The organism is Rugamonas violacea (genome assembly GCF_016461825.1).
Classification (GTDB): Bacteria; Pseudomonadota; Gammaproteobacteria; order Burkholderiales; family Burkholderiaceae_D; genus Rugamonas.
The window spans coordinates 1-92361 of sequence record NZ_JAEMNU010000071.1 but is presented as its reverse complement, the minus strand read 5'-3'; the positions used below and the strand labels follow the sequence as shown (position 1 = coordinate 92361).

At 66.7% G+C, this 92361-nt stretch carries 75 protein-coding genes, 2 tRNA genes and 3 pseudogenes; 49 read left to right on the top strand and 31 right to left on the bottom strand.

The features are described from left to right. Positions 1 to 32: 32 nt before the first annotated feature. A complete protein-coding gene (locus H7U20_RS13595) occupies positions 33 to 1943 on the bottom strand; it encodes a GGDEF domain-containing protein (RefSeq protein ID WP_199759680.1) in 1911 nt (636 codons plus the stop codon). A gap of 178 nt (positions 1944 to 2121) precedes the next feature. Between H7U20_RS13595 and H7U20_RS13590 the strand changes: the two genes are divergently transcribed. The 10 genes from H7U20_RS13590 to H7U20_RS13545 all read left to right on the top strand — a co-directional run bounded on the left by H7U20_RS13590 (position 2122) and on the right by H7U20_RS13545 (position 17474). Next, positions 2122 to 2769: a methylamine utilization protein gene (locus H7U20_RS13590; RefSeq protein WP_199759679.1), complete on the top strand. Its 648-nt coding sequence runs from the start codon at positions 2122 to 2124 to the stop codon at positions 2767 to 2769. Between the two features lie 21 nt (positions 2770 to 2790). Further along, positions 2791 to 5196, top strand: a complete 2406-nt coding sequence (locus H7U20_RS13585) for a putative bifunctional diguanylate cyclase/phosphodiesterase (RefSeq protein WP_199759678.1) — start codon at positions 2791 to 2793, stop codon at positions 5194 to 5196. Positions 5197 to 5371: 175 nt separating this feature from the next. Next, entirely contained in the window at positions 5372 to 7540 is a 2169-nt protein-coding gene (locus H7U20_RS13580; protein ID WP_199759677.1) for a prolyl oligopeptidase family serine peptidase, read from the top strand. Between the two features lie 180 nt (positions 7541 to 7720). Further along, positions 7721 to 10234: a zinc-dependent metalloprotease gene (locus tag H7U20_RS13575; RefSeq protein ID WP_233410742.1), complete on the top strand. Its 2514-nt coding sequence runs from the start codon at positions 7721 to 7723 to the stop codon at positions 10232 to 10234. A gap of 486 nt (positions 10235 to 10720) precedes the next feature. Then, a complete protein-coding gene (locus H7U20_RS13570) occupies positions 10721 to 11725 on the top strand; it encodes a PseG/SpsG family protein (RefSeq protein ID WP_199759676.1) in 1005 nt (334 codons plus the stop codon). Beyond that, a complete protein-coding gene (locus tag H7U20_RS13565; RefSeq protein ID WP_199759675.1) occupies positions 11722 to 12594 on the top strand; it encodes a phytanoyl-CoA dioxygenase family protein in 873 nt (290 codons plus the stop codon). The genes H7U20_RS13570 and H7U20_RS13565 overlap by 4 nt, the downstream gene beginning before the upstream one ends. 36 nt (positions 12595 to 12630) lie before the next feature. Beyond that, complete coding sequence (locus H7U20_RS13560; protein ID WP_199759674.1) at positions 12631 to 13893, top strand: DegT/DnrJ/EryC1/StrS family aminotransferase; 1263 nt, start codon at positions 12631 to 12633, stop codon at positions 13891 to 13893. A gap of 34 nt (positions 13894 to 13927) precedes the next feature. Next, positions 13928 to 15472, top strand: a complete 1545-nt coding sequence (gene nagZ / locus H7U20_RS13555; protein ID WP_199759673.1) for a beta-N-acetylhexosaminidase — start codon at positions 13928 to 13930, stop codon at positions 15470 to 15472. Positions 15473 to 15508: 36 nt separating this feature from the next. After that, entirely contained in the window at positions 15509 to 16642 is a 1134-nt protein-coding gene (locus H7U20_RS13550; RefSeq protein ID WP_199759672.1) for an MFS transporter, read from the top strand. Positions 16643 to 16673: 31 nt separating this feature from the next. Continuing rightward, positions 16674 to 17474 carry an inositol monophosphatase family protein gene (locus H7U20_RS13545; RefSeq protein WP_199759671.1) on the top strand — a complete coding sequence of 267 codons (801 nt, stop codon included), beginning with the start codon at positions 16674 to 16676 and terminating at the stop codon, positions 17472 to 17474. Here the strand turns inward: H7U20_RS13545 and H7U20_RS13540 are convergent. The 4 genes from H7U20_RS13540 to H7U20_RS13525 form a co-directional block, all read right to left on the bottom strand. Next, positions 17471 to 17806: a hypothetical protein gene (locus H7U20_RS13540; protein ID WP_199759670.1), complete on the bottom strand. Its 336-nt coding sequence runs from the start codon at positions 17804 to 17806 to the stop codon at positions 17471 to 17473. The genes H7U20_RS13545 and H7U20_RS13540 overlap by 4 nt on opposite strands. Positions 17807 to 17902: 96 nt before the next feature. Then, a complete protein-coding gene (locus tag H7U20_RS13535; RefSeq protein ID WP_199759669.1) occupies positions 17903 to 18256 on the bottom strand; it encodes a hypothetical protein in 354 nt (117 codons plus the stop codon). Positions 18257 to 18413: 157 nt separating this feature from the next. Further along, positions 18414 to 19298, bottom strand: a complete 885-nt coding sequence (gene bla / locus H7U20_RS13530; protein WP_199759745.1) for a class A beta-lactamase — start codon at positions 19296 to 19298, stop codon at positions 18414 to 18416. Positions 19299 to 19383: 85 nt separating this feature from the next. Next, complete coding sequence (locus tag H7U20_RS13525) at positions 19384 to 19959, bottom strand: helix-turn-helix domain-containing protein (protein WP_199759668.1); 576 nt, start codon at positions 19957 to 19959, stop codon at positions 19384 to 19386. Between the two features lie 255 nt (positions 19960 to 20214). On the opposite strand from H7U20_RS13525, the gene kbl reads away from it, so the two are divergent. From kbl to moaD, 6 genes are all read left to right on the top strand, one after another. Beyond that, positions 20215 to 21420, top strand: coding sequence for a glycine C-acetyltransferase (gene kbl, locus H7U20_RS13520; protein WP_199759667.1), 1206 nt, complete (start codon positions 20215 to 20217; stop codon positions 21418 to 21420). 34 nt (positions 21421 to 21454) lie between these two features. Continuing rightward, the gene (locus tag H7U20_RS13515) at positions 21455 to 22417 is read left to right on the top strand and encodes an NAD-dependent epimerase/dehydratase family protein (protein ID WP_199759666.1); all 963 of its coding nucleotides are present in this window, start codon (positions 21455 to 21457) and stop codon (positions 22415 to 22417) included. A 44-nt stretch (positions 22418 to 22461) separates the two neighbouring features. Beyond that, entirely contained in the window at positions 22462 to 23868 is a 1407-nt protein-coding gene (locus H7U20_RS13510; protein WP_199759665.1) for an L-serine ammonia-lyase, read from the top strand. A 97-nt stretch (positions 23869 to 23965) separates the two neighbouring features. After that, positions 23966 to 25441 (top strand): threonine synthase, encoded by a 1476-nt coding sequence (thrC, locus tag H7U20_RS13505; RefSeq protein ID WP_199759664.1) that lies wholly within the window; start codon positions 23966 to 23968, stop codon positions 25439 to 25441. A 14-nt stretch (positions 25442 to 25455) separates the two neighbouring features. Beyond that, entirely contained in the window at positions 25456 to 26682 is a 1227-nt protein-coding gene (locus H7U20_RS13500) for a molybdopterin molybdotransferase MoeA (protein ID WP_199759663.1), read from the top strand. A 33-nt stretch (positions 26683 to 26715) separates the two neighbouring features. Then, the gene (moaD, locus tag H7U20_RS13495) at positions 26716 to 26973 is read left to right on the top strand and encodes a molybdopterin converting factor subunit 1 (RefSeq protein ID WP_199759662.1); all 258 of its coding nucleotides are present in this window, start codon (positions 26716 to 26718) and stop codon (positions 26971 to 26973) included. Positions 26974 to 27058: 85 nt separating this feature from the next. Here moaD and H7U20_RS13490 read toward each other — a convergent pair whose 3' ends face one another. Next, positions 27059 to 27283, bottom strand: coding sequence for a hypothetical protein (locus tag H7U20_RS13490; protein WP_199759661.1), 225 nt, complete (start codon positions 27281 to 27283; stop codon positions 27059 to 27061). A 104-nt stretch (positions 27284 to 27387) separates the two neighbouring features. Here H7U20_RS13490 and H7U20_RS13485 point away from each other — a divergent pair, with 104 nt between their 5' ends. The 9 genes and pseudogenes from H7U20_RS13485 (at position 27388) to H7U20_RS13450 (ending at position 36265) form a co-directional block, all read left to right on the top strand. After that, positions 27388 to 28629 (top strand): TIGR03862 family flavoprotein, encoded by a 1242-nt coding sequence (locus tag H7U20_RS13485; RefSeq protein ID WP_199759660.1) that lies wholly within the window; start codon positions 27388 to 27390, stop codon positions 28627 to 28629. A 174-nt stretch (positions 28630 to 28803) separates the two neighbouring features. Further along, positions 28804 to 29058, top strand: coding sequence for a hypothetical protein (locus H7U20_RS13480; protein WP_199759659.1), 255 nt, complete (start codon positions 28804 to 28806; stop codon positions 29056 to 29058). A 177-nt stretch (positions 29059 to 29235) separates the two neighbouring features. Next, positions 29236 to 29641, top strand: a pseudogene (locus H7U20_RS13475) (IS5 family transposase); the annotation flags it as partial. Positions 29642 to 29758: 117 nt separating this feature from the next. Beyond that, complete coding sequence (locus tag H7U20_RS13470; RefSeq protein ID WP_199759658.1) at positions 29759 to 29977, top strand: hypothetical protein; 219 nt, start codon at positions 29759 to 29761, stop codon at positions 29975 to 29977. 25 nt (positions 29978 to 30002) lie between these two features. Beyond that, positions 30003 to 30473: a hypothetical protein gene (locus H7U20_RS30280; RefSeq protein ID WP_233410741.1), complete on the top strand. Its 471-nt coding sequence runs from the start codon at positions 30003 to 30005 to the stop codon at positions 30471 to 30473. Positions 30474 to 30485: 12 nt separating this feature from the next. Then, positions 30486 to 32264, top strand: coding sequence for a TonB-dependent receptor domain-containing protein (locus H7U20_RS13465; RefSeq protein ID WP_370593153.1), 1779 nt, complete (start codon positions 30486 to 30488; stop codon positions 32262 to 32264). Between the two features lie 140 nt (positions 32265 to 32404). Next, a complete protein-coding gene (gene moaA, locus H7U20_RS13460) occupies positions 32405 to 33379 on the top strand; it encodes a GTP 3',8-cyclase MoaA (protein ID WP_199759657.1) in 975 nt (324 codons plus the stop codon). A 236-nt stretch (positions 33380 to 33615) separates the two neighbouring features. Beyond that, positions 33616 to 35562 (top strand): type IV pili methyl-accepting chemotaxis transducer N-terminal domain-containing protein, encoded by a 1947-nt coding sequence (locus tag H7U20_RS13455; RefSeq protein ID WP_233410740.1) that lies wholly within the window; start codon positions 33616 to 33618, stop codon positions 35560 to 35562. Between the two features lie 22 nt (positions 35563 to 35584). Beyond that, complete coding sequence (locus H7U20_RS13450; RefSeq protein WP_199759656.1) at positions 35585 to 36265, top strand: response regulator; 681 nt, start codon at positions 35585 to 35587, stop codon at positions 36263 to 36265. A gap of 17 nt (positions 36266 to 36282) precedes the next feature. On the opposite strand, the gene H7U20_RS13445 is transcribed toward H7U20_RS13450, so the two are convergent. Next, a complete protein-coding gene (locus H7U20_RS13445; RefSeq protein ID WP_199759655.1) occupies positions 36283 to 36540 on the bottom strand; it encodes a heavy-metal-associated domain-containing protein in 258 nt (85 codons plus the stop codon). 275 nt (positions 36541 to 36815) lie between these two features. Here H7U20_RS13445 and H7U20_RS13440 point away from each other — a divergent pair, with 275 nt between their 5' ends. Continuing rightward, the gene (locus H7U20_RS13440) at positions 36816 to 38015 is read left to right on the top strand and encodes an NnrS family protein (RefSeq protein WP_199759654.1); all 1200 of its coding nucleotides are present in this window, start codon (positions 36816 to 36818) and stop codon (positions 38013 to 38015) included. Between the two features lie 402 nt (positions 38016 to 38417). On the opposite strand, the gene H7U20_RS13435 is transcribed toward H7U20_RS13440, so the two are convergent. After that, positions 38418 to 40679, bottom strand: coding sequence for a GGDEF/EAL domain-containing response regulator (locus H7U20_RS13435; RefSeq protein ID WP_199759653.1), 2262 nt, complete (start codon positions 40677 to 40679; stop codon positions 38418 to 38420). 292 nt (positions 40680 to 40971) lie between these two features. Between H7U20_RS13435 and aroC the strand changes: the two genes are divergently transcribed. Continuing rightward, positions 40972 to 42069 carry a chorismate synthase gene (gene aroC, locus H7U20_RS13430; protein WP_199759652.1) on the top strand — a complete coding sequence of 366 codons (1098 nt, stop codon included), beginning with the start codon at positions 40972 to 40974 and terminating at the stop codon, positions 42067 to 42069. Positions 42070 to 42127: 58 nt separating this feature from the next. Then, positions 42128 to 43285 (top strand): MFS transporter, encoded by a 1158-nt coding sequence (locus H7U20_RS13425; RefSeq protein WP_199759651.1) that lies wholly within the window; start codon positions 42128 to 42130, stop codon positions 43283 to 43285. Between the two features lie 92 nt (positions 43286 to 43377). On the opposite strand, the gene H7U20_RS13420 is transcribed toward H7U20_RS13425, so the two are convergent. The 4 genes from H7U20_RS13420 to H7U20_RS13400 all read right to left on the bottom strand — a co-directional run bounded on the left by H7U20_RS13420 (position 43378) and on the right by H7U20_RS13400 (position 49404). After that, positions 43378 to 44868 (bottom strand): HDOD domain-containing protein, encoded by a 1491-nt coding sequence (locus tag H7U20_RS13420; RefSeq protein WP_233410739.1) that lies wholly within the window; start codon positions 44866 to 44868, stop codon positions 43378 to 43380. Further along, complete coding sequence (locus tag H7U20_RS13415; protein WP_199759742.1) at positions 44865 to 46538, bottom strand: putative bifunctional diguanylate cyclase/phosphodiesterase; 1674 nt, start codon at positions 46536 to 46538, stop codon at positions 44865 to 44867. The genes H7U20_RS13420 and H7U20_RS13415 overlap by 4 nt, the downstream gene beginning before the upstream one ends. Before the next feature lie 311 nt (positions 46539 to 46849). Then, on the bottom strand, positions 46850 to 48190 hold the full coding sequence (locus H7U20_RS13405) for an enoyl-CoA hydratase-related protein (protein WP_199759649.1): 1341 nt from the start codon (positions 48188 to 48190) through the stop codon (positions 46850 to 46852). Between the two features lie 11 nt (positions 48191 to 48201). Further along, positions 48202 to 49404, bottom strand: a complete 1203-nt coding sequence (locus tag H7U20_RS13400) for an acetyl-CoA C-acetyltransferase (protein WP_199759648.1) — start codon at positions 49402 to 49404, stop codon at positions 48202 to 48204. A 166-nt stretch (positions 49405 to 49570) separates the two neighbouring features. Here H7U20_RS13400 and H7U20_RS13395 point away from each other — a divergent pair, with 166 nt between their 5' ends. The 6 genes from H7U20_RS13395 (at position 49571) to H7U20_RS13370 (ending at position 54774) form a co-directional block, all read left to right on the top strand. Next, a complete protein-coding gene (locus tag H7U20_RS13395) occupies positions 49571 to 50725 on the top strand; it encodes an acyl-CoA dehydrogenase family protein (protein WP_199759647.1) in 1155 nt (384 codons plus the stop codon). A gap of 64 nt (positions 50726 to 50789) precedes the next feature. After that, the gene (locus H7U20_RS13390; protein WP_199759646.1) at positions 50790 to 52481 is read left to right on the top strand and encodes an isovaleryl-CoA dehydrogenase; all 1692 of its coding nucleotides are present in this window, start codon (positions 50790 to 50792) and stop codon (positions 52479 to 52481) included. After that, a complete protein-coding gene (locus H7U20_RS13385; protein WP_199759645.1) occupies positions 52478 to 53068 on the top strand; it encodes a TetR/AcrR family transcriptional regulator in 591 nt (196 codons plus the stop codon). Before H7U20_RS13390 ends, H7U20_RS13385 begins: the two co-directional genes overlap by 4 nt. A gap of 189 nt (positions 53069 to 53257) precedes the next feature. Beyond that, positions 53258 to 53908 (top strand): uracil phosphoribosyltransferase, encoded by a 651-nt coding sequence (gene upp / locus H7U20_RS13380; protein ID WP_199759644.1) that lies wholly within the window; start codon positions 53258 to 53260, stop codon positions 53906 to 53908. A gap of 13 nt (positions 53909 to 53921) precedes the next feature. Beyond that, a complete protein-coding gene (locus H7U20_RS13375) occupies positions 53922 to 54275 on the top strand; it encodes an Hpt domain-containing protein (RefSeq protein ID WP_199759643.1) in 354 nt (117 codons plus the stop codon). A gap of 295 nt (positions 54276 to 54570) precedes the next feature. Further along, positions 54571 to 54774 carry a cold-shock protein gene (locus H7U20_RS13370; RefSeq protein ID WP_020703630.1) on the top strand — a complete coding sequence of 68 codons (204 nt, stop codon included), beginning with the start codon at positions 54571 to 54573 and terminating at the stop codon, positions 54772 to 54774. A gap of 182 nt (positions 54775 to 54956) precedes the next feature. Here H7U20_RS13370 and H7U20_RS13365 read toward each other — a convergent pair whose 3' ends face one another. Then, the gene (locus H7U20_RS13365) at positions 54957 to 55868 is read right to left on the bottom strand and encodes a LysR family transcriptional regulator (RefSeq protein WP_199759642.1); all 912 of its coding nucleotides are present in this window, start codon (positions 55866 to 55868) and stop codon (positions 54957 to 54959) included. A gap of 192 nt (positions 55869 to 56060) precedes the next feature. Here H7U20_RS13365 and aceB point away from each other — a divergent pair, with 192 nt between their 5' ends. Continuing rightward, positions 56061 to 57659, top strand: coding sequence for a malate synthase A (aceB, locus tag H7U20_RS13360; protein WP_199759641.1), 1599 nt, complete (start codon positions 56061 to 56063; stop codon positions 57657 to 57659). Positions 57660 to 57877: 218 nt separating this feature from the next. Here aceB and gloB read toward each other — a convergent pair whose 3' ends face one another. After that, the gene (gene gloB / locus H7U20_RS13355; RefSeq protein ID WP_199759640.1) at positions 57878 to 58681 is read right to left on the bottom strand and encodes a hydroxyacylglutathione hydrolase; all 804 of its coding nucleotides are present in this window, start codon (positions 58679 to 58681) and stop codon (positions 57878 to 57880) included. Between the two features lie 20 nt (positions 58682 to 58701). On the opposite strand from gloB, the gene H7U20_RS13350 reads away from it, so the two are divergent. The 4 genes from H7U20_RS13350 to H7U20_RS13335 all read left to right on the top strand — a co-directional run bounded on the left by H7U20_RS13350 (position 58702) and on the right by H7U20_RS13335 (position 60908). Next, positions 58702 to 59535: a class I SAM-dependent methyltransferase gene (locus H7U20_RS13350; protein ID WP_199759639.1), complete on the top strand. Its 834-nt coding sequence runs from the start codon at positions 58702 to 58704 to the stop codon at positions 59533 to 59535. After that, the gene (gene rnhA, locus H7U20_RS13345) at positions 59528 to 59968 is read left to right on the top strand and encodes a ribonuclease HI (RefSeq protein WP_199759638.1); all 441 of its coding nucleotides are present in this window, start codon (positions 59528 to 59530) and stop codon (positions 59966 to 59968) included. The genes H7U20_RS13350 and rnhA overlap by 8 nt, the downstream gene beginning before the upstream one ends. 79 nt (positions 59969 to 60047) lie before the next feature. Continuing rightward, complete coding sequence (gene dnaQ, locus H7U20_RS13340) at positions 60048 to 60758, top strand: DNA polymerase III subunit epsilon (RefSeq protein ID WP_199759637.1); 711 nt, start codon at positions 60048 to 60050, stop codon at positions 60756 to 60758. Positions 60759 to 60833: 75 nt separating this feature from the next. Next, positions 60834 to 60908, top strand: a tRNA-Val gene (locus H7U20_RS13335). A 159-nt stretch (positions 60909 to 61067) separates the two neighbouring features. Here H7U20_RS13335 and H7U20_RS13330 read toward each other — a convergent pair. From H7U20_RS13330 to H7U20_RS13320, 3 genes and pseudogenes are all read right to left on the bottom strand, one after another. Next, positions 61068 to 62102 (bottom strand): annotated as a pseudogene (locus tag H7U20_RS13330) (IS4 family transposase); the annotation flags it as partial. Positions 62103 to 62192: 90 nt separating this feature from the next. Then, entirely contained in the window at positions 62193 to 62507 is a 315-nt protein-coding gene (locus H7U20_RS13325; protein WP_199759636.1) for an addiction module antidote protein, read from the bottom strand. Continuing rightward, on the bottom strand, positions 62504 to 62830 hold the full coding sequence (locus H7U20_RS13320; RefSeq protein WP_199759635.1) for a type II toxin-antitoxin system RelE/ParE family toxin: 327 nt from the start codon (positions 62828 to 62830) through the stop codon (positions 62504 to 62506). The genes H7U20_RS13325 and H7U20_RS13320 overlap by 4 nt, the downstream gene beginning before the upstream one ends. A 240-nt stretch (positions 62831 to 63070) precedes the next feature. Between H7U20_RS13320 and H7U20_RS13310 the strand changes: the two are divergent. After that, positions 63071 to 64273 (top strand): annotated as a pseudogene (locus H7U20_RS13310) (low temperature requirement protein A); the annotation flags it as partial. Positions 64274 to 64338: 65 nt separating this feature from the next. On the opposite strand, the gene H7U20_RS13305 reads toward H7U20_RS13310, so the two are convergent. Continuing rightward, positions 64339 to 65226, bottom strand: coding sequence for an HTH-type transcriptional regulator ArgP (locus tag H7U20_RS13305; protein ID WP_199759634.1), 888 nt, complete (start codon positions 65224 to 65226; stop codon positions 64339 to 64341). 147 nt (positions 65227 to 65373) lie between these two features. On the opposite strand from H7U20_RS13305, the gene H7U20_RS13300 reads away from it, so the two are divergent. From H7U20_RS13300 to H7U20_RS13290, 3 genes are all read left to right on the top strand, one after another. Then, a complete protein-coding gene (locus H7U20_RS13300; RefSeq protein ID WP_199759633.1) occupies positions 65374 to 67740 on the top strand; it encodes a penicillin-binding protein 1A in 2367 nt (788 codons plus the stop codon). 4 nt (positions 67741 to 67744) lie between these two features. After that, positions 67745 to 68368: a trimeric intracellular cation channel family protein gene (locus H7U20_RS13295; protein WP_199759632.1), complete on the top strand. Its 624-nt coding sequence runs from the start codon at positions 67745 to 67747 to the stop codon at positions 68366 to 68368. Positions 68369 to 68462: 94 nt separating this feature from the next. After that, complete coding sequence (locus H7U20_RS13290) at positions 68463 to 69611, top strand: branched-chain amino acid ABC transporter substrate-binding protein (RefSeq protein WP_199759631.1); 1149 nt, start codon at positions 68463 to 68465, stop codon at positions 69609 to 69611. A gap of 56 nt (positions 69612 to 69667) precedes the next feature. On the opposite strand, the gene H7U20_RS13285 is transcribed toward H7U20_RS13290, so the two are convergent. The 8 genes from H7U20_RS13285 to H7U20_RS13250 all read right to left on the bottom strand — a co-directional run bounded on the left by H7U20_RS13285 (position 69668) and on the right by H7U20_RS13250 (position 76405). After that, entirely contained in the window at positions 69668 to 71164 is a 1497-nt protein-coding gene (locus H7U20_RS13285) for a PepSY domain-containing protein (protein WP_199759630.1), read from the bottom strand. Between the two features lie 19 nt (positions 71165 to 71183). Then, entirely contained in the window at positions 71184 to 73310 is a 2127-nt protein-coding gene (locus tag H7U20_RS13280) for a TonB-dependent receptor (RefSeq protein ID WP_199759629.1), read from the bottom strand. A 231-nt stretch (positions 73311 to 73541) separates the two neighbouring features. After that, complete coding sequence (locus H7U20_RS13275; RefSeq protein WP_199759628.1) at positions 73542 to 73799, bottom strand: Txe/YoeB family addiction module toxin; 258 nt, start codon at positions 73797 to 73799, stop codon at positions 73542 to 73544. Next, on the bottom strand, positions 73774 to 74073 hold the full coding sequence (locus H7U20_RS13270) for a type II toxin-antitoxin system Phd/YefM family antitoxin (protein WP_199759627.1): 300 nt from the start codon (positions 74071 to 74073) through the stop codon (positions 73774 to 73776). The genes H7U20_RS13275 and H7U20_RS13270 overlap by 26 nt, the downstream gene beginning before the upstream one ends. A 405-nt stretch (positions 74074 to 74478) precedes the next feature. Beyond that, positions 74479 to 74565: transfer RNA gene (locus H7U20_RS13265), tRNA-Leu, on the bottom strand. A 416-nt stretch (positions 74566 to 74981) separates the two neighbouring features. Next, positions 74982 to 75203: a hypothetical protein gene (locus H7U20_RS13260; protein ID WP_199759626.1), complete on the bottom strand. Its 222-nt coding sequence runs from the start codon at positions 75201 to 75203 to the stop codon at positions 74982 to 74984. A gap of 192 nt (positions 75204 to 75395) precedes the next feature. Next, positions 75396 to 76058 (bottom strand): hypothetical protein, encoded by a 663-nt coding sequence (locus tag H7U20_RS13255; RefSeq protein WP_199759625.1) that lies wholly within the window; start codon positions 76056 to 76058, stop codon positions 75396 to 75398. A 20-nt stretch (positions 76059 to 76078) separates the two neighbouring features. Then, the gene (locus tag H7U20_RS13250; protein ID WP_199759624.1) at positions 76079 to 76405 is read right to left on the bottom strand and encodes a hypothetical protein; all 327 of its coding nucleotides are present in this window, start codon (positions 76403 to 76405) and stop codon (positions 76079 to 76081) included. A 168-nt stretch (positions 76406 to 76573) separates the two neighbouring features. Between H7U20_RS13250 and H7U20_RS13245 the strand changes: the two genes are divergently transcribed. Together H7U20_RS13245 and H7U20_RS13240 are read left to right on the top strand one after the other, a co-directional pair. After that, complete coding sequence (locus H7U20_RS13245; RefSeq protein WP_199759623.1) at positions 76574 to 77392, top strand: ParB N-terminal domain-containing protein; 819 nt, start codon at positions 76574 to 76576, stop codon at positions 77390 to 77392. Between the two features lie 13 nt (positions 77393 to 77405). Beyond that, complete coding sequence (locus H7U20_RS13240) at positions 77406 to 79757, top strand: penicillin acylase family protein (protein ID WP_233410738.1); 2352 nt, start codon at positions 77406 to 77408, stop codon at positions 79755 to 79757. 130 nt (positions 79758 to 79887) lie between these two features. Here the strand turns inward: H7U20_RS13240 and H7U20_RS13235 are convergent, their stop codons facing one another. After that, complete coding sequence (locus tag H7U20_RS13235) at positions 79888 to 81075, bottom strand: trans-sulfuration enzyme family protein (protein WP_199759622.1); 1188 nt, start codon at positions 81073 to 81075, stop codon at positions 79888 to 79890. Beyond that, positions 81072 to 82448 carry a pyridoxal-phosphate dependent enzyme gene (locus H7U20_RS13230; RefSeq protein WP_199759621.1) on the bottom strand — a complete coding sequence of 459 codons (1377 nt, stop codon included), beginning with the start codon at positions 82446 to 82448 and terminating at the stop codon, positions 81072 to 81074. Before H7U20_RS13230 ends, H7U20_RS13235 begins: the two co-directional genes overlap by 4 nt. A gap of 267 nt (positions 82449 to 82715) precedes the next feature. Between H7U20_RS13230 and H7U20_RS13225 the strand changes: the two genes are divergently transcribed. Then, positions 82716 to 83270 (top strand): thymidine kinase, encoded by a 555-nt coding sequence (locus H7U20_RS13225; protein WP_199759620.1) that lies wholly within the window; start codon positions 82716 to 82718, stop codon positions 83268 to 83270. 42 nt (positions 83271 to 83312) lie between these two features. Here the strand turns inward: H7U20_RS13225 and H7U20_RS13220 are convergent, their stop codons facing one another. Further along, the gene (locus H7U20_RS13220) at positions 83313 to 85037 is read right to left on the bottom strand and encodes an ATP-binding protein (protein WP_199759619.1); all 1725 of its coding nucleotides are present in this window, start codon (positions 85035 to 85037) and stop codon (positions 83313 to 83315) included. Further along, the gene (locus tag H7U20_RS13215; protein WP_199759739.1) at positions 85025 to 86035 is read right to left on the bottom strand and encodes a substrate-binding domain-containing protein; all 1011 of its coding nucleotides are present in this window, start codon (positions 86033 to 86035) and stop codon (positions 85025 to 85027) included. The genes H7U20_RS13220 and H7U20_RS13215 overlap by 13 nt, the downstream gene beginning before the upstream one ends. A 321-nt stretch (positions 86036 to 86356) precedes the next feature. Between H7U20_RS13215 and H7U20_RS13210 the strand changes: the two genes are divergently transcribed. Further along, positions 86357 to 87196, top strand: a complete 840-nt coding sequence (locus H7U20_RS13210) for an EcsC family protein (protein ID WP_199759618.1) — start codon at positions 86357 to 86359, stop codon at positions 87194 to 87196. On the opposite strand, the gene H7U20_RS13205 is transcribed toward H7U20_RS13210, so the two are convergent. Beyond that, a complete protein-coding gene (locus tag H7U20_RS13205) occupies positions 87193 to 89223 on the bottom strand; it encodes a methyl-accepting chemotaxis protein (protein ID WP_199759617.1) in 2031 nt (676 codons plus the stop codon). The two genes, H7U20_RS13210 and H7U20_RS13205, sit on opposite strands and share 4 nt — an antisense overlap. A gap of 534 nt (positions 89224 to 89757) precedes the next feature. Here H7U20_RS13205 and H7U20_RS13200 point away from each other — a divergent pair. After that, positions 89758 to 92013 (top strand): carboxy terminal-processing peptidase, encoded by a 2256-nt coding sequence (locus tag H7U20_RS13200; RefSeq protein WP_199759616.1) that lies wholly within the window; start codon positions 89758 to 89760, stop codon positions 92011 to 92013. Positions 92014 to 92145: 132 nt separating this feature from the next. Then, on the top strand, positions 92146 to 92361 hold a 216-nt coding region (locus H7U20_RS30275; RefSeq protein WP_233410755.1), incomplete at its 3' end, for a hypothetical protein.

Sequence of the window (92361 nt, the reverse complement as noted above, 5' to 3'; positions counted from 1 at the left end):
CCGATGCGCAACGACGGGTTTTTTTGCGCCCTTTACTTTGCCTGCGGGCCGTTCTGCTGGCGGCGGTCGAGGAACAAGCTGTTGCCGTGGATCTTCTTGGCCTGTTTCTTGGCCTCGGTGGCGGCGGTGGCGATCTGGTGGTGTGAGTAGTACTGCCGCGGCTCGACCTTGATCGCGCCCAGCGACAAACTCATCAGCGAGTAAAACACTTTCTTTCCCTGCCGGTCCTCGCTGATGTAGCCGCCCCGTTCGCGGTCCTCGATGCTGTAGTAGTCCTGCACCGCCGCGGCGAACTCCTGCAAGATGGCCTGGCAGCGCTCCTCCCAATCCTCGCTTTGGAACAGGATCATGAAATCGTCGCCGCCGATGTGGCCGACGAAGTCGCGGTTCGCGTCGCAGCGCTCGCTGAGCACCTTGCCGGTCAGTTGGATGACGTCGTCGCCGCGGCGATAGCCGTAGACGTCGTTGAACGGCTTGAAATGGTCGAGGTCGCAATAGCAGACCCAGAACCGCGTGCCGCTCTGCAACAGGCGGTCGATGTGCTCGTTGATCGGCACGTTGCCCGGCAGCTGGGTCAGCGGGTTGGCGTAGCGCGCCGCGTTGATCTGCATCTGGGTGATCTCGCGCATCAGGTCGTGGCCCGTGCCCATGCCGATGTAGCGGCCGTGGTCGGTGATGATGAAACCGTTGAACAGGTGGTGGGCGTCGGCCTGGACCATGATGAAGCTCAACTCCTGCAGGCTGGTGTCCTTGTCGGCGATCAGCGGCTTGCTGTCCATGAACAGCTTGCACGACTTCTTGCCGTACAGCTCGCGCTGGTAGGGGCGGGCGAAGTGGTCGATCATCTCGAAGCGGCTGATCAGGCCCAGCGGTTCGCCGTTGTCGACGACGGGAATGATCAACAGCTTCGGTTCCTTGAGGAAGATCTCGTAGACCTGGTTGTTGTTCATGCTCGGCGGCACGGCCGAGACCCGGTGCAACAGTTTCAGGATGGTCACCGCGTTCTTCTCCACGCTGCGCTGGGGGTACACCGCCACGCCGTTGCGTGCCAGTGCCTTGACCACCTCGGCCGGGGCGGCCTTGGCCGGCAGCGCATTCGGCCGGCCCAGATGGTAGCCCTGGGCGTAGGCCACGCCCAGGTCGCGCAACACCAGCAGCTCGGCCTGCGTCTCGATGCCCTCGGCGATGACCAGGGTGTCGGACTTGTCGGCGATCTCCTGGATCGAGCGGACGAACTGCAGCTTGACCGGGTCGTTGTTGATGCCCTGGATGAAGTGCATGTCGATTTTCACATACTCGGGGCGCAGCTCGGACCACAGGCGCAGGCTGGAAAAGCCCTCGCCCAGGTCGTCGATGGCGATCTGGAAACCCATCTTGCGGTAGTGCAGCACCGCTTCGCGCATCAGCTCGTAGTCGTAGGTCGGCTGGTTCTCGGTCAGCTCGATGATCACCCGCTCCGGATTGATGCCCAGCTGCTGGATGGTCTCCAGCGTCTGGCCGTGGCGGGCGTCGCGCAGCAGCAGGCATTCCGGGCTGACGTTGAGGAACAGCTTGCCGGCCAGGTTCAGCTCGGCGAAGCGCTGCAGCACCACATGGCGGCACAGGTGCTCGACCTCGGCCGTCAGATTCTGCGCGCGCGCCACCTTGAACAGGTTCATCGGCGCGTGCAGCGGGCTGTCGGACGGCCCGCGTATCAATCCCTCGTAGCCGATGATCTCGCCGCTGTGCATTTGCACGATGGGCTGGAACAGCGCGTTGAGCTGGCGCCGGGCGATGATGTCGAGCAGGTGGCGGCCCAGGCCGGCGTCCGCCCCGTCATCTTGGTTGGCCGCCGCCGCATGCGGGGCCGGCTCGGCCTCCGCCGGCGGCGGTTTCAGATACCTCACCTTGGCGGGCAGGGGCGGTTGCCGGCTGTCCGCCGGCGCGGTATGGACTGAGTTCACGGTGGCCTCGATGTGGTGCGCTGTGTATAACCTGACAATCCTATATGTTTTTTGTTACCGGATAATGACAAGCAGAAACTTTATTGACTGTAAATCAAGTCTCGGGCGCGAAAACAACTTTCGTGAAGTTTTGCCCAGGCGCTACAATAAGCGGTCGCCATTCTTGCCGGGCCATCCCATGCCGCTTTCCGCTTTCGCCCGCCGCGCCGTTCCGGCCTGGCTATTTTTCGCCGCGGCCGGCGCCGGCGCCAGCGGCTTGGCGGTGCTGGTGCAGGACGCCAACGGCAAGCCCCTGCCCGACGCGGTGGTCTACGCCGAGCCGGAGGGACAGCCCCTGCCCAAGGTGCAGCACCCGGGCGAGATCGCCCAGAAGGGGCTGAAGTTCACGCCGCTGGTGAGCGTGGTGCAGACCGGCAGCAAGATTTCCTTCCCTAATAACGACCGCGTGCGCCACCACATCTACTCCTTCTCGCCGGCCCACAAGTTCGACCAGAAGTTGTATTCCGGCGAGGCGGCCGCGCCCCAGCTGTTCGACAAGGCCGGCACGGTGGTGCTCGGCTGTAACATCCACGACAAGATGCTGGCCTACGTGAAAGTGGTCGATACGCCTTACTTCGCCAAGACCGACGGCGCCGGCGCCGCCCGCATCGAGCTGCCCGCCGGCAAGTACGTGCTCAAGGCCTGGCACTTCAACACCGTCGGCGGCCAGACCCCCGAGCAAGCGCTGCAGGTCAAGGCCGGCGACGCGCCCGGCACGGCGCTGTTCAAGCTGGCGATGAAGCCGCCCGCCGTCGACGGCGACAATCCCACCGACAAACCGTACTAACCGCCACCGGACCCCGCCACCATGCGTTTCCGCAGTCTCGAAAGCCGCATCGTCACCTTGTTCCTGCTGCTGATCGTCAGCGTCCAGCTGGTCGGCCTGCTGGTGATCCAGCGCGGCATCGACAGCAACGCCCGGCTGGCCATCAACGGCGAGCTGGGCAACGGCGGCAAGGTGTTCCGCCGCATGCTCGAACAGAACGCCCAGAGCCTGCGCTTCGGCGCCCGCCTGCTGGCGCGCGACACCGCCTTCGTCGCCGCCATCGGCGACAACGACGAGAGCGACCGCGCCACCATCGAGTCGGCGCTGGTCAACAGCGGGCGCCGCATCAAGGCCTCGCTGACCATGCTCATCAGCGCCGAGCGGCGCATCAGCGTGTCGACCAACGGCGCCCAGTCGGCCGCCCTCGAACCCTTGGTGCAGGGCCTGCTCGACAAGGCCGAGCAGGCCGACGGCGCCAACGCCGTCGCCATCGTCGAACGCCGCCCCTACCAACTGGTGGTGATGCCGGTCAAGGCGCCGGTGACCATCGGCTGGATCGTCATGGCTTTCCCGATCGACCGCCAGTTGGCCAACGACATGCGCGAGATCAGCGCGCTGCACGCCACCATCCTGACGCGCGACGCCGGCGGCCGCTGGTTGGCGGTCGGCTCGACCTTCGTCGGCCCCTCGGTCGACGGCGTGGTGCGCCAGCTCGACGCCATGGCCCAGGTGCCGGCCGGCGCCTTCGATCTGAGCGTCGAGGGCAGCCGTTACAGCGGCCGCCTGCTGCCCATCGGCGAGGACGGCGGCCAGGGCGCCAGCGTGCTGCTGGCCCGCTCGATCGACGAGGCCACCGCCGAATACGCCCAGCTGGAGCGCTGGCTGATCGGCCTGGCCTTCATCGGCATCGTCGTCTCGGCGCTGGCCAGCGTGCTGACCGCCAAGCGCATCGCCCAGCCGCTCAGCGCGTTGGCGCTGACCGCCCGCCGCCTCGAACAGGGCGACTACAAGGGCCAGATCGACATCAGCCGCGACGACGAGATCGGCGCGCTGGCGCAGGCCTTCGACAGCATGCGCGACGGTATCGCCAAGCGCGAGCAGGAGATCCGCCGCCTGGCCTACTGGGACACGCTGACCAACCTGCCCAACCGCGCCCAGTTCCTGCTGTTGCTGAACGATTCGATCGGCGAGGCCAAGCGGCGCGAGCACGCCGTGTTCGTGCTGATGATGGACCTGGACCGCTTCAAGCACGTCAACGACGTCATGGGCCACAGCTTCGGCGACGCGCTGCTGCGCCAGGTGGCCGGCCGGCTGCAACTGCTGCTGGCCAACCGGCGCCACTCCTCGGCCCAGGTGGCGCGGCTGGGCGGCGACGAGTTCGCCGTGCTGCTGCCCGGCTTCACGCTCGACGACGCGCGCCGCGTCGCCGCCGAGATCCTGGCGGCGCTCGAACTGCCGCTCTCGCTGGAGGAGCAGGTGGTCGACATCGGCGCCGGCCTGGGCATCGCCGGCTACCCGCTGCACGGCGCCGACGGCGAGGCCCTGCTCAGCATGGCCGAGGTGGCGATGTACAGCGCCAAGCAGCGCAACGACGGCGCCGTGGTCTACGACAGCGCCTTCGACAAGTCCAGCGAGCAGAGCCTGTCGCTGCTCAGCGAGCTGCGCCGCGCCATCGAGCAGCGCGAATTCCGCCTGCACGTGCAACCGAAGGTGATGCTCGGCAGCGGCAAGGTGGTCGGCGTCGAGGCGCTGGTGCGCTGGCAGCATCCCGAGCGTGGCAACGTCTTCCCCGACGAGTTCATCCCCTTCGCCGAACAGACCGGCTTCATCCGCGTGCTGACCCGCTGGGTGCTCGACGAGTCGGCGGCGCTGTGCCGCCAGCTGGCCGCCGCCGGCGTCGAGCTGAAGTTTTCGGTCAACCTGTCGACCCGCGACCTGCTCGACCAGGACCTGCCGGTCAAGTTCGCCGAGCTGCTGGCGCGCCACCAGCTGGCGCCGGCAAACTTCTGCCTGGAGATCACCGAGAGCGCCATCATGGACGACCCGGTGCGCGCCCAGCAGACGCTGGAGCGCCTGCACGCGATGGGTGTCGACCTGTCGATCGACGACTTCGGCACCGGCTACTCCTCGCTGGCGTATTTGAAGCGGCTGCCGGTCAACGAGCTGAAGATCGACAAGTCCTTCGTGCTCAACATGGAGAAAGACAGCGGCGACAGCAAGATCGTCCGCTCGACCATCGACCTGGGCCACAACATGGGCCTGCGCGTGGTTGCCGAGGGCATCGAGAGCGAGGCCGTGTGGCGTCTGCTGGCGGCGATGGGCTGCGACCAGGGCCAGGGCTATTTCATGAGCCGGCCGATGCCCGGCGACCAATTGCTGGCCTGGTTGGCGCAGTGGCGCGCGCCGGGCGCGCCGCTGGTCGAGCCGGCGGGCATGCTTGCCGAATAAAAGTTGTCTAGTGCGTGCAGGTAACATTTCAAATTTGTTACATTTCACGCTATGATCGTCCTTGTTGCGCGCGCCGACGTCCGGCTTGGCCAGGCCGCGCGCACACCCTGTTTCGGCGCGGCCGCGCGGCGGCCCGCCCCATCCCGATTTGTTCGTCACAACACACGGAAGAACCATGCCAACACGACGCGCCTCGCTGCTTATTCTCCCCCTCATCGGCTCGCTGGCCGCCATCGGCGGCAACGCCCTGGCGCAGAGCTGCCCCGGCAAGGGCCTGAGCTATCCGCCCACCAAGAGCGTGGTCCAGCAGGACACCTACCACGGCGTCAGCATCGCCGACCCTTACCGCTGGCTGGAGGACGCCAACAGTTCCGACACCCAGGCCTGGGTCGAGGCGCAGAACCGCCTGACCCAGGGCTATCTGCAGGCCATCCCCGGCCGCGACGCGATCAAGCAGCGCCTGACCAAGCTGTGGAACTACGAGCGCTTCAGCGTGCCCTTCAAGGAGGGCGGCCGCTACTTCTACAGCCGCAACGACGGCCTGCAGAACCAGTCGGTGCTGTACACCATGAAGACGCTGGCCGACACGCCGCGCCTGCTGCTCGATCCGAACACCCTGTCGAGCGACGGCACGGTGGCGCTGGCCGGCACCGTCGTCAGCCCGAACGGCAAGTTCCTCGCCTACAGCACGGCCGCCTCCGGCTCCGACTGGAACGAGATCAAGGTGCGCGACGTCGACAGCGGCAAGGACACCAGCGACCATATCAAGTGGGTCAAGTTCTCCAGCACCTCGTGGCTGCGCGACGGCTCGGGCTTCTTCTACAGCCGCTACGACGAGCCGAAGGAGGCCACCAAGCTGGCCGACGTCAACTACTTCCAGAAGCTGTACTTCCACAAACTGGGCACGCCGCAAAGCAGCGACACCCTGGTCTACGAGCGTCCCGACCACAAGGACTGGGGCTTCTCCGGTGAGGTCAGCAACGACGGCCGCTACCTGGTCATCACCGTCTCGCAGGGCACCGAGCGCAAGAACCGCCTGTTCTACAAGGACCTGAGCGCCAAGGACGGCAAGGTGGTCGGCCTGCTGGAGGACTTCGACGCCGCCTACAACTTCATCGACAACGACGGCCCGGTGTTCTGGTTCCGCACCGACCGCAACGCCTCCAAGGCGCGCATCATCACCATCGACACGCGCAAGCCGGCGCCGGCCAACTGGAAGGAGATCGTGCCCGAGGCGGCGCAGACCCTGGTCTCGGCCAACATCGTCAACAACCAGCTGGTGGTCGACTATCTGAGCGACGCCCACAGCCAGGTCAAGATCTTCGACCTGAAGGGCAAGCCGGTGCGCGATGTGGAGCTGCCCGGCCTCGGCTCGGTCGGCGGCTTCTACGGCAAGCGCACCGACCAGGAGACCTTCTACGCCTACACCAGCTTCACCACGCCGACCACCATCTACCGCTACGACCTGAACACCGGCAAGAGCAGCGTCTACCGCCAGCCCAAGGTCGACTTCGACCCGGCCGCCTTCGAGACGCGGCAGGAGTTCTTCACCAGCCGCGACGGCACCAAGGTGCCGATGTTCATCGTCGCCAAGAAGGGCGTCAAGCTGGACGGCAGCAATCCGACCTACCTGTACGGCTACGGCGGCTTCAACGTCTCGCTGACGCCATCGTTCTCGGTGGCCAACCTGGCCTGGGTCGAAATGGGCGGCGTCTACGTGATGGCCAACCTGCGCGGCGGCGGCGAGTACGGCGAAGCCTGGCACCAGGCCGGCACCAAGCTGCAAAAGCAGAACGTGTTCGACGACTTCATCGGCGCCGCCGAATGGCTGGTGGCGCACAAGGTCACCTCGCCGGCCAAGCTGGCCATCGGCGGCGGCAGCAACGGCGGCCTGCTGGTCGGCGCGGCGATGACGCAGCGGCCGGAGTTGTTCGCCGCCGCCATTCCGCAGGTCGGCGTGCTCGACATGCTGCGCTTCCACAAGTTCACCATCGGCTGGGCCTGGACCTCGGACTACGGCTCGTCCGACAACGCCGACGAGTTCAAGGCGCTGCTCAAGTACTCGCCGCTGCACAACCTGAAGACCGGCACCTGCTACCCGGCGACCATGATCACCACCGCCGACCATGACGACCGCGTGGTGCCGGCGCACAGCTTCAAGTTCGCCGCCACCGCGCAGGCCGACCAGGGCGGCGCCGCGCCCATCCTGATCCGCATCGACACCAAGGCCGGCCACGGCGCCGGCAAGCCGACCGCCAAGCAGATCGAGGAAGTGGCCGACCGCTGGGGCTTCCTCAGCAAGGAGCTGCAGATGAACACGCCGCCGACGGCCGGCGGCATGTAGTCAACTGGCGGCGCCGTGCACGCAAGGCGCCGCCGGCGTAACAACTTCACCCCAAGCGCAATGCTGGGGTGGGGCCCCCGCGGCGGGGCCCCCACCCCGGGGCTACGCCTCGGGGTTGTGTCGGCGCTCCGCCGATTCAAGCAACACCCCGTCCCTCATACCCCCATTCCTTCATTCCCCATGACCTCGACACCCGCGCTCAAACCCTTGTTGCTCGCCATGCTACTGCTCGGCCCGGCCGCCGTCTTCGCCGAGGCGCCCGGCGCCGCCAAACCGCTGGCCGAGCTGACGCGCGGCCTGCAAGCGCAACCCGGCTTCATCCAGCTGTGGCGCGATGTCGAGCAGGGCAGGGTGCTGCTGTCGGTGACGGCGCTGGAGCAGCCCTTCCTGCTGCTGTCCTCCTTGCCCTACGCGCTAGGCTCGAACGACGTCGGCCTCGATCGCGGCCAGCCGGGCGAGATGCGCATGGTGCGCTTTGAAAAACACGGCAAGCGCCTGTTCCTGGTGCAGGACAACACCCGTTACGTGGCCCGCTCGGCCGACCGCGACGAGCGCGCCGCCGTCAACGAATCGTTCGCCGGCGCCGTGCTGTGGTCGGGCGAGATCCTCGCCAGCGAGCCGGCCAAAGATGCCAAGGATGCCAAGGACGCGGCGGCCGGCGGCCAGGGCGCCGCCCACCTGGTCGACTTCTCCAGCTTCCTGTTGGCCGACTGGCACGGCGTCGCCGCCAAGCTGGACGAGAGCAAGCAGGGCGTCTATCGCGTCGACGCCGCGCGCAGCGCGGTGCTGGCCGAGCAGGCCAAGAGCTTCCCCGACAACGTCGAACTGGAAGCCATCCTGACCTTCCAGGGGCCGGGCCAGGCCGAGTTCGTGCGCCAGGTGGCGGCCGACCCGGCCAGCCTGTCGCTGCGCCAGCACATCAGCCTGGTGCGCCTGCCGGACGCCGGCTACCAGCCGCGCGCCTACCACCCGTCGTCGGGCGGCTTCGACACCGGCTACTTCGACTTCGCCACGCCGCTGGCCAGCAGCATCGACGTGCGTTGGCAAGTGCGCCACCGGCTGGAGAAGACCGACCCGACGGCCGCCGTCAGCGCCGTCAAAAAGCCCATCGTCTACTACGTCGACCGTGGCGCGCCCGAGCCGGTGCGCTCGGCGCTGCTCGATGGCGCGCGCTGGTGGAGCAGCGCCTTCGCCAAGGCCGGCTTCAAGGACTCCTTCCGCGTCGAGCTGCTGCCCGAGGGCGCCGACGCGATGGACATCCGCTACAACATGATCCACTGGGTGCACCGCGCCACCCGTGGCTGGTCCTACGGTAACGCGTTGGCCGATCCGCGCACCGGCCAGATCATCCGTGGCGCCGTCACCTTGGGCTCGCAGCGCGTGCGCCAGGACATCCTGATCGCCGAGAGCCTGCTGGCGCCCTACGGCAAAGGCGGCGACGGCGCCAAGGCCCAGCTGGCCGAGCAGATGGCGCTGGCCCGCCTGCGCCAGTTGGCGGCGCACGAGGTCGGCCACACCCTCGGCTTCGCCCACAACTTCGCCGCCAGCCGCTTCGGCGGCGGCAACGGTTCGGTGATGGACTATCCGCACCCGGTGCTCAAGCTGAACGGCGCCGGCGAAGTCGACCTGGCCGAGGCCTACGGCGTCGGCGTCGGCGTGTGGGACGACTACATCGTCAACTACATCTACGGCCAGTTCGGCAGCGGCAAGGACGAGACGGCCGCGCTGGAGAAACTGCGCGCCGGCGCCAGCGCCGCCAAGCTCAGCTACGTCAGCGACAACGACGCCCGCGCGGCCGGCGCCAGCCATCCGGACGGCCTGCTGTGGGACTTCGGCCCCGACTCGATCCAGACCTGGGACCAGTTGACGGCGGTGCGCCAGCGCGCGCTGCAAACGTTCTCGATGGACGTGCTGCCGGACGCGCGCCAGGGCGGCGAGCTGGAGGCGCGCCTGGTGCCGATCTACCTGCTGCAGCGCTACCAGGGCGAGGCGCTGGCCCGCCTGATCGGCGGCGGCGAATTCGACTACGCCAGCAGCGGCGACATCAAAAACGGCATCGCCCGCAGCGGCGTGCGCACCACGCCGGCCGCCGTGCAGCGCCAGGCCCTGGCGCGTTTGAGCGACAGCCTGCGCGCCGAATACCTGGCCTTGCCGGCCAAGGTGCTCGACGTTTTGACGCCGCCGGCGCAGGGTTATGAACGGGGCCGTGAATACTTCGGCACGCGCATGAACAGCGTGTTCGACGCCTTCTCCGCCGTCGAGGCGGCCGCCGCGCAGAGCGCCGGCTTCCTGCTCGACGCCGGCCGCGTCAACCGCCTGGCCTGGCAGCACGCGCGCGACGCGCGGCAGTTGGGCGTGCGGGAGACGCTGGCCACGCTGCTGCAACGGACGTGGCAGCGCGAACCGGTGGCTGCCGGCGTGGCCGGCGGCGAGGCGGTGCAACTGGCCGCCAACTGGGTGGTGCTGGACGCCACGCTGAATCTGCTCGACGGCGGCAAGCTGCATCCCCAGGTCGACGCCGAGCTGCGCGCGCAGGTCCGCGAGTTCGGCCAGTGGCTGAACAAAAATCCGGGCAAGGAGGTGGTGGCGCACAGTCGCAAGCAGGCCGCCACCTTGATCGCGCAGTATCTGTCCGACCCGCGCAGCGTCAAATTGCGCAGCCTGCCGGCGATTCCGCCTGGCGCGCCGATCTAACCCCTCCCACGCCGAACTAACCCCCCTCCCACATATACGGCCTGAGCGGCCGCGCCGCCTTGCGCGGCGCGGCCGCCGCATGGCGCTGCGCTTCTCAACTCCCCTCGCGCGGGCATGTTGTTTCCTTTTATCTAATATTGACTCATGGATAAGTGTCGAAACCGCAACATGCCGACCGGCAATTTGTTGTTTCCACCGTCAGCGTACCGACTTGCATCCAGGCGTCGAATCGGACCCGCCTGGGCCCCCAATTGCCGCACAGACGGACGATATGGCCGCCGCTACGGCTCTGGTGTGAGTATTTGCGACAATTCAATGCCAATTACACGTATTGGTATCTAAATTCCTTACTTTTAAAAACCACTTGACTACCAATTATCGCGGGAGCACAATGCAATCAAGTCAATAGTGCCTAAAAGATTATTGTTTTTGGCACTAAAACGGGACACCTTACGATTGGCAGCGCTCACCGAAAGTGGTACGACGATGAAGAATCAGACTCTGGTTTTTGTTGTTGCAGGCTACAAGGGCATAGGTCTGGGACACGCCTATCGCGTGCTCGACTTGTATCGGTCCATTCACGGCCTGAACAAAACTATCATTTGCACGCAGGATAGCTACCGCGCCTATTCCTTGTTTAAACGCAACAAGGTGGCCCATGTGCTGCTGGTCAGGAAGAACGAGAAGATCTTCGACCTGATCGACAAGATCCAGCCGCTGGCCATCATCAACGACGTCTTGAACACCGAGCGCGACTACATCGAGCGGCTCAAGAGCTGCCAGGCGCGGGTCATCAATTTCGAAGACCTCGGCGCCGGCGGCGACAGCGCCGACCTGACCATCAACGCCATCTATCAAGGCGCCAGCAGCGACAAGATGCTGTACGGCCACGAATACATGGATCTGCGCGACGAGTTCGTCGTCGCCCGCCGCGGCCGCGTCAACCAGAGCGTCAAGAACATCCTGATCACCTTCGGCGGCGAGGACAGCAACAACCTGACCGAGCGGGTGCTGCGCCTGGTGGCCAAGTGCGAACTGCTGCGCAAGAAAACCTACCAGATCCTGGTCGGCCCGGCCTACGGCTACCAGGACAGCATCCGCAAGTTCATCCAGCAGGCCGCGCTGAAGGCCGAGATCATCAGCACCAGCGCGCCGGCCGAGCAGATGCTCAAGGCCGACATGGCGATCTCCTCGAACGGCCGCACCCCCTTCGAACTGGCCGCCCTGGGCGTGCCGGCCGTGGTGATCTCGGCCAACGCGCGCGAGACCAGCCACCGCTTCCACGAACAGGCCAGCTTCATCCATTGCGGCCTGGACCACGAGATCGGCGACGAGGAAATCGCCGACAAGATCCGCCAACTGTCCGAATCCTTCGACCGCCGGCAGAAGATCCGCGAGCGGCTCGACGGCCTGGACCTGGGCAACAGCAAGCGCCGCCTGCTCGACAAGATCCACCACGCGATCTACCAGCCAACGGCGGAGGCGGCATGAGCGCGCTCTTCTTCCTGCCCGAGTCGGGCCTGGCGGCCGCCTTCCGCCGCGACGGCTACGTCGTCGCCGACATCCTCGGCGCCGACGAGGTGGCCGCCATGTTGGCCGAGATCCGCCACAGCGCCGTGCTGCGGGCCAACGCCGTGCCCGGCCGCGTGGCCAACCTGCAATTCCTCCAGCCGCAGCTGCGCATCGCCGGCATCCAGGACATCATCCACGACGCCGGCCTGCTGTCGCTGTGCCGCCAACTGCTGGGCGGCGGCAACATCATCCTCGACGGCGCCTCGCTCATCGTGGCCGAGCCCGGCTGCGCCTACGCCCAGGGCTGGCACCGCGACACCATGCAGATCCCGCCCGGCGAGGTGGACGAGTCCTGGTTCACCGAGGCCTATTTCCACAACAACGTGCAGATCAACCTGGCCCTGCAGGACGACCACTGCCTGTGGTTCGTCAAGGGCAGCCACGCCCGCCCGTTCACGCCGCGCGAGGCGGTCTGGTTCAGCGGCGACCGGCAGATGTCGGCCATCGACAGCGACAACGGCCTGGGCGGCGAGATGATCGAGGTGAAAGCCGGCCAAGCCGTGTTCTACAACAACAACGCGCTGCACCGGGGCTACGGCCCGTTGCTGGAGCACGGCCGGGCGACGATACAGCTGGGCTACCACAGCGACCTGGCGGCGCCGACCTGCCACTTCTGCGTGCTCAACGCCGCCGAATACAGCGACGCCTATCTGCGCACGCTGGCGCCCGAGGTGGCGGCGATGTTGCTGGCGCACCGGCAGGAGCGCGACAAGTTCCCCGCGCTGGCCCGTTTCCAGCAACACCACCAACGTTTCGCCGCCAAGGAATTCAATTTTCCCAAGTTTTAGTCGCACCGCCACGTAGCTCACAAGGAGTGTAATCAGATGACGCAAGTATCCGTATCCGCCGAAGCCAGCGAATTGAGCTTCCCCGCCTGGCCGCAGTTCGCCGAGAAGACCCTGAGCGAGGTGCTCGAACCGTTGCGCTCGTCCAAGGTCAACTACTGGACCGGCACCCGCGGCAAGGAGTTCGAAGAGAAGTTCGCCGCCTGGGCCGGCGCCGAAATGGCCGTGTCCTGCTCGTCGGGCACGGCGGCGCTGCACAGCATCATCGGCTCGATGAACATCGGCCCCGGCGACGAGGTGATCGTGCCCTCGTACAGTTTCATCGCCTCGTCGTTCTGCATCCTGCAGGCCGGCGCCATCCCGGTGTTCTGCGACGTCGGCCTGGACCACACCATCGACCCGGCCAAGATCGCCGCCCTGATCACACCGCGCACCAAGGCCGTCATCGTGGTCCACCTGTACGGCGTGGTGTGCGACATGGAGCCGATCATGGCGTTGGCCGAACAACACGGCCTGAAGGTCATCGAGGACGCCGCCCAGTGCATCGGCGGCGAGTACCAGGGCCGCAAGGTCGGCACGCTGGGCCACGCGGCGGCCTTCAGCTTTTGCCAGAGCAAGCACTTCACCACCGGCGGCGAGGGCGGCATGATCACCACCAACGACAGCGCGCTGGGCTGGGAATGCCGCTCCTTCCGCGACCACGGCTACGACATCAAGCGCAAGATGGACCTGCTGGCGCTGGAGCAGACCGATTTCTACATCCACAACCGGATCGGCTTCAATTTCCGCATGACCGAGATCCAGTCGATCATCGGCATCAACGAGCTGGAACGTTTCGACGAGTGGAACCTGCCGCGCCGCAAGCAACTGGCGCGCCAGTACGACGCCGCCTTGCAGGGCCTGCCCGGCATCACCGCCTTGCCGTTCAACTCGGCGGAGCGGCAGAACGCCTACTGGTGGTATCCGATCCTGCTCGACACCGAGGCGCTGGACATCGACGCCGCCGCCCTGTGCGACCTGCTCAAGGAAGCCGGCGTGCCGGCCTCGAAGATCCAGTGGCCCGAGGCCTACGGCGAGAACGTCTACCGCAACCTGGCCGGCTTCGGCAGCGCCGACTTCCCCTTCAAGTCGAGCGAGTACACCGACCCGGCCGCCGTGCAGTACCGCGACGTGATCTGCCCGACCGCGCGCTCGCTGCTGCACCGCACCCTGAGCCTGCATTTGCATCCGACCTGGGAGGCCAGCCATGTGCAACGTTGCATCGAGGTCTTGACCCGGTTGTTGGCGGAGCACCGCAAATGAGCCGCAACTGCCATCTGCCGAACCGGGGCCGGCCATGAACACCGCCGATTTGACGCTGCGGGAAATGGTCGGCCAGATGCTGATCGTCGGCTTCGACGGGCTGGAGCCGTCGGACGAGATCGCCAGCCTGATCCGCGAGGGCGGCATCGGCGGGGTGATCCTGTTCCGCCGCAACGTCGACAATCCGCGCCAGGTGGCGCGGCTGACCCGCCAGTTGCAGGAGATTAACGCCGAGCGTTCGGCGATCCCCCTGTTCATCGCCGTCGACCAGGAGGGCGGCATCGCCATCCGCATCGAGGAGGGCCTGACGCCGCTGCTGTCGCCGCTGGCCTGGAAGCAGGGCGCCGGCGTGGCCGATTGCCGCACCTTGCACGAGTACGCCGGCAACGAGCTGAAGACCCTGGGCGTCAACATGAACTTCGCCCCCGTGCTGGACATCAACTTCGTCCGCACCAACCCGGTGATCGGCGTGCGCGCCTTCGGCGAGTCGGTGCTGGAGGTGTCGAGCTACGGCATGGCGGCGCTGGCCGGCTGGCAGGACGCCGGCATCGCCGTCACCGCCAAGCACTTCCCCGGCCACGGCGACACCAGCAACGACTCGCACACCGGCATGCCGCTGATCGGCCACACGCCGGAACGCATGCGGGCGGTCGAGCTGGCGCCGTTCCGCGCCGCCATCGACCAGGGCGTCGATGTCATCATGACCGCCCACGTCGCCTTTCCCGCCTTCGAGCCGGACCCGGCGCTGCCGGCCACCCTGTCGCGGCCGGTGTTGACCGGCCTGCTGCGCGAGGAGCTCGGCTTCGACGGCCTGATCTGCTCGGACTGCCTGGAGATGCACGCCATCGCCCACCGTTGGGGCACCGCCGAGGGCGCCGTGCGGGCGGTCGGCGCCGGCGCCGACCTGGCGTTGGTGTCGCACCGGCCGGAGCAGCAACGCGCCGCGCTGGCGGCGCTGCTGGCGGCGGTGGAGCAGGGCGTGATCGAACGGGCCCAGGTGGAGGAATCGGTCGACCGCATCCTGCACCTGAAGCAAAAACTGACGCTGGAGGATTGGTACGAGCTGCCGGAGGACCCGCAACCGTTCATGCAGAATCCCGTCGCGATGGCCCTGTCCGAGCAGATGCACCGCCACGCGCTGCGCCGCCGGGGCCGCCTGGCCGGGCTGCGCCGCGACAGGCCGGTCAAGTTGCTCACCTTCGAGATCGTCGAACACGCCGCCGTCGACCGCATGGCCCTGGGCAAGCTGGACACCCAGCGCAGCTCGCTGGCCAGCCACCTGCGCCTGGCCAGCCACACGGTCGACGAGCTGGTGGTGTCGCACCAGCCCGAGGCGTCCGACCTCGACCAGGTGTTGCGTTGGGCCGAGGGCGCCAGCCAGATCGTGGTGATGAGCTACAACGCCGTGTTGAGTCCGCGCCAGCAGGTCATCATCGCCACCTTGCCGAGTGCCGTCACGCGCCTGGTGGCGGGCAACCTGCCCTACGACCTCGACCTGTTCGAGCAACTCGACGGCGCCGCCCTGTGCAGCAACCGGCCGATGGCGCTGAAGGTGCTGGCGCAGGCGCTGAGCGAGTGAGCGCGCCGTCCTCGCCGCTGCCGGCTGGCTGCGGCCGTGCTGTTCCTGCTGCTCGGCTTCAATGTCGGCAGCTGGTCGGCGCGCCTGCCGGCGCTGATGGACAGCCTGTCGCTCGACACCGCCGGCATCGGCGTGCTGCTGCTGGCCTGCGGCCTGGGCTCGGTGGGCGCCTTCCCGCTCACCACCGCGCTGCTGCCCCGGCTCGGCGCGCGCCGGCTGGCCTGCCTGGCCTGCTGCCTGCTGCCGCTGTTGCTGCTGGCGCTGGCCGGGGCGCCCAATTTCGCCGTCGCCCTGTGCGTCATGGTGGCCGAGGGCGTGCTCTGCGCGTTGATGAACGCCGCCATGAACAGCCAGGCGATGCTGGTCGAAACGCGTTACGGCCAAGCCATCATGGCGCGGCTGCACGCCATGTTCAGCCTTGGCCTGTTGCTGGCGGCGCTGTTCAGTTCGCTGGTGATGCGCTGCTCGCCGTCACTGCTGCTGCATTTCGCCGGCGCCGCCGCACTGATGCTGGCGGCCGTCGCCGCCGTGCGCAACAGCCTGCTCGACGAGCCGGCCAGCGCGGCGCCGCCGGCGCGGCCGGGCCGGCGTTTCCAACTGCCCAACCGCGCCACGCGCTGGCTCGGCGTGCTGGTATTCTTTAGCACGCTGGTCGAAGGCTCGATGTACGACTGGTCCACCATCTACCTGCAAAAGGTGGTCGGCGCCACGCCGCAGCAGGCGCCGCTGGGGATCGCGGTGGTGTCGACGACGATGCTGGCGACGCGCCTGGTGGCCGACCATTGGCGTAGTCGCTGGGGCGCCCGCGCGCTGATCTGGCGCGGCAGCCTGCTGGCCGGCGTCAGCCTGGGACTGGGACTGCTGTTCGGCGGCGTCTGGCCGACCTTGGCCGCCTTCCTGCTGGTCGGCGTGGGCGTGGCCGGCCTGTCGCCCTGCATCTACGCCGAAGCGTCGCGCCATGGCGCCGGCACGCTGGCGGCGGTGACGACGATGGGTTCGATCGGCACGTTGCTGGGGCCGCCGTTGATCGGCTTCGTGGCCCAGCACAGCGGGCTGGTGTGGGGGATGGGCTTGGTGGCCTTGGCGGCCTTCCTGGTCGCGGCCTGCTCGCTGGCGGCGTTGCCGAAACCGGCGCCCTGGCTCAGCGTCGAGGGTTGCGCGTCCGACTGATGCGGGCTGAATTGATCTTGTGGGAGGGGAAATGGTCGAATACGACATGAAAACCGTCGCCGTCGAACTGGTGCGCCAGGCTGGCGCCTTGTTGCGGCAGCAATTCGGCGCCGGCCACCAAGTCCGCTCGAAGGGCGACGTCAGCAACATCGTCACCGAGGCGGACCTCGCCTCGGAGCGCCTGCTGGTCGAGGGCCTGCGCCGGCATTTCCCCGGCCACTCGATCATTGCCGAAGAGTCCGGCTGCGACCTGCTGCCGTCCGACTACACCTGGGTCGTCGATCCGCTCGACGGCAGTTCCAACTTCGCCGCCGGCCTGCCGTGGTTCGGCGTGTTGCTGGCCTTGTTGCACGGGGGCGAGCCGGTGCTGGGCCTGCTGTATCTGCCCATGTCCGACGAATTGTACGAGGCCGAGAAGGGCCACGGCGCGCGGCGCAACGGCGAGCCGGTGCGGGTGAGCAGCTGCGCCGAGCTGGGCGGGGTGTTGTGGAACGTCGGCATGGACAGCAGCCCGGACGAGGGCCGGCGGCGCGTTTGCGCCGAGTCGCTGGTGCGCCTGCTGCAAAGCGTGCGCAACGTGCGCGCCACCAACTGCCTGCTGGACGCCGCCTTCACCGCCGACGGCCGCATCGGCGGCGTGCTCAACCACAGCGAACGGTTGTGGGACATCGCCGCGCCCATGTTGATCGTGCAAGAGGCCGGCGGCCGCTTCACCGACCCGCAGGGCCGGCCGTTGCGGTTGGACCTGTCGGCCAGTGCGGCTGAGCGCGACTACGCCGTGCTGGCCGGCGCCCCGGCGCTGCACGCGGCGGTGGTCGAGTTGCTGCGCTAGCCGGGCTTTTTGCCCGAATGGAAATCCTGAATGACGGTTCCTATCGGCAAGCTCATGGCTTTTTCGACGTTGGGCATGAGCGCAAGCCAGTCTGCCGGTGTGTTTGCCAAACGAACCAGTTTTGATTGGTGAAAGACCGCCAGCTCGCGCGGCCCGTCTGGCGTCGAGTTGTCGTAAAACGCAACGGTATCGGCGCGCGTGATGGCTTTGCTGGCGCTTGTTAGCGCATTGGCCCATTTTTGCCGCACCATTTCTTCCGGCACGTCGTGGCCACCCGCTGCTGCGCGTGCTTTAACGCGCGCTACCGCAAGATCGGCGGAGGCTAGACCCAAAAAATAGACGGTGGTTTCAAAGCCGCGTTTGTGAGCGGATTTTATGTAGCCCAGTTTATTGAGGGTGTGACACTTTTCCGCTCGACGCGGTGGCCGTTAGCTTGCGACCTTGGCTTTGGCCTGGTCAGCCAGGACCAGTTGCCTGAAGGCGTGCTGAAACTCTTCCGACTCAACAAAGCTGCGCAGCTCCAAGGCGTTCACCATCGATCCCTTGCGTTCGAACGCCGTAATTGCGTTGGCTTGACTGAGGGGGGGGGCGGTGGTGGCACGCCGTTGAGCAAATTCATCAAGCGCCTCGACTTGCTTTTTGGGGAGTAGCTCGGCGATGTTCAACTCCCGGGAGAGCATTTTGGCCGCTTGTTCAAGTATATCGACGCCTTCTCGATTGGAGGCGGCTTCAAGAGCGCGATGATCGCGTTCGGAGATGCTGATGCTGATGACCTTATCCATGGCATTTCCTTCACGCGGATCATGTTGCAGCGGGTGGGACGCTCAGCTTAGGGCAGCGGTTCTAGCCTTGCATTGACTATTCTAGACCTGATTTCCGGGGCGTGAAACGTCCTCGCTCAATGCCCCGGCAAGAACACAGCAGCCAGCCTTCGACCGCCTAGGCCAGCGACTCCACCACGATGCGCGTCGCCGAGGCGATGATGTCGTTGTTCGCCTTGGCGTCCTTGTCGGCCTGCGCGGTGTAGATCGCCAGCACGATGGGGGCGCGTTGCGGCGGCCAGATCACGCCGATGTCGTTGGCGCTGGCGTAGTGGCCGGTGCCGGTCTTGTCGCCGACCTGCCAACCGGCCGGCACGCCGGCGCGGATGCGCGCGTCGCCGGTGGTGTTGCCGCGCATCCAGTCCTGCAATTGCGTGCGCAGCGGCGCCGACAGCGCCTCGCCCACGGCCACGCGGCGCAGGCTGCGGCCCATCGCCGCCGGCGTCGTGGTGTCGCGCGGGTCGCCGGGGATGGCGGTGTTGAGCTCGGTTTCCAGGCGGTCCAGGCGGAACTCCTGGTCGCCGATCGAGCGGGCGTAGCCGTTCACGGCGGCGATGCCGCCCAGCAGCTTGATGAGCAGGTTGGCGGCGGTGTTGTCGCTGTACTGGATGCCGGCGGCGCACAGATCGGCCACCGTCATGCCGTCGTCGACATGGTCCTCGGTGATCGGCGAATAGTCGACCAGATCGCTTTTGGCATACTTGATGCGTTGCTGCAGCAGTTGCGGCGCCTGCTTGCTGCGCTCCAGCACGGCCGCCGCCAGCATCACCTTGACCGTGCTGCAGAAGGCGAAACGCTCGGCGGCGCGGAAGTTGACGCTGCGCTCGTTGGCGGTGTCGATGGCGAACACGCCGAGCCGGCCGCCCCAGGCGCTTTCCAGCGCGGCCAGCCTGAGCTCGGCCGTGTTGCCGAGGTCCTTCGGCCCCCATGCGCTGCAGGCGCCGATGATGGGCAGGGAGGCGGCGGCCAGCAGCAGGCTGCGGCGTTGTGGCGAGTGGATGATGGTCATGGTCGGGTTTGCTGTGGTGAACATGCGATTGTAAAGATTTTTACAATTCCTTGCGGCGCGCCCGTCTCGCGTGCGCGAGCTAGCGGTGGATCACCACCAGCAATGCCTTGGCCTCGGTCTTGCCCGCGTTGCGGATGGCGTGCTGCAGGTCGGCCGGATAGCGCGCCGTGCCGCCCAGCTTGACCTTCTTCTTCTGGTTGCCCACTTCGACCTCGACGGCGCCGTGCAGCACCGTCAGGTGCTCGGTGGCGCCCGGGTCGTGCGGTTGCGACACCAGCTCGCCGCCCGGCGCCAGGGTCAGCTCGTACCACTCGTACTTGCCGGCCAGCTCCATCGGGCCGAGGATGCGCAGCACGTAGCCGGCGTGGTTGCCGGGCAGGGTGGGGGTCTCGTGGGCGTCGAGCACGCGGATGGTCTCGCTGCTCTTCTCCACGCTCGACAGCAGCTCGCCGATGGCCACGCCGAGGGCGTTGGCCAGGCGCCAGGTGATGGCGATGGTCGGGTTGGCCTTCTCGCGTTCGATCTGCGACAGCATCGATTTCGACACGCCGGCGATGCGCGACAAGTCCTCCAATGTCAGGCCACGGGCCAGGCGCAGGCGTTGCAGGGCGGCGCCGACTTCCGGCGGGGCGTTCGTCGAAACAGGTGTTTTCATGTTTTTATTCGGGGGATTGCGCTAATTGTGGGGAAATCTGTCGGAAAAACCGCGGCATAACCATACGGGCACGCCTTGCCAAGTTCACTGGCCTTCGGTAAAATTCGATATATTGAATTTTAGTTCGACATAACGGATTTCATGGGTGGTTCGGGAAAACGGAGTAAACTCGACCCGAGACACCTGCGGAACACGGTACAACATAGAGCGAGGCCAGGTCAAGCGACCGCCTTCGCCACCCAAACGAGGATGATCATGAGCGACCAAGCAAAAAACGCGTTTTTCGGCGGCCTGCAGCAAACCCTGGACCAGTTGCGCGAACAGGGCCTGTACAAACCGGAACGGGTGCTGGCCTCGCGTCAGGGTGCCGAGGTGGTGGCGCAGGACGGCAGTAAGCTGATCAATATGTGCGCCAACAACTACCTCGGCCTGTCCGGCGAGGAGTGGGTGGCGCAGGCCTCGATCGCCGCCACCGAGCAATACGGCTACGGCCTGTCGTCGGTGCGCTTCATCTGCGGCACCCAGACCGTGCACAAGAAGCTGGAACAGGCCATCTCCAGCTTCCTCGGCACCGAAGACACCATCCTCTACGCCGCCGCCTTCGACGCCAACGGCGGCGTCTTCGAACCGCTGTTCGACGAGAACGACGCCATCATCTCCGACGCGCTGAACCACGCCTCGATCATCGACGGCATCCGCCTGTGCAAGGCGGCCCGCTTCCGCTACCAGCACAACGACATGGCCGACCTGGAAACGCAGTTGCAGGCCGCCGCCGGCAAGCGCCACAAGGTCATCGTCACCGACGGCGTGTTCTCGATGGACGGCACCATCGCCCAGCTCGACAAGATCTGCGACCTGGCCGACAAATACGGCGCCCTGGTGATGATCGACGAATGCCACGCCTCCGGCTTCATGGGCGCGACCGGCCGTGGCACCCACGAACACCACAACGTGATGGGCCGCATCGACATCATCACCGGCACGCTGGGCAAGGCCCTGGGCGGCGCGATGGGCGGCTTCACCTCGGCACGCAAGGAGGTGATCGACATGCTGCGCCAGAAGTCGCGTCCCTACCTGTTCTCCAACACCCTGGCGCCATCCATCGCCGGCGCTTCGCTGGCCGTGCTGGAGCGGCTGTCCACCTCGACCGAGCTGCGCGACCGCCTGCACGAAAACACCGCCTTCTTCCGCAAGGAGATCGAGGCGCTGGGCTTCACCATCAAGCCGGGCACCCATCCGGTGGTTCCGGTGATGCTGTTCGACGCGCCGGTGGCGCAGAAATTCGCCGCGCGAATGTATGAGCTGGGCGTCCTGCTCAGCGGCTTCTTCTACCCGGTGGTGCCGATGGGCCAGGCGCGCGTGCGCGTCCAGCTGTCGGCGGCGCACACCCGCGGCCAATTGGTCACCGTTTTGGCGGCATTCGAACAGGCGGGCCGTGAACTCGGCCTGCTGAAGAACTAATCCAGCACTCAAGCTAGCATTCAGGAAGAACAATATGGAACGCATACTCGTCATCGGCGCCAACGGCCAAATCGGCAGTGAACTGGTCGAGGCCCTGGCCGCCCAGCACGGCGCGCAGAACGTCATCGCCAGCGATATCAGCAGCACCAATCTGTACAAGGCCGAACGCTATACCGCGCTCAATGTGCTCGACAAGGAGGCCTTGGCCAAACTGGTCACCGAAGAGGGCATCACCCAGGTCTACCAACTGGCGGCGATGCTGTCGGCCACCGGCGAGGCGGCCCCGTTGAAGGCCTGGACCTTGAACATGGACGGCCTGCTGAACATTCTGGAAGTGGCGCGCGAACGCGGCGTGCTGGGCAAGCAGCTGCGCATTTTCTGGCCGTCGTCGATCGCCGCCTTCGGCCCGAACACCCCGGCCGTCAACACGCCGCAACTGACGGTGATGGACCCGACCACCATCTACGGCATCAGCAAGCTGGCCGGCGAGCGCCTGTGCGAGTACTACTTCCTCAAATACGGCGTCGACGTGCGCAGCATCCGCTACCCCGGCATCATCAGCTTCAAGTCGCCGCCAGGCGGCGGCACCACCGACTACGCCATCGCCATCTTCCACTCGGCGCTGCGCGGTGAACGCTATGAATGCTTCCTCGGCCCGCAGACCACGCTGCCGATGATCTACATGCCCGACGCGATCCGCGCCACCATCGAATTAATGGATGCGCCGGCAGCACAAATCAAGGTCCGTTCGGCTTACAATGTCGCCGGCGTGTCGTTCAATCCGGAGCAGCTGTCCGCCGCCATTTCGCGTGCGCTGCCGGACTTCAAGATCGCCTACAAGCCGGATAGCCGCCAGGCCATCGCCGACACCTGGCCGCAAAGCCTGGACGACAGCACCGCGTCGGCCGACTGGGGTTGGCAGGCGCGCATCGGCGTCGAGCAGATGGTTGCCGACATGCTGGCCAACGTCGACGTCAGCCTGGGCAAGGCCGCCTGAGCGTATTTCAACCTGCATTTTAAAAAATATAAGCGAGACTATCGATGGACATGAGCGTATTTGATCTGTTTAAAATTGGCATTGGCCCGTCCAGTTCCCACACCGTGGGACCGATGGTGGCGGCGCGCCGGTTTTTGGTCGAGTGCGCTCCGCTGGACGACGTGGTCGCCGTCGAGGCGGCGCTGTACGGCTCGCTGGCGCTGACCGGCGTCGGCCACGCCACCGACAAGGCGGTGATCCTCGGCCTGATGGGCGAGACGCCGCAGGACGTCGAGCCGAGCAAGGTCGACGCCATGCTGGCGGCGGCCGAGGCGGCCGGCCAACTGGCCCTGTTGGGCAAGCACGTGGTGCCGTTCAAGGCCGCCAGCGGCCTGGTCTTCCACAAGAGCGAGTCGCTGCCCGAGCACCCGAACGGCCTGCGCTTCACCCTCAAACGGGCCGACGGCAGCAGCTTTAGCAAGGTGTTCTACTCGGTCGGCGGCGGCTTCATCCGCGCCGAGGGCGAGGGCCAGGAACTCGGCGCCGAGGCCGCCCGCGCCGAGCGCGCCGCCCGCATTCCCTACCCGTTCGACACCATGGAGCAACTGCTGGCGCACGGCGCCGCCAGCGGCCTGACGATTCCGCAGATGTTGCGCGCCAACGAGTGCGTCAAGATCAGCGGCGAGCAGCTCGACGCCGGCATCGACCGCATCTGGCGCGTCATGCACGACTGTATCGCCCACGGTCTGGAAACCCCGGGCGAGCTGCCCGGCGGCCTGAAGGTCAAACGCCGCGCCGCCGACCTGTGGCGCATGGCCAACGACGTCAAGGCCTCGGACAACCGCGCCAACGACCTGCCGCACGACGCCATGCACCAGGTCAGCCTGTACGCGATGGCGGTCAACGAAGAGAACGCCGCCGGCGGCCGCGTGGTGACGGCGCCGACCAACGGCGCCGCCGGCATCATCCCGGCCGTGCTGCGCTACTACGCCGAGGACTGCAAGCCGAGCGACCCGGTCACCGGGGTGCGCAATTTCATGCTGACCTCGGCGGCGATCGGCATGCTGTGCAAGCGTAACGCCTCGATCTCGGGCGCCGAAATCGGCTGCCAGGGCGAGGTCGGCGTGGCCTGCGCGATGGCGGCGGCCGGTCTGGTGGCGGCCCTGGGCGGCAGCAACCAGCAGATCGAGAACGCCGCCGAAATCGGCATCGAGCACCACCTCGGCATGACCTGCGACCCGATCGGCGGCCTGGTGCAGATTCCCTGCATCGAGCGCAACGGCATGGGCGCGGTGAAGGCCATCACGGCGGCCTCGCTGGCGCTGCGCGGCGACGGCACCCACTTCGTCAGCCTCGACGAGGTGATCGAAACCATGCGCCAGACCGGCGCCGACATGCAGGACAAGTACAAGGAAACCTCGCTGGGCGGTCTGGCGATCCACGTCATCACCGTCAACCACGCCGCCTGCTGACGCTATTACAACAGCCAATTGCACGGGTTCGGGCCGGCCGCACTATAATATCCGCTCATTCGCAGTGATATGTAGCCCAACCGGACCTGTCTAATTTATGCAATACGTGTCTACCCGCGCCGCCGCGTCGGCCGCTTCGTCGTCCCCCTCCAATTTCTCTGACATTCTCCTCGGTGGCCTGGCCGCCGATGGCGGCCTGTTCCTGCCGACCGCTTACCCGCAGGTGAGCGGCGCCGAATTGGACGCCTGGCGCAAACTGTCGTACGCCGACCTGGCCTACGAAGTGCTGAAGAAGTTCGCCACCGACATCCCCGACGCCGAGCTGCGCGCGCTGACCGCCAAGACCTACACCAAGGAGGTCTACCGCAACGCCCGCGCCGGCGAAAAGGCCAGCCAGATCACGCCGCTGCGCGTGCTGGAGGAGGCCGACGGCCGCAAGCTGGTGCTGCAGGGGCTGTCGAACGGCCCGACGCTGGCCTTCAAGGACATGGCGATGCAGTTGCTGGGCAATCTGTTCGAATACACGTTGGCCAAGACGGGCGCGCAGCTGAACATCTTCGGCGCCACCTCGGGCGACACCGGCAGCGCCGCCGAATACGCCATGCGCGGCAAGCAGGGCATCCGCGTCTTCATGCTGTCGCCGCACAAGAAGATGAGCGCCTTCCAGAGCGCGCAGATGTTCAGCCTGCAGGACCCGAACATCTTCAACATCGCCGTCGAAGGCGTCTTCGACGACTGCCAGGACATGGTCAAGGCGGTCTCCAACGACCTGCCGTTCAAGGCCGCGCAGAAGATCGGCACGGTCAATTCGATCAATTGGGCGCGCGTCGTGGCTCAAGTGGTCTACTACTTCCGCGGCTACCTGGCCGCCACCGGCAGCAACGACGAGAAGGTCTCGTTCACGGTGCCGTCGGGCAACTTCGGCAATATCTGCGCCGGCCACATCGCCCGCATGATGGGCCTGCCGATCGCCAAGCTGGTCGCCGCCACCAATGAAAACGACGTGCTCGACGAGTTCTTCCGCACCGGCGTCTACCGCGTGCGCAAGTCGGCCGAGACCTACCACACCAGCAGCCCGTCGATGGACATCTCCAAGGCGTCCAATTTCGAGCGCTTCATCTACGACCTGGTCGGCCGCGACGGCGAGCGCACCCGCGCGCTGTTCCACAAGGTCGAAACGCAGGGCGGCTTCGACCTGTCCGGCAAGCCGGGCAGCGACGGCGACGAGTTCAAAAAAGTCGCCCAGTACGGCTTCCAGTCCGGCAAATCGACCCACCAGGACCGCCTCGACACCATCCGCGACGTCGCCGACGACTACGGCATCACCATCGACACGCACACCGCCGACGGCATCAAGGTGGCGCGCGAGCACATCGAGAAGGGCGTCACCATGATCGTGCTGGAGACCGCGCTGGCGGCCAAGTTCAACGAGACCATCCTCGACGCGCTGGGTGTCGACGCCGAGCGTCCGGCCGGCTTCGAGAACATCGAGGCGCTGCCGCAGAAGTTCGTCGTCATGTCGGCCGACGTGGCGAAGATGAAGGCCTACATCGCCGCCAACACCGGCCTCTGATCGACGAGCGCGCCATGACCGAATACAAGCCCAAACCGATGTTGGCCGTCAGCGAGGCGCTGGCCTTCCTGTTGTCGGCCGCGCGCCCGGTGACCGAAACCGAAACCGTGGCCACGCTGGAGGCCAACGGCCGCGTGCTGGCCCGGGCCCAGGTGTCGGCGATGAACGTGCCGGCGATGGACAACACGCAGATGGACGGCTACGCCGTGCGCGCGGCCGACTGCGGCGGCGGCGCGGCGACCTTGACGGTGTCGCAGCGGATTCCGGCCGGCCATGTCGGCCAGCCGCTGCTGCCCGGCACGGCGGCGCGCATCTTCACCGGCGCGCTGATACCTGAGGGCGCCGACGCCGTCGTCATGCAGGAGCAGTGCGAGGCGGCCGGCAACCTGGTCACCGTGCGCCACGCGCCCAAGCCGGGCGAATGGATACGCCGGGCCGGCGAGGACATCACCAACGGCAGCGTGATCCTGCCGGCCGGCACCCGCCTGCGCAGCCCCGAGCTGGGTTTGGCCGCCTCGGTCGGCCTGGCCACGCTGCCGGTGCGGCGCAAGCTGCGCGTGGCGGTGTTCTTCACCGGCGACGAGTTGAGCATGCCCGGCGAGCCGCTGGCGCCGGGCGCCATCTACAATTCGAACCGCTTCACCTTGCGCGCGCTGCTGGAGAACCTGGGCTGCCAGATCAGCGACTACGGCATCGTGCCGGATTCGCTGGAGGCCACCCGCGCCGTGTTGCGCGACTGCGCGCGCGAGCATGACCTGATCATCACCTCCGGCGGCGTTTCGGTCGGCGAGGAAGACCACGTCAAGCCGGCGGTGGAGGCGGAAGGGCGCCTGAACATGTGGCAGATCGCCGTCAAGCCGGGCAAGCCGCTGGCCTTCGGTGAAGTCGGCCAGGCCTTCTTCCTTGGCCTGCCGGGCAACCCGGTGTCGAGCTACATCACCTTCCTGATGTTCGTGCGGCCCTTCCTGTTGCGGTTGCAGGGCGTGGATGATGCGCGCGCGCTGACGCCGCAGCGCTACGCCATGCGCGCCGATTTCGCCTGGTCCAAAGCGGACCGGCGCAACGAGTTCCTGCGCGCCCGCATCAACGCCAGCGGCGGACTCGATCTGTTCGCGAACCAGAGCTCGGGCGTGCTGACCTCCACCGTGTGGGGCGACGGCATCATCGACAATCCGCCCGGCCAGACCATCGCCATCGGCGACACGGTGCGTTTCATTCCATTCAGCGAGCTGCTGCACTGAGCAGGCCGCGACCAACACAGAAGAATCATCGACATGAATATTACGCTGCGATTTTTTGCCAGCGTGCGCGAGGCACTGGGCACTTCCACCGAGACTTTGGCGCTGCCCGACGGCGTCGCCACGGTGGGCCAGGTGCGCGCCCATTTGATCGGGCGCGGCGAGCCTTGGGCCACGGCCTTGGGCCAGGGCAGGGCCTTGCGCATGGCCCGCAACCAGGTGATGTGCGACGCCGACAGCGTGGTCGGCGAAGGCTGCGAGCTGGCCTTTTTCCCGCCGGTGACCGGCGGCTAGGCACGGCGGAAAGTAGCGCGGCGCCGTCATGGCCGCTGGCCGGCGGAGCTTTGTCGCTACGCGCTGCGGCCAGTGTCTGTTGCGATTATTTTGGCGCGGGCGGCTGCTTGCCCAGCGCGGCCGGGCCTTCTTTACGATAGCGCATGAAGGTCGAGATGGTGTAGATGGCGGCGGCGGCCACGGCCCAGATGGCGGCGCTGACGAATTCGTCCGCCGTGCGGGCACCCTTGAAATAGTCGACCAAGGACAGGATGGCGAACAGCGGCACGGCCGCCAGTAAGTAACGTTTAATCCAGAATGCTGCACCCATAACACGGCTCCTCAAAAGTATGGCAGCCCACAGTATGCGCCGCGCACCGGCCCAGGTCCAGTCACCGGCCGGGGCGCGGCCTTTTTAGCTTTCGGATCGATCCCATGCAGTCTCAATCACACACACGCCGCGTCGCCGTCATCGGCGGCGGACCGGCCGGCCTGATGGCCGCGCAAACGCTGGCCCAGGGCGGCGCGCAAGTCGACCTGTACGACGCCATGCCCTCGGTCGGCCGCAAATTCCTGCTGGCCGGACGCGGCGGCATGAACATCACCCACGCCGAACCGTTCGCCGACTTCGTCACCCGCTACGGCCGCGCCAGCGCGGCGCTGCTGCCGCAGTTGCAGGCCTTCGGGCCGCAGCAGGTGCGCGAGTGGGTGCACGGCCTCGGCGTCGACACCTTCGTCGGCACCTCCGGCCGCGTCTTCCCGACCGATATGAAGGCGGCGCCGCTGCTGCGCGCCTGGCTGCACCGGCTACGCGAGAGCGGCGTGCAGTTCCATATGCGCCACCGCTGGCTGGGCTGGCGCGACGGCGCGCCGCTGTTCGCCACGCCGGACGGCGAACGCAGCGTCGAAGCCGACGCCGTCGTGCTGGCCCTGGGCGGCGGCAGTTGGGCGCGGCTGGGATCGGACGGCGCCTGGCAAGCCTTGCTGGCGCAGCGCGGCGTGGCGCTGGCGCCGCTGGTGCCGGCCAACTGCGGCTTCGACGTCGACTGGAGCGGCCACTTCGCCAGCCGCCACGCCGGCGAGCCGCTGACCACGGTGGCCATCATTTCCAGGGATGCCGACGGCAAGGCGCAGCGCAAGCAGGGCCAGTTCGTCGTCACCGCCGGCGGCGTCGAGGGCAGCCTGATTTATGCGTTGTCGGCCGCCTTGCGCGAGCAGATCGGCGCCGACGGCAGCGCGCTGATCCATCTCGATCTGCTGCCCGACTGGTCGGCCGAACGGGTCGCCGACGAGGTGACGCGGCCGCGCGGCGCGCGCTCGATGTCCAGCCATCTGCAAAGCCGGCTCGGCATCAAGGGCGTCAAGTCGGGCCTGCTGCGCGAGTGCGTCGGCGCCGACGAGTTCGCCGATCCGGCCCAGCTGGCGCAGGCGATCAAGGCGCTACCCCTGCGCCTGCTGCGGCCGCGTCCCATCGACGAGGCGATCAGCAGCGCCGGCGGGGTGCGCTTCGCCGCGTTGGACGGCGCCATGCTGACGGCCGCGCCCGGCGTTTTCGTCGCCGGCGAGATGGTCGACTGGGAGGCGCCGACCGGCGGCTACCTGCTGACCGCCTGCCTGGCCGGCGGCCTGTCCGCCGGGCAGGACGTGCTGCGCTGGTTGGAACGCGGGGCGCGGTGAACGATAGGGCCCCTCGAAAAACCGTCATTCCGCATCGGCGGACCGCCGCGCAGGCGGGAATCTATACCCCGCATGTCCATTGGCCCAGCATGGGTTCCCGCCTACGCGGCGGTCCGCCGATGCGGAACGACAATTTGGTGGTTTTTCGAAGTGCCCGATAACGAGCAGGTAGTCATGAGCGGCAGGCAAGTCCAAATAGCCGCGGAGCATGGTTCGCCGCGCATGGGGGTAATCGGCAATGAGCGCGTCAAGCGCCGCAAGCTATGGCTGCGCCGAGTACCGCCCGGCACCCAGGCCAATGTCCGGATTACCTTGGCTCGGCCTACCGTGATTGGTACGGTATTTGGCGCCGACACTTATACCGTGATTGCTTTGGCGCTCAACGAACCGGGGCGGTTTGTTGAATCCCTACAAAACAGCCTCAAATGACCTCGGTTACGACTTTACTCATAAAGGAGGCGTTGTTGCATAAATCGTCCGTAGCGACATCTGACGTATACGCGCAACAGGCCGTGCAGCGGGGCTGTTAACTTTCATCGGACCTGCGTAGATTCTGGTCTTTTGCCTAAAAAGATGCGCAAAGACACACAGCAGCGGCAGGAGCCCAAGCGCCGCACCTGGCGCAAAGTGCACTTGGCGATGGAGGCGAACACCGGCCGGATCTGCGCGGCCCTGATGACCCACTAGGCTGTCGGCGACGCCCAAGTGCTGCCCGACCTGCTCGATCAATTCCCGCCAGACACGAGCATTGATATCGTCGGCGGCGATGGCGCTTACGACACCAAGCAATGCCATGCGGCCATCGTCCGGCGCAACGCCGAGCCGTCGATCCCGCCGCGCGATGGCGCGGCGCCTTGGCCGCAACGCACACCGGGCGCGGCATGGTGCAACGCGGCGATCGACGCCATCGCCGCCGACAGTCGGCGGCACTGGAAGGCCGTCAGCGGCTACCATCGGCGCTCGCTCGCCGAAACCTTGATGCCGCTTGAAGGTGCTCACCGGCGCGGCCCTGTCCTCGACACGTCTGACCCCGGTCTGGGTAGATCTGAAACAAGAAGGAAATGAGACGGCATACGTAGAAAAATACGTGTAATATACGTATTGCTTACATATTTTTTGAGGTTCTACCATGGATGCCCCTACCAAAGTTCGTTTGAACGCTGATTTGTCTCCAGCCGTTGCCGCTGCGCTTAAAGATCTGGCTAAGGCACAAAATGTGTCACTGACAGAAGCCCTCAGTCGTGCCATCAGTACCGAGTCCGTTCTTGCGAAACGACGGCAGCAAGGGGCCAAGGTTGTGATAGATGATGGCAACGGTAAACTATCGGAAGTAATTTTCGCTCGATAACTGTCCTTCACTCCCAAGGCCGATAATGTCCGAAAAAGAAGACGAGGCGGCAGCCAAGAAAGTTGCCACAGATGAGCTCGCTAACAAGCAAGCTGCCGGCGAACTTGCTGCGAAGCTGGCCGCTGACGAGTCTGCTGCGAAACAAGCGGGCTTGGCCGTGGTGGCTGACAAGACGTCTCAAGATGACGCGGAAATCGAAGAAACCTTGGACGCGACAGTGGCTGCAGGTACAGCCGCCCCGTCGCTCCAATCGCCGTCGGAAAAGGGTTACGACCCGTCGCAGTATCAAGATAAAACCCGATCCTATATTGCATACTGGTTGTTGGGTCTATTAACTGTGATAGAGCTGTGCGGATTTCTTATGCTTTTCGCGGTAAAAGAACCCACATTTGATAATCTCAAAAGTATTCTGGAGATACTTTTTGGTCCAGTCGTCGCGCTCGTTTCAGCTGCAACAGGCTTTTATTTCGGAGCACAGCAACCTAAGAAGCAATAGCTTGGCGATCGCATCGCCGACACGGACGGCGACGGTCTGCGCGACTACAGCTTCAGCCGCCGGCTGGGCGAGGCGGGCGTGCGCAGCGCCGCCGTCGACCGCGACACCTGGCGCCTGGCGACCGGCTTGAAGGGCCTGCTCGGCGGCTGGAACTATGAGAGCTATGTGGCCTACGGCAGGACCAAGGAGACGCAGAACACCAGCGGCCAGGTCAACGTGCAGAACTTCCGCAACGCCATGCAGGGCGTTCCGGATGTGAACGATCTGAACCACGACGGCAGCAGCGGCGACGTCATCTGCGCCGACGCGGCGGCGCGCGCCCAGGGTTGCGCGCCGCTCAATCTGTTCGGCTACAACACCATGTCGCCGGCGGCGCTGGCCTATGTGGGCGTGCCGACCGGCCTGGCGACGTCGGTGACGCAGAAGCTGGTGGGCGGCTCGCTCAGCGGCGAGTGGTTCGAGTTGCCGGCCGGCCGGATCGGCGTGGCGGCCGGCGTCGAGTGGCGCGGCGAGGCCTCGTCCAGCGTGCCGGACGCGCTGACCCAGGCCGGCTTGAACTCGGGCGGCCAGATCGCCCCGGTGGTCGGCGGCTTCACGGTGCGCGAGGCTTTCGTCGAGACCCGCGTGCCGCTCTTGAAGGATAGACAATTCGCCCGCGAGCTGAGCTTTTTGGGCGCGCTGCGCCTCGGCCGCTATTCGACGGTGGGCAACGCCAGCAGTTGGAACGCCGGCCTGGAGTGGCGTCCGCTGGCCGACCTGAAGCTGCGCGCGACGCGGGCGCTGTCGACCCGCGCGCCCAACATCACCGAGTTGTATGCGCCGGCCAGCCAGGTGTTTCCGACCGGCATAGTCGACCCCTGCGTCGGCGTGACGGCCAGCTCGTCCGGCAGCTACGACGCGGCCTGCCGCGCCGCGCCCGGGGTGATGGACAACATCGCCGCCAACGGCAAGTTCACCCAGACCCAGGCGGACATCCAGGGCTTGAGCGGCTTCAACCGGGGCAACACCCAGCTGAAGGCGGAGCAGGGCCGCTCCAGCACGGTCGGCCTGGTGCTGACGCCGCGCTCGGTGCCGGCGCTGCGCAACCTGACCTTGACGGTGGATTACTTCGACATCAAGATCGGCGACGCCATCGTCGCCACGCCGCGCCAATACGCCTTGCAGCAATGTTATGGCGGCGGCAACAGCGGCTTCTGCCAGTTCGCCACCCGGCGCGCGGCGGCGGCCAGCCCCTACAGCGCCGGCTCGCTGAGCTTCCTCGACAGCGCGGTGAGCAACAGCGGCGGCACCGGCACGGCCGGCATCGACCTGACCGCCGCCTGGGCCGAGCAGCTTGGCCCGGGCCGGCTCAGCGTGCGCCTGGCCTACACCTATCTGAAGGACTTCTACGCGATTCCGCTGGCCGGCGGCGCGCGCGACTCCTCGACCGGCGAGGTCGGCTTCGCCCGCAACCAGGCGGCGCTGAACCTGGGCTACCAGTGGGGCGCCTTCGGCGTGACGACCAGCACCCGCTACACCGGCCGTTCGGCGCTGGACGACCAGTTCCTGGCCCAGTTCAAGCTGGCGCCGGGCGCGCTGGGCGTGGGCGCCAAGGTGGTGCACGACGTGCAGGCCAGCTACGCGCTGCGCAAGACGCTGGCGCTGTACCTGGGCGTGGACAACGCCTTCAACAGCAAGCCGCCGCCCATCATCAGCGGCTTGAGCGGGGACACCATCGGCACCGAGACCAACGCCAGCGTTTACGACGCCATCGGCCGGCGCTTTTACCTGGGACTGCGCGGCAGCCTGTAGGGGGAATCCACTCCTTGCGCTGTCACGGAAACCCTAGCCGGGACTAGTCACAAAGGACTAGTCGCCTACGTCGTCATGGGCATCGGCAAAGCCGCTGCGCATCGTTACAATCTCCTTATTATGACGAACGGGAGGAAGCGATGTTAAGCGACCGGTTTGGTCGATCCATCGACTACCTGCGCGTGTCCGTGACGGACCGCTGCGATTTGCGCTGCTCCTACTGCATGCCGAAGCACTTCAAGGATTTCGAGGACCCGCCGGACTGGCTGAGCTTCGACGAGATCGAACGGGTGGTCGGCGCCTTCGTGCGGCTGGGCACCTCGCGGGTGCGGCTGACCGGCGGCGAGCCGCTGCTGCGGCGCCACCTGCCGCAGCTGGCCGGCCGGCTGAAGGCGCTGCCGGGGCTGGCCGACCTGTCGCTGTCGACCAACGCCACCCAGCTGGGCCGCCACGCCGGGGACTTGCGGGCGGCCGGGGTGAGCCGCATCAACGTCAGCCTGGACTCGCTGGACCGCGACTGCATGTCGCGCATCACCGGGCGCGACAGCCTGCCGCTGATCCTCGACGGCCTGAAGGCGGCCAAGGAGGCCGGCTTTGCGCCGATCAAGATCAATATGGTGGCGCTGCGCGGCGTCAACGACGACGAGATCGACGACATGGTCGAGTTCTGCATCCGCCACCAGTTCGTGCTGCGCCTGATCGAGGTGATGCCGGTCGGCGCCACCGGCCAGGACGCCTCCTACCTCGGACTGGCCGAGGTGCAGCGGCGCCTGAAGAGCAAATTCAAACTCAAGCCGCAGGCGCTCGAACTGGGCGGCGGGCCGGCGCGCTACCTGGCCAGCGCCGACGGGTCGACCAGCATCGGCTTCATCACGCCGCTGTCGCAGCACTTTTGCGCCAGCTGCAACCGGGTCCGGCTGGCGGTCGACGGCACGCTCTACCTGTGCCTGGGCCAGGAGGAAAAATTCGAGCTGCGCCCGCTGCTGCGCGGCGGCTGTAGCGACGCCGAGCTGGAACAGGCGATCCGCCAGGCCATCGAGCTCAAGCCGCAGCAGCACGATTTCCAGCAGCGGCCCGACAAGATCATCCGTTTCATGTCGCAGACCGGCGGCTAGCCGGCGCCTATTGGCATTGAGTGAAGCCGCCGGCGGCGATGAAACCACCCGGCGGCCGAGAGCCGGGGGCGGACCCCTGGGGTCCGACCCCGGATTTGCGCCCTTGGGGTTGATATCGTCGGGTATATACTAGAGCGCAAGCCAAAGCGTCAACGCAGTAGAGGAGAACAGATGATGCAGCCCCCAATTTTCCACCCGCCGGCGCGGCCGCCGCGCGTGGGCGCGCCGGTGCCTGCATGATGACGCCCACCGCCCCCCCGTTCGCCGCCTGGCAGAAATTGTCGACCAAGATCGTCGGCATGCTGCTGGGCTTTTTGACCATTGCGCTGATGGTGATCGGCGCCACCCTCTACCTGTCCTGGCAGCTGGAGGGCAGCGCCGCCGCCATCAACGTGACCGGCAGCCTGCGCATGAACAGCTACCGCCTGAGCCTCGCGCTCTACGCGCTGGCCGACGGCGCCGAGCGCGGCACGCCGCACGCCACGGCGCGGCGCCAGGTGCTGGCGGTCGACTCGACCTTGTCGCAGCTGCGCCAGGGCGACCCGCAACGGCCGCTGTTCCTGCCGCCGGCCAGCGCCATCCGCACCAGCTTCAACCAAGTCACCCAGCGTTGGCAGACCGGCTTGCGGCCGCTGGCCGTCGGCATCCTCGAACAGCGGACGGTCAGCGCGCAGAGCACCCAGGCCTTCCAGTACCAGGCCGAACAGTTCGTCGGCCAGGTCAACGCCCTGGTCCAGCTGATCGAGCAGGACAGCGAGGCGCGCACCTTCTGGCTGCGCGCCTCGCAGCTGTTGCTGCTGGCGCTGGCGCTGGTCGGCACGGTGTGCATCATCTATTTGCTGTTCAACCTGATCGTCACGCCGGTCACCAGCCTGCAGGCCGGCATGGAGCGCATGCGCGAACGCGACTTCGGCGTGCGGCTGCCGGTCGAGTCGCAGGACGAGTTTGGCCAGCTGGCGCGCGGTTTCAACCTGATGGCCGACAAGCTGCAAAGCCTGTACGGCAACCTGGAACAACTGGTGCGGACCAAGACGGCGACGCTGGAGGACCAGAACCGCGAACTGGCGCTGTTGTACGACAGCGCCGCCTTCCTGCAGCAGCCGCAGGCGGCCAAGGACATGTGCGCCGGTTTCATGCAGCGCATCAGCGACTATTTCAAGGCCGACGGCGGTTCGGTGCGCGTGCTCGATCCGAACCAGGGCAATGTGCACATGCTGGTCCACCACGGCATCTCCGACGCGCTGATCGAGGCCGAGCACTGCATGAAGGTGGGCGACTGCCTGTGCGGCGAGGCCGTGGTCAAGCGCGTCGCCGTGGTGCACGACCTGCGCCTCATCGACGACGGCCACAAGCTGCAATGCCACCGCGAGGGCTTCACCACCGTGTCGGTGTTCCATATTTACGCGCAACGCCAGCACCTGGGCTTCTTCAATCTGCACTTCCGCAAGCCGACCACCTTCAACCAGCGTGAGACGGCGCTGCTGGAGACGCTAGGCCAGCTGCTCGGCACCGCCATCGAGAACCAGCGCCTGGCCTCGCGCGAGCGCGAGATGGCCATCTCCGAGGAGCGCAACCTGGTGGCCCAGGGCCTGCACGACAGCATCGCCCAGGGCCTGAACTACCTCAACCTGCAGGTGCAGATGCTGGAGCAGTCGCTGGACCGGCGCCAGCTCGACGAGGTGGCCGACATCGTGCCGGCGCTGCGCGCCGGCGTCGAGGAGAGCTACCAGGACGTGCGCGAGCTGCTGCACAATTTCCGCACCCGCTTGCAGGAGGGCGATCTGCTCAGCACACTCAAGACCGCCATCGAGAAGTTCGAGCGGCAGACCGGCATCGAGGTCGAGCTGCAGGCCGACAGCGACGGCGCGCCTTTCCCGCCCGAGCAGCAGCTGCAGTTGCTGTTCATCGTGCAGGAGGCGCTGTCGAACGTGCGCAAGCACGCCAGCGCGACGCGGGTCGAGGTGCGCCTGCGCGACCGCCACGACTTCCAGCTGACCATCCGCGACAATGGCCAGGGCTTCGACACGGCGGCGCTGGCCGAGCAGGGCGAGAGCCATGTCGGCATCCACATCATGCGCGAGCGGGCGCAAAGGATCGCGGCGCTGCTCAACGTGACTTCGGTGCCGGGCGCCGGCACCACCGTCAATCTGCAATTGCCGCGCGCCCAGCGCCGCGCGGCGTAACCGTTTTTCAGCAAGGGCATCCATGGAAGTTCAAGACAACAAGCCGATCAGCGTGCTGCTGGTCGATGACCACACCCTGTTCCGCAGCGGCATACGCTCGCTGTTGCAGCGCAATCCCGAGTTCGCCGTGGTCGGCGAGGCCTCGGACGGCATCGAGGGCATCAAACGCGCCCAGCAGCTACAGCCGCAGGTGATTCTGCTCGACCTGAACATGCCCGGCATGTCCGGCGTGGAGACGCTGCAGCTGATGCTGCAGGACTGCCCGGACAGCGCCATCGTCATGCTGACCGTGTCGGAGGACGCGCAGGATTTGTCGGTGGCCTTGAAGGCCGGCGCCGCCGGTTATCTGCTGAAGAACATCGACACCGAATATTTGATCCGCGCGATCCGCCGCGCCGCCAACGGCGAGACCGTGGTGGCCGAGGCGATGACGGCCAAGCTGGTGGCCCAGCTGCACGGCGGCGGACTGGCGCAGCCGGCGGCCTCCGACCTGGACAAGCTGACCCCGCGCGAGAAGGAGATCATCGCCTGTTTGGCGCGCGGCGAGAGCAACAAGGTGATCGCCCGCTCGCTCGACCTGGCCGAAAGCACGGTGAAGATCCACGTGCAGAACGTGTTGAAGAAACTGGGGCTGAGCAGCCGCGTGCAGGCCGCCGTGTATGCCGTCGAGCACCGACTGCTCGGCGCCAACGGCGAACGCTGAACCTTGAACGACGCGGCTTAACCGCAGCAACCGCCGCAGCAGCCGCCGTTTTTTTCGGCCGGCTTGCCGCTCTGTACCTGGTAGCCGGCGCGCGCCAGATTGCCGGCCAGTTGCTCGGTGTTGGTGTGGCTTTCATCGAACTGCACGTCGGCCTGGCTGTTGAGCAGGGAGACGCGCACCTCGCTGACGCCGTTGCTGTGGTTGAGGATCTGGGCGACCTTGTCGGCGCAGGCGTCACTGTTCATGCCATCGATTTTGAGTACAGCGGTTTGCATAAAATACCTTCGAAGTGGATTCATCAATCGGCGCCCGCAGGCGCGCGGCCGGCACCGCGATGCCGGGTGCCAACAAGGTTCCAGCGTAATGGATGGGGCTGCCGGCGTCGATGGAAAAGCGCCGCGCGCGCCGGCCAAGTTGGAAATCCTTGATTCACATCATCCAATTCCGGCGGCTGTCTTCACAAGCCTTGCGCTGGGGCAGACAATGGTTTCGTTCGCCGCCAGGCCTACCTTAGTTTGAACGCTGATCCAGCAAGAAAGAGTGGCATACCATGAGCCTGTTAAACATCGAAGAACCCGCGCCGGCCCGTCCGGCGCCGTGGGGCACCAGCCATCCGATCTGGCGGCTCGGTTTCCGTCCGTTCTACCTGGTCGCCGCCGTCTTCGCCGCGCTCAGCATTCCGCTGTGGATGGCGCAGTACTACGGCTGGCTCGACGCCGGCGCCCACATCACGCTGGGCTGGCATATGCACGAGATGGTGTTCGGCATGAGCACGGCGGTGGTGATCGGCTTCCTGTTCACGGCCGCGCGCAACTGGACCAACCTGTGGACGCCGCGCGAGGGCCATCTGGCCGCGCTGGTGGCGCTGTGGCTGGCCGGCCGCGTCGCCATGGCCTGGGCGCCGCCGCTGGCCGCCGCCATGGTCGACTGGGCCTTCCTGCCGGCCGCCGCCTGGCCGCTGTTGGTGGTGATGAAAAAGTCCAACAACAAGCGCAACTACTTCCTGGTCGGCCTGCTGTCCTTGCTGGCCATCGCCAACGGCGTCTACCACGCCATCGTGCTTGGCCTGCTGGCGATGGCGCCGGCCGTGCCGGCGCAGGCGGCGATCCTGATCATCGTGGTGATGGAGTCGGCCATCGGCACCCGCGTCATCCCCATGTTCACCCGCAACGGCGCGCCGGGCAGCACGCCGGCCGTGCATCCGAAGCGCGACATGCTGTCGATCGCCTTGCTGGCGCTGGCCGGCGTCAGCTGGATCGCCGGCCTGCCGGTGTGGCTGGTGGCGCCGCTCGGCGGCGCCGCCGCGACGATGCTGCTGATTCGCCTGATCGAGTGGCAGCCGCACAAGACGCTGCGCGTGCCGCTGCTGTGGATACTGCACCTGTCGTATGGCTGGATCGCGATCGGCTTCTTCCTGCTGTCGCTGGCGGCGATGGCGCTGATTCCGTCCAGCGCCGCCTTCCACGCCTTGACCGTCGGTTCGATGGCCGGCCTGATCCTCGGCATGATGACGCGCACCACCTTGGGCCACACGGGCCGGCCGCTCAACAGCGGCAAGGCCGAATGCGCGATCTATGTGCTGATCCAGCTGGGCGCCGTGCTGCGCGTGGCCGCCGCGCTGAGCCCGGGCGCCGGCCACGACCACCTGCTGATCTGTAGCGCGCTGTGCTGGACGCTGGCCTTCGCCGTGTTCGCCGTGGTCTATCTGCCCTACCTGGCGCGGCCACGGATCGACGGCCGCGAGGGATGACCCGCCAGGCCGGGCGCAGGGCCCGGCCGGGTACCGGTTTCATGTGGGGAGGGGGAGGGCGGCGGCCAGTGGCTTGCCGCCTTTTTCTGTTTGAGGACAGCGTTTTTCCGCGCGCGATCGCGAAGGTGCCCCCGGCGGAGTCAGAGTCAAGCGGGGTCAGCAAGCGGGGTCAGCAGCAAGCAGTCACGCGGGGTCAGTGCCGACATTCGGACACGACCTCAACCACAAGCGGGGTCAGTGCCGACATTCGGACACGACCTCAACCATAGCGCTCGCCACCGAGCCTCTAAACTGCTGAGTCTGTGTCTGAATGTCGGCACTGACCCCGCTGTTACGGCTGAGTCTGTGTCCGAATGTCGGCACTGACCCCGCCTGTTATTTACTGAATGGATGGGGTGTTGCTTAGGCGGCGCCTTCGAGGGCGTCGTTGTTGAGCCAGCCGTCGAGCGCTTCGGCGGTCATCGGCCGGGCGAACAGGAAGCCCTGGGCCAGCGGGCAGCCGAGGTTTTGCAGGATCTGCGCCTGGCGTTCGTCTTCGACACCTTCGGCGATCACCGCCAGGCCGAGGTTGCGGCCCAGCTGGATCACCATCTCGGCGATGCTGCTGCCGCGCGCGGAACCGGTGATTTCGGTGACGAAGGCGCGGTCTATCTTCAAACGGTCGATCTGCAGGCGCTGCAAATACGACAGCGAGGAGAAGCCGGTGCCGAAGTCGTCGATGGCGATGCTGACGCCGGTCTGCTTGATCTGGCCGAGCATCTTGATGAGCAGGTCGGGCTCTTCCATCGCCATCGATTCGGTGATCTCCAGTTCGACGAACTCGGGCGGCGCGCCGGTGTCCTCCAGCGCGGTGCGCAGCATTTCGAGGAAGTAGGGGTGGCGGAACTGCACCTGCGAGACGTTGATCGACATCATGAAGTCGAGGTGGCCGGAGGCGCGCAGCTTGACCAGCTCGCGGCAGGCGGTGCGCAGCACCCATTCGCCGAGGTCGATGATCAGGCCGGAGTATTCGGCGATGGGGATGAAACGGTCGGGCGAGATGAACTTGCCGTCCGGCGTCTGCCAGCGCAGCAGCGCCTCGGCGCCCACCGGCCGGCGGGTGACCAGGTCGATCTGCGGCTGGTAGACGACGAACAACTGGTTCTGGCCGAAGGCGGTGCGCAGCGCGTGCATCATGCGCACGCGCTCGCGGATCTCGACGCCCATGCTGCGCGAGAAGTAGAAGTGGCCGGCGCGCTGCTGCGACTTGGCGCGCTTGAGGGCGATGTCGGCGTCCTTCAGGGCGTCGGCGCCGCTGCCGTCGTGCTCGCCCAGGCGCACCAGGCCGAGCGTGGCGGACAGCTGCACGTCCTGGCCGTCGATGCTGAACGGGGTCTGGAACAGCGCCAGGATCATCGCCGGGTTGACCTGGGCGGAGTCGCCCAGCACGCAGAAGATGTCGCCGCCGATGCGCGCCACGGTCAGCTCGTTGCCGAGGCGCGATTGCAGGCGGCCGGCGACGGCCAGCAGCAGCATGTCGCCGAACTGGTGGCCGAGGGCGTCGTTGGTCTCGGCGAAGTGGTCGAGGTCGACCAGCGACAGCGTGGCCTCGTCCTTGGCCGGCCCGGTCAGGGTGGCGTCGAGGATCTCGACCAGGCGGGTGCGGTTGGGTAGCTTGCTGAGTTGGTCGTAGAAGGCGGCGTTGTGCAGATGGGTGACCAGTTCGACGTTGTCGAGGCCGACGGCGACGTTGCTGCAGAAGACCTCCAGCAGGCGCTGCTCGATCTCGCTCAACTGGCGTTCCAGGTCGACGTAGGCGACGAAGTTGCGGCTGGCCTTGCCGGCGAAGTACAGCGTCAGGTGCTCGGGCTGGTAGACGTTGCGGCGCTGCGCCAGCGCCAGTTCCATCGCCTCGAGCACGGCGGCGGCCAGCTCGCCGGTCAGTTGGCAGTTGTCCAGGCGGCGGTAGTCGCCGGCCGTGGCCATCACCATCAGTTCGTGGCAGCCGCCCTCGGGGCACTCCTGCACGCACAGCACGCCGCAGGACTTCTGGCCGAGCAGGTCGGCGATCTGGGTCAGCACGCCGGCGGCGAAGTTCTTCACGCCGTGCAGGGTCATCAGCTCGGTGCTGGCCTGGACGATCTGGCTCAGGCCGCGCCGGCTGTCGTTGATCTTGCGGATTTGTTCGTAGGAGCGGATCGCCGCCGTCACCGTGGTGAACAGCTTGATGCGGGTCAGCTCGGACTTGGTCTTGTAGTCGTTGATGTCGAAGTCGCGGATGGCGTCGATCTCCGGCGCGTAGCCGGGCTGGCCGGTGCGCAGGATGATGCGCACGTCGCTCAGCTTGAGCGTCTCGCGGATGTAGCGCACCAGGTGCAGGCCGGCGTCGTCCTGCTCCATCACCACGTCGAGCAGGATGACGGCGATTTCCTGTTCGTGCTTGAGCATGTCGCGCGCTTCGCCGGCCGAGTAGGCGTGGACGAATTCGAGCGGACGGTGCTGCATGTCGAGGTTGCCGAGGGCGAAGGTGGTGGTCGAGTGGACGTCTTCGTCGTCGTCGATGATCATCACGCGCCAGACGTTGCGTTCGCCGGCCGTCGTTGCGCCGGCCGGGTGCTCTTCTAAGAATACCAGATCGTCGTGATCGTCCTTGGATTGCTCAAGGGGGGTGATCGATGGGGGCATGTGTCGCTTCTCCAGGATTTCTCGGTGTTCTTTAGAACAAGTATATAGCGAATTGTCGGACGGAACGATCATTTCGGCGCCTTTCCGGGGCGCGCGGGGTGTCATTGTGCAAGTTTTGCCCTGCTTGCGGAGGAAACTGTCTCGTTTCCACCATGAAACCCCGGCAAGCTCCCGCAATTGGTACTAATGCGTACCATGTCGTGTGCCGTCCCGCGTATTTCGCGCGGCGACGGACGCGCGGCCCGGCGGGCTGGTAAAATGGACTGTTTCCTAACTCACAGATCTCCTACCTATGTCCGGCAATACATTTGGCAAGCTGTTTACTGTTAGCACTTTTGGCGAATCCCACGGCCCGGCGATCGGCTGCGTGATCGATGGCTGCCCGCCCGGCCTGCCTTTGTCCGAAGCCGACATCCAGCCCGAGATGGACCGGCGCAAGCCCGGCACCTCGCGCCACGTGACCCAGCGCCAGGAGTCGGACACGGTCGAGATCCTGTCCGGCGTCTACCAGGGCGTCACCACCGGCACGCCGATCGCCCTGCTGATCCGCAACGAGGACCAGCGCAGCAAGGATTACGGCAACATCGCCGAAAGCTTCCGCCCTGGTCATGCAGACTACACCTATTGGCATAAATACGGCGTCCGCGATCCGCGCGGCGGCGGCCGTTCGTCGGCGCGCCTGACGGCGCCGGTGGTGGGCGCGGCGGCGATCGCCAAGAAGTGGTTGCTGCAGCAGTACGGCACGGTGTTCAAGGGCTGCATGAGCCAGCTGGGCGACATCGTCGTGCCCTTCGAGGACTGGAGCCACGTCGCCAACAATCCCTTCTTCGCCGCCAGCGGCGACGCCGCCCTGATCGCCCGCATGGAGGAGGCGATGGACGCGCTGCGCCGCGACGGCGATTCGATCGGCGCGCGCATCGATGTGATCGCGCACAACGTGCCGGTCGGCCTGGGCCAGCCGATCTACGACAAGCTGGACGCCGACATCGCCTACGCGATGATGGGCATCAACGCGGTGAAGGGCGTGGAGATCGGCGCCGGCTTCAAGTCGGTGGCGCAGAAGGGCTCCGAGCACGGCGACGAGCTGACCCCGCAGGGCTTCGTCGGCAACAACTCCGGCGGCGTGTTGGGCGGCATCTCGACCGGGCAGGACATTGCGGTGTCGATCGCCATCAAGCCGACCTCGTCGATCCGCACGCCGCGCCGTTCGATCGACAAGGACGGCAATCCGGTGATGGTCGAGACCTTCGGCCGCCACGATCCTTGCGTCGGCATCCGCGCCACGCCGATCGCCGAGGCCATGCTGGCGCTGGTGCTGATCGACCACGCGCTGATGCACCGCGCCCAGTGCGGCGACGTGCGGGTGAGCACGCCGAACATCGCCTTGTAAGTTTTTTTGTTTTACCGGACGGCGCCATCGCGGCGCCGTCCGGCGCAGCCCCGCCGCCATGCCCAAACAAGCCTTCAGTTTCGCGCTCTTCCTGTTCGCCTACTACGCCCACGCCGGCACCTTCTCCACCTACGCCACGCTGTACTTCGCCGCCAAGGGCATGACGGTGGCGCAGATCGGCACCTTGATGGCGATGATCCAGGTGCTGCGCATCGTCGGCCCCAACGTCTGGGGGTATGTGGCCGACCACAGCGAACGCCGCGTGCTGGTGCTGCGCTGGACCGGCGTGGCGGCGCTGACGGCGTTCTCCGGCATTTTCCTCGGCCAGACCTTCGCCCAGCTGCTGCTGGCGATGGTGGCGCTGAACCTGTTCACCAGCGCGCAGGGGCCGATCTGCGAGGCATTGATGCTGTCCGAGATGCGCGGCGACCTGACCCACTACGGCCGGCTCAGGTTGTGGGGTTCGGTCGGCTTCATCGTCTCGGTGCTGCTGGCCGCCGTCGCGCTGGACGCCTACGGCATCGCCGCCTTGCCGTGGATCGCCGGCGGCCTGCTGCTCGGCGTGCTGGGCGCCGCGCTGCGCCTGCGCGAGGTGCCGCGGCTGAGCCACGCCCAGCCGGCGCCGCCGTTGCTGAGCATTCTGCGGCGGCGCGAGGTGATCGCCTTCTTCGTCTCGACGGCGCTGATGGTGGCGGCGCACACCTCGCTGTACACCTTCTATTCGCTGTACCTGGAGCGCAACGGCTACAGCAAGACGGTGATCGGCCTGATGTGGGCGCTCGGCGTGACGGCCGAGGTGCTGCTGTTCTACTTCCAGGCGCCGCTGTTCCGCCGCTGGGGCGCGCGCAATATGATGTACCTGGCGCTGCTGTGCGGCGTGCTGCGCTTCGCAGCGATGGGCGCCGCCGCGCACGCGCTGTGGCTGTTGGTGCTGGCCCAACTGCTGCACGCCGCCACCTTCGCGCTACACCACTCGGCGTCGGTGATGACCTTGCAGCGCTGGTTCTGCGGCCCCTTGCAGGCGCGCGGCCAGGCGCTGTTCATCAGCATCTCGTATGGCGTCGGCGGTTCGCTGGGCGGCTTGTTCCTGGCGCAGTGGTGGCAGCGCATGGGGCCGCAGTCGGTGTACTACGTGGCGTCGGCGCTATGTGTGTGCGCCATGCTGGCGGCGGCCTTGTCGTTCCGCTGGCAGCGGCGGGCGGTGGCGGCGTTATAAAACCCCCAAAGGCGGAGAGCCGGGGCCAGACCCGAGGTCCGACCCCAGATTTGCGCTTGTGGGGTGTATTCACCGCGCGGCAAGCGGCCGGTTTAGTTGGCGCGGCTGGCCACCGTTTCCAGCTTGTGGCGCCGCTCGACGGCCTTGACCACCAGCGTGCGCATGTCGTTGAGCAGGGCGAACTCGGTCTGGCTCAATTGGATCGGCGGGAAGCTCTCGTCCCAGTCGCCGTACAGGAAGCCGGCCGGCTGGCCGTTGGCCGACAGCGGCAGGATGACGAAGCTGCGCGCCGCCGACAGCGTGCCTTTCCACCACAGCGGCAGCTTGGCGGCGAACTTCGGATCGCGCGCGTTCTCGATGAAGATCACGCGGTCGCTGCTGAGGGCGGCGTGGAACACGTTCGGCTCGTAGGCGTCGTAGAAGCTCATCTGCGGCAGCAGTTCCTTGATGTCGTCGCCGAAGCCGATCTTGGCGGCGTACTGGCCGTCCTTGCGGTTGCGCACGAAAGCCACGGCGCGCGAGAAGTCGAGGCCCTGGTACACCGTCTCCAGCGCGATCGAGACCATCTGGCCGGGGCTGGCGGTGTCGAGCACGTCGCGCATGTCGGACAGGCCGCTGAGCAGGATCTTGTTGCCGGCGGCGCGCATGCGCGTCTTGGCCAGCGCCTGGGCGCGCCGTTCGGCCGGCTTGGACAGGGGCGCGATCGACAGGTCGGCGGCGGCCACCAGCTTGGCCTGTTCGATCGCCGTCATCAGGCTTTCCGGCGCCACGCCGATCATCTCGGCGTAGCGTTCGGTGAGCAGTTGCACGGCGGCGTGGCCGGCGGCGTCGTCGTGCCACAGCGAGTCGGCGCACTGCGCCGCCATGGTCGACAGGCCGGCGATCCAGTCGCTGGCGCTGACCTCGGCGCCAGGCTCGGGCGGCTCGACGCGGCGCATGCCGTTGATCAGGTTGGCCGGCAGGCCCCAGTGCACGGCGGCGGCGCAGCCGATGTCCTCCAGCGTCAGGCCGAGCAGCTCGGGCGCGGCAGCGTCGACCGAGCCGCCGGCGTGCTGCTGCAGCGCCAGCCAGCGCTGCGGCAGGTAGTAGGTCAGCATCATGCGGCCCAGGCTGTGCAGCATGGAGCAGACCACCGCCTCCTCGCCGTGGCGGCTGGCGGCGCTGGCGGCGACGTGTTGGGCGACGATCCCGGCCAGCACGGCCTTTTCCATTTCGATCTGGGCGATGGTGGAGTCGGCCGAGGCGGCCGACAACTCCTCGATCAATTTCAAGCCCAGCGCCAGGTGGCCGATGGCGTCGGTGCCCAGCACCAGCACCGCCTTGCTGACGGTGTTGACGTGCTGGCCGAAGGCCGAGTACATGCCGCTGTTGGCCAGCCGCAGCACCTTCTGCGTCAGCACCGGGTCCGACAGCACGGTCTGCGCCATGTTGAATTCCTGCTCGTCCTCGCCGCGCATGGCGCCGAGGATGGCGCTGATGGCCTTGGCGAAGCCGGGCATGTCGCCCTGCTGGCGGGTGCGGTCCCACAACTCGTTGAGGGTTTTTTCACCCAGCGCCGTGGCGGCCTTGACGGCGGCGATCATGGATGCACCTGGCGCAGCTCGGTCGGCAGCAGGTTGGCGTAGGTGCTTTCCTTCAGCGCGGCCATGGCGACGTTGGCCGGCATCGGCTTGCCGGTCAGGTAGCCCTGGATGTATTGGCAGCCGCGCTGTTCGAGGTAGTGCAGCTGCTCCTCGGTCTCGACGCCCTCGGCCACCACCGACAGGTCGAGGTGCTTGGCCAGGTCGAGCACGGCGTTGCAGATGGCGCCGTCCTTTTGCGAGGCGGGCAGGTCGCGGATGAAGGTGCGGTCGATCTTCAGCACCGAGATGGGGAAGCGCTTCAGGTAGGCCAGCGAGGAGTAGCCGGTGCCGAAGTCGTCGATGGCGATGCGGGCTTTGCGCTCGGTCATTTTCGACAGGATGGCTTCGGCGTGCACCGGATCGATCATCAGCGTGCCCTCGGTGATCTCCAGCACCAGCTGTTCGCCGCGCAGGCCGGAGAAGGCGATGGCGTCGTCCAGCACGTCGAGGAATTTATCGTTGCGGAACTGGCGCGGGCTGATGTTGACCGAGATGTACAGGCTGCGCTTGGCCACCTCCTCGAACTGTTTGAGCTGCACGCAGGCGGCCTTCAGCGCCCAGGCGCCGAGCAGGTTGATCAGGCCGTTGGTCTCGGCGATGGGGATGAAGCGCACCGGCGGCACCATGCCCAGGGTCGGGTGCTTCCAGCGCATCAGCGTCTCGAAGCCCTGGATCTCGCGCGTGTGGGCGTCGACGATGGGCTGGTAGTAGAGCAGGAACTCGCCCTCGCGCACCGCCTGGAACATCGCCGCCTCGAGCGAGATGTCGTGCTCCGGCGTGCTGCCCTGGCGCGGGCTGTAGACCACGCAGCGCGCCTTGCCGGTTTCCTTGGCGCGCGACATGGCGGCGTCGGCCAGCGCGACCAGGCGCACCTCGTCCTCGGCGTGCTGCGGATACAGCGCCACGCCGACCGAGGCGCCGACGTAGATGGTGTGGCTGTCGACCTCGAAGGGCGACTGCAGGGTGGCGATCAGGCGGCCGGTGACCAGCTTGATCTGCGCCTCGGTGTGGGTGCCGGGCAGCACGGCGACGAATTCGTCGCCGCCGACGCGGGCCAGGGTGTCGCTGTCGCGCAGGGTCTTGCGCAGGCGCGCGGCGGCCATGCGCAGCACGGCGTCGCCGACCGGGTGGCCGAGGCCGTCGTTGACTTTCTTGAAGCCGTCCAGGCCGACGGTGGCCACCGAGAAGCCTTGGCCGGAACGGCGCGCCTGGGAGATCACCATGCGGATGCGGTCCGACAGCAGCAGGCGGTTGGGCAGTTCGGTGAGGGCGTCGTGGGTGGCCATGTGGCGCAGCCGCTCCTCGGTGGCCTGCTGGGCCGACAGGTCGCGGCCGACCAGCATCAGTTCGGGCTGTTCGGTGTCGGTGTGCAGGGCGACGACGCGCAGCTCGTGCCAGATGTCCAGTTCCGGCGTCTTCAGGCGCAGCTCGACGCGGCAGGGCGTGCCCGCTTCGATGGCCTCGATCAGGGTCGCTTTCAGTGTCGCGCGGTCGGCTTCGGCGACGTGGGCGGCCAGCGGTTCGCCCAGCAGCGCGCGGCCGCAGCGGATCAGGGCGACGGCCCGTTGGCTGGCGAACAGGATCTGCCCTTGCTGGTTGAGCCGGAACACCACATCGCCGGCTTCCCCCATGAGCTTGTCGAGTTCATGGCGCAGATCGAGCACAGGCGGGACTGGAGAGCTGGAAAGCATTGTGACGATCTACACTTTCATTTTTTTCATATCTTGCATTCTACAATTTTATCGGCACGATGACACTGGGCCGCAGGGCGCCCGCCCGGCAAAACCAGAACGAAATGTATCACTGAAAGCGCCGGAAATACATGAACAGAGACAACTTTTATGGATGTTTATTCATTTTTCCGCGCCGCCCTGGAAAAAAGGCGGCGCAGAGTGGGGCGCGGGGGCGTCGGCGGGCTGTCCAGGCTTGCTTATCGGATAAGTTATTCGGCAAGTTCGCGCCACTCCGGCGGCGGCGCGAAACGGGCGCCCAGTTGCGCCGCGCGGGCGGCGAACTGGCTCGCGCCGAGTGTGGCGATGAAGCGCAGCGCACCGCCGGTGTGGGCCGGGAAACCACAGTCGCGCACCGAGATGCGGTCGGCCTGGGCGTGGTCGCCGGCCAGTAGCGCGTCGACGCCGCGCAGGGCCGCCAGCGCCTGGGCGTAGAGCAGGCGGTCGCGCGCTCGCACGACGTCCGTGGCGGTGGCGCCGGCGGCGCCGCTCGGCGCGGCCGCTTCCTCCGGCGGCAGCTGGGCCAGGCCGGCGGCCATGGCGGCGTGGCGCAGCAGCGCGGCCGGCAGGCCCTCGGCGCGCAGCTGCGCCAGTTCGTCCAGGTAGGCCAGGCGCAGCGTGGCGGCGAACTGCTCGGCCCGGGCCGACGGCGCGGCCGGGATGCGGCCCAGGCGGATCAGGTTCTTCGCCACGACACCCAGCGCGCACTGGCAGAAGTAGCGGCTTTCGATCAACAGGGCGTTGTCGAAATCGACTTGCAGGCCCTCGACCATGGCGCACAGGATGGCCTCCGGCGCCGGGTAGTGGCCCCGGCTGCGCTGGCGCAGCATGGCCGGCGCCACCTGCAGCAGGGTTTGCAGCGCCGGCGAATTGAGGGCGCCGCCGGGCGGGCGGTAGCCCTTGGCGTCCCACGGTTGGCCGGCGGCGGCGCCGTCGGCCGGCAGGGCGGCCAGTTGTTTGGTCAGCGCGCCGGCCAGCGCGTCGGCGTCGGCGACGACGTCGTGCAGCAGGCCGGCCTCCAGCGCTTGCGCGGCGCTGAGTGTTTTGCCTTCGATCAGTAGCGGCATGGCCGCTTGCAGTCCGCTCAGGCGCACGGCGCGGGCCAACCCGCCGGCCACCGGCGCCAGGCCCAGGTGCACCTGCGGCAGGGCGAGGCTGGCGTCGGCCAGGGCGATGCGGTGGTGGCAGGCCAGCGCCAGGCCGAGGGCGTGGCCTTCGACCGCGCCCGACAGCGTGGCGGTCAAGGGCTTGTCGAGCAGGTCGAGGCGGCGCAGCAGGGCGTTGTAGTCGGCCAGCGTGCGCATGCAGTCGGCCGCCTGCGCCGGCGTCAGGGCCAGCAATTGGTCCAGTTCCCCGTCGTGCCCGGCGTGCCCGGCGTGGTCGGCGCTGGCGGCGCCGCCGTCGATGGCGAGCACCACTTGCAGCGGCGGCGCCGCCTCGATGCGCTCGACGGCGGCCGTCAGCTCGCGGCGGAAGGCGGCGTCGAAGGGGCTGACGGCATGCGCCGCCAGGTTCAGGGTCAGGCGGTCGGCTTGTTGGTGGAAGGTGATCATGGCGCTCTCCGTCAGATGCGTTCGATGATGGTGGCGATGCCCATGCCGCCGCCGACGCATAGGGTAATCAGGCCGCGTTTGAGTTCGCGCGCCTCCAGTTCGTCCAGCAGGGTGCCGAGCAGCATGCAGCCGGTGGCGCCCAGCGGGTGGCCCAGCGCGATGCTGCCGCCGTTGACGTTGACCCGCTCCTCCGCCACGCCCATCTCGCGCATGAAGCGCATGACGACGGCGGCGAAGGCCTCGTTGACTTCGAACAGGTCGATGTCGGCCACCGTCAGGCCGGCCTTGGCCAGCGCCTTGCGGGCGGCCGGCGCCGGGCCGGTCAGCATGATGGTCGGGTCGCTGCCGGTGACGGCGGTGGCCAGCACGCGGGCGCGCGGGCGCAGGCCCAGGCGGGCGCCGGCGGCGGCGCTGCCGATCAGGGCCAGCGCGGCGCCGTCGACGATGCCCGACGAGCTGCCGGCCGTGTGGACGTGGTCGAGCCGCGCCAGTTGCGGGTATTTGCGCAGGGCCAGGCTGTCGAAGCCCATCTTGCCGGCCGCCTCGAAGGAGGGCTTGAGGCCGGCCAAGGTGGCCAGGCTGGTGGCCGGTTTGATGAACTCGTCCTCGGCCAGGATCACCACGCCGTTCTGGTCGCGCACCGGCACCACGGAGCGGAAGCGGCCGGCGGCGCGGGCGGCGGCGGCCTTCTGCTGCGAGCGCAGCGCGTAGGCGTCGATGGCGCCGCGGTCATAGCCGTCGAGCATGGCGATCAGGTCGGCGCCTATGCCCTGCGGCAGGAAGTCGGTGCGCAGGCTGGTCTCCGGGTCGAGCGCCCAGGCGCCGCCGTCGGCACCCATGGCGACGCGCGACATCGACTCGACGCCGCCGGCCACCACCAGATCCTCCCAGCCGGAGCGCACTTTTTGCGCCGCCAGGTTGACCGCCTCCAAGCCGGAGGCGCAGAAGCGGTTCAGCTGCACGCCGGCCACCTGCCAGTCCCAGCCGGCCACCAGGGCGGCGGTCTTGGCGATGTCGGCGCCCTGGTCGCCGACCGGCGTGACGCAGCCGAGCACGACGTCGTCGATTTGCGCGGTGTCGATGTCGTGGCGGCTTTGCAACTCGCGCATCAGGCCGGCCAGCAGCGAGATCGGCTTGACGCTGTGCAGGCTGCCGTCCTTCTTGCCCTTGCCGCGCGGGGTGCGGATGGCCTCGTAGATGAATGCTTCGTTCATGCGGTCTCCAAGCGCGCGGCCGGGCCGGCGCGGTGTTTGATGGTTTTTGTTGTTATTTTCTTCACTTATGTTCGCAATCATAGAGTTCTCCCCACGACAAAGCAACTGCTTGCTTGATTGTTGTGTTTGCGCTAATCTGCCTGCTCCAATCGACCACGGGGCGCGCATGTTCAACAGTCACGAGCACCAGGAGCTGCAGCGCACGCTGAAGCGCTTCATCGACCGGGAGATCAATCCGCATGTCGAGGAGTGGGAGGCGGCCGAGGCCTTTCCGGCCCACGACTTGTTCAAGAAGCTGGGCGACCTGGGCCTGCTGGGTTTGACCAAGCCGGTCGAATACGGCGGCCTCGGGCTGGACTATTCCTTCTCGATGGCGATGGCCGAGACGCTGGGCCATGTCGATTGCGGCGGCATTCCGATGGCGATCGGCGTGCACACCGATATGTGCACGCCGGCGCTGGCCCGCTTCGGCTCGGACGCGCTGCGCCGGCAGTTTTTGGCGCCGGCCATCAGCGGCGACATGGTCGGCTGCGTCGGCGTGTCGGAGGCGGCGGCCGGCTCGGACGTGGCGGCCATCAAGACGGCGGCGCGCAAGGACGGCGGCGACTACCTCATCGACGGCAGCAAGATGTGGATCACCAACAGCCTGCAGGCCGACTGGATGTGCGTGCTGGCCAACACCTCGGACGGCGCGCCGCACAAGAACAAGACGCTGATCATCGTGCCGATGGATACTCCCGGCGTCTCGCTGGGTAAGAAGATCCGCAAGATCGGCATGCACTCGTCGGACACGGGGCTGATCCATTTCGACGGGGTGCGGGTGCCGCGGCGGTATGCCATCGGCGAGGAGGGCATGGGCTTCACCTACCAGATGCTGCAGTTCCAGGAGGAGCGCCTGTGGGCCGCCGCCAACGCCATTCAGAGCCTGCTCAACTGCATCGAGACGACGGCGCAGTGGGCGCGCGAGCGCAGCATGTTCGGCGGCCGTTTGCTCGACAATCAGCATGTGCAGTTCAAGCTGGCCGAGCTGAAGACGGAAGTGGAGAGCCTGCGCGCGCTGACCTACCGCGCCGGCCAGTTGTACATCGGCGGCGCCGACGTGACCGAGTTGGCCTCGATGGCCAAGCTGAAGGCCGGTCGCCTGCTGCGCCAGGTGCCGGACGCCTGCCTGCAGTTTTGGGGCGGCATGGGCTACAGCCTGGACAACCGCGTCTCGCGCCTGTTCCGCGACGGCCGGCTGGCCTCCATCGCCGGCGGCGCCGACGAGGTCATGTTGGGCATCATCGCCAAGCAGATGGGACTGGTGGCGCGCAAGCGCTAGTGCAAATAGCTGTGACATCGATGGCGCCGCACGGCGCCGCTAGACATTCGAACCGGGAGCAGACATGAACCAATTCGACACCCACGAGATCAACAACACGGTCGCGCCGTTTGAAAACATCAACCTGTACGCCTGCGATGCGGCGCTGCAGGAGGCCTTGCTGCGCGAGGGCGGCGGCCACGCCGAAGCGTCGCTGCGGGCGCTGGGCGAACTGCTGGGCCGCGCCGAGACGCTGGCGCTGGCGCGCCTGGCCAACCAGAACAAGCCGACGCTGCACAATTTCGACCGCGAGGGCCGCCGCATCGACGAGGTCGAGTACCACCCGGCCTGGCACAGCCTGATGACGCTACTAATAGAACACGGCACGCACGCCTCGCCGTGGGACGCCGTCGAGGGCGGCGAGCAGGTGGCGCGGGCGGCGCGCTACATCCTGTTCGGCCAGGTGGAGAACGGCTCGCAGTGTCCGGTGACGATGACCTACGCTTCGGTGCCGGCGCTGCGTCAGGCGCCGCGCATCGCGGCGCGCTGGCTGCCGAAGATCTTGTCGCGCCAGTACGATCCGCGCTCGCTGCCGATCGAGCAGAAGCGCGGCGCCCTGCTGGGCATGGGCATGACGGAGAAGCAGGGCGGTTCCGACGTGCGCAGCAACACCACGCGCGCCACGCCGGTGCCGGGCGCCGAGGGGCGCAGGCTGTTCGGCGACGACGGCGACGCCGAGGATTTGTTCCGCATCGTCGGCCACAAATGGTTCTTCTCGGCGCCGCAGTGCGACGCCCATCTGGTGCTGGCGCAGACCGACGACGCCGGCAGCGCCGGCCTCAGTTGCTTCTTCCTGCCGCGCTATCTGCCCGACGGCGGCCGCAACCAGATCCGCGTGCAGCGGCTGAAGGACAAGCTGGGCAACCGCTCCAGCGCCTCGTCGGAGGTGGAGTTCACCGGCGCCTACGGCTGGCTGGTGGGCAAGCAAGGGCGCGGCATCCCGACCATTTTGGAGATGGGCAGCCACACCCGGCTCGATTGCGTGGTCGGCAGCGCCGGCATCATGCGCGCCGCGCTGACCCATGCGCTGCACCACGCGCGGCGTCGCGTCGCCTTCGGCAAGCCGCTGGCGCAGCAGCCGCTGATGCAAAACGTGCTGGCCGATATGGCGCTCGAATCCGAGGCGGCGACCGTCTTCGCGCTGCGGCTGGCGCGTTGCTTCGATCAATCCGCCGATCCGGCGCAGGCGCTGCTGGCGCGCATTCTGACACCGGCCGGCAAATACTGGATCTGCAAGCGCGGCCCGACCTTCGGCGCCGAGGCGATGGAAGTCGTCGGCGGCAGCGGCTATGTCGAAGACGGCCCGCTGGCGCGGCTGTACCGCGAGTTCCCCGTCAACTCCATTTGGGAGGGCTCGGGCAACGTCATGTGCCTGGATCTGCTGCGCGCCTTCGGCAAGACGCCGGCCGCGCGCGAGGCGCTGGCGGCCGAATTGGCGCTGGCCGGCGACGGCAACGTCGCCTACGCCGGCTACACGGCGACCCTGCTGGCCGACTTGAGGCTGCCGCAGTCGGACGAATACGGCGCGCGCCGGCTGGCCGAGCGCATCGTGCTGGCGGTGCAGGCCGGCCTGTTGCTGCGCCATGCGCCGGCCTGTGTGGCGCAGGCCTTCGTCGACTCGCGGCTGAGCGCCGGCGTCGGCGGCGCCTTCGGCTGCCTGCCGGCCGGCGTCGACTGCGCCGCCATCCTGGCGCGGGCGTTGGTGGAGGACGCATGAACGCCGCCGGCGTTGTCCTCATCGACAATAATCGCCGCGCCGATCTGCTGCGGGTGGCGGCGCGGCTGTTCCGCGAGCGCGGTTTCGACGGCACCACCATCCGCGACATCGCCGACGCCGTCGGCATGCGCTCGGGCAGTCCCTTCTATCACTTCAAGAGCAAGCAGGAGATCCTGGCGGCGGTGATGGAGGAGGGCCTGGTGGCCGGCCTGCCGACGGCCGAGGCCATCGTCGCCGGCGTCCTGGCGCCGCGCGACAAGTTCCGCGCCCTGGTGCGCGCCCATCTGGAGACGGTGCTGGCCGAGGGCCACGACTTCATTCCGGTGCTCTTATATGACTGGCGCTGCCTGACGCCGGAACTGCAGCGGCGCGTGCTGGTGCTGCGCGACCGCTACGACCAGCTGTGGCAGGACCTGGTGACGGAGCTGCACGGCGCCGGCGAGCTGGCCAGCGACGGCAAGGTGGCGCGGTTGCTGCTGATGGGCGCGATCAATTACAGCGTGCTGTGGTATCGCGAAGGGCAGGGCGCGGATCTGGACCAGATCGCGCAGGAGGCGGTGGCGATGTTCCTGCGCCGCGCCGCCTAGACGCGCGTTGTGGGGGTGTCGGGGATGGTGGCGGACGGGCCGGCGCGGAGCGGATTTTATTTTGCAAAACGGCTCCACAGCGCGGCGATGGCTGGGATAATGCGGCTTACCACCGAAAACAACAACGAAGGCGCCGCCCGTATCACGGTGCGCGGCCGCTTTCCTGACAGAAAAAGAGCACACCCCACCATGAAACAAGATCCGCGCTTCCCCAATCTCTTCATCACCGACCACCCGCTGATCCAGCACAAACTGAGCCACATGCGCGAGCGCGACACCTCGACCCGCACCTTCCGCGAGCTGCTCAAAGAAATCACCCTGCTGATGGGTTACGAGATCACCCGCGACCTGCCGCTGACCACCCGCCAGATCGAAACCCCGCTGATGACCATCGATGCGCCCGTCATCGCAGGCAAGAAACTGGCCATCGTGCCCATCCTGCGCGCCGGCATCGGCATGAGCGACGGCCTGCTGAACCTGGTGCCGTCGGCCCGCGTCGGCCACATCGGCGTGTTCCGCGATCCGGACACCCACCAACCGGTGGAATACCTGGTGCGCCTGCCCGACCTGAACGAGCGCACCTTCATCCTGTGCGACCCGATGGTGGCGACCGGCAATTCGGCCGTCCACGCCGTCGACGTGCTCAAATCGCGCGGCGTGACCGACGAACAGATCATCTTCCTGGCCCTGGTGGCCGCGCCGGAAGGCATCGCCGTGTTCCAGGCGGCCCACCCCGGCGTGAAGATCTACTGCGCCTCGCTGGACTCGCACCTGAACGAGCACGCCTACATCGTGCCGGGCCTGGGCGACGCCGGCGACCGCATCTTCGGCACCAAGTAAGCCCGACCGGGCCATGGCCGCGCCGCTCGACGCCCCGTTCCACGCCCAGTTGCAGGCGCTGGCCGACAAGTACGCGGCCGGCCTGCCGTTGATGCTCGACAAGATCGCCGCCGCGTTGGCCGCCTGCCGGGCCGACGGCGCCACGCCGTCGGCCGAGCACCTGCATGTATTGCACGAGCTGTTGCACGGCATGGCCGGCACGGCCGGCACCTTCGGCTTCGCGCTGCTGGGGCAGCAGTGCCGCCTGGTCGAGCAGCAGCTGCGCCAGGTGGCGCGGGCGGCGCCGGCTTGGCCGGCCGCCGCCGCCGATCTGGATAAAGTGTTGCGCTGGGCCGCAACAAATCCGCGTGCAAGCACCTATGACTAAATCTTTGCGTTATGATTCTGCCTAGGTTTGATATGTGTCAAACACAGTCAGGATTTCTTCTCTATAGTGAAATCCATGCCGCGTGAAACGGGGTGGGAAGTGCGGGTTTGTAGGGTGAAGGCAGGGTGAAAATCTCCTCTGTACATTTATTTTCACAAAGACGTGCTTTTCCTGTTTTATTCGGTATAATGCGGGATCGTTTAGATTCAAGAGTAGTGCAGTTAGGCTGTCATTTCTTTCTTGCTTCAAACGATATCACGGGCGCAAGCCCAACTTAACTGAAATAGGAATTGTAATGGCAACTGGTATCGTAAAATGGTTCAATGATTCGAAGGGCTTCGGCTTTATCACCCCTGACGAAGGCGGCGAAGATCTGTTCGCTCACTTCTCGGCGATTCAGTCCGCAGGCTTCAAGTCGCTGCAAGAGAACCAACGTGTTTCTTTTGAAGTGACCGCTGGTCCTAAAGGCAAGCAAGCTTCGAACATTCAGCCAATCTAATACGCTGAGTCAAACGAAATAAAGAAATCCTCGGAATCCGAGGATTTTTTTTCGTCTGTCGTTTTGTTGTCAGCGCCGACTGGCTGGCACTTACCCCACCCCCGAGGCAGAAACTGGGGTCGGACCCGGCGGGTCCGACCCCGGCCTTTCGCCGTCGGGGAGGGCATGGTTCCGCTGCCCCCTTACTTCCAAGCCTTGCGCCAGTAGTCCGGCTGGGCGTAGGTGTGGCGCAGGAAGTCGACGAAGGCGCGGATGCGCAGCGGCAGATGGCGGCGCTGGGCGAACACCGCGTACAGGTCGTTGCCCGGCGCCGAGTACTGCTCCAGCACCGTCATCAGCTTGCCCGCCTCGATCTCCGCGCCCACCTCCCACATCGAGCGCCAGGCCAGGCCCTTGCCGGCCAGCGCCCAATCGTGCAGCACCTCGCCGTCGTTGCAACCCATGTTGCCGCCCACCTTCACCGTGATATTCTTGCCGTTCTCGCGGAAGGTCCAGCCCCGCTGGCTGCCCTCGCTGCTGATCGCCAGGCAGTTGTGCTTGGCCAGGTCGGCCAGCGTCTGCGGTTCGCCGTGGCGCTTCAGGTAGGCCGGCGAGCCGACCAGCACGCGCTCGTTGTCGGCCAGCTTGACGCTGACCAGGTTCGAGTCCGACAGGCTGGCGATGCGGATCGCCACGTCGACGCCTTCGCCGATCAGGTCGACCACGCGGTCGTTCAGGTTCAGCGTGACGGCGACGTCGCGGTGCTCGGCGACGAAGGAGGGCAGCAGCGGCGCGACGTGCTGGCGGCCGAAGCCGGCCGGCGCCGAGATCAGCAGGTGGCCGCTGGCCTTGGCGCTGCGCTCGGCGACGGCGCTTTCGGCGTCCTCCAGCTCGGCCAGGATGCGCTGGCAGTCTTCCAGGAAGGCCGAGCCCTCGTTGGTCAGCGCCAGCTTGCGCGTGGTCCGTTGCAATAATTTGACACCCAGCCGCGCCTCCAGCGCGTCCAGGCGGCGGCCTATCATGGCCGGCGCGATGCCCTCGGCGCGGGCGGCGGCCGACAGGCTGCCGCGGGCGATGACTTCGACAAAGGTGGAGATTTGACGGAACTGACCCATGGGACTCATTTGTGATAAAAACGCATAGATGAAGTGATTTTTAGTTCGGTTTGCATAACTAAATAGTGAATATACTTCAAATCACATCACGGCGTAAGCGAGCCCGCACACTAAAGATTCAGGACGCAACACGATTAGCTGTGCTTATAATTTAGGTCGCTAGTTCATTTTTTCTAATACGGAGAGACATCCATGACGCAGTCCACCATCAACTTGCCGGCAGGCATGCAAATCTCGGGCGAGATCAAGCCCGGTTACGAACAGGTCTTGACGCCGGAAGCGCTCGCCCTGGTGGCCAAGCTGAGCCGCGCCTTCGAGCCGCGCCGCCAGGAGCTGCTGGCCGTGCGCGTCGAGCGCGCCAAGCGCCTGGATGCCGGCGAGCGTCCCGACTTCCTGGCGGAAACCGCGCACATCCGCGCCGGCGACTGGAAGATCGCGCCGATTCCCAAGGCGCTGGAATGCCGCCGCGTGGAAATCACCGGTCCGGTCGAGCGCAAGATGGTCATTAACGCCTTCAATTCGGGCGCCGACAGCTACATGACCGACTTCGAGGATTCGAACACGCCGAACTGGGACAACCAGATCACCGGCCAGATCAACATGATGGATGCCGTGCGCAAAACCATCTCGCTGGAGCAGAACGGCAAGTCCTACAAGCTCAACGACAAGATCGCCACCCTGGTGGTGCGTCCGCGCGGCTGGCATCTGGACGAGAAGCACGTGCTGGTCGACGGCAAGCGCGTCTCCGGCGGCATCTTCGATTTCGCCCTGTTCATGCTGCACAACGCCAAGGAGCAACTGGCGCGCGGCGCCGGCCCTTACTTCTACCTGCCGAAGATGGAATCGCACATCGAGGCGCGGCTGTGGAACGACATCTTCGTGATGACGCAAAACGAGCTGGGCCTGCCACAGGGCACGATCAAGGCCACCGTGCTGATCGAAACCATCCTGGCCGCCTTCGAGATGGACGAGATCCTGTATGAACTGCGCGAGCACAGCTCGGGCCTGAACGCCGGCCGCTGGGATTACATCTTCTCCTGCATCAAGAAATTCAAGCTGGACAAGGATTTCTGCCTGGCCGACCGCGCCAAGGTGACGATGACCGCGCCGTTCATGCGCTCCTACGCCTTGCTGCTGCTGCAAACCTGCCACAAGCGCAACGCGCCGGCGATCGGCGGCATGGCCGCGCTGATCCCGATCAAGAACGATGCGGAGAAGAACGACATCGCCATGGGCGGCGTGCGCACCGACAAGGCGCGCGACGCCACCGACGGCTACGACGGCGGCTGGGTGGCCCACCCTGGCCTGGTCGAGCTGGCCATGACCGAGTTCAAGAAGGTGCTGGGCGACAAGCCGAACCAGATCGACAAGCAGCGCCCCGACATCGAGGTGGCCGCCGCCGACCTGCTCAATTTCCAGCCGGAAGCGCCGATCACCGAGGCCGGCCTGCGCTACAACATCAACGTCGGCATCCACTACCTGGGTAGTTGGTTGGCGGGCAACGGCTGCGTGCCGATCCACAATTTGATGGAAGACGCCGCCACCGCCGAGATCAGCCGTTCGCAGGTGTGGCAGTGGATCCGTTCCGACAAGGGCGTGCTGGAAGACGGCCGCAAGGTCAGCGCCGACATGGTGCGCCAGATGATTCCGGAAGAGCTGGCCAAGGTGCAGCGCGACGCGCCGGGCGGCGACGGTCCGACCTATGTGCGCGCCGGTCAGATCTTCGAAGAGATGTCGACCTCGGAGTCGTTCGCCGAGTTCCTGACCCTGCCCCTGTACGAGGAAATTTAAACCGGGGAGGCGGCGCCGCCGCTTCCTTGGCGTGGCCCGTAAGCCAACCGCGCCGGAGCCGACTGATGTCGGCCCGGCGCGGTTTTTTTGCGTCGTTTGGGCGTGGCCGGGGCGGGCAAACCCCGGCGGCGGCGTGCTTGGGTTCAACCCAGCGGCGAATGCCGGGGTCAGACCCGCAGGGTCCGACCCCGGTTACTGCCTCTGGGTCCGGTTGGCGCTTAGAAGTTGTTTTTCCACAAGCGCAGCGCGGTGAACACCGCCAGCGGCGTGTCGCCCTGTTCGAGCTTGCCGGCGGCCACCAGTTGGCGGGCGATCTCCGCTTCGCGGTAACGCAGGAAGGGATTGGTGGCCTTCTCGACGCCGATGGTGCTGGGCACGGTCGGCAGATTGTGCTCGCGCTTGTCCGTCTCCACCGCCACCCGCTCGCGGGTGGCCTGGTTGTCCGGCTCGACCATGCGGGCGAAGCGCAGATTGGGCAGGGTGTACTCGTGGGCGCAAAACACCTTGGTGCTGTCGGGCAGGGCGGCGAGCTTGCCGAGCGAACTGATCATTTGTGCCGGCGTGCCCTCGAACAGGCGGCCGCAACCGCCGGTGAACAAGGTGTCGCCGCAGAACAACCACGGCTCCGCGCTGTCGGCCGCGTAGACGTAGGCGATGTGGCCGTTGGTGTGGCCCGGCACGTCGAGCACGCCCAGTTTGAGCGGCAGGCCGGGCACGTCGATGCGGCTGCCTTCGCCCACCGGCCGGGTGACGCTGGCGATGGTCTCGTTGCGCGGGCCGAAAACAGGAACCGGATAATGCTGTAATAATTCGCCAACGCCGCCGATGTGGTCAGCGTGGTGGTGGGTGAGTAGAATGGCGGTAAGCTTGAGGCCATGCTCCCTGAGCGCGGCCAGCACTGGCTTGGCGTCACCCGGATCGACCACGGCGGCGTGCACGCCGTCATGGATCAGCCACAGATAGTTGTCATTGAAAGCGGGTATGGTGAGGACACTCAGAGTGTGGATAGCGAAGATGGTCATTGGGTCACTAGGGTCTGGACATGGATAGCGCGGCATCCGATCGATCCATTATAGCGCTGGATGGCTGGCTGCAAACGCCGGCCGGCCTGTATGTGCGCGCTTGGGAGCAAGCCTGTCTCGATAATTTAACAGCCGACATCTTCGGCTTCAACGCCGTGCAGATCGGCATGCCGCAAATCGATGCGCTGGCCGCCAGCCGCATGCCCAACCGCTGGCTGGCCGACACGCGGCCGCGGCCGCGCCGCACGCCGGCCCAGCAACCATCCCAGCAACCATCCCAGCAACAATCCCAGCCGCAGCCCGGCCCGCCGCGCCAGGTCGCCGTCACGCTCGACTACGCCGAGCTGCCGTTCGCCTCGCAGAGCCTGGACCTGGTGGTGTTGCCCCATGTGTTGGAATTCGCCGCCGAGCCGCACCAGGTCTTGCGCGAGGTCGAGCGGGTGCTGATCCCCGAGGGCCGGCTGATCATCTGCGGCTTCAATCCGGCCAGCCTGTGGGGCGTGCGCCAGGCGCTGGGGCGCATCGGCGCCTCCGACTATCTGCCGCGCGCGGGCGAGTTCATCTCTATGCCGCGGCTGAAAGACTGGTTAAAATTATTGAACATGGGCGCCAGCCAGAGCCATTTCGGTTGCTACGCGCCTGCTTGTCGCACAGAAAAGTGGCTGCACCGCTACGCCTTCATGGATAATGCGGGCGCGCGCTGGTGGCCCTATCTGGGCGGCGTCTACATTGTGCAGGCGATCAAGCGTGTCAAGGGCATGCATTTGATCGGTCCGGCATGGAGCAAACAAACGGCGACGACCCCGGCGGTCGTGCCGGTAACCAACAAGAGGCGGGAACAGCAGGATGGATAAAGTCGAAATTTTTACCGATGGCGCGTGCAAGGGTAATCCCGGCGTCGGCGGCTGGGGCGCCCTGATGGTGGCCGACGGGGCCGAGAAGGAAATTTTCGGCGGCGCGCTCAACACCACCAACAACCGCATGGAGCTGCAGGCGGTGATCGAGGCGCTCAGCGCCCTCAAGCGGCCCTGCACGGTGGTGCTGCACACCGACAGCCAGTATGTGCAAAAAGGCATCAGCGAGTGGATCCACGGCTGGAAGGCGCGCGGCTGGAAGACGGCGGCCAAGGAGCCGGTCAAGAACGTCGACCTGTGGCAGGCGCTGGACCTGGCCCAGGCGCTGCACCAGGTGGAATGGCGCTGGGTGCGCGGCCACAACGGCCATCCCGGCAACGAGCGGGCCGACGTGCTGGCCAACCGTGGCGTCGAATCGGTCAAGGGCCGCTGAGCGGACGAAGCGCCTCGCCCGCGCCGCGCTTTGTTATACTGCGCGGCTCGCCTTAGCCTGAACACGAAGACCTGCCACTATGCGCCAAATCGTACTCGATACCGAAACCACCGGCATCAACCCCAAGCTGGGCAACCGCATCCTTGAGATCGGTTGCGTCGAGCTGGAAAACCGTATGTTGACGGGGAATAATTTCCACGCCTACATCAATCCCGAGCGCGACTCGGAAGAGGGCGCGTTGAACGTCCACGGCCTGACCACCGAGTTCCTCAGCGACAAGCCGAAGTTCCACGAAATCGTCGAACAGTTGCGCACCTACATCGCCGGCGCCGAAGTCATCATCCACAACGCGCCCTTCGACCTGGGCTTTTTGAACCACGAGTTCAAGCGCCTGAACCTGCCCAGCTTCAGCGAGCACATCGGCGGCGTGATCGACACGCTGGTGCAGGCCAAGGAGCTGCATCCGGGCAAGCGCAACTCGCTGGACGCCTTGTGCGACCGCTACGGCGTGTCCAACTCGCACCGCAAGCTGCACGGCGCGCTGCTCGACGCCGAGTTGCTGGCCGACGTCTACCTGTCGATGACGCGCGGCCAGAACAGCCTGGGCATGGACGTCGAGGAGGAGGTCGACGACGGCGGCGCCCTGCTCGAACCGATCCCGCTGGCCGACATCATCTTCCAGCCGGCCGACCCGGGCGAGCTGGCGGCCCACGAGGACACGCTTAGCGGGCTGGACAAGGCCGTCAAGGGCAGTTGCATCTGGCGCGCGACGCTGGCCGCGCAGGGGTAACGGAGGTTTTTGCGAAATATTGCATCCGGGGTCTTCCATTGCGCTCCGCTTGTATGCGATAATTCGCCCCGCTTCGGGAGGTTAGCTCAGGGGTAGAGCACTGCATTCACACTGCAGGGGTCACAAGTTCGAAACTTGTACTTCCCACCAAGAATTCGTTGTAAATCAAAGGCTTGCCGCTCACGCGCGCAGGCCTTTTTTTTCGTGTACTAAAAAGTACTAAAAACATGATTGGAAACGTGGCGTCAGGTCCGCAAAACTTGGCTCAGGTGGGGATGGGAAAAGGGGGGGGGGTAAACACCATGCCCTTTTGAGGATATCGAACAGCATTTCAATTTCCCAACGCGCGCGGTACCAGTCGATCAATTCAATGACCTCGTCGCGGCTAGTGGCCTGCCGGTTAGTCAGCAATCGCCATTCGACCGGCTTGGCGCCCTTCGGCGCGTCAATCTCGCGCGCGACGATGCACGTGACGGCAACCCCGCCTTTGCCGGCGGGAAGCTCGATTCGCCGCGCCCATAGCTGCTGACGCACCGGCCTGGCTTTGACACCATGCCGGGAAGTCATCGTGAACGTAATCTCACCCAAGGCGGTGCCGGCCGTGGTGTGGTCCCACAGCTTGCCGCCATCGGGCAGGCAGCGGTTATGCGCAGCACGGATCAACCAATCGGCCGGCGCTCCCAGTTCATGCGCCCGCCGCATCAGCGGCATCAAATCGGCCTCCCGATCAGCGACATAGACCAGCCGGGTATGCGGGAAGTCGGCCGCCATCTCGGCGATGCGGTCATAGCCCTCCACCCAGCGCAGGCTTTCCTTGGGGCCGCCGCGCTTGCCAGAGTCGTCCTTCTTGGTGCGTGCCCACATCCAGGCATCGAGCACGCCCAGCGCTTCGCGCGCCGGCGTCACGGCATAGGTCGGGTGCAAATACATGCCGCGCTGGGCCTCATAGCTCAACGGCCCCAAGCCCTCAGTCTCCTGTCCGTTGAAATTCAATTCAGTCGTGTCTTGCAGACACAGCATCACTGGGTGCTGCTGCATCCGCCGCCGCGTTTGCTCCCAGTGCGGCGCCATGATCTCGCGCCAATCCACCGCTTCGTTGCCCAGGAAACGGTAGGCAGCCATCGTCTCGCCCCAGCCATGGCAGGCATGCGGGATGCTGGCCGCCGGATCGGCCGCAAATCGTTCCATCAACGTCCTCGCTCGCTTGTTGAGGCGCGCGTCGCCAAGATCCAACTGTGCAAATTCCTTGGCCGCCCAGTGTGCTGATGCTATCGTCAACGCGTCACCTAAAAGGCGAGAGCAAACGCGAAACGGCGCCAGTTTACAAGGGCTGCTGTAAGCCATTGAATGTAAAGGTTTTTTCTTTGGCTGTTTTGGTCAAGTCAGACTTGTGTATAAGGGCATGCGCTAAAGGTAGGCTGCAGCGTAAAACGATTAGGCGGCTACCGCCCGGTGTACACCCAGCTTCAGCCCCGCCGCATCGAGCACGGCCAGCAGCGTCTTCACGGTCGGATTGCCGTTCGGGGAGAGGGCGCGGTACAGGCTCTCGCGCGGGATGCCGGCGCGCTCAGCGACCGAGGCCATGCCTTGGGCCTCTGCCACATGGCGCAGCGCCGCCAGTAGCGCCTGCCGGCCGCCGTCCTGATCCGCTTCTTCCATCGCCGCAGCCAGGTATTCATCGGTAAAGGCGGGGTCTTCACGCAGCAGTTCAACTACCGCTTCGTCGTGTGGTCGGGATGATTTGTTCATGATGCGTTTCTCCTGTTCCAGTCTTTCCAGTATGTGACGGCGGTGTCAATGTCGGCTTGCTGCTTGCGCTTGTCACCACCCACGAGCAGCAGTATTAGCTTCTCGCCGGCGCGGGCATAGTAGACGCGGTAGCCGGGGCCGTGATCGATGCGCAGCTCCCACACGCCATCGGTCAGTGGCTTGCAGTCGCCAAAGTTCCCGGCGCCCATGCGTTGTAGCCTGACCAAAACCCGTGCGCGGGCCTGGCGGTCGGCGAGATTTGCCAGCCAATCCTTCAGCGGGTCGCGGCCGTCCTCGGTCAGGTAGTCGATGGTTTTGTACATGTGCCTTGTGGATTATACGTTACAACTTGGTAGATTCAAGTAAATCCCGATAAACCTGGCCGCGGGAGGCTATACGCGAGGGCAGGGCTCGGGTGATTTACAATCATCGGAATATCGGCAGTGTTACCGCAAATGTATAGGGAGCCTAAAATGATTGAGAGAGAATGTGCTGTTGAAATCCAACACTATGCGCTTCGAGCTATAGCAGACCTTACGAAGTTGCTAAATCAGAGCCATGGTCATTGCTCTCCTGAAAGCTATGAAGCGATTAAAGAAGGAGTAGGTCGTTCAATCGGTTCCAGCCTGTGGACTTACGTGCGCGATGACCGGCCCACCAGCGACACCGCGCCACCAGCGGTTTGGTTTGCCTACTCACCCGACCGCAAGGGCATCCATCCGCAGACGCACCTGGCCACGTTTGAAGGCGTACTGCAAGCGGACGCCTATGCCGGCTTCCACGCCTTGTGCAACGACGGCACGATCCGCGAAGCGGCCTGTTGGGCGCACGCGCGACGCAAATTCCACGACCTGCACGAGGCGCGACCGACACCGCTGACCACCTTTGGTGCGCGTGGCCTGGTGTTCGCCGCCACCTACGTGGCGATGCAACTTGGGCGCACCGTATTTTTTCTGTGGGCGGTGGGCGGCGACGTGCCCCACCTGCGCCGCAACTTCCCGCGCGTGCTGGTTTGGCTGACTGTCTCGGCGCTGCTGTGGATCGCCGGCGGGCTGGCCGACGGCGCGGCGCGCTTCATCTGCTGGACGCTGGCCCTGCTGATTGAATTCTCCGGCCCGTGGGCCTTGTTCTGGGTGCCGGGCCTGGGCCGCTCCTCGCTCGCCGACTGGGACGTCGACGGCAGCCACATGGCCGAGCGCTGCGGCCTGTTCATCATCATCGCGCTGGGCGAATCGCTGCTGGTGACGGGCGCCACCTTCGCCGAGCTGGTTTGGACGGCGGACGTCGGCGCCGCCTTCCTGTCGGCGCTGCTTGGCAGCATCGCCATGTGGTGGATCTACTTCGACAGCGGCGCCGAGCGGGCGCACCACCGCATCAAGCACTCGCGCGATCCCGGGCGCGAGGCGCGGATGGCCTACACCTATTGCCATGTGTTGATCGTGGCCGGCGTCATCGTCGGCGCGGTGGCCGACGAGATCACGCCGGCGCATACGGCGCATGCCGACGGCGCCGGCGTGGCCGCCATCCTCGGCGGCCCGGCCTTGTATCTGCTGGGCGTGGGCCCGTTCAAATGGGTCAGCAACGAGCGCCGTGGGCCGCCGTTTTCGCATCTGCTCGGTTTGGCGCTGCTGGCCGCGCTGGCGCCCCTCGGCTTCGGCCACACTTTCTCCGCGCTGGCGCTAAGTGCGGCGACCAGCGCCGTGCCGGTCTTCGTGGCGGCGTGGGAATGCGTGGTACTGCGCCGGCCGGGAGTGCCGGCGGCGTGAACCGCGCGCAGCCAAACGCTTAGCCAATCGACGAGCTACGTCGATGGCGTGAACCCCGCGCCGCCTCACTTCAGGCTGGTGCGCGCCGCCGCGACGATTTGCCGCGACAGCTGCTCCATGCGCGGCGACTGCACCTTCCACGTGTGCCAGTACAGGGCCACGTCGGCCGGCCGGGTCGGCGCCAGCATGGCCATGCCGTCGGCCTCGGCGCTGGCGTGCAGCAGCAGCTCCGGCACCATGCCGTAGCCCAGGCCGTAGCGGATGGCGTTGAAGTGCGAGGTGGCGCCCGGCACGTAGTGGCAGGGGTAGGCGCCCTCGGGCAGCCCCAGCCGGCTTTCGAGGAAGGACGATTGCAGCATGTCCTTGCGGGTGTAGGCCACCACCGGCGCCAGCCGGGCCGCCTTGCGCGTCAGCCCCTGCGGGAACCAGCGCGCGCGGAAGGCCTCGCTGGCCACCAGCCAGTAGCGCATCACGCCCAGCGGCTCGGCCGAGCAGCCGCGCATCGGTTTCGACTCAGAGCTGATGCAGCCGATCGCCATGCCCGTCTCCAGCAGCGCGTAGGTGTGGTCCTGGTCCTCGACGGTCAGGTCGAGCAGCACGCGCTCGCGGATCAGCACCTCGGACAGGGCGGGGAAGAACCAGGTGCCGACCGAGTCGGCGTTGAGCGCCAACACCAGCGTGAGCGGCGCGTCCTTTTGCACCGCCAGTTCCGCCGCCAGGTCGGCTTCCAGCAGCTTGGCGCGCTTCAGGTATTGCAGCAGGCGCTGGCCGACGCGGGTGGCGCGGGCCGGCCGGCTGCGCATGATCAGGGCGTTGCCGAGCATGCTTTCGAGCGCGCGCACGCGCTGCGAGATGGCCGGCGACGTCAGGTGCAGCTGCGCGGCGGCCTGTTCGAAGCTGCCGGTCTCGATGACGGCGCGGAAGGCTTCGGTGTGTTTCGGGTTCAGGTTCATCGCGCGGGCCTTAAATAAGAAAAATTTAGCACTCCCAAATAATACTTACTTTTGATAATGATGTGGCTGCTGCGGTGCACAATACGTCTTTGAAACAGACCGGAGCGGCAGTCGCTGCGCCCCGGTCGGCAACACGGAAGGACGAATATGACACAGCAGACCACGCGGCCGCGGCAATCGCGGCTGGCCCGCAACCTCAAGTTCGCGCTGGGCCTGGGGCTCGGCCTGGCCTTGGCGGCCACGCTGGCGCTGGCCTACTGGGCGCAGCAAACCTGGCGCGGCCTACCCGCCGTCGACAGCTTGGCGCGGTACCGCCCGGCGCTGCCGCTGCGGATTTTCTCCGCCGAGGGCACGCTGCTGGCCGAGTACGGCGAGGAGCGTCGCGAGTTCGTGCCGATCGCCCGCATCCCGCTGGTGATGCGGCAGGCGCTGCTGGCGATCGAGGACGCCCGTTTCTACCAGCACGGCGCGGTCGATTTCTTCGGCCTGCTGCGCGCCACCTTGGCCAACCTGGCCACCGGCCACCACGCCCAAGGCGCCAGCACGATCACGATGCAGGTGGCCCGCGATTTCTTCCTGAGCCGCGACAAGACGCTGCAGCGCAAGCTCACCGAAATCCTGCTGTCGTACAAGCTGGAGCAGCACTACGGCAAGGACAAGCTGCTTGAGCTGTACATGAACCAGATCTACCTGGGCGAACGCTCCTACGGCTTCTCGGCCGCCTCCAACGTCTATTTCGACAAGCCGCTGGAGCAGCTCAGCGTGGCCGAGGCGGCGATGCTGGCCGGCCTGCCCAAGGCGCCGTCGGCCTACAACCCGGTCGCCAATCCGCAGCGCGCGCAGCTGCGCCAGCAGTATATTTTGCAGCGCATGCTGGCACTCGGCCACATCACGCGGCCGGTCTACGAGCAGGCCGTGGCGGAGAAGCTGGTGCTCAGCGCCAGCCGCCATCCCTCGGTGCGCGAGGCCGCCTACGCCGTCGAGGAGGTGCGCCAGCTGGTGCTGCTCAGCTACCCGGAGACGGCCTACACCGCCGGCCTGGACGTGACGACGACGATCCGCATGGCGCCGCAGCTGGCGGCCGACAAATACCTGCGCGCCGGGCTGCTGGACGCGCAGGGCCGGCGCGGCTATCGCGGACCGGAGGCGGCGCTGGCGCTGCCGGCGGCCGGCGTGGCCGGCCAGGCGCGCAAGCTGCTCGCCGCCTATCCGGACAGCGGCGAATTGCGCGCCGCCGTGGTCAGCGCGGTCGGCCCCAGGCACTTCGAGGCGGTGCTGCGCGACGGCGCCGCGATCCGCGTCGAGCGGGTCGACCCGCGCATCGTCGCCGACTGGAGCAAGCTGCCGGCCGGCGGCAAGCGCGCCATCGCGCCCGGTGCCGTGGTGCGCGCCTACCGCGACGACAAGCAGCATTGGCTGCTCGGCCAGATGCCGGAGATGGAGGGCGCGCTGGTGTCGCTCGACGCGCAGAGCGGCGAGATCCTGGCCGTCGCCGGCGGCTTCGACTTTTCGCGCAACCACTACAACCACGCCACCCAGGCCTACCGCCAGCCCGGTTCGAGCTTCAAGCCCTTCGTCTACTCGGCCGCGCTGGAGAAGGGCTACTTCCCCGGCATCTACGTCGACGACACCCAGCGCCTGCTGCGGCCGAGCGAGACGGGCGCGCGCGCCTGGCGCCCGCGCAACTACGCCAACAATTACGAAGGTTTCATCACGGTGCGGCGCGGCCTGATGCGCTCGAAGAACATCGTCGCCGTCAGCCTGATGCAGGCCGCCGGCGCCGACTACGTGCAGCAGTTCGCCACCCGCTTCGGTTTCGAGGCCGAGCGCAACCCGGCCTCGCTGCCGCTGGCGCTGGGCGCCGGCGCCGTCACGCCGCTGCAACTGGCGCAGTCCTACGCGGTGTTCGCCAACGGCGGCTACCGTCCGGCGCCGAAGCTGGTCAAGGAGATCCGCAGCCGCGACGGCGCGGTGCTGTTCCGCGCCGCGCCGGCCGAGGAGGCCAAGCCGCGCGTCATCTCGGCACGCAACGCCTACGTCATGGACAGCATGCTGCGCGACGTCGTCAAGGGCGGCACCGGGCGCGGCGCCCTGGTGCTGGGGCGCGACGACGCGGCCGGCAAGACCGGCACCTCGAACGACGCCTACGACGCCTGGTTCGCCGGCTACTCGTCGGGCGTGGTGTCGGTGGTGTGGCTGGGTTACGACCAGCCGAGGTCGATGGGCGCCGGCACCGGCGGCTCGCTGGCGCTGCCGATCTGGAGCCGCTACATGCAGGTGGCCCTGGACGAGCGCGCCGAGCAGGAGCGCCTCGAACCGGCCGGCCTGGCCCGGGACGACGGCGATTTGGTCTACGCCGAGTATTTGGAGGGCGACTGCCTGGACGACGGCAACGCCTTCATCCGCAGCGGTTTGAAATGCGGTCCGGCCCAGACCGCGAAAACGCCGCAAGCCCTGGATGGCGAGGCGCAGGAGCGCGCCCGCATATTGAAACTATTTTCACCTGAAGAGTAAAACGATGTTGCTACACACCATATATCTGATCGCCATCATCGCCGAGGCCATGTCGGGCGCCATCATGGGCATGCGCCGAGGCATGGACCTGTTCGGCATCTGCATGATCGGCACCGTCACCGCGCTGGGCGGCGGCACCATACGCGACGTGCTGCTGGGCCACTACCCGCTGGGCTGGATCGCCCACCCGGAATACCTGCTGTTCACCGTCGGCGCGGCCGTCGTGACGGCCTTGGTGGCGCGTTACCTGCACCACCTGCGCACCGTGTTCCTGCTGGTGGACGGCCTGGGCCTGGTGGCGTTCTGCGTCATCGGCTGCAACATCGCGCGGGCCGAGGGCATGCATCCGGCCATCGTCGTGCTGGCCGGCCTGATCACCGGCGTGTTCGGCGGCCTGCTGCGCGACGTGCTGTGCAACCAGATTCCGCTGGTGTTGCAGCGCGAGCTGTACGCCACCGTCGCGCTGTTCACCGGCGCGCTGTACGTCGGCCTGCTGTGGTTGCGGGTCGACCAGTCGTTGGCGGTGCTGGTGTCGATTGGCGCCGGGTTGGCGTTCCGCCTGCTGGCGATGCGCTTCCACTGGCAGTTGCCGAACTTCGACACCGAGCGCGTGCGCGGCTTCGAATAAGCCGAGAGCAGGGGGCGTGAACTGTGCCAAAATGACCGGCTGATGCGCCGCTCCGTTCACTTACGCAAACTCCCCCAGTCTTGATAAGGAAGCCATGTCATTCAAATCGAACGCAATTTCTCTTGCCGTGGCCATGGCCCTGGCCGGCGCGGCCGGCGCGCAAGCCGAAGACATCATCAAAATCGGCCACGTGGCGGCGACCTCCGGCCCCATCGCCCACCTCGGCAAGGACAATGAAAACGGCGCGCGCATGGCGGTGGACGAGTTGAATGCGAAGGGGGTGCGGATCGGCGGCAAGCGCTATCGCGTGGTGCTGCAGGCCGAGGACGACGCCGCCGATCCGAAGCAGGGCGCCGCCGTCGCGCAAAAGCTGGTCGATGCCGGGGTGCAGGGCGTGATCGGCCACGAGAATTCCGGCACCACGATACCGGCGTCGCGGATTTATCACGCGGCCGGCATTCCGCAGATTTCACCGTCGGCGAGCAATCCCAAGTACACGCGCCAGGGCTACAACACGGCCTTCCGCAATGTCGCCAACGACGAGCAGCTGGGCGCGGCGCTGGCCAGGTACGCGGTGCAGGCCGGCAAGGCGAAGCGCATCGCCGTGGTCGACGACCGCACGGCCTATGGCCAGGGCGTCGCCGATGAATTCGCCAAAGGCATCAAGCGGGCGGGGTCGGGCGCCAGCATCGTCGCGCAGCAGTACACCAGCGACAAGGCGAGCGACTTCAGCGCCATACTCACCGCCATCAAGGCCAGCAAGCCGGACCTGATTTTCTTCGGCGGGATGGACGCTGTCGCCGGCCCGATGCTGCGCCAGATGAAGCAGTTGGGCATCGCGGCCCAGTTCATGGGCGGCGATGGCCTGTGCTCCGATTCGCTGGCCCGCCTGGCCGGCGACGCCATGCGCGACGGTCAGGTGATTTGCGCCGAGGCCGGCGGCGTCGAGCCGGCGCAGCAAAAGGGCATGGATGATTTCAGGCTGGCCTACCGGCGCAAATTCGGCATCGACGTGGAGACCTACGCGCCGTACGCCTACGACGCGCTGCTGACCATGGTGCAGGCGATGCAGGAGGCCGGCTCGCCGGAGCCGACCAGCTATTTGCCGGTGCTGGCGAAAATCCGCCACCAGGGCGTGACGGGCAATATCGCCTTCGACGCCAGGGGCGATGTGCGGGACGGCGTGCTGACCATCTACACCTTCCGTGCCGGCAGGCGTCAGCAAGTCACCGTGGTGAAATGAGCGATTCGGTTCGACTCACGGCGATCGCCCGCCGTTGCTGGCGCTATAAAAACCGCTCAGCGCCTGCTTGACGCCGTCGAACGCCGGGGGCCTGCCAGCACGCGCCAGGCCAGCACGCAGGCGGTGGCGCTCATCGCCAGGCCCAGCAGGGACAGCAGGACGATCAGCGTGCCGCGCAGCCAGGGCCTGGCCAGCAAGGGCGCGAAGTCGAAACTGTGCAGGCCGTTGTAGAGCAGGCGTTGCCAGCGTGTCGACTGGTCGGCGCGCAGCAGCAGTCTGGCCGAAGCGGCGTCGGCATACACCGTCACGCCATCCGGCCAACTGGCCCGCCATACCGGCAGCGGACGGCTGTGGGGGGTATTCGCCGTCGTTTCGCGGGCGTAGTACAGGTCGTCGTAATGTTCGAGACGCTGCAGCAGCGGCAACGCGGCGCTCTCCTGGCGACGCAGGCCCAGCAAGGTCGCCGTCAGTTCGGCTTCCGGCACGGCGGCCAGGGCGGTTGGAGCGGCGCTGTCGGCGCGCAGCAAGCGTTGCGCAGCTGCGCCGCCGTCGCTGCCGCTGCCACGCAGGCGATACCAGGCGTGGCCGTTCAGTTGCAGCAGATCGAGCTCGCGCACCTGCATGGGCGCCGCCAGGCGCAACGCCTCGGCCGGATCGAGTTGCGCGCTGGCGGCCGCACCGCCCCATGCCTGCCGCTCGGCCGGCGTGGCGCCGCGCGCGGTGAAGACGCCGAAGGGATTCATCGACAGCAGGCCGGAGAAAATCCAGGTGAGGCTGACGACGGCGGCCGCCAAGCCCAGGATATGGTGCCAGCGCAGCCAGAATTTTCGGTAGGGAATCCAGCGCGTGCGGTTCAGGTACAACTGCCAGATGCCCAGCGCCAGTCCGCTCGCCGCCAGCAATACGCCAGGCAGCGACAGGGCGACCACCACGTTGTGCCAGCTGTCCGGCCAGCGCCGCAGCTCGGTGAAATAAATCCAGTGCGGCACCGCGCCGAGCCAGTTCCAGATCCGTTCGGCGCGCCGCGTGTCGGCCACCACTTCGCCCGATCGCGGCGACACATACAGTTCCAGACCGTCGGCGCCGTCGAGCTCCACCCGCAGCAGGGGGCGGTAGCGGTTCAGGCCCTGCGGCACGGTCCATTGATCGCGTTGCAGCAGTTCGCTGCGCAGCGCGCGGCGGCCGCTGAAGCGCTCGGCCTCGGCGCGCGCCGCCGCCTCCGACAGGGGCGGCAGCGGCCGGCCGGTGGCGGCGTCGACGGCGATCCAGCGCGCCTCCGGGTTTTTTTCGGCCAGGCGCCAGACCGGCGCGCCGGCCAGCATGCCGAGCCGCGCGTCGCCGGCGGCCAGGCCGCTGCGCTGCGCGGCCTGCTGCGCCGTCAGGCAGCAGCCGGTGCCGGCGCGCAGCGGAGCCAGGGCGGCCAGGCGTTCGGCCTGGGTCAGGCTGGGGAAGGGCACGTAATATAACACGATGCCGCTGGCGAACCAGATCAGGAACAGCAGCGCCAGCGCCACGCCCAGCCATTTGTGCGCGAAGATCAGTGCCCGCTTCATGCCGCCGCTCCGCGCCGCATCAGAAGCTGCTGCGCGCCGTCAGTTGTGCCGTGCGCGGCGCGCCCATCAGCCAGCGCGCGCCGCCGCTGCCCGACAGCGCGTAGTCGCGGTCGGCCAGGTTCTTCAGCGCCAGCGTCAAGCTCAGGCTGGACGAGTACTGATAGCTCAACGCCGCATCGAACAGCGTGTAGGAGGGCAGGTTGCTGGTGTTGGCGGTATTGCTCTGGCGCAGACCGACATGGCGCGCGCCCAGCCCGGCCTGCCATTGCGGCAGGAAGCGGTAGCCGGTCCACAGGTTGGCGGTGCGTTGCGGCACGCCGCTCGGCGTGTTGCCGCCGCGCGAGACGGCCTTGCCGGCGACGACTTCGTTGAAGTCGTCGTAGCGCGCGCGCAGCAGGGCGAGGTTGGCGTCCACGGTCCAGCCGCGCAGCGGTTCGGCGGCGAAGGCCAGCTCGACGCCGGTCGACGATTGTTGGCCGATCTGCAGCGTGATGTTCGGATTGTCGGCGTCGCGCGAGAGGATGTTGCGCTTCTCGATTTTATACAGCGCCGCGCTCCACTCGCCGCGCATCGCCGGGATGCTGCCCTTGGCGCCGGCTTCGAGCTGGCGGCCCTTGGTCAGATCGTAGCTGGTGCTGCCGTTGGGCAGGGCCAAGGCGCCGCTCAGCGGGTCGGTGCCGGTGCCGTACTGGCCGTACAGCGACAGTTGCGGCGTGACGGCCCAGATGGCGCCGAGGCGGCCGGTGACCGGGCTGTAACTTTTCGTCAGCGCGACGCCGCTGCGCAGATCCTGGTTGTCGAAGTCCATGCTGTCGCGGCGCAGGCCGGCCACCAGTTTCCAGGACGGCGTCAGGTCGAGCACGTCCTCGGCGAACAGCGCGCCGGTTTGCAGCACGGCGCGGCGGCCTGGCAAGGTCGGCACCGGGCTGATGAAGCGGCCCGGCGCGAAGTCGAATGGATCGACCACGCTGCCGCCGCCGTAGGGCGCGTTGGAGCTGTGCAGCAGCTTGCTGCGATACCAGTCGAAGCCGGCGACGAAGCGGTTGGCCAGGCCGGCGACGTGGCCGTCGACGACGGCGTCGAAGCGGTTGCCGAGCTGTTCCTGGTCGTGCAGGATCTCCAGATAGTCGCCGCGATTGACCAGGGGGCCGGCGCCGTTGAAGGCGTAGGCTTCGGCGTTGCGCCAGTGGCGCTTGCTGGTCAGGTAATAGGTCTCGTTGCGCAGGCGCACGCCGGGCGCCGCCTGGTATTCGACCCGGGCGCGCCACATGCGGTCGTTGTAGACGGCCAGCGCGTCGTCGACGTTGAAGCTGGTGCGGCGCAGGCGTTCATCGAGCTGGCCGTTGCGCAGCGGCGTGCCGAAGTAGTGGGCGTCGTCGTTGTGGCCGGCGTCCAGCGACAGCGTGACATGCAGGTCGCGGTTCGGCCGCAGCGTGACGGCGGCCGACAGGTTTTGCCGTTTGTAGGCCATGTCGCGGCGGTAGCCGTCGCCTTGTTCGGCGTCCGCATAGACCGAGTAGGCCACCGTGTCGCTCAAGGGACCGCGCAGGCCGATGCCGCCCTGCACCGCGCCGTAGGAGCCGGCGCTGAGGAAGGCTTCGCCCTGGCGGCGGTCGAAGCGCGGCTGCTTGGTGACGTAATTGACGGCGGCGCCGATGGCGCCATCGCCGTACAGCACCGAGGCGGGGCCGCGCAGCACTTCGACCGCTTCCAGCGGCCAGCTCGAAAACGGATAGGTGATGGTGCCGGAGGCGACGATCAGGCGCGTGCCGTCGACCATCTGGGCGACCGAGTTGTGGCCGGCGAAACCGCGCGCGACCAGACTGGTGCCGCCGTTGCCGGGCGCCGGCGCCTCGCTCACGCCGGGCAGGCGCACGGCGGCGTCCTGGGCGCGGGTCAAGCTGCGTTCGGCCATGTCGGCGCTGCCCAGGGTGCTGACGCTGGCCGGCGTCTCGCGCGCGCTCAAGCCCAGGCGCGAGCCGGTGCCGTTGGCGGCGTCAAGGCCGAGCGTGGCGCCGCCGCTGCGGCTGGCGGTGACTTCGATGGTCGACAAGGTGGATTGGGTTTGGGTCTGGCCGTGGCCGGGCGGGCACACGGCGGCCGTAACCGCCGCCAGCGCGCTGGCGTGTAAGGTGAACTTCTTCATGCGGGGGAGGTCTTTCTGGACGGACGTAAAATTGTATCTAAGCCAAGTTGGCTATACATGCAAGTTTACTGCATCTGGACATGACTCAGAATGAAATTAATTTACGATGGCATGAAAAATATTCATGTATGGATGAGTGGCCGACAATGCCGAGGCGCATCGTTCATACACGCGCAGCGGCGCCACACTGCTTATCGTGGATTGATAAAGAAACCCGTGGAGGGCTTTGGGCTAATAATGGTAGCGACACGAAACTATTTCTAGCTCATCATCGTGAACTGCGTACACTAGCCTGTTTGTTTCATCAATGCGACGCGACCAAAATCCGTTCAGGTTTCCCTTCAAGGACTCCGGCTTTCCGATGCCTTCAAAGGGAGAGCGCTGTGCGTCTTTAATCAGTTGGTTGATGCGCTTTAAGATTTTTCTATCTTGTCCTTGCCAGTAGACGTAATCTTCCCAGCACTCATCCGTGAATTTCAGGTTCCGCATTTGGGGCTTTCTCAGCGTCGGTGGGTTCGATTAACTCCCGATGTCGCGCTTGGCCTGCGCGTGATTGCGCAATCGATCGAGCCAAGTGCGCCGCGTTTGCTGGCGAGCTGAGTAGGTGGACCGTTTCCATCAAACTGCTGTAGTGATCAAAGGACATAACGACTGCATCTGGCGCGTCTCGGCGCGAAATGACAGTAACATCTGCGTCCTCGACCACTTGGTCAATGACTGACCGGAGGCTGTTGCGAGCATCGGAAAAATTGATGATTCTCATTTTTCACTCCATCTAAATGATCCGTGTCGTTATCAGTGGGCGTTGGCAGGTTCGGTATCGATGGCCGGGGTACGCCACATGCATTGCGACTTATTGGTCAATTGTGGACTTGTTCCATAGCTTGTACAAGTAGTTTGTCGTGCGAACTCTTAGGCGGTGTTAATTGCAGGGGGAACAGTTGATCGCTGCCACCGTTGCCTTGCCGCTGGCAGATGCAGGTCGTCCAATTTTTCAAGCAGCGAGTCGAGCAAAATCTCAATGTGCTCGTCCTGTCCGTCAATATCGGAAATGAGGGCGTCGATTTTGAGCAGGTGTCTGCGTGAGCGGTACGGGCGTAAAAAAGCCCCTAAGCGTTTGATTTCTTAGGGGCTTCTAGGCAAACTTTGTTGAGGTTTGCAATGTACTTGGTGCCCGGAGCCGGAATCGAACCGGCACGCCCTTACAGGCGGGAGATTTTAAGTCTCCAGTGTCTACCAGTTTCACCATCCGGGCAGCGAGCGCGGATTTTAGCACACGAGTGGCCGACATCGCTAGCGGCGCGACCGCCCCATTCCACTATGCCGTTTGAGCATGTGCCGCGCGGTTTGGCCTCAGCGGTGGCATGATGCCCGACGGTGCCGTGCTAGTGCCGTGTCAGCGCGCCTGCCGGTATTTCTATCGCTGTCAACTTCCAGCGCCACAGACCGTCGCGCCGCAAAGTCAGGTCGCCCTCGTTGCCATTTGCGCTGGTCGCGTGGATGACAACTTTGCTCCAGCCTTTGTACGAGAGGGCATAGCCGGAACTGGACCGCGGCGTCGACGTTTCTCCGGCTGCGTGGCGGGCTTCCGTCGAGATCGCCGCATTGTTCCTCATGAGCAGTTCAACGCCGAAATGCAAAGGAGCGAGATGTTCGCCATGTCCTGATTGTTCAGGCTTTCCATTCGGGCCGGTCGACCTGCCGGGGGCGCGCGGTGCGGCGGCGTTCGGGCGGGTCGGACAACACGCGCACGATCACGCTGAAGGGGATGCCGCGACGCACCAGAAACGCGGAGGCAAAGGCGCGGTCATGGGCTTGTAACAGCGCCAGACCTTGCTCGACGACTTTCGACATTTCGTTGTTGGGCCGTGATGATTGATTGATTTCGTACATGATATCTCGCTTCTGAATCGGCGAAAGATAACATGTTTGATAATTGTCTGCACGTTTGGGCAATTATGCGGAGCAATTTTTGCGATGCCGCCGTCGTGCGCGAGGCGGCGAAATGCGGTCTATTTCGCCGCTGGCGAAGCCGGTGCGAGGGGGACGTCGAACCCTATTTTCGATTCGGTGGCGGCGCCGGCTTCAGCGACGCTGGCCTGCGGCGGGCGGGCCTGTCGGTGCGGCCGACGGTGCCGGTGAGGTGACCGTGGGAAGCGGCAGTGAGGGAGGCGCGAGCGGTCTGGACGTGGCGTAGTTGAACAACAATGCGATGATCGTGATGGCCAATGCCGACATGGCGATCGCTGTGCCCACCATCCACCTAATCAGTTCGTTAAAGCGCTCGTGCATCTCGGCTCCGAGTTCCGCGAACTTGGTGTCTACACGGGCGAATTTGACGTCCACTTCAGCAAATTTAGTGTCGACGTTGGCAAATTGAACGGAAATTTTGGCGTTCACTTCGGCAAACTGGGCGTTAATGACGGCAAACTGAGCATTAACTCCGGCAAATTGAGCATTAACTCCAGCAAACTGCGAGTTGATTTCGGAAAACTGAGCATCAACTCTGGCAAACTGCGCATCAACTCTGGCGAACTGAGCGTCAACTCCGATAAATTTGTCCTTAATCAGCGCTTCGAACGACACAAGCTTGTTATCGACGCGGGCATCTTGGGCGTCCAGTCGCGCATCAATATACTCTTTGTCGGAAGCGGCGTTCATTGCACCATCTTGAGCCGCTTGCCTGGCGGTGTCAATTGGATGGGTAAACGCGGTTTGCGCTGCGCCAAAGTCGTATTGCCATTCCATTCCACCAGTGGTCGCCGATGTCAGCGCCCGGCGCGCGCACCGGTTTTGCTGGCGCGCCGGCTGTCGAGCCAGTCGCGGCCGCCGGCTTCGAGCGCGGCGGCGATCACCGCCGGCGGCAGGCTGTAGACGGTGGCCCAGCTGGCGCGGCCGTCGGCGGTGTTGCCGGGAAAGCTGTCGGCCTCGATGGGCCAGTGGTATTTGCGCTTGAGGATCTTGACGATGGTGGACAGCGCGACGCGGCCCTGCAACGGCTCGGCGCCGGTCTGGTCCTGGTTGGACAGCAGGACGGCCAGCACGGTGCCGCGCGCGGTCAACGGGCCGGGGAAGGTGGGCGGTTTGTTTTGCATTGCCGCATTGTAGCCGCCCAGCGCGCCAGCTTGCCAGATTGACCAGCCCGGAGCGCCGATCAAATGCGATGCGCCTATGGCCCGCCGGCCAGATGGTGTAGCATGCTGTTCGGCGATTTGGCAGGCGCACAGCCGCGCCGCCGCGCCGGTATTGGAAGGAATAACAGTATGCAAATCAAAATTAACGACGTCCTGCGCGCCTACATCGATCCGCTGACCGAGGCCGAGTACTCGGCGCTGGAGCGCAGCATCCTGGTCGAGGGCTGCCGCGACGCGCTGGTGTTGTGGCAGGACGTGCTGGTCGACGGCCACAACCGTTATCAAATCTGCCAGCAGCACGGTATTCCGTTCAAGGTGACGGAGAACACCAGCTTCAAGAGCTTGGAGGACGTCAAGCTGTGGATGATCGATAACCACCTGGGTCGGCGCAGCGTGTCGGACTTCCAGCGCGGCGTGCTGGCGCTGCGCAAGAAGGACATCATGGCCGCCAAGTCGGCCGAGCTGGCCGCGCTGGCGCTGGCCGAGGACGCCGCCGTGGCGCCGCCGGACGACGGCGAGAGCGTCGCGCGGCCGGCCGCCATGCCGCTCAGTTCGCGCGAGGACATCGCCCGCGCCGCCCGGCTGAGCAGCAACACTATCAGCCAGATCGAGAAGATCCAGAAGACCGCCGCGCCCGAGCTGGTCGAGGCGGTTCGCTCCGGCACGATTTCGATCAACGCGGCGGCCACCGTTGCCTCGCTGCCGGAGGCCGAGCAGGTGGCCGCCGTGGCCGGCGGCAAGAAGCTGTTGCAGCAGGCCGCCAAGGAGGTGCGCGAGCTGCGCGCCGCCTCGCGCACGCCGCGCGAGCCGAAGGAGGGCGAGGAGCCGCTGAGCGAGGCCGACCAGCTGCGCGCCGAGATCGTCACCCTCAAGGCGCGCAACGCGACGCTGAAGGCGGAGAACGCGGCGCTGCAGGAGCGCATCTCCGCCCTGGTCGACGCTTCCTAAGCGCGAGGCGGCCATGTCGACGCTGCGCCCCTGCTTGGCCATGATGTGCGCGGCGCCGTTTGGTGCCGCCGTCGCCGCGCCGCTGCCGCTGGCGCAGTTGCAGCCGGCGCCCGGCGGCGGCGCTGCGGCGGGCGCCGGCAATGCCGCGACCGCCGTCGACAGCGCCACCGTCCACAGTGAAGCCGCCGCCCAAGCCGGCGCCCTGCCTGCGGTCAACGCGGCCGAGGCGGCGCGCTGGCGCGCCCAGGCGCGCCGCGTCACCATCCGGCGCGACAAATGGGGCATCCCCCACGTCCACGGCAAGCGCGACGCCGACGCCGTTTTCGGCCTGATGTACGCCCAGGCCGAGGACGATTTCAAACGGGTCGAACTGAACTACATCAACGCCATGGGCCGCTTGGCCGAGGTGCAGGGCGAGGCCGAGTTGTACCGCGACCTGCGCATGAAGTTGTTCATCACCCCGGCCCAGCTCAAGGCGCAGTACGCCGCCAGCCCGGCCTGGCTGAAGAAGCTGATGACGGCCTTCGCCGACGGCCTCAATTTTTACCTGGCCACGCACCCACAGGTCAAGCCGCAACTGATCGCGCGCTTCGAGCCGTGGATGGCGCTCAGCTTCAGCGAGGGCAGCATCGGCGGCGACATCGAGTCGGTCAACCTGCAGCAGCTGGAGCAGTTGTACGGCCGCCGCGCGCCGCTGGCCGGGCCGACACAGGCGCTGGCCGGGCCGACACAGGCGCTGGCCCAGCTGCGTGGCAGCGATCTGGACGAGGAACCACGCGGCTCGAACGGCTTCGCCATCGCGCCGGCGCTGACGCGCAACGGCCACGCGCTGTTGCTGATCAATCCGCACACCTCGTTCTACTTCCGGCCCGAGGTGCAGGTCAGCAGCGGCGAGGGTTTGAACGCTTACGGCGCCGTGACCTGGGGCCAGTTCTTCGTCTACCAGGGATTCAACGAGCGGATCGGCTGGATGCACACCTCCGGCGGCGGCGACGTGATCGACGAGTATGCCGAAACCGTGGTCGAGCGCGACGGCCGCTTCTTCTATCGCTACGGCGCCGGCGAGCGGGCGTTGAAGGCGGTGGACATCGCGCTGCCCTACAAGAGCGCGGGCGGCATGGCCAGCAAGACGGTGACGGTGTACTACAGCCACCACGGCCCCATCGTGCGCGAGGCGGACGGCAAGTGGCTCGCCGTGCGGCTGATGAATGAACCGCGCAGGGCCTTGACGCAGTCCTTCATCCGCACCAAGGCGCGCAACTACGCCGCCTTCCACAAGGCGATGGAGCTGCGCACCAACTCGTCCAACAACACCGTCTACGCCGACGCGGACGGCAACATCGCCTACTTCCATGGCAATTTCATCCCGGTGCGCGACACCCGTTTCGATTGGCGCAACCCGGTCGACGGCAGCGATCCGGCCACCGAGTGGCGCGGCCTGCACGCGGTCAAGGACACCATCACCTTGTTCAATCCGCCCAACGGCTGGATCCAGAACACCAACAACTGGCCGTTTTCGGCGGCCGGCAAGTACAGCCCGCGCGCGCAGGACTACCCGGCCTACATGTCGATGAACCCGGAGAACCCGCGCGGCATCCACGCCGTGCGCGTGCTGCGAGAGCGGCGGGACTTCACCATCGACAGCCTGATCGCCAGCGCCTACGACAGCGCGCTGCCGGCCTTCGAGCCGCTGCTGCCCAAGCTGTTCGCGGCCTGGGACGCGCTGGGCGAGGATGATCCGCTCAAGCCGGCCTTGGCGGCGCAGGTGGCCGCGCTGCGCGGTTGGGACACGCGCTACGCGCTCGACTCGGTGCCGACCTCGTTGGCGATCTTCTGGGCGCAGGACATGGCGGCCAGCTTCGGCCCGTCGGCCAAGAGCGCCAAGATGCTGGTGCTCGACTACATGGAGACGCGTTTGACGGCGCGGGAGCGCCTGCTGGCGCTGCGGCGGGCGTCGGACAAGTTGGTGGCCGACTTCGGCCAATGGCAAACGCCGTGGGGCGAGATCAACCGCTTCCAACGTTTGACCGGCGACGTGGTGCAGCCCTTCGACGACGCCAAGCCGAGTTTGCCGGTGGCCTTTGCCTCGGCCAACTGGGGTTCGCTGGCGGCCTACGGCATGACCACGCCGGCCAGGACCAAGCGCATCTACGGCGAGCGGGGGAATAGTTTTGTGGCGGCGGTGGAGTTCGGCCCGCGCTTGAGGGCGCGCAGTATTCTGGCCGGCGGGCAGAGCGGCGATCCCGCCTCGCCGCATTTCGCCGACCAGGCGGAGATGTACGCGCGCGGCGAGTTCAAGGAGGTGCTGTTCTATCCGGAGGATGTCGAGCGCAACCTGGAGCGCAAGTATCATCCGGGGCAGTAACAACGGGCCTCAAGGCGCCGGGGATGCCGGCAAACCCCAGCGGCGAAGAGCCAGGGTCGGACCCGCTGGGTCCGACCCTAGATTCTGCCGGTGGGGTTTGTCGGCGGACTAGCAAACCGTATGGCCGCCCTTAAATCGCGGCCAGGGCGTTGGCCAGGTCCTGGCGCAGGTCGTCGATATGCTCGATGCCGACCGACAGGCGGATCAAGCCGTCGCCGATGCCCAGCTTGGCGCGCTGCTCGGCCGGGATGCTGGCGTGGGTCATCAGCGCCGGATGTTCGATCAGGCTTTCGACGCCGCCCAGGCTCTCGGCCAGGGCGAACACCTCGCAACGTTCGAGGAAGCGGCGGGCGCCGGCCAGGTCGGTGTTCAGGTCGATCGAGATGATGCCGCCGAAACCGTCCATCTGGCGCCGCGCCAGCTCGTGCTGCGGGTGCGAGCTCAGGCCGGGATAGTAGACCTTCCTCACCAGCGCCTGCGCTTCGAGCCAGCGGGCCAGTTCCAGCGCGCTGGCGCAGTGGCGCTCCATGCGGATGGCCAAGGTCTTCACGCCGCGCAGCGCCAGGAAGCTGTCGAACGGGCCGGCGATGGCGCCCACCGAGTTCTGCAAAAAGCCCAGCTGCTCGCGCCAGGCCTGCTGGCGCGCCTCGCCGCCGACGATGGCGATGCCGCCGATGATGTCGGAGTGGCCGTTCAAATACTTGGTGGTCGAGTGCACCACGATGTCGAAGCCGTGCTCCAGCGGGCGCTGCACCAGCGGGCTGGCGAAGGTGTTGTCGGCCACGGCGATGATGCCGTGCCGGCGGCAGATCTCGGCGATGGCGCGCAGGTCGGCCAGCTTGAGCATCGGGTTGGTCGGCGTCTCCACCCACACCATGCGCGTCTCCGGGCGGATCGCCGCCAGCAGGTTGGCCGGATTGGTCAGGTCGACGTAGGTGAAGTCGTGGCCGGCGCTGCGCCGGCGCACCCGTTCGAACAGGCGGTAGGTGCCGCCGTACATGTCGTCGCCGGCGATGATGTGCGAGCCGGCGTCGGCCAGCTCCAGCACGGTCGAGATGGCGGCCAGGCCGGAGGCGAAGGCGTAGCCTTCGGCGCCGCCTTCCAGGTCGGCGACGCAGCGCTCCAGCGCCCAGCGGGTCGGGTTGTGCGAGCGGCCGTAGTCGAGGCCCTTGTGCACGCCGGGGCTTTGCTGGACGAAGGTCGAGGTGGCGTAGATCGGCGGCATGATGGCGCCGGTGCTGGGATCGGGCGACTGGCCGGCGTGGATGACGCGGGTGGCCAGATGGCGCGGCTTGCTGGTGTCGTTTGGATGGCTCAAGATTTTGTCCTGCGAAGGTGGTTGAGGAGGTCGAAGCGGGTGATCAAACCGTAGAAGACGTTGTCGTCGGCGACCACGGCGGTCAGGCCGCGGTCGAGCGTGCTGCGCAGCGCCTGCAGGCTGGCGCCCGGGTGCAGCGTTTCGAGCCGGCTGGTCATGGTGCTGCCGACCAGGCTGGAGAACTGCACGGCATGGTCGTCGAGCTTGAGCAGCAGGTCGGACTCGTCGACGATGCCGACCAGGCGGCCGCCGTCGAGCACCGGCAGTTGCGCCAGGTCGCTGCTGCGCATGCGGTTGAAGGCGGTCAGCAGGGTGTCGGAGGGCGCCACGCTGACCACGTCGCCGGCGTCGTGGCGGCGGCCGATCAGGTCGCGCAGGTCGCCGCTGGCGGTGCGCTGGATCAGGCCCTGGTCGTGCATCCAGCCGTCGTTGTAGACCTTCGACAGGTAGCGCGTGCCGGTGTCGCAAACGAAGGTGACGACGCGCTTGGGGCTGGTCTGGGCGCGGCAGTATTTGAGCGCGGCGGCCAGCAGCGTGCCGGTCGACGAGCCGCCCAGGATGCCTTCGGCGAGCAGCAATTGGCGCGCGTTGTCGAAGCTCTCCTGGTCGCTGATGGTGTAGGCCTGGCGCACGCCGCTGGTGTCGGCGATGGCCGGGATGAAGTCCTCGCCGATGCCCTCGACGGCCCAGGAACCGCTGGTGTCGTTGACCTTGCCGGTGTCGATGTACTCGGCCAGGATGGAGCCCTGGGGGTCGGCCAGGACGAATTCGAGCTTGGGCTGGACCCGGCTGAAGTAGCGCGTCAGGCCGCTCAAGGTGCCGCCCGAGCCGACGCCGACGACGATGGTGTCGACGTTGTGGCCGCTCTGCTGCCAGATCTCCGGGCCGGTGCTGGTCTCGTGGGCCAACGGGTTGGCCGGGTTGTTGAACTGGTCGGCGAAGAAGGCGCCGGGGGTTTCGCGCGCCAGGCGGGCGGCGTAGTCCTGGTAGTACTCGGGGTGGCCCTTGGCGACGTCGGAGCGGGTGGTGCGCACCTCGGCGCCGAGCGCCTTCAGGTGCAGCACCTTCTCGGTCGACATCTTGTCGGGCACGACCAGCAGCACGCGGTAACCTTTGATGCGGCCGACCAGGGCCAGGCCCAGGCCGGTGTTGCCGGCGGTCGCCTCGATGATGGTGCCGCCCGGCTTGAGCCGGCCGTCGGCCTCGGCCGCCTCGATGATGGAGCGGCCGATGCGGTCCTTGATCGAGCCGCCGGGGTTCTGCGATTCCAGCTTGAGGAAGAGCTGGCAGGGGCCGGTGTCGAGGCGGGTCACCTGGACCAGCGGGGTGTTGCCGATCAGGTCGAATAATGCGGGTTGCGCTGCGCTGTCCATAATTTCTCCGGGCTGGGAAGAGGCAGGGGGCGGATTGTGTCCGGCCGTGCTTTTTTCCTGAAAAGGAGCGGATGTTAGGCCGGCTTATTCATGCTTGGAAGGAATGTTTTCGTGCTAGCTTATGCGATAAATTGTGATTTCCGCTTTGCTGCGCGAAAAGCAAGTATGCGCTTTTTGCCGCACGGGCGGTTTATAATCCGCGCTCGCGAATGGCGCCCGGCGGCGCCGCGCTCAACGCTTCATGAATTCACAGGGCAGAAGGCAGCAGTGGCAAAACTTTATTTCCGATATTCTGCGATGAACGCAGGCAAATCCACCGCGATGTTGCAGGTGGCGCACAACTACGAGGAACAGGGCCAGCGCGTGCGCCTGTTCACCGCCGCCATTGACGACCGCTACGGCGTCGGCCAGGTGACCTCGCGGCTGGGGCCGAGCCGCCAAGTCGAGGTGTTCGACGCCGACACCGACTTCCTGCGCGAGGTCGACGAGAAGATCGCCTGCCTGCTGATCGACGAGGCGCAGTTCCTCAGCACCGCCCAGGTGCAGCAGTTGCACCAGCTGGCCCAGGTGGGCGGCGTGCCGGTGATCAGCTACGGCCTGCGCACCGACTTCCGTGGCCAGCCTTTCGCCGGTTCGGCCTACCTGCTGGCGCTGGCCGACGACATCGAGGAACTGAAAAACATCTGCAGCTGCGGCAAGAAGGCGACCATGAACATCCGCGTCGACCAGCACGGCAAGCGTCTGAAGGAAGGCGAGCAGATCAGCATCGGCGGCAACGAGAGCTACCGCCAGGCCTGCGGCCGCTGCTTCTACGCCGAGTAGGCCCGAGGCTGAGGCGGCGCGGCGCGGCGCGGCGCGGGCGCCTCAGGCTGCGACGGCGTGGCGCGGCAGGACGACGCGGAAGGCGGCGCCCTTGCCCGGCTCGCTGCGCACCTCGATGCGGCCGCCGTGGGTCTTGACGATGCCATAGGCCATCGACAGGCCCAGCCCGGTGCCGCAGCCGACCGGCTTGGTGGTGAAGAAGGGGTCGAAGACGCGGGCCAGGTGCTCCGGCCGGATGCCGGCGCCGTTGTCCTCGATCTCGATCCAGACCTGGCCCTCGTCGCGGCCGGTGCGCAGGGTGATGCGGCCGTGTTCGCCGGCGGCGTCGGCGGCGTTGCGCAACAGGTTGAGGAAGACCTGGTTGAGGCGCGAGGGCCGGCACTCGACGGCGGGGATGGCGGCGTACTCGCGGCGCAGCTCGCCCTTGAACTTGAGCTGGCCGCCGACCAGGTTGACGGCGCTGTCCAGGCCGTCCTCCAGGTTGGCCCATTGCAGCTCGGTCTCGTCGACCAGGGCGAAGTCGCGCAGGTCCTGGACGATGCGTTTGACGCGGCGCAGGCCGTCGAGCGACTCGCCGAGCAGGCTGGCGATGTCGCCGCGCAGGTAGGGCAGGTCGATGCGCCGTTTCAGTTCGACCAGGGCGGCCCGGCTGGTCTCGCTGAGCTCGCCCTCGACCGCCTCATAGGCGGCCAGCGTTTCGAGCAGGTCGGTGACGTAGGCGCGCAGCGTGCCCAGGTTGGCGTTGACGAAGCCGACCGGGTTGTTGATCTCGTGGGCCATGCCGGCGGCCAGCTGGCCGACCGAGGCCAGCTTCTCCGACTGCAGCAGCTGGCCGTGCATCTGGGCCAGCTGGTCGCTCAATTGCTGCTGGCGGACCTGTTCCTGTTCGAGCGTGGCGTGGGCCAGGCTGAGCTGGCGGCGGTCGGCCTGGAACAGCTCGACGGCGCGGGCCATCTCGCCGATCTCATCGCCCCCCAACACGGCCACGGCCAGCGCCGGCGCCGTCTCGCCGGCCTCGGCCGGGTCGCGCCGGCGCAGGCCGTCGCTGACCAGTTGCAGGCGCGACAGCACGTGGCGGCCGAGGAAGTGGTAGCTGGCCAGCCAGGCCAGCAGCAGGCTGGCCGCCAGCAGCGCGGCGACCCAGCGCTGGTGGCGCAGCGAGTCCTGGCGCAGCGTCAGGGCGGCGTCGCGGAAGTCCTGGGTGTGGCGCTCGGATTGCAGCTGGGCCGCCGCCGCCATCGCGGCGGCGTGGTGGCGCAGCTGGTCCTGGAAGGGCAGCACCTGCCGCGCGGCGGCCGGCGCCGCCTGGCCGGGCGCGGCGGCGCCTTGCAGCTCGGCCTCGCGCAGCTGGGCCACCACGTTGGCGCTGTTGCGGAACAGCTGGCCGGCCTGGCGCAGGTCGAGGATGGCGCCCTCGTCGCCGCTGGCGGCCAGGCGGTCGGCCAGCTGGTCGAACGATTGCAGGTGGGCGACGATGCCGGCGTAGCGGGCGCGCACCGCCTCGGCGTTGGCGGCGCCGGCCAGCAGGTCGGACTCGCGCTCGATCAGCAGGCTGCGGCGCACCAGGTCCTGGGCGTCCTGCATGCGCACCAGGCGCTCCTCGGCCAGGCGGTCGGTGGCGGCGCTGCCGGCGCGCAGGGCGTAGACGGCGGTGACGCCGCCGGCCAGGATCAGCAGGGTCAGGCCGGCGACGACTAGGCTGAACTGGTGCCGCAGCGAGCGCGGCAGCAGACGCAGCCAGCCGGCGCCGGCGCTCAGCGTTTCCATATGCGGCGGTAGATGTCGCGGTAGCCGTTGTCCGGGTCGTAGCGCAGGCGGGCGCCGCCGTCGAAGGCGATGTTGTCGGGCGTGACCAGGTGCACCGGCACGATGTAGCCGGAGACCGGCTGGTGCGCCAGCAGCCGGTTCAACTCGTCGACCAGCTGCCAGCCGTGCAGGTTGAGCGGCTCGGCCGCGGTGCCGACCTGGAAGATGCCGGCCTGGATGCGCTGCAACGCGGCGGCGCTGCCGTCGCCGGCCGACAGCATGCGCAGGCTGGCGCTGCTGCGGCCGGCCTTGGTCAGTTCCTGCGCGGCATAGTCGAAGTACAGGTCGTTGATGGCCAGCGCGTGGCTCCAGGCGGCGCCGTGGCGCGCCAGCAGCGCGCGCGTGACGGCCGGCATGCGCGCCGCGCTGTGCGACAGGGCGACGTCCTCGACGCCGAGCAGGCGGCACTGGCGGCAGGCGCGGATCACCTCGGCCATCGCCGCCGCCTTGGCGCTGGCGATGGTGTAATTGCTGTCGGTGAAGATGACCACGCCGGCCCGTCCGGCCGACTGCACCACCGCCGCCATCGCGGTGATCCGCGCCACGTCGAGCGGGTCGCTGGAGACGTTCATCGCCAGCGCGCCGTCGGCCTGCGGGCCGGCCCGCGGGCCGACATGCCAGCCGACCATCGGCACGCCACGGCGCGCCAGCGGCGCCAGCAGCGGCGCCGCCTGGCCGGCGTCGACGCCGACCAGCAGCAGGCCGGCGGGACGCGCCGCCAGCGCCGCCGCCAACGCGTCGGCGCGGCCGGCGGCGCTGCCGGCGGCGTCGTAGACCTTGCTGCTCCAGCCGATCGCGGCGGCGGCCTCCTTGACGCCCTGCACGACGCCGAGCACGCCGCCGTTGCGCAGGTCCTCGCTGACGATGGCGATGGCGGCGCCGGGCTGGGCCGGCGGGCCGGACTGCGGTCCGCTCCAGGGGGCGCCGTGGGCGCCGGCGCGCTCGACCAACTGGCGCATGCGCGCCAATGCGCCGCCTCGTCGTCGGCCGTGGCGGCCGGGGTGGCCACGGCCGCCGGCACGGTTGAATGGGCCGTGCCGGCGCCAAGCAGGGTGAGCAGGAGTGGCGCGCAGATCCGGAGGACGGGAGGGAGCATAGGTCGGGCCAAAGGCGAACGCAGTGCCGGCCATGCTAGCAGGTGTTGGCAGGCCGATCAACATTATCAGTCGGCCGCCGCCGCGCCCGCTCGCGAGGCGCGCGCGCCGGGGCGATTTGGCGCCGCGCGATGCTATGATGCCGCAGGACTTATTCGCTTAATTCGGGCTATTCGCACGGGACGCATGGACATCTATTCGCCACACAATCGGGACGACCTGGCGGCGCTGCGCCGGGCGGTGCGCCTGCTGAACACGCCGTCGCTGACGGTCAAGCTGGCCGAGCTGGTCGGCGCGCCGCTGGAATGGGGGCTGGCCAAGCTGTCGGCCACGCTGCGCGGCAAGATCAACCAGGGCGTCAACTCGGCGCTGCACAAGGCCGCCGACGCGGCGCTGTGGAGCATGGCCGACCGGCCGCACGCCGCCGCCTCGCCGCGCCTGCACAAGCTGGGCGCGGCCGCCAGCGGCGCGCTGGGCGGCTTTTTCGGTTTTTCGGCGCTGCTGGTCGAGCTGCCGCTGTCGACCACTATCATGATGCGAGCCGTGGCCGACGTGGCGCGCGCCGAGGGTTTTTCATTGTCCAGCCTGGAGGTCAAGATCGAGTGCGTCCAGGTGTTCGCGCTGGGCGGCAACGCCGGGCCGGAGGTGGCCGGCGACGCCGGCTACTACGCCGCGCGCACGGCGCTCAACCGCATGCTCAACCTGACCGCCGCCGAGTTGGCGGCGATCGCGGCGGAGAAGGGCGCGGCCGGCTTCGGCGCGCGCGAGGGCGCGGCCCTGCTGGCGCGCGCCATCGACGCGGTGGCCGCCCGCTTCGGCGTGGTGATCACCGAGAAGATGGCGGCGCAGATCGTGCCGGTGCTCGGCGCGCTGGCCGGCGCCACCGTCAACACCCTGTTCACCGACTACTACCAGGACATGGCCGGCGGCCACTTCACGCTGCGCCGGCTGGAGCTGCGCTACGGCGAGGCCGACATCGTCGACGCCTACAACCGCGAACTGGCCGGCCTGGCGCCGGCGGGCTAGTTCAGCGCCAGGCGGCGCGGCTGTTCCAGACGCGCCACGGCGCCGCGCTCGGCGCCGTGCGGGTCGAGTTGGAACAGGCGCACCACCTGGGCCAGCCCGGCGGCCTGGCCCTGCAGCGCCTCGGCGGCGGCGGCCGCCTCCTCGACCAGCGCGGCGTTCTGCTGGGTCACCTGGTCCATCTGGGCGATGGCCTGGTTGGCCTGCTCGATGCCGCTGCGCTGTTCCTCGCTGGCGCTGCTGATCTCGCCGACCATGGCGCTGACGCGGCCGACGCTGGCGACCACCTCGCGCATGGTGGCGCCGGCGCGCTCGACCTGGACGCTGCCGGCGTCGACCTTGCCGACCGAGTCGACGATCAATTCCTTGATCTCCTTGGCGGCGGCGGCCGAGCGCTGCGCCAGGTTGCGCACTTCGCTGGCGACGACGGCGAAGCCACGGCCCTGCTCGCCGGCGCGCGCCGCCTCGACCGCCGCGTTCAGCGCCAGGATGTTGGTCTGGAAGGCGATGGTGTCGATCACGCCGATGATGTCGACCACCTTCTTCGAGGCGCTGTGGATCGAGTCCATCGTGCCGACCACCAGGGCGACCGCGTCGCCACCCTTGGCGGCGACGCCGGCGGCGGCCAGCGCCAGTTGGCTGGCCTGCCGCGCGTGCTCGGCGTTCTGCCGCACGGTCGAGCTGAGCTCCTGCATCGAGGCGGCGGTTTCCTCCAGGCTGGCGGCCTGCTGCTCGGTGCGCGCCGACAGGTCGGCGTTGCCGTCGCTGATCTCGGCCGAGGCGCTGGCGATCTGCTCGGCGCCGTGGCGCACCTGGCCGACCACGGCGGCCAACCTGCCGCTGATGCCGTTCATGGCCTGCAGCAGGCGGCCGATCTCGTCGTCGCTGTCGACCCGCAGCGCCACCGTCAGGTCGCCGGCGGCGATGCGGCCGGCGGCCGCCTCGGCGCGCGCCAGCGGGCGCGAGACGTTGCGCCGCACCAGCAGGTACAGGGCGGCGGCGAACAGCAGCAGGGCGAGCAGGCCGAACAGGCTGGCGCGGTTGCGCAGCGTCGCCGCGTCGTGGGTGATCTCGTCGGTGTAGCTGCCGCCGGCGACGACCCAGTTCCACGGCTTGAAGTGGCTGTACACCACCATCTTCTCGCGCGCGCCGCCGCCGTCCTGTTGGTTCCACTGGTAGCGCATGCTGCCGTTTTTGCTGCTCAGCATGTCCTGGATGAAGGCGCGGCCGTCGCTGCCGCGGGTGGCCAGCAGGTTGCCGCCTTCCTGGCTCGGATGCACCAGCAGCTTGCCGTAGTCCTTGCCGGGCGTGGCGTCGAGCACGTAGACGTAGCCGCTCTGGCCGATCTTGATCTGCTTGATCTTGTCCTTCAACATGGCCAGGTTCTGGCTGATGTCGAGGCCGATGAACAGCACGCCGATGACGCGGCCGCCGGCGTCCTTGATCGGGTCGTACTGGGTGATGAAGGGCTTGCCGAACAGCGTGGCCAGGCCGACGTAGCGGGCGCCGCCGCGCAGCGGGGCGTAGCTGGCGTGGCCGTGGTCGAGCTGGGTGCCGACGGCGCGCTCGCCGTTTTCCTTCTTCAGCGAGGTGCTGATGCGGACGAACTCGGCGCCGTCGGCGGCGAACACGGTGGCCACCGCGCCGGTCTGGGCGGTGAAGCGGTCGGCGATGCTGAAGTCCATGTTGATGACGCGGCCGCCGCTGCTGAGCGCCGGCGCCGGCTTGCCGGTGACGTCGACCGGGTGCGCGGCGTCGAGCGTGAAGGGGCCGTCGAACTGGCCGGCGAACAGGCGGGCGAAGCTGCCGGCGTCGCTGATCATGGTGTGGTTGAACACCTCCAGCGTGTTGTTGACGCCGGCCAGGGCGCTGGCGACGTTGTCCTCGGCGCGCTGCTCGAGCATGCGCGCGGTGGTGGCGCTGATCAACAGCAGCAGGGCGCACAGGATGGCGCTGACCAGGCCGAAGGTGAAGATGGTGATCTTGCTGCCGACACCCCAGCTGCGGGGTTGGAAAATGGATGCGTGCATAGTTCTCTTACAAAGGTCGCGGCGCGGCGGCGCCACGGCGGGCGAGTTACGGGAACCTCGAGGAATGTCGCCGGGCGCGTAGCGCGAATGGCAATCCAGCCGCGCCGCGGGGCGCGCTGGGTCCCGCCGAGGCGGGCATGGTGTCGCTGTCGAGGTCGACTATTTGAGCCGTGTCCCGCAAGGCGGAACGGTGGGCTGAACGGCGGCCCGGGTGATACGCGCGGTGGCGTTTCGGAGGGCGTGGATGAATCAAGACGGGCATCATATCATATTTCCATAAAGAAACAAGTAGTGTTTAAAAGAAATATGAATGAATACAATGACTTGGCGACAAGCTTGTCGCCGGACGCCGCGCCGCCGCACCCTTCAGCCGCCCTTAAGCATTCGCAGGGAAACTGTGCTTCCCCGGGGTGCGCCGCTGCTGCTATCCTGTAGAATAAAGCGCAGCCGTAACACCCCCAAATACGCTGGCGGCGGCCGACCGGAATGGTCGGCGCGGCCGGCAAGTCGACAATCTACGTTCGGAGTAAGCCGATGAAGAAGCAAATGTTGTTGGTCACGCTGGCGCTGTCCCTGTCAGCGCAGGCTGGCGCGGCGCTGCCGGAAAAAGTGGCAGAGACCCCCTTGAAACCATTGGCTCAACAAACCCAGGCGGCGATCTGGGCCTCGCGCTTCCTGTCGCGCTACCACTACAAGGCGGTGCCGCTGGACGATGCCATGTCGGAGAAGATCTTCGACCGCTACTTCAAATCGCTCGACGGCGAGCGCCTGTTCTTCGTCCAGGCCGACCTCGACCAGTTCGGCGCGGCCCGTGGCCGTCTCGACGACGCCATCAACAACGAGAACCTCAGCGTTCCCTTCGCCATCTACAACCTGTACCAGCAGCGCTTCAACGAGCGCTTCGGCTACGCCCGCGAGCTGCTCAAGGGCAAGTTCGACTTCACCGTCGACGAGAGTTACCAGTATGACCGCGAAAAAGCCGAGTGGCCCAAGTCCGAGGCCGAGGCGCGCGAGCTGTGGCGCAAGCGCATCAAGAACGACTGGCTGCGCCTGAAGCTGGCCGGCAAGGAGGACAAGGCGATCCGCGACACGCTCGACAAGCGTTACGAGAACTATATGAGCCGTTCGCGCAAGCTCAACAATGAAGACGTGTTCCAGATCTTCATGAACGCCTACACCATGTCGATCGAGCCGCACACCAACTACCTGGGGCCGCGCGCCTCGGAGAACTTCGACATCGCCATGCGCCTGTCGCTCGAAGGCATCGGCTGCGTGCTGCAGACGCGCGACGAGTACACCGTGGTGCGCGAAGTGGTGCCGGGCAGTCCGGCCGGCCTGTCGGGCAAGCTCAAGGTGGGCGACCGCATCGTCGCCGTCGGCCAGGGCGACTCGGGCGCGCTGACCGAGGTGCTGGGTTGGCGCATCGACGACGTGGTGGCGCAGATCCGCGGCGCCAAGGACTCCACCGTGCGGCTCGACGTGCTGCCGGCCGAGGCCGGCGTCGACGGCAAGCACACCATGGTCGCGCTGGTGCGCAAGAAGATCAGCATGGAGGAGCAGTCGGCCAAGAAATCCATCCTCGAGGTGCGCGACGGCACGGCCAAACGCCGCGTCGGGGTGATCTCGCTGCCGACCTTCTACCAGGACTTCGAGGCGCGCCGCAAGGGCGAGCGCGACTTCAAGAGCGCCACGCGCGACGTCGCCCGCCTGCTCGGCGAGCTGAAGAAGGAAAAAGTCGACAACGTGCTGATCGACCTGCGCAACAACGGCGGCGGCTCGCTCAGCGAGGCGGTCGAGTTGACCGGCCTGTTCATCGACAAGGGCCCGGTGGTGCAGCAACGCAGCGCCGAAGGCAAGGTCGAGATCGAAAGCGACAACAACGCCGGTCTGGCCTGGGACGGTCCGGTCGGCGTGCTGATCAACCGTGGCTCGGCCTCCGCCTCGGAGATCTTCGCGGCGGCGATCCAGGACTACGGTCGCGGCCTGATCATCGGCGAGGCCAGCTTCGGCAAGGGCACCGTGCAGACCCTGGTCAACCTGGACCGCTTCGCGCCCAACGAGAAGGCGCCGCGCCTGGGCGAGCTGAAGATGACCATCGCCCAGTTCTTCCGCATCAACGGCGGCACCACCCAGCTGCGCGGCGTGACGCCCGACATCAAGCTGCCGGCCATGGCCGACGGCGACAGCTTCGGCGAGTCCAGCTACGACAACGCGCTGCCGTGGACCTCGATCAAGCCGGCCGTCTACATCCCGGCCGGCGAGCTCAAGGAGATCGTGCCGATGCTCGACAAGCGCCACGAGGCGCGCGTGGCCAAGGACAAGGACTTCCAGTACCTGCAGGAGGACATCGCCCTGGCCAAGAAGCTGCGCAAGGAAAACCTGATCTCGCTCAACGAGACGGTGCGCCGCAAGGAGCGCGACACCCAAGAGGCCCGCGCCAAGCTGCGCGAGGCGCGCCTGCTGGCCAGCGCGGTGCCGAGCGGCGACGATCCGGTGAAGATCGCCGATCCGAAGGAAGCCCTGAACCACGCCGTCAGCGCCAAGCCGGCCAGCGGCAAGGTGGCGGCGCGGGTGGCGGCGGTCAAGGGCGCGGCGCGCACCGACGACGGCCTGCAGGCCGACGAGCGCGGCCTGGCCGCCGAGCTGGACGCGGAAAAAGCCGCCAAGAACGCCAAGGACGTGCTGCTCAACGAAGCGGTGCACATCCTGGCCGACGAGGTGGGCCTGCTGAAGACCGATACCCGGCTCGCCTCGCGCGTGCTGCCGTACGCGGCCGACGTCGGCAAGTAATTCAGAGGGCGATGAAAAACCCACGGGCGCAGAGCTGGGGTCGGACCCGCCGGGTCCGACCCCGGATTTACGCCGCTGGTTTTTCTCATCTTGGCGGCGCCATGGCTTGCAATTGCTAAGTTATTCAGGAAGTTGATTTCCATCATCACCAAGATAAATTGGCTGAATATACTTCCATGCAGCATCATTGCCCTGTCTCCTCTATTCCCCTCCAAGGAAATAGATTTAGCCCGCTCCCGTAGCGGGCTTTTTTTTGGTTCATCGCGGTTTGCCGGGGAAGGCATCCTTGATTTTGAGGAAGAAGTATGCGGAGTCCCGGAAACCGTAAGCCATCCGCTTGATGACTTT

Bases quoted from the DNA above. Each gene is read 5' to 3' on its own strand.
- H7U20_RS13590 (WP_199759679.1), top strand. From the start codon at position 2,122: ATGCCGCTTTCCGCTTTCGCCCGCCGCGCCGTTCCGGCCTGGCTATTT.
- H7U20_RS13270 (WP_199759627.1), bottom strand. From the start codon at position 74,073: ATGAGAATCATCAATTTTTCCGATGCTCGCAACAGCCTCCGGTCAGTC.
- H7U20_RS13220 (WP_199759619.1), bottom strand. From the start codon at position 85,037: ATGGAAACGCTGAGCGCCGGCGCCGGCTGGCTGCGTCTGCTGCCGCGC.
- H7U20_RS13260 (WP_199759626.1), bottom strand. From the start codon at position 75,203: ATGTACGAAATCAATCAATCATCACGGCCCAACAACGAAATGTCGAAA.
- H7U20_RS13580 (WP_199759677.1), top strand. From the start codon at position 5,372: ATGCCAACACGACGCGCCTCGCTGCTTATTCTCCCCCTCATCGGCTCG.
- upp (WP_199759644.1), top strand. From the start codon at position 53,258: ATGAAACAAGATCCGCGCTTCCCCAATCTCTTCATCACCGACCACCCG.
- H7U20_RS13280 (WP_199759629.1), bottom strand. From the start codon at position 73,310: ATGAAGAAGTTCACCTTACACGCCAGCGCGCTGGCGGCGGTTACGGCC.
- H7U20_RS13350 (WP_199759639.1), top strand. From the start codon at position 58,702: ATGGATAGCGCGGCATCCGATCGATCCATTATAGCGCTGGATGGCTGG.
- H7U20_RS13500 (WP_199759663.1), top strand. From the start codon at position 25,456: ATGACCGAATACAAGCCCAAACCGATGTTGGCCGTCAGCGAGGCGCTG.
- H7U20_RS13305 (WP_199759634.1), bottom strand. From the start codon at position 65,226: ATGAACCTGAACCCGAAACACACCGAAGCCTTCCGCGCCGTCATCGAG.
- H7U20_RS13365 (WP_199759642.1), bottom strand. From the start codon at position 55,868: ATGGGTCAGTTCCGTCAAATCTCCACCTTTGTCGAAGTCATCGCCCGC.
- H7U20_RS13290 (WP_199759631.1), top strand. From the start codon at position 68,463: ATGTCATTCAAATCGAACGCAATTTCTCTTGCCGTGGCCATGGCCCTG.
- H7U20_RS13515 (WP_199759666.1), top strand. From the start codon at position 21,455: ATGGAACGCATACTCGTCATCGGCGCCAACGGCCAAATCGGCAGTGAA.
- H7U20_RS13215 (WP_199759739.1), bottom strand. From the start codon at position 86,035: ATGCGCCAGTTGGTCGAGCGCGCCGGCGCCCACGGCGCCCCCTGGAGC.
- H7U20_RS13250 (WP_199759624.1), bottom strand. From the start codon at position 76,405: ATGCAAAACAAACCGCCCACCTTCCCCGGCCCGTTGACCGCGCGCGGC.
- H7U20_RS13575 (WP_233410742.1), top strand. From the start codon at position 7,721: ATGACCTCGACACCCGCGCTCAAACCCTTGTTGCTCGCCATGCTACTG.
- aroC (WP_199759652.1), top strand. From the start codon at position 40,972: ATGTCCGGCAATACATTTGGCAAGCTGTTTACTGTTAGCACTTTTGGC.
- H7U20_RS13395 (WP_199759647.1), top strand. From the start codon at position 49,571: ATGTTCAACAGTCACGAGCACCAGGAGCTGCAGCGCACGCTGAAGCGC.
- H7U20_RS13440 (WP_199759654.1), top strand. From the start codon at position 36,816: ATGAGCCTGTTAAACATCGAAGAACCCGCGCCGGCCCGTCCGGCGCCG.
- rnhA (WP_199759638.1), top strand. From the start codon at position 59,528: ATGGATAAAGTCGAAATTTTTACCGATGGCGCGTGCAAGGGTAATCCC.
- H7U20_RS13565 (WP_199759675.1), top strand. From the start codon at position 11,722: ATGAGCGCGCTCTTCTTCCTGCCCGAGTCGGGCCTGGCGGCCGCCTTC.
- H7U20_RS13275 (WP_199759628.1), bottom strand. From the start codon at position 73,799: ATGCGGAACCTGAAATTCACGGATGAGTGCTGGGAAGATTACGTCTAC.
- H7U20_RS13535 (WP_199759669.1), bottom strand. From the start codon at position 18,256: ATGGATAAGGTCATCAGCATCAGCATCTCCGAACGCGATCATCGCGCT.
- dnaQ (WP_199759637.1), top strand. From the start codon at position 60,048: ATGCGCCAAATCGTACTCGATACCGAAACCACCGGCATCAACCCCAAG.
- gloB (WP_199759640.1), bottom strand. From the start codon at position 58,681: ATGACCATCTTCGCTATCCACACTCTGAGTGTCCTCACCATACCCGCT.
- H7U20_RS13325 (WP_199759636.1), bottom strand. From the start codon at position 62,507: ATGAACAAATCATCCCGACCACACGACGAAGCGGTAGTTGAACTGCTG.
- H7U20_RS13210 (WP_199759618.1), top strand. From the start codon at position 86,357: ATGGACATCTATTCGCCACACAATCGGGACGACCTGGCGGCGCTGCGC.
- nagZ (WP_199759673.1), top strand. From the start codon at position 13,928: ATGAACACCGCCGATTTGACGCTGCGGGAAATGGTCGGCCAGATGCTG.
- H7U20_RS13525 (WP_199759668.1), bottom strand. From the start codon at position 19,959: ATGAAAACACCTGTTTCGACGAACGCCCCGCCGGAAGTCGGCGCCGCC.
- moaD (WP_199759662.1), top strand. From the start codon at position 26,716: ATGAATATTACGCTGCGATTTTTTGCCAGCGTGCGCGAGGCACTGGGC.
- H7U20_RS13415 (WP_199759742.1), bottom strand. From the start codon at position 46,538: ATGGGGGAAGCCGGCGATGTGGTGTTCCGGCTCAACCAGCAAGGGCAG.
- thrC (WP_199759664.1), top strand. From the start codon at position 23,966: ATGCAATACGTGTCTACCCGCGCCGCCGCGTCGGCCGCTTCGTCGTCC.
- H7U20_RS13420 (WP_233410739.1), bottom strand. From the start codon at position 44,868: ATGATCGCCGCCGTCAAGGCCGCCACGGCGCTGGGTGAAAAAACCCTC.
- H7U20_RS13255 (WP_199759625.1), bottom strand. From the start codon at position 76,058: ATGGAATGGCAATACGACTTTGGCGCAGCGCAAACCGCGTTTACCCAT.
- H7U20_RS13570 (WP_199759676.1), top strand. From the start codon at position 10,721: ATGAAGAATCAGACTCTGGTTTTTGTTGTTGCAGGCTACAAGGGCATA.
- H7U20_RS13370 (WP_020703630.1), top strand. From the start codon at position 54,571: ATGGCAACTGGTATCGTAAAATGGTTCAATGATTCGAAGGGCTTCGGC.
- H7U20_RS13285 (WP_199759630.1), bottom strand. From the start codon at position 71,164: ATGAAGCGGGCACTGATCTTCGCGCACAAATGGCTGGGCGTGGCGCTG.
- H7U20_RS13405 (WP_199759649.1), bottom strand. From the start codon at position 48,190: ATGATCACCTTCCACCAACAAGCCGACCGCCTGACCCTGAACCTGGCG.
- H7U20_RS13510 (WP_199759665.1), top strand. From the start codon at position 22,462: ATGGACATGAGCGTATTTGATCTGTTTAAAATTGGCATTGGCCCGTCC.
- H7U20_RS13435 (WP_199759653.1), bottom strand. From the start codon at position 40,679: ATGCCCCCATCGATCACCCCCCTTGAGCAATCCAAGGACGATCACGAC.
- moaA (WP_199759657.1), top strand. From the start codon at position 32,405: ATGTTAAGCGACCGGTTTGGTCGATCCATCGACTACCTGCGCGTGTCC.
- H7U20_RS13240 (WP_233410738.1), top strand. From the start codon at position 77,406: ATGTCGACGCTGCGCCCCTGCTTGGCCATGATGTGCGCGGCGCCGTTT.
- H7U20_RS13490 (WP_199759661.1), bottom strand. From the start codon at position 27,283: ATGGGTGCAGCATTCTGGATTAAACGTTACTTACTGGCGGCCGTGCCG.
- H7U20_RS13470 (WP_199759658.1), top strand. From the start codon at position 29,759: ATGGATGCCCCTACCAAAGTTCGTTTGAACGCTGATTTGTCTCCAGCC.
- H7U20_RS13545 (WP_199759671.1), top strand. From the start codon at position 16,674: ATGGTCGAATACGACATGAAAACCGTCGCCGTCGAACTGGTGCGCCAG.
- H7U20_RS13200 (WP_199759616.1), top strand. From the start codon at position 89,758: ATGAAGAAGCAAATGTTGTTGGTCACGCTGGCGCTGTCCCTGTCAGCG.
- H7U20_RS13295 (WP_199759632.1), top strand. From the start codon at position 67,745: ATGTTGCTACACACCATATATCTGATCGCCATCATCGCCGAGGCCATG.
- H7U20_RS13585 (WP_199759678.1), top strand. From the start codon at position 2,791: ATGCGTTTCCGCAGTCTCGAAAGCCGCATCGTCACCTTGTTCCTGCTG.
- H7U20_RS13245 (WP_199759623.1), top strand. From the start codon at position 76,574: ATGCAAATCAAAATTAACGACGTCCTGCGCGCCTACATCGATCCGCTG.
- kbl (WP_199759667.1), top strand. From the start codon at position 20,215: ATGAGCGACCAAGCAAAAAACGCGTTTTTCGGCGGCCTGCAGCAAACC.
- H7U20_RS13230 (WP_199759621.1), bottom strand. From the start codon at position 82,448: ATGGACAGCGCAGCGCAACCCGCATTATTCGACCTGATCGGCAACACC.
- H7U20_RS13300 (WP_199759633.1), top strand. From the start codon at position 65,374: ATGACACAGCAGACCACGCGGCCGCGGCAATCGCGGCTGGCCCGCAAC.
- H7U20_RS13450 (WP_199759656.1), top strand. From the start codon at position 35,585: ATGGAAGTTCAAGACAACAAGCCGATCAGCGTGCTGCTGGTCGATGAC.
- H7U20_RS13480 (WP_199759659.1), top strand. From the start codon at position 28,804: ATGAGCGGCAGGCAAGTCCAAATAGCCGCGGAGCATGGTTCGCCGCGC.
- aceB (WP_199759641.1), top strand. From the start codon at position 56,061: ATGACGCAGTCCACCATCAACTTGCCGGCAGGCATGCAAATCTCGGGC.
- H7U20_RS13560 (WP_199759674.1), top strand. From the start codon at position 12,631: ATGACGCAAGTATCCGTATCCGCCGAAGCCAGCGAATTGAGCTTCCCC.
- H7U20_RS13445 (WP_199759655.1), bottom strand. From the start codon at position 36,540: ATGCAAACCGCTGTACTCAAAATCGATGGCATGAACAGTGACGCCTGC.
- H7U20_RS30280 (WP_233410741.1), top strand. From the start codon at position 30,003: ATGTCCGAAAAAGAAGACGAGGCGGCAGCCAAGAAAGTTGCCACAGAT.
- H7U20_RS13400 (WP_199759648.1), bottom strand. From the start codon at position 49,404: ATGAACGAAGCATTCATCTACGAGGCCATCCGCACCCCGCGCGGCAAG.
- H7U20_RS13375 (WP_199759643.1), top strand. From the start codon at position 53,922: ATGGCCGCGCCGCTCGACGCCCCGTTCCACGCCCAGTTGCAGGCGCTG.
- H7U20_RS13455 (WP_233410740.1), top strand. From the start codon at position 33,616: ATGATGACGCCCACCGCCCCCCCGTTCGCCGCCTGGCAGAAATTGTCG.
- H7U20_RS13385 (WP_199759645.1), top strand. From the start codon at position 52,478: ATGAACGCCGCCGGCGTTGTCCTCATCGACAATAATCGCCGCGCCGAT.
- H7U20_RS13205 (WP_199759617.1), bottom strand. From the start codon at position 89,223: ATGCACGCATCCATTTTCCAACCCCGCAGCTGGGGTGTCGGCAGCAAG.
- H7U20_RS13485 (WP_199759660.1), top strand. From the start codon at position 27,388: ATGCAGTCTCAATCACACACACGCCGCGTCGCCGTCATCGGCGGCGGA.
- H7U20_RS13320 (WP_199759635.1), bottom strand. From the start codon at position 62,830: ATGTACAAAACCATCGACTACCTGACCGAGGACGGCCGCGACCCGCTG.
- H7U20_RS13390 (WP_199759646.1), top strand. From the start codon at position 50,790: ATGAACCAATTCGACACCCACGAGATCAACAACACGGTCGCGCCGTTT.
- H7U20_RS13425 (WP_199759651.1), top strand. From the start codon at position 42,128: ATGCCCAAACAAGCCTTCAGTTTCGCGCTCTTCCTGTTCGCCTACTAC.